The organism is Pseudomonas sp. S9, from assembly GCF_000222125.1.
In the GTDB taxonomy this organism is placed as follows: domain Bacteria; phylum Pseudomonadota; class Gammaproteobacteria; order Pseudomonadales; family Pseudomonadaceae; genus Aquipseudomonas; species Aquipseudomonas segetis.
The window spans coordinates 1-89,308 of the sequence record NZ_AFFX01000013.1; the positions used below are offsets into that span (position 1 = coordinate 1).

Sequence of the window (89,308 nt, forward strand, 5' to 3'; positions counted from 1 at the left end):
CCGCGAATACCCCCATCAACAGCAACAATAGGTGTTTGCGTAGCAGGCGTGAGCCGAGAATTGCCAGAATCGGAGCGCCCACTACAACGCCCAGTGCGTAGGTGCTGATGACGTTGCCCACCTGCGGTTCGGTGATTGCCAGGTCCTGCGCCACATTGGGCATCAGGCCCATGATCGAGAACTCCCCCGTACCGATTGCAAAGCCGCCCAAGGCTAACGCGAGCTCAATCAGCAATATGGCGCGGGGTGTGAGTCTTTGCTGGCTGGAGTTGGGCATTGGCGGCTTTCCACATACGGCGTGAATTTGGGCGCGGCATTATCGGCTTCTTTGGCGCGGAAGGTAAGTCAAATCCCGCCCTGGAGCGCTCTTTCGTCAAGATGGGGCTGGTGCCATTGTGCTGCCCAGTTCAATCGCTAGCGGTAGGCCTGGAGGAGTTGATCGATTTCATCGCTGGCGTTCATCCGGGCGATGGTTGCAAGTATTTCTTGTGTAGGGATCTCAGGGCTGTTGCGAACCATGCAGCCGAGTTGGGACTGTCCGACCTGCTTGAGCTTTTGAAGCTGGGCTTCTGGTCCTTTGTCCTTGTTGTACCAGTCAACGCTGATTTCGTTGGACAGCGCGTAGTCATAGCGCTTGACTGCCAGCTTGTTAAACACCTGGTCCTGGGTCCTGGCATCGTCACGCACAAGCCGCCCATTGGCGAAATCGCTTTCCAGGGCGGAGTACTCATAGCCATGCACTGCGCCTATCAACGTCCCCGGCGGTGGTTGCTTGCACGATTGCGTGGCGCGAGCAATCAGTACGTCAGGTTGCTCCATGAAGGGCTCGCTCCAGACGTAGCCTGCGGTGTTGCCTTGCATCCAGTCCTTGCTGACGAAGCAATGTACGTCGACTCTACCGGTCAGCAGTGATTGGGATACCCGCAGTCGCGGCACGACGATGAACCGGGCTTGGCGATTGACTCGATCAGCCAGCCGGTTTTCCAAGTCAAATACAAAGCCTCTGGTAGCCTGGCCATTGTCCAGGTCAACCAGCGGCATGCCCCAGCTGTCGGGTATGGAAAAGTTCAGGGGGCGCTGTTCGGCCCGAGACCAGGTGGCAAGGAGCAGCAAGCACACCGCAAAGCCGCCGCGGGCCGTGCGCCTGTCAAAGATGGGATGCATGCTACTTAACATTCGCTCGCTACCCGGCTCAACGGGTCATCGGTAAGGCGCTGCCGATGGCTATGAACATCACCGCGCAGCTGCGATTAAAGCCCTTGCCGCTGCGTTGCAGCCATGGTCGTATGCGCTGTGCCATGCGTGCAAGCAGGTACTCGACAAGGCCCTCGACCATGACAAAGGTCAGCGCCATGATCGCAAATTGCAGCCAGATGTTGGCGCCTGGGTCGAGAAATTGCGGCAGGAAGGCGCCAAAGAACAAAATCACTTTGGGGTTGGACAGGGCGGCGAACAGGCCCTGCCGGAACAGTGATGAGGCCGGTCGCCCATGGGTATCATCGAGGGTGTCCAAGTTGGGCGGTGGTGATCGCCATAGCTGGATGCCAAGCCAGATCAGATAAGCGCCGCCCAGCCATTTGAGTATGGTCAGGGCATTGGCCGATGCCTTGAGCAGGCTGTCGATGCCGAACATCGACAGCGCCATCAACAGGGTAAAGCCGATCACGCCACCCGTTACAGTCCACAGCGCACGGCGATGACCGTAAAGAGCGCCGTGGGTCATTGCCAGCAAGCCGTTGGGCCCGGGCGTGAGTGACAGGCCAGTAATGGCAATCAGATAAAGCAACCATGTTTGAAGGGCCATCGATGCGCTCTATTTAGTCGTTGGATTGTTGAGTGGGTTCACATGACAGTTGCGTCGAAGCTGTCAGGTCGCGCCATGGACCACATGCGCTCATAAAACTCGCCTTCAATCTTGCCGCTCAATAATTCGCCAGGCTTCAAAAACACGTGTTGCTGCGAAAACAACTTGATCTCGGTGGCGGAAATGCGCCGCACCAGATGCTTGGCATCCAGTTGACTTGGATGTTCAAGGCCAGCCGCAGCGAGCATTTCAGCCAATGCATGCAGGGTGTTGTGATGGAAGTTGTAGACGCGCTCGGCTTTATCACCCACCACCAAGGCACGCTGGCGGAGCGGGTCTTGGGTGGCAACCCCGGTTGGGCATTTGTTGGTGTGGCACGATTGGCTCTGGATGCAACCGATCGCAAACATGAAGCCTCGTGCTGAGTTTGCCCAGTCAGCGCCGATGGCCAGTACGCTGGCGATATCGAAAGCACTTACAATTTTGCCACTGGCGCCCAGCTTGATCTTATCCCGCAGATTGAGCCCGACCAGGGTGTTGTGGACAAACAGCAGGCCTTCACGCATTGGCACGCCAATGTGGTCGGTGAACTCTACGGGCGCGGCCCCGGTGCCTCCTTCCTTGCCGTCGACCACAATAAAGTCAGGCAGGATGCCCGTCTCGAGCATGGCCTTGGCTATGCCCATGAACTCCCAGGGGTGGCCCAGGCATAACTTGAAACCAACGGGCTTGCCGCCGGACAGTTCACGAAGCCTGGCAATGAACTCGAGCAGCTCGATCGGGGTTGAGAACTCGCTGTGGCTTGATGGTGATACGCAGTCGATGCCCATGGGGATGCCACGTGTCAGGGCGATTTCTTCGGAGATCTTGTGTTTCGGCAAGATCCCGCCGTGACCTGGCTTGGCGCCTTGGCTGAGCTTGATCTCGATCATTTTTACTTGCGCCGACTTGGCCTGTTCGGCAAAGCGCTGCGGGTCAAACTTGCCGTCGGCGGTGCGGCAACCGAAGTAGCCACTGCCTAGTTCCCAAATCAGGTCGCCACCATGTTGGCGGTGATAAGGGCTGATGCTGCCTTCGCCTGTGTCGTGGGCGAAGCCGCCGAGCATGGCGCCTTTGTTCAAGGCTTGAATTGCATTGCCACTCAAGGAGCCGAAGCTCATCGCCGAGATATTGAATACCGAGGCCGAATAGGGTTGGGTGCACAACGGGCCGCCGATGGTGACCCTGAAGTCCTTGGGGTCGCTGACTGGGGCAGGGCGCATGGAGTGGCCGATAAACTCGAACCCGTCCTGATAGACATCAATCAAGGTGCCAAATGGCTTATCGCCGCCCTGATTCTTGGCGCGGGCATAGACCAGTGTACGTTGCGAACGGGAAAACGGTAGTTTGTCGCCATCGGCCTCAAGCAGGTACTGACGTATTTCGGGACGAATGGCTTCGACCAGGTAGCGAATATTGCCAAGGATCGGATAGTTGCGGCGAACAGCCTGCGGCTGTTGCAGCAAGTCGATCACACCGATGATGCTCAGGGCGCCGCCAATGAAGATCAGCGGCCAAACCCATTCATGCTGCACAAACAGCAGGTTGATCAGGGTGAACAGGACACAAAAAGCAAAAAATGCGTAGCGGCTCAGTAGAGACAGATTCATACAAGTTCCTTTTGTTGAAAATTTGCCAGCGCCTGACTGCGGATGATCTTGATGTGAGTGCTCGTGGATCTAAAATAAATGCTGTCAGGCGCCATGCTGCTGCTCCATAAGTATGTGCTTGGTTTAGGCAGGTTAGCCAAACGATACGCGAAACCGAGTGGTTTTTGCGACTTCAGGGGCAGGGTTTAGCCGATGATTTGCCTGTGACCACCCTGGGGTTGTGGCAAGTTAATGGCATTTGCGGTGCTAATTGCATAATATCCGCACAGTTGTTGGGTCCTTCATGCTTCCCATCAGTCGAACGCTTAGGACGAATTTGATTTGCTGTGGCAAAATCCGTGTTTTGATTGTCGGGGCGCACTGCCTAGCGAATCGCGCTGTATGCACCCGAATTGACGCTTGTGGCAAATGGCTGCAAGCCAGCTAAAAATTGACCGCCACATGCGGCTGAGGACAACAGTAATGACCGTACATAACGTCGTAATCAGTGGAACGGGCCTCTACACCCCGGCTAATAGTATTTCCAACGACGAATTGGTCCAGTCCTTCAATAGCTATGTCCAGCTGTTCAATGCAGAAAACGCGCAAGCCATCGCCCGTGGCGAGGTTGAGGCGTTAACCGAGTCAAACAGCGCATTTATTGAAAAAGCATCCGGGATCAAGAGCCGCTTCGTCATGAACAAGGACGGTATCCTCGATCCGCAACGCATGACACCTCGTATTCCCGAGCGCAGCAATGACCAGTGGGGTGTGCTCTGCGAGATGGCCGTCGGCGCGGCGAATGAGGCACTGGCGCGAGCCGGTAAAACCGCCGCGGATATCGACGGGGTGATAGTTGCCTGTTCCAACTTGCAGCGGGCCTATCCGGCAGTTGCGATTGAAGTTCAAGCAGCGCTTGGCATCCAGGGCTTCGGTTACGACATGAACGTTGCCTGTTCCTCTGCCACCTTTGGCATTCAGGCTGCAGCCAACAGTGTCCAGTTGGGCCAGGCCAGGGCTGTGTTGATGGTCAATCCTGAAATCTGCACCGGTCACTTGAATTTCCGTGATCGCGACAGCCATTTCATTTTCGGTGATGCAGCGACTGCCGTCGTAATTGAACGCGCTGACCAGGCAACATCGGAATACCAGTTTGACGTGGTCAGCACCAAGTTGCTGACCCAGTTCTCCAACAATATCCGCAACAACTTTGGCTTCCTAAACCGGGCGGCTGAAGAGGGTATTGGCGCACGGGACAAATTGTTCGTGCAAGAAGGCCGCAAGGTTTTCAAGGATGTTTGTCCGATGGTGGCGGAGTTGATTGCCGCCCACCTTCAGGAAAACAAGCTTAACGTCAGCGACGTTAAGCGTTTTTGGTTGCATCAAGCTAACCTCAACATGAATTTGCTGATTGCTCGCAAGCTACTTGGCCGGGATGCCGAACCTAGCGAAGCTCCGGTGATTCTTGATGAGTATGCAAATACCAGCTCGGCAGGATCGGTGATTGCCTTGCACAAGCACCAGGACGATCTGGCAGGTGGCTCCTTAGGCGTACTTAGCTCATTTGGAGCCGGTTATTCAATCGGTAGTGTAATTTTGCGAAAACATTAATGGAATATCCAGAAGATAGTGCGTTGCTCTCCCGGCTTTTGAGCGGGGAAGAGAGTGCTTACAGGGAGTTGGTCGCGACCTATCAAGGTTCCATGCGAGCCGTGGCACTTGCCATAGTTGGCAGCCGTAATTCTGATGAGGTTGTTCAGGATGCCTGGCTCGCGGTGGTCAATAGTTTGAAAGGTTTTCAAGGGCGTTCGAGCTTGAAAACCTGGTTGCTCACCATTACGGCTAACACTGCAAAAACCCGCTTGAAACATAACCGTCGCGAAGTGCTGATGGACGATCTGCCTGGCCCGCACGGGACCATTGGCGATGATCGTTTTGCCGATGACGGTCATTGGCTCATGGCGCCCCATGAGTGGCATCAGGACACGCCAGAAGCAATGCTCTTGCAGAATGAATTACGCGAATGCCTGGAAAAGACCCTGGGCAGTCTGTCGAACATGCAAAGCAGTGTGTTGGTGTTGAGAGAACGCCAGGGCTTGGAGCTTGAGGAAATTTGTAATCTTTTAGACATCTCGCTCTCTAACGTGCGGGTGTTGTTGCACCGGGCACGCCTAAAGATGTTCGCCACCCTGGAGCATTTTGAGGAAACAGGTCAATGTTGAGCTGTAAAGAACTAGTCGCCAATTCCAGTGACTATCTAGATAATCGCTTGAGCCTGAGTCGTGGGCTTGAAGTGCGCCTGCATTTGACTCTCTGCGTTAATTGCAGGCGTTTCATCAGGCAAATGAAAATAAGCCAGGCGGTTTATCGCAAGATGCAGCTTGATAAGGCTGAAGACCTTGACGGGCTTGCACAGAAACTAGCAGACGCTCAGCGCTCATCCGATTAGAAGGGTGTAGCGCGTCCGTTGACTTTCCTGTTTCAATTTAACCTTTAAAATCAAGTGGTTATTTGACCCGTTAATCGCGCGTCAAATGCTTATTCTTTATGGGTTTAAAAAGTTCCGCTGTCATCAAATATTTATATATCAGCAACTTGCCTGACATCTGTTGACTCCAAGATTCCCCCTGCACAAACGAGCACCATCGCTCGGGTGTTTTTGACCATTTGTCCAAAGGGGAATTTCCGATGATCCGTAAGCATTTCGCGGGTGTCGTAGCGAGTACATTGGCTCTTGCCGTTTCAGCGCAAGCATTCGCAGGCACTGTGACCACGGATGGCTCAGACATTGTTATCAAGACCAAAGGCGGCCTTGAGGTTGCCACCACTGACAAAGAATTCAGCTTCAAGCTGGGTGGTCGCTTGCAAGCCGACTACAGCCGCTTTGATGGCTTCTACACCAAAAACGGCAACACTGCAGACGCAGCCTACTTCCGCCGCGCTTTCCTTGAATTAAGCGGTGTTGCCTACAAAGACTGGAAGTACGCAATCAGCTACGACTTTGCTCATAACGCGGGCAACTCCGATGATGGCTATTTCGATGAAGCCTCTATCTCCTACACGGGGTTCGACCCGGTGAAACTGCGCTTTGGTCGCTTTGACCCGGATTTCGGTCTGGAAAAAGCCACCAGCTCAAAGTGGATCACTGCTATCGAGCGTAACGCCGCTTATGAAGTGGCCGACTGGGTAAATGGTCACGAAAACGGCCTGGGCGCCCAGGCCAGCGCAGTAATGGGCAGCATGGCCTACTTGTCGGGTAGCGTTTCATCCAAGGACGTCAACGATGATGACGGCGACAGCGTCAAGCAGTTCAACCTGCGCGGCGTGTTCGCACCAATGGCTGAGTCTGGCAACGTGCTGCACATGGGTGTCAACTATGCTTATCGGGACCTTTCGGATGCCGCCGTCGATGGCCGTATTCGCCCACGCCTGACCGTTCGCGGTGTTTCCACAAACGGTGGCAACTCCGCCGGTGACAACGGCAACCGTGCGACCTTCGGTGGTTTCCAGGCCGCTTCCGGCGTCTTTGATGACGACTCGGTATGGGGTGCTGAATTTGCATGGGCAACAGGCCCTTTCTCGGCCCAGGCTGAGTACCTGACCCGTAAAATGAAGTCTGCACGCAGCACCATCGAAGACGTGAAGTCTGATGGTTACTACGGCCAACTGGCTTACACCCTGACCGGTGAATCCCGCGGCTACAAGCTTGACGGTGCCAAGTTCGACAGCATCAAGCCTGAGAACAAGCAAATCGGCGCCTGGGAAATTTTCTACCGCTACGACCACATCAAAGTTGAAGATGACAACGTTGTGGTGGCCTCTCCAACGCGTGAAGTGGGTGATACTGAAGCAGACATCAACACCATCGGTGTGAACTGGTATGCCAACGAGGCCGTGAAGGTTGCAGCCAACTACGTCATGACCACCACCGATGGCATTACCAATGCCAACGGCGATGATGATGGCGATGCCTTTGTAATGCGCCTGCAGTACGTATTCTAAAACCTGCGCCCCGATGGATTGGCCGCTGTACTCAAGACCATCGGGGTGCTGTGTTTTAAACGAAAGTGGCTCCTTTTAAGCCTCGCTTGTTTTGCGGGGCTTTTTTTCGTCGGCACTAAAGTTCAGACTGCGCAGATGCAGACAAAAACCGCTATTTCACTTCCTGATATTGATCCAGTCGACTGGGACAGATTGGCTGCAGCTGAGAGTCCGTTCCTCAAACATGGCTTTCTTTGTGCGCTTGAGCTTAGTGGCAGTGTTGGTCCGGGAACCGGTTGGACGCCAGCGCATCAGTTGGTGTTCGATGCCGATGGCAAGCTGGAAGCAGCGCTACCGGCATACTTGAAAACCCATTCGTTCGGCGAGTATGTATTTGATCATGGCTGGGCCGATGCCTGTGAGCGAGCGGGCATTGCTTACTACCCGAAACTGCTGGCGGGTATTCCATTTTCTCCAGTCACAGGGCCGCGTTTACTGGGTGATACGCAGCTAGTTGGCCAGGTGCTCGATAGCCTTACCCAGGCGCTGGATGACCAGGGTTTGTCGAGTTTGCACATCAACTTTACAGACCCGGCCGCCGACGCGCTGGTGCGCGGGCGCGAAGGATGGTTGGAGCGTCTTGGCTGCCAGTTTCACTGGCATAACCGTCAGTACCGCGACTTTCAGGATTTTCTCGACTCATTGAGTTCGCGCAAGCGCAAGCAATTACGCAAAGAGCGTGAGCAGGTGGCCGGGCAGGGCATCGAATTTGAATGGCGCGAGGGTCATCAGCTAAGCGAGTCCGAGTGGGACTTCGTCTATGTCTGCTACGCCAATACCTATCGTGTGCGCGGCAGAGCGCCTTATCTGACCCGGGTGTTTTTCAGCCTGCTGGCCGAAAAGATGCCCGAGTCTATTCGGGTGGTGATTGCAAGGCAGGGCACGCAGCCGGTCGCGATGGCATTTAGTCTGGTGGGCGGTAACAGTTTTTATGGTCGCTACTGGGGCTGTCTGGCCGAGTTTGATCGGCTGCACTTCGAAACCTGTTTTTACCAGGGCATGGAATATGCGATCGCCAGCGGGCTAGAGCGTTTCGATGCCGGGGCTCAGGGCGAACACAAGCTGATTCGCGGCTTCGAGCCGGTCATCACCCGATCCTGGCATTACCTGTGTCACCCTGGATTGCGCGCAGCCGTGGCGCAGTTTCTTGAGCAAGAGCGTGAAGGGATCAGTCGCTATGCCCTGGAGGCGAGGAGCTTGCTGCCCTATCGGCAAGCTGACGGCAGTGCCTGAGCCTTCGATCAATGACTCGGGAACTGCCGTGGGTGGGCTACGAGATATTGTCAGCTAAACGGCTTAGACATTGTGTGGGCCATTGCCCCACTCCAGGAACTGGATCTTGTGAATCTCGCCTTTGCTGTCTTCGTAGACCACATTGACCGGCACCACGCCGACCTTCTTGGAATTGTCGGTGCGATGTAGAACTTTGCTGATGTCGACTTCCATGCCGTATTGGTACTTCACCGCCGGAATACCGGAGCCAGGTTCGCGGTCGATGTCCTGGGCGAATGCAGATGGAGCAAGGCTGGTGATGAAGGCTGCTACGACTGACGCAATTTTCATAATGGTCTTTCCTCAATACTGGAAGTCACGCATCTACTGAAACTCGCAATTGTCATCGAGTGGGTCTGGGTTGCACTGATCCAGAAGCCTCGGATTCAATAGCTCGAGCAAAGCCCGGAGGCTTAAGCAAGGGGTGTATAGCGCGTAGCGACTATTTGTCACACCTTGTTACAGAGACTATTAAATTTTAAGTTACGAAGCAAGCTATCTATAAGTCTTGAGCCAGGCGACTATTCAACGCCGACAAAACCACCGGTCTGATGCTGCCAGAGGCGCGCATAGAGTCCGCCCTTGGCAATCAGTTCTGCGTGGGTGCCGGTTTCGACTATCTGGCCCTGGTCAACAACCACCAGGCGGTCCATCCGGGCGATGGTCGATAAACGGTGGGCGATGGCAATCACGGTTTTACCTTGCATCAAGCTATCGAGGCTTTCCTGGATGGCTGCTTCAACTTCAGAGTCGAGTGCCGAGGTGGCTTCGTCCAGTACCAGGATCGGCGCATCCTTGAGCAGAACCCGGGCAATCGCAATACGTTGTCGTTGGCCCCCCGAAAGCTTGACGCCACGTTCGCCGACCTGGGCATCTAAACCCAAGCCGCCCTGGCCATCATCCAGTCGGCCGATAAAGCCGTCGGCGCGGACCTTGCGCACCGCTTCGTCCAATTGCGCGTCAGTGGCATCGGGTTTGCCATAGCGCAGGTTGTCGCGGATCGAACGGTGCAGCAGGGCGGTATCCTGGGTGACTACCCCAATCTGTGATCGCAGGCTCTCCTGGCTGACTGCAGCGATGTTTTGCCCATCGATCAGAATACGTCCGCTTTGCAGGTTGTACAGGCGCAGCAGCACGCTGACCAAGGTCGACTTGCCCGCGCCAGAAGGGCCGACCAGGCCAATTTTTTCGCCCGCCTTGACGCTCAGGCTGAGGCCGCCGATAACGCCGCTTTCCTTGCCGTAGTGGAAGTGGATATCCTCAAAGCTCACCGCGCCACTACTGACTTTCAGCGGCGCTGCATTGGGATGGTCGACCACCTGCACGGGTTGCACAATCGAGCGAATACCATCTTGTACGGTCCCGATATTCTCGAAGATGCCGTTGACCACCCACATGATCCATTCGGCCATGTTGTTGATGCGGATCACCAGCCCCAGGGACAAAGCAATGGCGCCACTGGTGATTAGGTCCTGGCTCCAGAGCCACAGGGCCAGCGCTCCGGTTGAGCCAATCAATAAGCCGTTAATGCAGGTTACGCTGAAATCCAGGGCGGTGACTGTTCGGGTCTGGCTGCGCGCTTTGTCCAGCAGATGCTGCATGGCGCTGCCGGCATAGGCTTCCTCTTCCTGTGTGTGGGCGAACAGTTTCAGGGTGCTGATATTGCTGTAGCCATCGACGACCCGTCCCATGAGCTTGGAGCGGGCGGAGGACACGGCTGCGGAGCGCTGCTTGATGCGTGGCACAAAATATTTGAGCAGCAGGCTATAGGCGACGATCCAGATCAGCAGTGGAGCGGTCAGGCGTAAATCGGCCTCGGCAAAGAGGTAGATGGCGCTGCCGGCATAGACGATCACATGCCAAAGCGCATCAACCACTTGTATGGCTGATTGGCTTAACGATGGGCCTGTTTGCATGACGCGCTGGGCAATGCGTCCAGCGAAATCATTATTGAAGAAGTTCAGGCTCTGCTTGAGCACATACCGGTGGTTTTGCCAGCGGATGAGGTTGGTCAGGCTTGGCGATATGGCCTGGTTGACCAGCAGATCATGAAGGCCGAACACCAGTGGGCGGATGAGCATGGCCACGACCAGCATCCACAGCAGTTGCTGGCTGTAGTTGGCAAAGAATTCGCCGCTGGGTGTTTGCTGGGCCATGTCGATCAACTGGCCGAGAAAACTGAACAGCGCGACTTCAATCACCGCGGCAAAGAAGCCTACGACCAGCAGGGCGCAGAGCAGTGGCCAGGCCTGCTTTAGATAGTGCAGGTAGAAACGCGCTATATCTTTGGGCGGTGCTTGATCGGGTGCTGGCTTGAAGACGTCGATCAGTGATTCAAAACGGCGAAACATAAGTGGCATCCTGCCGTAAGCTGGTCGGCCAGCTTAGCGCTTATGTGGCTTTGATTCGAGGCTTTGTGTGCGCAGGACTGGGCGGACGACGCACTGTCGTCCGCCAATGCTTGCACTGATCTTACAGACGCTTGATGTCCAGAATCATCACCGGCTCGCGCGGCACGTTCTGCATGCCTGCACGGTTGCCGGTTGGCACCTGGGCAATTTCGTCGACCACGTTCATGCCTTTGATGACCTTGCCAAATACGGCATATCCAAAGTCACGGCTGCCGGTGGCGGGAAATGCATTTTCCTTGTGGTTGGTAAAGAACTGGCTGGGGGCTGAGGCGCGTACTTGGGTTCGGGCCATCGACAGGTTTCCGCGAACTTTGTGAAAGCCATTATCGGCTTCATTTCGGATCGGCGCGCCTGTCTGCTTTTGCTTCATGTCGGCATCAAAACCGCCGCCTTGGATCATGAAACCTGGAATGACCCGGTGAAACTGCGTGCCTTTGTAAAAGCCGCTGTCCACGTAGCCAAGGAAGTTTTTGACACTGATAGGCGCTTTTTCGGCATTCAGTTCGACTTCAATATCGCCCAGGGTTGTGCTGATCAAAACCTTGGGGTTGGTGGCTGCCCACAGCGAGGAAGCAAAGACTAGAGTGCAGGCTGCGAGAATGATTTTCTTGAGCATTATCAGGAGATCCTATGTGGGAGTGACGGCCGTTTCGATTTCGTTTAGAAACTCAAGCAGGCAGTTGTTGAAAGCTTGTGGTTGGTCCATGGGCGTTGCGTGTCGAGAGTCTTCGATCACCACGAGACGGGCGTTACTCAATTGGTTCGTATACGCCTGTTTTTGTGCAACCGAGGTGTAGTCTCGGTCGCCACTGATGACCAGCGTAGGACAGGTGATGCACGAAATTCGTTCGCGCACGCTCCAGCCAATGATTGCATCAAGGCTGGCCAAGTACGCGCGTTTATCGTTTTGCGGCCAGCGCTGTTCTATTTTGGCACGCAGCTCGGCTTGTTCAGGCTTTGGAAACAGTAGCTTGCCCAGTCCCTTGCCAATGGTTTCAAGGCTGAGCAGACGCGACAAGGTCCAGCGCTTGGCTATCTGCAGGTAGTCGCCGACTGACTTGGCTCTGACTTCCGGGCCGCTGTTGATGATGGTCAGGCTGAGCAGCAGGTCTGGACGATCCACGGCTAGCTGAAAACCGATCATGCCACCCATGGAGATACCGACCAAATGAACCGGGCCCAACTGGCAGTGTTCGATAAGCGCTGCCACGTCGTCGGCAAAGGTGGCCATGTCATAGCGCTCATGGGGTTTATCCGAACGACCGTGGCCCCGGACATCCAGGGCTATAACCCTGTAATGCGCTGATAATGCGGGAATCTGGTATTCCCAGTCGCGTGTGCTCGAGCCCAAGCCATGGACCAAAACCAGTGGTTTGCCGTGGCCGTATACTTCGTAGTGCAGTTGGCAGCCGTCATTATCGAAATAAGCCATGCCCGACTCCTGTCAATTGGTTGGCTGGGGCGCCGCGAAACTGGTATTGAGTGGTGCCGCATCGAAGCCTTTGATCAGTTCAATAAGAATCTGGGTGGCTGGCCCCAGGGGCTTTTCCTTGTCGGTATACAGATAGAAGCTCGGGTTGCGGGTGCCGCCCTGGTCCAGCGGCAATGGCAAGAGCTGGCCATCCTTCAGTTCGCGCTCGATGATGTGCCTGGGCAGCCAGGCAAAGCCCAGGCCGTTGCTGACAAAAGAGGCTGCCGTGGCGAGGCTCGCAACTGTCCAGCGATGCTCCGCGCCGAGCCAGCCTACATCGCGGGGCTGCAGGCGCCCCGAGTCACGAATCACCACCTGCATATGGGTCTGCAAGTCGAGAAAGCTCAGCTGGCGCTGCAACTTGTGCAACGGGTGATCGGGGTGGGCAACGGCAATAAACTCGACACTGCTCAGCTCGCTGCCGAGAAAACCGGGGATGTTCAAACCGCTGATGGCGACATCGGCGGTGCCTTCGCGCAAGACATCTTCGGTGCCCGACAACACCTCTTCGCGCAGGCGCACCCGGCAGCCCCGGCTTTGCGGCATAAAGGCCGTCAAGGCACGGACCAGCTTGGCGTTAGGGTAGGCCGCATCGACAACCAGGCGTACTTCGGCTTCCCAGCCTTGCTCCATGTGATGGGCCAGGTGTTCGAGTTGGCTGGCCTGGTTGACCAGTTGGCGCGAGCGGCGCAGCAGTACGTCGCCAGCATCGGTCAATACAGCCTTGCGTCCATCGATGCGCAGCAACGGAACGCCGAGTTGTTCCTGCATGCGCGCAACGGTATAGCTAACCGAGGATTGAGAGCGGTGCAGGATTTCTGCCGCCTGGGCGAAGCCGCCGTTGTCGACAACGGCTTGCAAGGTTCGCCACTGGTCTAGGGTTACGCGAGGGGCTTTCATGTCGGGTCCTGTCTATCTGTACCGTTCGGCTCTTGAATACCGGGTTATTTTTCTTGTTGCAGTGTGCAGGTCGCACCCTCAAGCTGTTTGCGCGTTAAGCTGGATACACAATCGAGACTCCATTGAAGAGTCCCTGCTGGAGATATGTTGCATGAATAAGCTGTGTTGCGCGTTGTTCGCGTTGTTACCAATTTATGCCTTTGCCTACCCGCTAGAGACTGAAAAACACCTCAACGGTGCCGAAATTACGGTAACCCCCATGGATATTGACGACACTCTGGGGGCGGTGGGACTCTACAACTATGGCCAGGCTGCTGCCGAATGCAAGGTGGTATTCCGCAATGGGCCAGAGGCGCCGCGCACACGTAAAGCCCTGCTTAAACCGGGTGATGACATCAATTTATCCGTGCGTTTCTCACGCAAAATTATCAAGTTGCGCATGGATGTGGAATGTAAGCCGAGCTAGAAGCCTGGCTTGTGATCCGCTTCAGATCCTAGAGTGGAAATCGCTATAAATCAACTTTGTTGATGTTTATAGGCTAATTTTTGCGCTTTTTAATCGGATAGGTTGGCCATAATCTTTGCTCATCGACGCTAAACAACCACTTGATGGAGCAAATTCAATGGCCCGTGTCCTCGTAATTGAAAGCAGTGCCCGTAAACAAGGTTCGATCTCACGCCAATTGACCGAGCAATTTATTGCCCACTGGCAAGCAAAGTACCCAACTGACCAGATCAGCGTTCGCGACCTGGCGGTTGACCAGGTGCCCCACCTTGATATGAACCTGCTCGGCGGCTGGATGACGCCTGCCGAACAGCAAAGTGAAGCGGAGCAAGCGGCACTGGCCTTGTCCAACACCCTGACTGACGAAGTGTTGGCCGCCGACGTGCTGGTACTTGCCGCGCCAATGTACAACTTTGCGATTCCGAGCACCCTGAAGTCATGGCTGGATCATGTACTGCGTGCCGGTGTGACTTTCAAATACACCGATACCGGCCCGGTTGGCCTGCTTAGCGGCAAGCGTGCTTTCGTGCTCACGGCTCGTGGCGGTATCTACGCCGGTAGCAGCATGGATCATCAGGAACCTTATCTGCGCCAGGCCTTGGGCTTTATTGGTATCCACGATGTCAGCTTTATTAACGCCGAAGGCCTCAACCTTGGCGGTGATTTCCAGGATAAGGCCCTGGCCCAGGCCAAGGAGAAATTGGCCGAGGTGGCTTGATCGCTTGATATAACCGCTGTGGCCAACAGCAAAGCCCGCCCAACCTAAAGTTGTGCGGGCTTTTTCTTGTGTGCGTTTTGCTGATTGTTGATTGGCCCATGACAGGCTAAGGTCTGCGCCTGATTTTGAGGTGATCATGCGCTATCTGCTCGTTGTAACCCTACTGTGGGCGTTTTCATTCAGTCTCATCGGCGAATACCTGGCCGGTCAGGTTGATAGCTACTTTGCGGTGCTGACGCGAATCGTCATTGCCGGCCTGGTGTTCCTGCCGTTTACCCGCTGGCGCGGTGTTGCCAGTGGTTTCAAGCTGTCGATGCTGGTCATCGGTGCGCTGCAGTTTGGCATCACCTACGTTTGCCTGTACCTGAGCTTTAGCGTCCTGAGCGTACCCGAGGTGCTGCTGTTCACCATTTTGACGCCACTCCACGTGACCTTGATCGAGGATGCGCTGAATCGGCGATTCAACCCTTGGGCACTGGTGGCCGCAGCCGTCGCGGTGATCGGTGCCGGCGTGATCCGTTATGACCAGATCAGTCCTGATTTCTTCTGGGGCTTTATGTTGTTGCAGGTGGCCAATGCAACATTTGCCGCCGGCCAGGTGTTCTACAAGCACTTGTTGCCGCGTTACCCCTCGACAATTGCGCCGTTCCAACGCTTCGGCTACTTCTATCTCGGTGCCTTGATTGTGGCCTTGCCGGCCTACCTGGTATTCGGTAACGCCGCCCGCATGCCTGCCACCGTCACTCAGTGGGGCGTTTTGCTCTGGTTGGGTGTGATGGCTTCTGGACTTGGGCTTTACTGGTGGAACAAAGGCGCCAGCCAGGTCGATGGGGCAACATTGGCAGTGATGAACAATCTGCTGGTGCCCGCAGGTTTACTGGTCAACCTGCTGCTTTGGAATCATCAGGCTGACTGGTTGCGGCTGGGCTTGGGGGCATCGGTGATCGGCTTGTCGCTGGTGATCAGCCATTTTGCACGTTTGCCCCCGGGTGGGCAGAAATCAGGTGCGGTATCAACCAAGGCATAACAATGAATCTGTCGGGGAAAGGCGTCGGGCTTTCAGTTTTTGCCTCCATACTGTTTTCCATCATTCCTGGCTATGTGCAGTTGCTGGCACCGCTGGACGGAGTGCAGGTCTTTGCTCAACGGGTGCTTTGGTCGTTGCCTGCAATTGTGTTGCTGTTCGTCGTCACACGGCAGTGGCGCCTGTTGCTGGCTGCGCTGGTTCGCCTGCGTAATGAACCAAGGTTACTGGCGGCACTGCCCCTGGCTGCAGCGCTGATTGGCGTGCAATGGGGGCTGTTTGTCTGGGCTCCACTGGCCGGGCACCTGCTTGATGTCTCGCTGGGGTATTTCCTCTTGCCGCTGGCGATGGTCCTGGTCGGACGCATGTTCTATGGCGAGCGTCTAAGGCCATTGCTCAAGGTGGCTGTGTTCTGCGCCCTGCTTGGAGTGGTGCATGAACTGTGGCGTACGCAAGCGTTTTCGTGGGTGACGCTGGTGACGGTATTGGGCTACCCGCCTTACTTTATGCTGCGCCGCTGGATGAAAATGGATGCCTTGTCCGGCTTTTTGCTGGAAATGCTGGTGCTGTCGCCGCTTGCCATCTACCTGATAATCGCCTTGGGTCCGGTTGCGCCATTCAGCACGGCGCCGCAGTTGTGGTGGCTACTGCCGGGGTTGGGCATGCTCGGCGCCTTGGCTTTTGCGGCGATGATTGCATCGAGTCGATTATTGCCGCTGGGGTTGTTCGGGATTTTGAGTTACGTCGAGCCGGTATTACTGTTTACGGTGTCGCTGGTGTTTCTGGGCGAACATTTTGACAGTGCCCAGCTGTTTACCTATCTGCCGATATGGCTGGCAGTCGTGCTTGTGGCCTGGGATAGCGCACGCTTGCTGACTAAACAGTGGCGCGCTGGCAGCCGGGCCTAGACGGCTGTTTACTTATTCAGAGGCAATAGTATGCGGGTTCATGATGACCTATCGGTCCGGGTGGTGATCGACACTTCGGCGCTTGAGTGGCTGCCATCGCCGCTACCGGGTGTGGAGCGGCGACCATTGGAGCGCTTTGCCGCAGAAAGCGGGCGCGCAACCTCGGTGGTGCGCTATGCGCCAGGTTCTAGTTTTCGTAGCCACTTGCATCCCGGTGGCGAGGAAATCCTGGTGCTTGAGGGCGTGTTCGCTGATGAGCAGGGCGAATATCCCGCAGGTTACTGGCTGAAAAATCCGCCCGGTAGCCAACATGCGCCTTCAAGTGCATCGGGCTGCCTGCTGTTTGTGAAACTCTGTTATCAAGAGCCGGATGACCAGGCGACGCTGCGCATCAACACCCGCGATAGTCATTGGCAGGCAGGGCTGGTCGAGGGCTTGAGTGTATTGCCCCTGGATAGTTTTGGCAGCGTACATACTGCGCTGGTTCGCTGGGCGCCAGGCACTGAGTTCAAGGCGCTCCGGCACTTCGGCGGTGAAGAGATCCTTGTGTTGGAAGGGGTGTTTCAGGATGAGTTTGGTGATTATCCGGCGGGCACCTGGCTGCGTAATCCACATGGCTCGCAGCACAAGCCCTGTTCAACCGAGGGTTGTCTCATCTATGTAAAGGTCGGTCACCTCCAGGCAACCGACGCGCTGGCTCAGTCCAGCACGTTCCTGAGCACTTCGTAAACGATCCCGGTTGCTATTGCGACCAGTACTACATCAGTGCCTGCCTGTTTCCACTCGTAGCCATCGTAGTGCGGCAGTTTGCCGATAAGACGGTTGTCGAATTTCTTCGCGATACCCGGTGGCAGTGGCTTGCCGCGAGCCAGGTTCTTTTGGATGCCGGGCGGCAGGGAGCTGACATTGCCGATCAGGTTACGGTTGTCACCCAGCACAACGCGCACCCGGCCAATATCGACCGTTGGTCCGTTGAGGTCTATCCGCACATCGGAGCCATGGTCATTTTGGTGCGGATTGCCCTTGTCATGCTTGGGCGCAGCTATGCTGGCCTGGCTTGCGAGTATAATAGCCAAGGCCGTGCAACCGACCAGTGAGCGGGAGGCTAGCTTCATGGTGTTCTCGATAATTCCATGGTGTATTCCTGGGCCATTTGAGCGCTAAATAATCACGATGTTCAATGGCTGATGACAAATCCCTGTGCGCTTTTGCACAAAGCATTCGGCCCCAGCGCCGGAAAACGTTACGCTATACAACTGATTCCAGATTTTTTGTCGAGGTTACCCCGTGTTTTCCCAATTCGCCCTGCATGAACGCCTGCTAAAAGCTGTGGCTGAGCTTAACTTTGTTGAGCCTACACCGGTGCAGGTGGCGGCCATTCCAGCCGCGCTGCAAGGGCATGACCTGCGGGTAACCGCGCAAACCGGCAGCGGCAAGACGGCTGCATTTGTGCTGCCAATGCTTAACCGTTTGATGGGCGACCCAAAGCCTCGCCTGAGCATTCGTGCGGTGATCTTGCTGCCGACGCGTGAGCTGGCACAGCAAACCCTGAAAGAGGTGGAGCGTTTTTCGCAGTTCACCTTCATTAAATCGGGTTTGATTACCGGTGGTGAAGACTTCAAGGTTCAGGCCGCCATGTTGCGCCGTGTCGATATCTTGATCGGTACGCCGGGCCGGCTGATTGAACACGCCAATGCGGGCAACCTGCTGCTTGATGAAGTTGAAGTGCTGGTGCTTGACGAGGCCGACCGCATGCTCGACATGGGCTTTGCCGAAGACGTTCAGCGCCTGGCCGAAGCCTGCAGCGGCCCGCACCAGACGCTGTTGTTCTCTGCCACAAGTGGCGGCTCTGGCCTGCGAGAAATGGTCAACAAGGTGCTCAAGGAACCCGTGCACTTGCAGCTCAATAGCGTCAGCGACCTCAATGAAGGGACTCGCCAGCAGATCATCACCGCTGACCACAACTACCATAAAGAGCGTTTGGTCGAGTGGCTGCTGGCTAACGAGACCTACCAGAAAGCGATTATCTTCACCAATACCCGCGTCCAGGCAGATCGGCTGTATGGCAAGTTGGTTGCCAAGGACGTCAAAGCCTTCGTGCTGCATGGCGAGAAAGACCAGAAAGATCGCAAGCTGGCCATCGATCGTCTGCGTCAGGGCGCGGTGAAGGTTCTGGTTGCCACCGATGTCGCCGCACGTGGCCTGGATGTCGATGGCCTGGACCTGGTGATCAACTTTGATATGCCGCGCTCGGGCGACGAGTATGTCCACCGTATTGGCCGGACAGGGCGTGCGGGCGGCGAGGGCCTGGCCATCTCGCTGATCTGCCACAACGACTGGAACCTGATGTCGAGCATCGAGCGCTACTTGAAGCAGCGTTTCGAGCGTCGCAATATCAAGGACGTCAAAGGCATCTACCAGGGGCCGAAGAATCTCAAGGCATCCGGTAAGGCCGCAGGCACCAAAAAGAAGAAGATTGATCCGAAAACGGGCAAGAAGGTGGCTAAAAAGGCCGCTGCCAAAACGCCAGTCAAAGCCAAGCGCAACACCATCAACAAGCCAAAAAGCGATGGGCCGCAGTTGGTCAGCCAGGATGGCCTGGCACCGTTGAAGCGCCGTACGCCAGCGGCTGACTAAGGTCGCGGCTCGCTTCGCGGCAAAGCACAAAAGCCGCCAACGAATTATCTCGTTGGCGGCTTTTTATTGGCTGTCGCGGTGGGCCTGGGTCAAGCGCAACCTTAGTTGTGCACTTTCTCGACTGGCGTTTCGGTGGCTGTTTCAAGCCTTGCTTGTGTTTCGTCCTTGGCGGCAACCAGGCTGTCAGTGCGGGGCTCGGTCGTGACCCTGAACTCGTCTAGCACAATAGCCCCGTTACCTTGGCCGAGCAGATGGAAGGAAAAGGCTTTGCGCGCATCCAGGTTATCGAAGCTAAAGGTCAAGCTGACCGGCTGGTCTGCGGTGAGCTTGGGCAACGCAGGAATGGTGATTGTCACATCGCGGTCGTATTCCTTGGTCTTCAGTTGCAAGGTGGCGCCGGCAGCATCAAGGTTTACCGCGCGAATCTTCATGGTCACCGTGGTTCGGGTGCCTTGGGGCAACTCTAGGTACTGCGCGCCAACCAGGTTGTCAGCCCAGTCGTCCGTTCTCTGCGGCTTGAGATCAATGGGTTGGTGATTGGCGAACTGATAATGCTGGCTGGTATCCGCCTGACGTAAAGATTGGTTGAGCAACTCAGCCTGTTGACTGAGCAGGCGCGCAGGTTTGCCGGTAAAGCGCCCGAGGTAGTGCGATTTGTCGTTGATAAAGCCTTTGCTGGCGTAGCGCCTGCATACATGCTGGAAGTCGCACTCGGTAAAGGTGCCCTGGTCATCGTGCTGGCGCAGCAAGCCATTGGTGTAGGAAATTATCTGGCGGCCACGGTTGTAGTCACGCAGCAGTGAGCGACCGCTGATATTGCCTGGTACTGGCAGGGCAAAGTAATCCAGTACCGAGGCGCTGAGGTCAACGTGGCCGTACACGCCTTGCTTGAGATGGGGCAACTGCTGTTGTTCGGGAGCCAGAATCAGGTTGAAGCCCCAGGCTGAGGCGAGCGCCAGGTTTTCGATGCCGTGGGACTCGTCAGAGGTGACTATGACCAAGGTATCCTCCAGCACGCCCTGTTGCTTGAGTGCATCGAGGAAATCACCGACAGCTTCGTCCAGGTACGCCACCGCCGCCAGCTTGCTCTCGGGGAAGCGCTGCAAGTAGTCAGCTGGCGCCGAGTACGGCTGGGGGGTGCCGACTGTCATCAATGTCAGCATCCAGGGTGCGTGCCGACTGTCATCAATGTCAGCATCCAGGGCTGGCCCTGTTGGCGCAGCTGGTTTATGTAGCCAAGGCTGCCTTCGAAGAAGCTTTTGTCATCCATGCCCCAGGGGAAATTCAGGTGGGGCGTATTGGTGAACCAGTCGCGACCAAGGGTTTTGTCGAATCCCATCTGCGGCATGATCTGGTCCTTGGCCATAAAGCGCAGGCCTGCACCTTGCAGATAATGGGTACTAAAGCCGTTTTTACGCATCTGTGCAGGCAGGCACTGTTCGCTACGGCTTTGGTTGTTAAGCAACTCGACACCTTTGGGAGTGCCTGAGTCGAGCTTGGCAAAGTCGCCACAGAGCATTGAGTACAGACCACGTATGGTCTGATGGCTGTGCAACACATAATCGGCGGTGAGCATGCCTTGTTCTGCCCAGCGACTCAGGCGCACCATGGTATTGCCATTGTACGGGCTCTGCAGTGCATCACGGCTTGGGGCCAGGTATGCCCCGGGTATGCCTTCGAGGGTGATGATCAACACATGGCGTGCCCGACCCGCCTGCTCAAGCAAGGGTGTGCCATCGAGGTCCAGCTGCTGCAGGCCGGCAATATTCACAGGCGCGCCTGGCGGTTGATTGTCCAGCCAGCTTTGCAGGTCTTGCTCGCCATTGCTAAAGCCTTCAGCCGCGAGCTTGTGTGGCAGGTTGAATTGAAACCACTGATCGCTTTCGCTCGGCATGCGGTATTGCAACAGCGCATGGACAGCGAGCAATGCCAGTGGTAGCAACAGCCACGCATTGCCGATTGGCCGGCGTACCGTTGCTCGCTGACGCAATGACAACAGCAGGTACAAGCCGATATTGGCCAACAAGGCAAGGCCCAGTGCAGGGTGGCTCAGGCCCGCCCCATGGGTGGAGCGACTGACAAACTGTGCATCGGTGAGGTAATGCAGGTCGGACGCCTCTGGCATGCGCCCAACCGCCGTCAGCAACTCGATGTTGGCCAGGGTCAGAACGCTCCAGAAAATCATCACAGGCAGCGCGATAATCAGTGGGCGCTGGTAAAGCAATACGACCAGCAGACCACCGATGGCAATATCTGAAAGATAGCCATAGGCGTGCGACCAGCCGAGCAAGTAGCGGCTGGCAAGCGGAATAAATATAAATAAGGCGCAGAGCGCCAGGCACTGTGCGGACGGTGACTGTGTCGGGTGACGCCAGCTTAGCAAACGGCTCGGAGTGCTCATGTACACTGCGCTTGCTGGTCGATTTTGGTCGCACCTGACCTTTGCTCGGAGGCTTTGGATAGCCGCCCGTGCCGTGCGCCGGGGATCGTGCTGAGCCAGCGGTTGAGAAAACGCACTATTACTCCTGGGCCAATGCCATTCATAGTCAACGGCATCGCCGAATCAACCGCTGAAGCGGCCTGTCGTAATTTTGAAACAACTGTGTGCTAACCGCCAGTGCTGATATGAAAAATAGCGCTGACTTCGCGGCTGACTGCGAGACGGGAATGTTTCAGGGGATGTCGTCAGCGGAACCCAAAGGGCAAGAGAGCAGCAGGTTCAAGCCTGGCAGCACTGCGCTGCTTGGCGGCTGCCGGTACATTGCCCTGTGAGGATGGAGCCTGGTGGCTCGTGTTACTTCTTGCCGATGGTGATCTGCTTGGTTGCGCCGTAAACCTGACCGCTAACGCCTTTGGCGATCTGCTGGATTTCACCACCCGATTTCAGGAAAGCTGCAACCTGCGCGTCAATCGATGCGCTGGTTTCAACAGCCGGAGCTGGTTTGGATTTGGTGTTGGATTTTTTTACGCGCATGCCGGCCATTAACCTTTACTCAAAATTAACTCGGTCGACCAGTATACATCAATGACTTGACAATTATTCGGTTATTACCCTCGAGAATTTATATGCCAGAAATTAATCAGCGATTTTATTTAAATTTGGATCAGTTGTTTTTTGCACACAAATAACTGTTTTTATTGAAATTAATATTAATACTCAAGTTTCCGAAAAAGGCGATCTTGCCACTGGTCGGGTCGTCGCTGGCAAGGGGCTGGTGCTTTGCAGGCGATCCGCAATCCCCAGCGAGAATACTGGCTGCAACTCGGTTAGAATGCTGGCATTGCAGAGAGGGTAGTGCACCATGGCGTTAATTGGACGAATGAATTCCTTACAGGTCGTGAAACACACGGACTTTGGCCTGTATCTGGACGGCGGGGCTGATGGCGAGATTTTATTGCCCAAGCGTTATATTCCCAGTGATACCCCGAGCGAGGTGGAAGACTGGCTCAATGTATTTGTCTATCTGGACAGTGAAGACAAACTCATCGCAACCACTGAAAAGCCGAAAGTTCAGGTGGGCGAGTTTGCCAGCTTGAAAGTGATTGATATCAATCATGTTGGCTTGTTTCTCGACTGGGGTCTGCCTAAGGATCTGCTGCTGCCACACTCCGAGGAGAAGCGTCCGCTGCAGGTTGGTGATTACTGTGTTGTCCATGTGTTCCTGGACAAGCGCAGCAAGCGTATTACCGCCACGGCACGCCTGGATCGCTATCTCGATAACCTTCCCGCGACATACAAGACAGGCCAGGAAGTCGACCTGCTGATTGCCGATGCCACTGACATGGGTTTCAAAGCCATTATCAATGGCAAGCACTGGGGCTTGCTGCACAAGAACGAGCTGTTCAAGTTTGTTCGTAGTGGCATGCGGGACAAAGGGTTCATCAAGGAAATGCGCAGTGACGGCAAAATCAGCCTGAGCTTGCAGCCAATCGGTCAGGAGGCTGTTGGCAGCTTGAGCGAGCAGGTGTTGAGCAAGTTGCGTGACAACGATGGTGTGTTGCCGCTTAGCGACAAAAGCTCGCCCGAGGCCATTTCCGCCTTGTTTCGTGTCAGCAAGGGCAACTTCAAGAAAGCCATTGGTGGCTTGTACAAGCAAGGGCTGATCACCATTCACGACGATCGTATCGAGTTGATCGCCAAGTAGGGTACCGGTGATCGCCGTAAGGGAGCCTCTGCAGGCTAGTGTTGTCTGATGAAATACAGCTACACGACCTAGAGGCCTAAACCGATGATCAAACTGAACATTTTGCTGGGCGCCGGGCTGTTGCTCGGTGTACTCGGCGCGGCCCATGCCGATCAGGCCGGGCAACAGACAATCCGGGCCATCCCCAAGACCTATATAAGCCCCGGGGCAACGGGAAGTATTGGTCAGTCGCGCAGCTCGCAGCAATACAATGGCTATGGCGGCTATCAGGTGCCGAGCGATTATGGCTCTGTCCACCAGCGCAATGGCAGTGCCAGCCAATCATTCGAAACCCGCGGCGGCATCCGGCAAAGCATTGTGTATCCCGGTGGCTACGAGGTTGAACGCAGGCCTGGCAGTTCAACCTATGAGCGCCAAGATAGCCGCTAATCCCTTACTGCGAGCTTTAAAAAAACACCAGTCGAATGCCGTTCGACTGGTGCTTTGTATGTTGGAGACAGCGCCTAGCCTTTGCTGCCCCAGATGTCTTCGAGTCGTGAGTCACGACCGCAGGCGGTGCGATAGTACTTATAGCGCAGCGGGTTTTTCAGGTAGTAGTCCTGATGGTACTCCTCGGCAGGATAAAAGGTTGTACCCGGCAATATCTCGGTGACAATCTTGCCTTTGAGCCTGCCAGAGTTCTGCAAGGCGGTCTTGGAGGCCTGCGCTGCCGCTTTTTCCGCATCGTCGCTGTAGAAAATTGCGCTGCGATATTGGCTGCCGTGGTCGCAAAACTGTGCATTGGCGGTCAAGGGATCGATAGTTGGCCAGTAAGCTTCGAGTAACTTTGCATAACTGGTCTTGTTCGGGTCATAACTGACCAGTACCGCCTCCAGGTGTCCGGTTTTACCCGATGAGACCTGCTCGTAGGTGGGGTTTTTGACAGTGCCGCCAATATATCCGGAGGTGGTCGACAAAACGCCTGGTACTTTGTCGAAGTCCGACTCGGTGCACCAGAAACATCCCCCCGCGAAGACTGCAACCCCTTGCTCACCGGGTTTGAGTTCTATGCTCTGCGCGGTGCCTGTGGCTTGTGCTGCCGCAGGGGTTGACGAGGTTGGACCGCAGGCGCCGAGCAGCAAGCCCAGTAGCAGCGTCGCACCGGCCAAACCAAGGCGTTTAATAGTTTCAGTTGTCATCATTAGCTCCTTAGGGCCGGTAAGTCTTCGCCCTTGGCAATAAACTGCAGGGCCAGGCCATTGTTACACCAGCGTCCCCACGCGGAGCAGGGCCGTCATTAAACAGGTGGCCCTGGTGCCCGCCACAGCGGATGCAGTGATATTCAGTGCGTGGCCAGAGCAGCTTGAAGTCACGCTTCGTGCCGATATGACCTGCAATGGGCTGGGTAAAGCTCGGCCAGCCTGTGCCGCTGTCAAACTTGTTTTCGCTTTGAAACAGCGGCAAGTAACAGGCCGCGCAGATAAAGGTGCCGTCCCGCTCTTCGTGATTGAGGGGGCTGCTGTCGGGGCGCTCGGTGTTTTCCTCGAACAGTACGGCGTAGGCGTCTTGGGCAAGCAGTTTTCGCCACGCCTCGCGGGGCTTGTTCAGCGGTGTGATGACCGGTTGCGTTGCTGTTGTTTGAGCAACAGCGGGTTGTATCAATGAACCCAGCAGCGGTGCCGCCGGTAATAGGGCCAGACCGTGCAGAAAAGAACGGCGTTTCATGAGTATTTTCATCCTCTGCCATGAGCAATATAGAGGTTAAAAATATGCGCTTGTTACAGTGCTTGACTGGTTTGGGCGGCCAGGGCGATCAATGACTTGCTGCGTTGGTAGCGCGCTAAGCGCTGGCTGAGTTGTTCGGGGAGCTGTACCTCGGGACTAAAACCCGACGCCTGGTAAAACTCAGACAAAGATGGATGGCAAAACAGCCAGACTGTTGAATTGCAGCTGCTTGTAACGGCCTTTATAAGTTCTCGTGCATGACCTTGCAGGCGGTGTTCGGGGGCCACGAACAAGCTGGTCAACCAGTGTCCGCTGGCAACAGGCCGCAGGCACAATGCGGCAATGATTTGTGTGTGTTCGACAACCCAGACCTGATCTTCATGGGTGGCCTTCATTTTCGAGCGATGGGCGCCGTAAAACTTGTTGGCCAAGGGTTTCAGGGCTTCAGGTAGAAGGCGAACACGGGTTGCAGGCATTGGGTTCGGGCTGGTTCGGTTTGGCCCAGCGCGGGCACTTGGCCGAACGCTGGGCGATTGTCTCAGTTGCGTGCGGCGTGGCTGCCAAGCAGGGTTTGGCCCTCATGCTTGGATTTCTTGGCCATGCGTTTTTCCTGAGCGGTTTTCAGGGGCTTCTTCTTGCTGTTCTTTTTTGAATCCATACCTTTGCTCATGATCTTTACCTCGGTGGGTGAAAAGTGAGTGAGCGTGGAGCCTTTGGGACATTCTCCGGCAAGCCTTGGTAGGATCCAGTCTACGCCGATTAGCCAGAAATGCTTCTATTGAAATACATCATTGCTCGCCGATGCTGCTGACGCGGCGTTCGGAAACTATCTCAGGCAGGTCATTGCGTTGCATATACAGCTGGATGGGCGCAGTGATATTCAGCCGTTCATCGATATGTTGGTCAAGCAGCAGCTGTATGCGCGTGCGATCTAAACGCATGTGGTTGTCGCAATGCGGGCTCCAGACGAACTCGCTGGTTGGCTGTATCGACTCATGGAGAATATCCAGGCCAAACGAGTCTTCGCTGAAGCGCACGATGTACTGGTCGGTTTTTTGATTAAAGCCCACAAGGCCCTGTAGTTGATCGGCAGCGCTACAGATGTCGGCGGATGTGATACTCATGATGCTTGGCCTGTGATAAATGAAGGATGATCACAGGCTAATGAGCTTGGCGGTGAGCTTATTGCTCAGGATCAATACCCTGTGCAATAAGCTCAACAAGCGGCTGGAATTGCAGCCAGGTTGTTACTGTTCTTGCTCCAGGCGTGCCACTGCTTCGGGGCCGCCCATGAGCTTTGCGGCGGTCAGCGGTGTCACACCGTTGTTGTCACAGCTTTTAGGGTTGGCGCCATGGCTGAGCAACAGGTCAATAGCGGCAACGTTGTTGAACATTGCAGCCATCATCAGTGAAGTCTTGCCGTCAGGGGTCGTGCCCTCGACATCTGCGCCATGCTCAAGAAGCATTTTGATGATTTCGAGGTTGCCCTTGAAGGCTGCACCTGCCAGCGGTGTCTGGCCGTTCTGGTTGCGCAGGTCTGGGTCGGCCTTGGCCGCCAGGAGCATTTTCGAGGTTTCGATGTGCCCGTGATAGCTCGCTAGCATCAACAGGCTGTCGCCTTTGTGGTTGCGCAGGTTTACGGGTAGACCCTGTTCGATCATTGCCTTCAGGGTATCGGTATCGCCACAGCGCGCATGATCGAAAACCCGCTCAGCAAATGCCAGGGTTTCGTCGTCGAGTTGTTCGCCGGCATTGCTCTGTTGTTCGGTCATTTAACCCTCCTTGATAAAAATCTTGGGTCGTTGCAGTTCGTCTGTCTACAGCATAACGGGGTTCGGGCAAATGTACCGATTGGCTTTATTGATCAAGGTGATTTATCCAGCCGGATGCCATGGCGCGGTTGCCTAGCCTTTATCGGGGCTAAATTCTGCAGCCGTTTTAACATCCCTGATCGAGTTGGACATGCTGTGGTTCGGGTTGAGCAGGGCCTTGCGGATTTTCTCGTAATCTTCCATCGACAGGCTGCTGCGGCTCAGAACCTCAAGTGCGAACTGTTTGACTTCGGCGTCGGTGTAGGCGGGTTCCCTGGATTGAGGTTGTGCGGCACAGCCACTGAGAACCACAGTTAAGACAGTAAGCAAAAGAGCGATTGAGCGTTTCATCTGGGCACCTGTTGATCTGGGCATTTGGGGATGCGTATAGATTATTCAGGGGCGCCTGACGGTAGAAATCGATCGTTCTAATAGTGGCTATTGAAGTTTTGTAAGGCTGATTTAGAGATCCGCAGTCCAGATGCCGCCAAGTGCTTGCAAAACATGCTCAGAAAGGAGCGGGGCGAGGTTATCAGGCCATGGCTTTTGCGCCTCTAGCCATTCGATCTGCTCAAGCTCAGCCGCTGGATAAACCCTATGCGGCAGGGCGGCACGGTATACCGTTGCGGCAATGCGGGTGTTGACCTCGTTGGCGGCTGGCGCTGAAAACTGGCCGAGCAAACTGATGCTGCTCACATCGAGGCGCAGCTCTAGTTCTTCCAGCAGTTCACGCTGTAGCGCGTTAAGCGAGCTTTCTCCTGGCTCGCATTTGCCACCCGGGAGCATAAAGGCTTGAGTGTCGCGCTTGCGCACCAGAAGCAAGCGCCCATTCAAATCGAATAAGCAAATAGCAGCGATGTTCAGGACCGGAAGTTCGTTTGGCATGTGCTGATATTGGTTATGAGACATGTGGGTTAGCGCGGCGTGTTGGAGAACGCGCTAGTTTCGTCGAGTGATTGGCTATTCATGCCGACCTTGACGGACATTAGTGGCGAGTTATTCAACCACACGTCGTCAATCACTATGGTTTTGCCGATATCTTCGTTATCCGCTGCTACCAGCAGGTAATAAGTGCCACTTTCGGGGGCTTCGCCCTCCCATCCCATGCTCATCTGGCCAAGGCTGGCCGATGCATGGGAAGGCTTGCTGGCTATTATCACGCCGTAGCTGTCTAGCAGCATGGCGCGAGGCTTGATAGCGAACTTACTCACCCCCAGGCACGAGTTGTTGCAGCGAGAATTAACGTTGAGGTTGAAGTGCTCGCCCTTTTTCAGGGCCAGTGAAAACACCCGGTAGTTTGAAATTGAGCTGCCAAAGTCCAGGCGCGGCTGGTCGGCGGTGATGGTCCATGACGGCACGGCGACGCCCGGGTTTACCGGAAGCGGAATCGCCTCGGCATTATGCAGCGCTTCCAGGGTGGTTTTCGCCATTGGGCTGGAGCCCGATGCAACCGAATGTTCGTAGGCCGACTTCGAGCTTACCTCGCTTGGGGCAGTGTTGGCGCATGCGGTAAGCAAGGCGCTGACCGCGAGGATCAAAAATCTGTGCAAAGCAAACTCCTGGGGATATCCCGATTGGGAACGGCATCCCGGTTCAATTGGAGCACCTTTGATAAATCACAGTTTCAAAGGTGCCCTGGCGATGATCTTGACCTGCAGTACCGTGCCACTTTGGGCATAACTTCAAGCTGGGCAAGGCTTTGAATGCTGACAAGCCCAGCGAGTTCGTGCCGGGTTGCGGGCTGGATTTAACCTGCCAGGCCAACGTAGACGTTTTGTACGTCATCATGGGCGTCAATCGCTTCGAGGAAGGCTTCAACTTCTTCAAGTTGCTCGGCGCTCAGGGTGGTCACCGGGTTCTTCGGACGGTAGCCAATGTGTGCCGAGTTCACGGTGAAACCGTGCTCCGGGAGCGCGCGGGAGACCGCATCCAGGTCGGTGATTTCGGTGATGAACAGAGTGTTGCCTTCATCGGCCTCGGCAAAATCCTGGGCGCCAGCTTCGATAGCGGCCAACTCGGCATCAGCTTCACCTTCAGGTGATGCCTCGATCAAGCCAACGTGGTCAAAATCCCAGGTCACGGAACCGGAAGCTCCCATCTGGCCCTTGCGGAACAGTACCCGGACTTCAGCAACAGTGCGGTTGATGTTGTCGGTCAGGCATTCGACGATCACCGGCACTTGATGAGGCGCGAAGCCTTCGTAGGTGGTGCGTTCAAAGTTGACTGTCTCACCCAGCAGGCCAGCGCCTTTTTTGATTGCGCGCTCCAGGGTGTCTTTGGGCATGGAGGCTTTTTTCGCCTGGTGCACGGCAAGGCGCAGCTTGGGGTTCATGTCCGGGTCGGCGCCATTGCGGGCCGCGATCATGATCTCCTTGACCAGGCGACCAAAAATCTTGCCGCGTGCGTTGGCTGCGGCTTCTTTAGGTTTGGCTTTCCACTGTGCACCCATTGGGAGGTTCTCTTGTGTCAGTACTGCAAAATGTTCACCCAAATGCAGCCGCTATGGAGGCGCGGGGTTTGGGCATCAGAAAGTGAGTCGGTTATTTTAATCGTTCCGAGCGAGGCTGGCACCCACCAAATGGGCGCACGGTCGGATTTCCAGCTCGAAGGCCTCTAGCTAGGGTGTTTCAGTTTCTGGCAAAGCCACCGCCAGGCCTGCGCCCGCCGCACCAAGCAATGAAAGCAGCAGGATAACGGCGCTGACGCCTACCACCATGCTCAGTGCGCCAATAAACCCCATCAACAGCAAGATAACCCCGATCAGCGTGTTGCTGACCGCCACATAATCGGTGCGGCGATTGCCTTGTGCCAAATCAACCACATAGGTCTTGCGACCAATGCGTACCCCTTGATGGGCAATGCTCAGGCAAAAGTAAAGTGCGGGGATTAACCCGCTAAACCCCAGCCAGGCGTGTTCGAAGTGGTCGAGGATAAACAGGATAATACCCAGTGCGGCTGTCATGAGCGCGGCGAGGATCATGACTTTGCGGCTGGACACATCGGCAAAGCGTCCCCACACGGGCGCGGACACCAGGCTGGCGGCGCCGCTGGCCAGCAAGAAGAGGGCAAGCAGTGATGCATTGGAGTCCAGGTTCTTTTGTGCAAGGACTACGTAATACGGTGCCGTCAACGCCGAGCAAAGCAACAGGGCTCGGGTGATCACGAAGTGGCGGAAGGCTTTATCGGTGCGCAATATATCCAGGCGCTTGATGGCTTCAATAAATGCGTTGCCGCCGCCGTCCGTCTCGCCAGGATCTTCGCTGATCTGTGCATAGACCAGCGCGGCAATCACCCACAAGCAGCCAGCGCCAGCCAGGAGCAAGGCATAGGCGATAGGTTCCGGTTGGGCCTGGCTGCTGAACAGCAATACCAACGCCAGACCGACGGTGACCAACCCCGCAGCGCTGGCCGACCAGCCGTTGACCTGGCCGCGGCGACTCTTGGGCACGGTTTTACCAATGACGTCCTTGGACGCGACCGAGCTGAGGCCACGGGCAATACTGAACAGGCTCACCAAGGCGATGATTGCCCAGCCCGCCGTGGCCCCATCCAGGGTCCAGGCAACCAGGCCAATGCCGGCAATCGCCAAGGCTTGGACCATGCTGCCGAATACCCAGACCCACTTCCTGATCTTCATGGCGCGGATATAACTGGCGACGAATAGTTGCGGGATCAATGAGCCCGACTCGCGTATGGGGACCAGAAAACCGATGAGGTAGAGTGGTGCGTGAACCGTCTCCATCACCCAGGGCAGGACGATTTTCGGGTTGGCCAGGGCATCGCCCAGTTTGCTGAAGAAGTGACTCAGGATCATCAACAAGAAATTGCCGGGCACTTGGTGACAGGCGCTGTCGCTCAGTTCGGTACAGACGCGGGCGTCTTCCTCATCTACAAGCTTGCTGTAGATATCATCCGTTAGGTTCTTGCCGGGCATCTTGATCCTGAGTCATGGGCGCTATCGAAAATGTCGGCAATGATGCCACGCAAGCGCGTCCTGAGCCTACTCAGCCATAAAGCAACTGTTGAGCAAAAAAGGCTCGTGGTTTGTTTTTAGATCAGGTTCTGCTGGGGGCTTCGCGAGAACGAGGGGTTTGGCGAGGGAGGGAGAGCGGGAAACCAAAGCAAACGCGCCGTTCGAGAACGGCGCGTAGCAGGGTATCAGTCTTGGCGGTCAGTAACTTCGAGCAGGTGATAACCGAATTGGGTTTTCACTGGGCCCTGGACAACATTCACCGGGGCGCTGAACACTACTGTGTCGAATTCCTTGACCATCTGGCCTGGGCCAAAAGTACCCAGGTTGCCGCCGTCGCGGCTTGATGGGCAGCTGGAGTTGTCTTTGGCAACCTGCGCAAAGTCAGCGCCAGCTTCGATGGCGGCTTTCAGTTCGTTGCACTTGGCTTCGCTGGAAACCAGGATGTGGCGGGCAGTGGCTCGAGCCATGGGGGTGTACTCCTCTCAGATAATCTGTTGAGCCTACCGTAATTAGGTGGCGATTGCATCGCTGAGCGCTTTAGCGCTTGCCCATGGAGCGGCGCGTACCATTGGGGGCCGGGCCGATTTTCTTCTCGTGGGCCGACTTATTGCCTTTGGCGTGCCACGCCTGTCCATCGTTCTTGCCCGGCGCATAGCTGGCAGGCGAGAACGGGAACTTGAAGGCCGGGATTGCTGGCTTGGCCTGGGGTTCGCCAGTGACCTCTGTGACGGTTGGCGCAATGACCCGGGCGTCGGGCGACTCAGTGGTTTTCATGGCGGTTCGCATGGGGCAGTAGAAGAAAGGACGCGAGTATACGCACTCTTTGTTCACTGCGTTGGGGCGCAACGGCGCGTTGCTGACTTTTGTGCTCGAGCACGCCATTGCTTGAACGGCGCGCCCTAGCACTCATGGGCTTCAACTATTGCGGCCTTAGCCAGCACTCCAGAGCAACCCAGGCAGGCCGCCCAGGGCTGTCACACCCATTAACAGGGCCGCAGCTTTCGGCCGATAGGGCAGAAGAAATACCAGGACCAGTGCCGCCGCGCTGAGCAGGCCAAACCATATGACCACGCCAACCGAGCTACCCCAGGCGCGAACGCATGGCCAGATTGCAACCGCCAGCAGCAACCAGCCGATAAGGCGCAAGGCTTTTTGCCGGGTGGCGCCGGTACGGTTCCAGACTTGGCGGTGATGCCTGTCCATCGCCAGGCAAAGCGCGGCCATGCCGGCGTAGCACAGAGCTGCGCCGAGCAGCAGGGCGAGCGTCATGTTCATCAAGCCACCTCTACTTTGGCGGTGTTCAAGCTGGGTTGTGGCGTCTTGCGCTCGACCTTTTGCCGATTTTTCAGCCAGAGCTTGCGAGCGGTCCACAGACTCAAAAGGCCGATAGACATGGCGGTCAACTCGACTGCAGCCCGCTCGCCATCGCCTCGTTGCAGATAGCTGACGAACTGGTCGCCGACCACCAGCCAGTTGAGCAGCGGCAGGGCCAGGCACAGTGCTGCTACTGCTAGCAACTGCTCGATCCAGGCCTTTGTAGCCGGGCGTATGGCGGCATGCACGTAGGTCAGTAGCCAGACCACGAAGAAACTGATGACTTCCCATTCGGGGCGGTCAGTGATACCCAGCGGGATCAGGCGGTTGCCCCAGAAAAAGGCAATGCAGGCCAGGCTGATACCGCTGATAGAGCCGATGTTAAGCACCTCGATGATCCGGTAGACCTGGGGTGTACGAGCTCCGAATTCATTCAGCGAACGCTGGCGACGCTTGACCATAAACAGGATCGCACCGGTTGCCATCATCGCCGCACCTGCCAGGCCACAGATGAAATAGAGCCAGCGAGCGGTAAGGCCACCGAAGGCGGCAAAATGCAGGTTACGCATGACCGACTGCACATCCTGGGCCGCGCCGCCGCGTAATTCCCCGGGCGCCTGGAAATCCTGCTGCTCGCCGCTGACCCCATCGAAGAACACCTGGCCACCGCCATCGCCGAGCAAGCGGTATTCACCGGTTTTTTCGATAAAGCGGCCAAAGGTCACAATCGAGGCGCTGCTGTCACCGGGATGTTCGACGCTGATAAAGCTGAGCGGACGTTGCAGTTGTTTCTCACTGCTGATCAATATCTGGTCGAGCGCTGTGACCTCGGCCTTGATGCCGGTCTCTTCACGTGGCGTCGGCTGGGTCAGCAGGTCGGCGAAGTAGGCATCGTCTGTGCTGTAGTGGGTTTCGATACCGGCGGGCATATACAGCATGTAAAAGGTCGCCAGGCCGGTGTAGGCAATCATCAGCTGGAACGGCAAGCTGAGCACCGACACCGCATTGTGTGCGTCCAGCCAACTGCGTTGCTGCTTGCCAGGCCGAAAGGTGAAAAAGTCCTTGAAGATGCGCTTGTGGGTAATGACTCCGCTGACCAAACCGACGAGCATGGCCATGGTGAAAAAGCCAACCAGCCAGATACCCGCGGTTCCAGCGTGGAACTCGAAGTGCATATGCACGAAGTGGTGCCCGCCCTCGCTTTCTCGCTCGGTACTGGCCTTGATTGGCTCACCGCTAGTCGCATCAAGACGCAGGTTCTGGAACTGCTCCTTTTCGTCCTGCCAGAAAACCCGCACAGCCGGGTCCGTGTCACTCGGCAGGCCGATGCCCCAGAAATGGCTGCTCGGCACATGCTCGCGCAAATAGGCCTGGCCGACACGCACGGCCAGAGGCCGGTCGACGCCATCGTCCATGCCGCGGACTTCGCCAGCCTGTGGGATTTGCGGCTTCATCCAGCGGGTGATGGCTTCATCGAAGACCCCGAGCGAACCGGTGATAAAGACCACAAAGAGTATCCAGCAGGCCCACAAGCCACCCCAGGTGTGTAGCCATGCCATCGACTGGCGCAGGCCTTCTTTCTTGACTGCCTGACTCATACCATGCCCCTCCCAAGCCACCAGCCAAGCGGGGCCAGGACCAGTGCTGGCAACAGCAGGCCGAGCCAGGCACGGCGGTTGTCCTGCACCGCGAATACCCAAATGATGGCGGCGGTGTAGACCGCGAAGCTGATCAGCGAAGACGCCAGAATCGCCTGGCTTTTAGGCAGCGGCAGCACCGCACCGAGAAAAATCACGCTGGCCGAGGTCAGCGCGTACCCGCCGAAAATCGCGGCAGCGGTGCGTGACAACAAGATGCGGCCACGGGAAGGGGAGGTTGGTTTCATGAGCAAGCAGCCATGGTTTGGAGCAAGAAAAGTCCGTCGGCAGGGCAACGGGACGAAAAGTAATCTTAACAAGAATCAGTTGCGCATAGATTAAAACGAACGGGCAGGACAAAACCACAAGGCAGCAGGGTTTTTAGCTGTGACAATATGTGTCAGGCGACTGCCAGGCGGTCATGCCTGGCAGTCGCCGCGACCTAGAAATTGAAACGCAAACCCAGGGTTGCATTACGTGGCGTACCGTAATAGCTGGAAGAGGTGCTGGTGTAATACTCCTCGTCAAGCAGGTTGTTCAGGTTGAGGGTGGCGCTGAGTTGTTCGGTCAGCGGGTAACGCGCCATCACATCGACCAAGGCGTAGTCATCCTGGGTAAAGCGCACGCCCAACGGGCCCATGCCATCGCTATAGATCTCACTTTGCCAATTGACACCGCCGCCGAGGGTAAGGCCATTGCCGATGCTGCGCAGGGTGTAGGTGGTAAACAATTTCGCGGTGTTCTGCGCAACATTGGTATTGAGCTTGTTGCCGTCGCTGTCTTGTACGATGTTACGGCTGAAGCTGGCGCTGGCTTCCCAATCCGGGGCCAGTTCACCTGAGACTTCCACTTCAAAACCACGGGTCTTGGTGCCGGACTCGGCTTTATAGGCCTGGTTGCCATCTGGCGCGAGGACGCCGGGGATCGCCACGGCCAGGTTGTCTTGTTCGATTTGATACAGCGCCAGGCCGAGGTTGAGGCGATCATCAAAGAATGCCGCCTTGCTGCCAACTTCATAGCCCACGCCTTCGAGTGGGTCGATGTAGTTACCCGTTTCGGTCATGTTGCTCTGCGGTTTGAAAATACTGGTGTAGCTGCCGTAGAGCGACCAGTTATCGTCAAGGTCGTAAACCAGGCCGGCGAAGGGTGTGACCACGCCGGTTTCAGTGCGTTTGTCATCGGTATCGGCGGAGGTCGGGTCGTAGTAGTCGGTCTTGACGGTGTTCTCCCAGTCGCTGACCCGGGCGCCGAGAATCACCGATAGCGCGTCGCTAGCCCGCAGTCTCAGGCTGCCATAGACGGCTGTTTGCGCCTCTTCGTAATCGATTCGGCTGGTGGCTGGCATCGCGGGTTTACCCGGGTCCTGGCCGTCCCAGTTGTAGATGTTGTCAATCGAGTTGTCCCAGTCAGCGAAGCGCCAGAGGGGATAGCCGTTGGTGCGGTACTCGGTGTCTTGCTGGCTGTAGCCAAAGACGGCATCGTGCTCGCGGCCAAAGAGGTCGAAGCTACCGGCAAAATTCAGGTCGAGACTGGTTTGCACCGGCTTGGCCTCCCAGCGGCCTGCCCACAAGCCCATGCCAGCGCCGGTAGCGGGGTCGGGAAAGCCACTGGCGGCGTAACCTATGACTTCATCGTATTCGTAGCGGCCCTGGTTGAGTGTCAGCTTGGCTTTCCAGCGCTCGTTCAGGCGCTGCTCCAAGGTGGCAAAGCCAGAGGTGAATGTGCGGTTGGAGTAAGCCCAGGCCGCACCCGCTGAATCAGAGTCGGACCAGTCGGCGAGTGAGCCATCCTGGTTGTACAGCGGTAAACCACTGCGCGCGTGGTCATCGGCCTGATGGCTTTGATAATCCATGCCGACACTGAGCAGGGTATCGGGCGTAAGGTCGGCCTCGATCACACCGTAGAAGACTTTCTTGCGTTCGTTAAAACGATCGATATACGACTCGTTATCCTGATAAACCCCAACCAGGCGGCCACGGACATTACCGCTCTCGGTCAGCGGGCCACTGGTGTCCAGCTCGGTGCGCTGGTAGTCCCAGGAGCCGCCAGTGACGCTAAGGCTGGTTTGTGGCTTGAACGTCGGTTTCTTGCGGATCATGTTCAGGGTCGCACCTGGCGTTCGGATGCTTTTGGTCAAGCCGGTAGCGCCGCGAATGATTTCGACCCGGTCGTAGAGTGCCAGGTCGTTGCTTTGGATGATCGACTTATAATTACTGCTGAGCCATTGCACGCCGTCGACCTGGTAATTCTCCACGGCAAAGCCGCGCGAATAGATTGTGCTGGTATCCGAGCCGCCGTTACCGCTCTGGTTGATGCTGAGCCCCGGAACTTGGCGCACCAGGTCATTAAGTTGGGTGAGGCCTTGGTCATCAATGCGCTGGCGGGTCATCACGCTCACCGATTGCGGGGTTTCCCGGATCGACAAAGGCAGTCCGGTTGCAGTGCTGGTCGAGCCGGTGGTGTAGGAGCCCGTGCCTTCGGTGGTTGCCCCGAGGCTGAGCCCGGTGACATAGGTCGCATCCAGCTCCAGCGCGCTGTTGCTGCTGGCTTCAGCAGCGGTGGGAGGTAGCAATGAATACCTGCCATTGGCTTGACGTACCACTTTCAGGCGGCTGCCCATCAGCAGTTTTTCCAGCGCCTGATCATTGGTGTAGCGCCCGCGCAGCCCGGCCGAGCGCATGCCCTGGATCAGTTCCGGGGTCGAGGACACACTGACTCCAGCGGTGGCGGCGAAACTATTGAGTGCGGACTCCAGAGTGCCGGGGGCGATGCTGAACTCTTGCTCTGTTACCACCGACTCGGCCAAGGCTGGCTGAACCTGTAATGCCGTTGCCAGTGGCAGGGCAAGGGCTGCGCCCAGTACCGCACGATGAATGGCCGTGTGGAATGGATCAGGCAGGGCGGAACAAAGCATCCGGGCACGGCGCGTGACAGTCTGGAGCGGCATGGAAGGTCCTTTGATAGTTGTTCTGTGGTCAGCGCCAAATAAGCGCTTTAACTACCAAGACGGTTGAGAATACGAATCAACAACACCTGGGTGAAATATTTTTATCCAGGGTTAGGCGCGCTCAACGCTCACCCAATAAGAACTGACTTTGCGAATGCGCAGCCCCAGTGTTGTGCTCAGGTTATCGAGAATCGCGTCGCTGTCCGCAAGCTGGAATGCGCCTGAAATTCGCAGGTGGCTCAAGCTTGGGTCGCAACGCAGAACGCCCGGGCGATAGCGGGCCAACTCAGCGATAAATCTTGGCAAGGGCCAGTTACTGACGATCAACATGCCATTGACCCAGGCATCCGCATGGCTTTCCAGCGGTTCTACAGCCCGTGTGTCACTGGCGCTGAAACGCAACTGTTGCCCAGGTTTTGCACGCACGGGCGGTTGGTGGTCTGCCCTACGGACTTCGACTGCGTGTTGCAACACCCGAACTTGAGTGAACTCGCCCTCACGCTGGACTAAAAACCGTGTACCCAGCGCACGGATGCTGCCTTGTTCGGTGTGTACAACAAAGGGCCGGGCCTGCTGATCCGCGGCGGTCTGGACCAGAATCTCACCCTGTAGCAGGCTGATTTCACGCAACTGTTTGCCGTAGTCGATATTCAGGGCGGTGGCGCTGTTGAGTTGCACGGTGCTGCCGTCGTCAAGCCGGATATTGCGTCGTTCGCCAGTGGCGGTGCGTTGGTCTGCGCGCAGGCTGCTGAACGTGGTCGATTGCCAGGCCAAGCCTGCTGCGCCCCCGGTAACCAGCAACAACCCGAGCAGCTTGAGGCTCTCGCGCCGTTTATTACCCGCAACTGACAGCATTGGCCGGGCGAGGGTTGCAGGCAGTGTTGCCAGCTTGCCCTGGAGCTTTTCCAGGCGCGTCCAGGCTTGGCGATGGGCCGCATCGGCAGCCAGCCAGCGCTGGTGTGCGTCAAGCAACGCGGCGTTGTCTGGTGCTTCTTGCAGATCGAGATACCAGTTGGCAGCGGCCTGTAGAGTGGCGGTAGACACTGGGGCGCTCATGCTCAATCCTCAATCAGCAGCATGCATTGCGTCAGGGCGCGAACCAGATGTTTGCGCACTGTGTTGGTTGAAAGGCCCAGGCGTCGGCCAATTTCAACCTGGCTCAGGCCATCAAGTTGCGCCAAGAGGAAAATCTCACGGCCGCGTGCCCCCAGGTTGTCGAGCATGCGATCGATTTCCACCAGGGTTTCGAGGATCAGTACTCGGGTTTCTGGCGATATTTCCTGTTGCTCTGGCATGGTTGCCAATGCTTCGAGATAGGATTTTTCCAGCGCCCGGCGGCGAAAACCATCAATCATCAAGCTTCTGGCAATGCTGCTGAGGTAGGCGCGGGGCTCACGCAGCTCTTGAGTCTGGCGGTTGGCTAGTACGCGCACGAAGGTGTCTTGCGCCAAGTCGGCAGCGCTTTCTGCACAAGACAGACGCTTGCGCAGCCACATTTTCAACCAGGCGTGATGCTGGTGATAGAGCGAATGAACCGCTTGCTGGCTGGTCAGCTCGGAGGGAGGAGGCGAGAGCACTGCGGAGCCTAAATGATAATTGATATCATTTATTCTCTATGGAATGTCGTGCACACGCAAGTGCCATTATCTAACCGCTCGACGCATATCCATAAGCACCCCGCTAATCACTCTGTCCGGCACTAAAAAACACGAATTTGGCTTCAGCTAATCCGCTGACTGGCCGATATAACTTTCTGCGAAGTCGATGGCAGGCTACCGCTGGTCTTGACGAGCCACTACATGTGATTTACGGATGATGTCTTTTTGATATTATGCGCGCCGCGATGCACCTTCCATTCAGTGAGTTCCCCATGCTGGTCAGCAGCTACAACGGCATTTTCGTCGTATTTTCTTTGATTGTTGCCATTCTTGCTGCCTACACCGCGCTGAATATGGTCGGTCGAGTCGCTGGTTCAAAGGGACGAGCGGCAATCTTGTGGCTGATCGGTGGTTCGTTCGCCATGGGGTTTGGTGTCTGGTCGATGCATTTTATCGGCATGCTCGCATTCAGTCTGCCCATATCCCTGGGCTATGACGTAACGCTGACACTGCTGTCGCTGATCATTGCGATTTTTTCTTCAGCCTTTGCCATGTGGCTGGTGTGCCAGGAAAATCTACCAGGCGCGCGCTTGTGGTTAGGCGGTCTGTTGATGGGGTTCGGCATCGCCGCCATGCACTACACGGGCATGGAAGCGATGTTGATGACCCCGGGAATTGTCTACATTCCCTGGCTTTTCGTGTTGTCGATTGCGATTGCGGCGGCGGCTTCATGGGCATCCTTGTGGATTGCCTTTCGCTTGCGCCGGGATTCCGAGTTCAACACCTATGCGCGAATCGGCGCGTCGCTGGTCATGGGCTGTGCCATCGTGGGCATGCATTACACCGGCATGGCGGCTGCACAGTTTCCCGTGGGCAGCTTCTGTGGTGCGGCCAACAGTGGCATTGACAGCAAATGGCTGGCGGTATTGGTGATAGTGGTGAGCCTGGCGGTGTTTGCCATTGCCTTGATCGTCTCCATGCTCGATGTGCGCACCAACCTGTTAGCTACCTCGCTGGATCGTGCCAATACCGAGTTGGTGAAGCTGGCTTTGCATGACAACCTGACCAAGCTGCCCAACCGCTTGCTTTTGAACGATCGCCTGGAGCAGGCAATCAATAAGTCCGCCCGCAAAAAACACCAGTTTTCACTGCTGTTCATGGACCTTGATGGTTTCAAGGCCGTCAACGATGCCTACGGCCATTTCACTGGTGATCGGCTGCTGATGAAGGTTGCACAGCGCATTCTCGATACCAAGCGTGCAGAAGATACAGTGGCCCGCCTGGGCGGCGATGAATTCGTGATGTTGGTTGATCAGAGTGAGCCAGAAGACGCTGCAGCCCTGGCACAACGGCTGGTCGAGGTCATTGCCCAGCCTTATAGCATCGACGGCAACAGCCTCAATCTCTCCGTCAGTATTGGCATTGCCTTGTTCCCTGATGATGGCAAAAGCGCCCATGAGTTGATGGTCAATGCCGATGCGGCGATGTACCACGCCAAAGAAACCGGGCGTAACACCTACTGCTTTTTTGAAAGCACCATGAACGTTAACGCCCACGAGCAGATGCAGTTGCAGCAAGACTTGCGACTGGCACTTGAGCGTCAGGAGTTTTGCCTGCATTACCAACCCAAGATGCTTGCGCCCAATGGGGTGATGGTCGGGGTTGAAGCCTTGCTGCGTTGGCAGAGTGCGGAGCATGGCCTGATCCAGCCTGATGTTTTCCTGCCCCTTGCCGAGCGCACGGGTTTGATTATTCCTATCGGTAACTGGGTCATCAATGAAGCCTGTCGCCAACTGCGCTTTTGGCATGATGCCGGCTATGGCAATTGGAGCATGGCGGTCAATCTGTCGACTGTGCAGTTGGCGCATGCAAGCCTGGTGGATGTGGTGCGTTCGGCCCTGGAGCGCTACGCCGTCGATGCCAAGTATTTGATTCTGGAAGTGACTGAGTCCACTGCCATGCGTGACGCCGAGGCCAGCCTGGATGTGCTCAATCGGCTATCGGCGTTGGGTGTGAGCATCTCCATCGATGATTTCGGCACCGGTTACTCAAGCCTGCTTTATCTCAAGCGCCTGCCAGCCAATGAATTGAAAATTGATCGCGGCTTTATCATGGCGCTGGCGCAGGATAATGATGATGCGGCGATTGTCTCGGCGATCATTGCCCTGGGACAAACCCTGGACATGACGATTGTTGCCGAGGGCGTGGAAACCAGCGATCAAAAGGACCTGCTTACTCGCCTGGGTTGCAATACGCTGCAGGGCTTTCATTTGGGCAGGCCACAGCCGGCCGACATGTTGCTTGGAAGCCTGGGGCATCAGGTTCTGGCGCCCTGCTAGCTTGAGCGACACAAGCCGGCAGGGGAGCGATTTTCGGCCTTAGACCCGGAAACGCCCGACCAATGTGCTCAAGCCGTGCGATAACTCTGAAAGGTGCTTGCTGGCTTGTGCGCTTTGTTCCGAAGTCTGCGCAGCTTCATTGGAGAGGTCGCGGATATCGCTGATATTGCGCGCAATCTCCTCGGTTACGCTGCTCTGTTCTTCGCAGGCGGTGGCGATCTGCGCAGCCATGTCATTGATGCGCTGTACCGAGTCGCTGGTATCGGTCAGTGCCTGATCCACGCCTGCGGCCTGTTCGACACTCTGCTGGGCCTTGCTGCTGCCGGAGTGCGTGGCCTTGACGGCATTCTGCACGCCAACTTGCAGGCGTTCGATCATTACCTGGATATCCTTGGTCGAGTCTTGTGTGCGCGCAGCCAGTGCTCGTACTTCGTCGGCCACCACGGCAAATCCCCGGCCTTGTTCACCGGCCCGTGCTGCTTCGATTGCGGCGTTGAGCGCGAGCAGGTTGGTCTGTTCGGCAATGCCCCTGATAACGGCTAGCACCGCACCGATATTCCCGGCCTCCTGCTCAAGGGTTTGAATGGTTGTCGAGGCGCTTTCGACTTCCTGGGCCAATTGCCGAATAGACTCAATCACTCCGCCAACCACCTGTGCGCCCTCGCGGGACTGGGCCTCGGCACTGCGCGCGGCATCTGCGGCGCTCTGTGCGTTGCGCGCCACTTCATGGACCGCCGAGCTCATTTCTGTCGCAGCGGTGCTTACTTGATCGACCGCGGCATACTCGCTGCTGATGAGTTGATCATTGGCGACAGACAGCTTGGCCAGGTTCTGCGCGGAGCTTTCGACCTCGCCGGTGACGCGGCCGACTTCCTTGATCAAGGGTTGTAGCTTGTCGAGAAAACGGTTGAACGCATGGCTTAGCTGGCCCAGTTCATCGTTGGAGACAACATCCAGGCGTACGCGCAAATCACCGTCGCCTTCAGCGATTTGGTTGATCCGGTTGAGCAGGTTATGCAGCGGGCCGGTCACCAGAATCGGGAAGCCAATCACCAGTACCAGGCAGACACAGAGGCCAAGGGCTATGATCAGGCCCTGCTGCCAGCCCAGTGTTTCACCTAATTGAATCGCAGCCTGCCCCTCGGCATTGGCGGCTTGGTCATCCATTTCGCCCAGTTTGTCGATGGCCGCACGCATGGCTTCGAACTGCTCTTCGCTGGCACCGAAACTCAGGTTGCTGGCGGCCTCCGGATCGCTGGCAACCAGTTGCACCACTTGCTGCGAGGTCGCCTTCCAGCGTTCGAAACCTGCATCAAATTGTGCAACCAGCTTCATGGCCTCGGCGCCCGGTTGCATGGCGGCGAACTTATGCACACGGTCATATGCCTGCTGTATGTTTTCCGCATGGGAGGCGGTCAGGGCTTGGGCGTGGTCGCCAACGGCTTCATCGAGCAAACTGCGTTCCGCGACCAAGGCCTGGTAAAGGTCGCGGTCTGCATTGAGCAATAGACTGATGCCGGGCAAATAGCGCTTGGTTAGCGTGGTGCTCGATTCCGCGACCTGGGCAATGCCGCGCATCCCCAGAACCCCCATGGTGACCAGCAGCACGGCCAATAACACAATGGGCAATGCAATTTTCCAACGAAACCCCAAATCGGCGAAAGCACGAAGCATGTTGGTTCTCCCGAGTGTTTACTCTGTGCCTTGAGTCTATACCACGCACGAGAAACCGAGCTGTCGGAACCTGCTTTTCTCACTCCGGGGCAATGCATCAGTGAAACTGGACGGTGCTTGATAAGGCTGCAGGGAAATAGGTTGCATTTGCAGGCCAAAGCGGGGGGGCGGTCTGGCTGGAAAAGTAAAGGTGTTTACCTGCGTTTATTCGTATTGCGCCTGACGCGAGTTGGGATATGATTCGCGCCCCCAAATCCCCGCTAATCCTTCAGGTCATCATGCCCGGCAACGCTCTCTATACCGACTTGTCGGGTTATTACGATCTGATGTGCGCTGATATTGACTACCAGACGCAAAGCCAGTGCATCCACCGCTTGCAGCAGTTGTTTGGCAATGCCGGCAAGCATCATCTTGACCTGGCTTGCGGCACCGGGCCCCATGTTCGCCACTTTATCGACGCGGGCTACCAAAGCAGCGGGTTGGACATCAATCAGCCGATGCTCGACAGGGCCATGTTGCGCTGCCCGGAAGCGCGGTTTTCCATGCAGGATATGTGTAGCTTCAAGGTGGCTGAGCCCTTGGATCTGATTACCTGTTTTTTGTATTCGATCCACTACAGCGCTGGCATTGACCGGCTCAAGGCTTGTATCGCCAGTGTTCACGGCGCACTCAAGCGCGGTGGACTGTTCTGCTTCAATGCTGTCGACAAGAACCTGATCGACAACCATTCATTTGTGTCGCACAGCGCGCGCCATGAAAACAGCCTGTTCAATTTCAGCTCCGCCTGGCATTACCACGGCACAGGCTCGCAGCAATCGCTGAAGCTGAGCATTCAGAGAACCATGGCGGGTGAAACCCAGGTTTGGCACGACGAACACCCCATGGTGGCCGTGGGGTTTGCCGAGTTGCAGGCGCTGTTGCAGCCTTACTTCGAGGTACATGTGCTCGAACATGACTACAGTATGATCAATCCGTGGGACAGGCAGTCGGGAAATGCGCTGTTTGCCTGCGTGAAAATTTGATCTCGGAATCTCTGAAACGTCGTGATGCTGTGCTTCAGCCAGCATGCTGCTGGCTGAAGCCGGGTGGTTCCTGTATCAGAGCAGGGGCAGGGTGTAGCTGAGGATCAAGCGGTTCTCGTCAATATCGTTGGTGAAGTTGGAGCGCACCATCGCATTACGCCAGCGCACGGAAAAGTTCTTCATCGGGCCTTGTTGGAATACATATTTCAGCTCGATGTCGCGTTCCCATTCCTTGCCATCACCGGCTGCTGCGCCCAGGTCGACGTTGTCACCGTTCAGGTAGCGGGTCATGAACTTCAAGCCGGGGATCCCGGCGCCCTTGAAGTCATAGTCGTAGCGTGCCTGCCAGGAGGACTCATCCTTGTTGGCGAAGTCACTGATCTGCACATAGTTGACCAGGAACGGGTCTGTACCGCCGATATAAGCTGCGCCAGTATCGCCACTCATTTTCTGGTAACCAAGGCCGAAGCTATGGCTATTCAGGCTGTAGGTGAACATCGCGCCCATGCTCTTGTTGTCGACATTGCTGCGACCATCATCGGTGGAGCGCGCATAACGCAGGTCTGCCTTGAGGCTCTGACCTTCACCCAGCGGCAGGATTTGCACCAGGTTAAAGGAGTTCTGCTTGTACAGGTCTTCCAGGTTGGAATAGTAGTAGGAAGCGGTCAGGTCTTCGGTAAGACGGTAGCTACCGCCGAGAAACCGGAAGGAGTCGCTGGCATTGTCGCCGCGCACATTGATGCCACGCTTGCCACCGGAAATCATTTTTATGTCTTCGAAATCGCTCGAGTCACGGTTGTTGACCTGGCTCAGGTAGCCGCCATCGATTAACAGCCTTTCGATTTCCGTGGAGATCAATTGGCCGCCTCTGAACACCTGCGGCAACAGGCGCCCATCGCTTGAGCTGACTGCCATGTTCTTGAACTGCATACTGCCAGCCCGCACAGCGGTATTCGAGTATTTGGCCTTGGCCGCTACTGCCAGGTCAGATGAGTTGTCTTGCGATCCGCCCGAGCGATCAGGCACCAGCAAGTTGGTCCCGGCCGTTCCGCCGCCGCTGTCGAGCTTGAAACCAAACATGCCGATGGCATCTACACCAACACCTACAGGGCCTTCTGTATAGCCGGAGTCCACACGCAGGATAAAACCCTGTGCCCATTCCTCGCGCTTGCTCTGGCTAGCCCCTTCCTGGCGGAAGTCACGGTTGAAATAGTAGTTGCGCGCTTCCAGGGTGGCAGTGGTGTCCTTGATCAGCTCGGCGTGGGCGGCTGTGCATAGGGACAGGCCAAAAACACCGGATGTGATGGCAATGTTGAGGCTGTATTTGTTCATCTTATTGCTCTTCATTTTCAGGGTTGGTAAATCTCGCGGTCGTTCTTGTTGTTGTCTGACGGCGTGGCGGGAAGAAAAGCGGGCAGCTCGATAGGCGTCGTATTCACAACGGCGATGCATGGCTTAAGCGGTGAGTCTTGGCAAGGGCTCGGGGGACTGATGACATGCGAGCTGGACAGGGTTGCTTGGCAGTGGCCAGCGAGCCGCTGGTGCTGGATATGCCCTGTTGCGTCACTTGCAGGCAGGTAACGAGCGTGTCCATGGTCGGCCTCCTTGCCAGGTTTTTATAAGCGTCCGAAAAACTTAGCCCTGGACTCTAACGCAGCGTTCCAAGGCTCGATATTCACTATTCTCGAACACCCTGTTAGGCGCTGATGAACTGCAGGCTATATTCGCCTGAGTTGTGTGGCGGGGGCTGAGGCGAAGGGCCTCCTAGCGTTCATCCATGAACCTGGCAGAGGCCATGCGGGTGCTGCGGCAGCAGCAGGATTTCGGTAACGACCCGTGATTACCGACTTGATATTGCCTTCCTGGAAGGGCTTGGTACTTCGTTTGGCATTCAGCCTAATGGGTTCTGGCCAAGTGTTATCAGCGACTTGAACCCGGTGGATCTACCTTGTTTCCTCAAGAGTGCTGATCGGCAGTCTGTCAGTTGTACTCCAGGGTAATAATCGCGGCTTGAATAGGTGTGCCTGAGGGGGGCGTATAACTCATTCCCTGTAGGGGCGAAATGCTTGCAGAGGCAAGGTGGGCGCTTGAGTCTCGGGCTTTCAAGGATGCATTGACGGGTGACTTGCACTCCGTCACCCGGACGTTCAGTGCTCGTGTCCCTGCACGCTGGTCGACACTGACTTGGCATGCGGGTTCGAGCACTCGTCCATAAATGCTGATGGCATTTGTGGCGGTTTCTGCAAAGGTGGCGGGGGAGAAAATAGCCAAGAGAGCCAAGGTTGCGAACCGATATTTATTGTTGTTCATGGTAATACCTTTCTTTCGCTTGAACGTAATTGTCCTAATTGGTTTATCGGCAGCTGCAGAAAGGGCTTTAGGTTTTTTGCACAAGTAGAGGTCGTGCTGGGGCATGCGTTGTCCTTCAATTGCTGAAGTCCAAAGCGTGGGACCTGTTGGACAGGCAAAGAAAAGCCCCGCATCAAGCGAGGCTTTTTGGGTGCATCTTGTGGAAAGCAGGATGCTTGTGGCTATGAGTTCCTGAGCAAGATCAATCCCAGCTCAGGGCACCGCCTGTTTGATACTCGATCACGCGGGTCTCGAAGAAGTTTTTCTCTTTCTTCAGGTCCATGATCTCGCTCATCCATGGGAATGGGTTGGTGGTGCCTGGGTACTCTTCTTTCAGGCCGATCTGGGTCAGGCGGCGGTTGGCGATGAACTTGAGGTAGTCCTCCATCATTGCCGCGTTCATGCCCAGTACGCCGCGTGGCATGGTGTCACGTGCGTATTCGATCTCAAGCTGGGTGCCCTGCAGAATCATCTGCGTGGCTTCTTCTTTCATCGATGCATCCCACAGGTGTGGGTTTTCGATTTTGATCTGGTTGATCACGTCGATACCGAAGTTCAGGTGCATCGACTCATCGCGCAGGATGTACTGGAACTGTTCGGCAACGCCGGTCATCTTGTTGCGACGGCCCATGGACAGGATCTGGGTAAAGCCGCAATAGAAGAAGATGCCTTCCAGTACGCAGTAGTAGGCGATCAGGTTGCGCAACAGTTCCTTGTCGGTCTCAACAGTACCGGTTTCGAACTTCGGATCGGAGATCGAGCGGGTGTACTTCAGGCCCCAGGAGGCTTTCTTCGCGACCGAAGGAATCTCGTGGTACATGTTGAAGATTTCACCTTCATCCATGGCCAGTGACTCGATGCAGTATTGGTAGGCGTGAGTGTGGATTGCCTCTTCGAAGGCCTGGCGCAGGATGTACTGGCGGCATTCCGGGTTGGTGATCAAGCGATACACGGCCAGCACCAGGTTGTTGGCAACCAGGGAGTCGGCGGTGGAGAAGAAGCCGAGGTTGCGCATGACAATGCGGCGCTCGTCGTCGGTCAGGCCGTCGGTGCTTTTCCACAGGGCGATGTCGGCGTTCATGTTGACTTCTTGCGGCATCCAGTGGTTGGCGCAACCGTCCAGATACTTCTGCCAGGCCCAGTCGTACTTGAAGGGTACGAGTTGGTTCAGGTCGGCGCGGCAGTTGGTCATGCGCTTTTTGTCAACCGCAACACGGGCCGAGGTGCCTTCCAGCTCGGCCAGGCCTTCGGCGATGTCGAGTTCGTCCAGTGCTGCTTTGGCACGGGCGATTGCAGCACTGTCGTCAGCCGATACTGCGCGGGCTTCTTCAGCCGCTGCACCACCAACCTGGTCGAGCTTGTCGATGTTCATGTCCGCCATGGCGGTCGCGTTGTTAGCGGTAGCGACTGCAGTTTCTGCGTCGTCTTCCTTTTCGAATTCGTCCCAGCTCAACATAGTCGGTTGGCTCCTTTCAGGTGGGTGGACATCCGAGTTTGCTGCGCGCCGTTCATACTGCTTTAAACGGGGTAATCGCCTGCTTATGTACAGCTGTACACAGCCCGGGCTCAACCCTGTTTGCCTTGCCTGAACGTCGCTGGCAATACTCTAAATCTGTAGTTAGAGCCCAAAGGTTCTAACGCTGTATTTCTTGCTAGTTGATAACCAAGCCTAGCAATCTTGCTGTGTTATTGCGCCGGGTCTGTTGATCTGAATCATCCGAACAAACTTCGGTTCGTCATCACTCTACTTGCAGCAACCCGAGGGTGAGACTGAGAGAGTCGCCGCTAGGCGCCGACTGATCCTGGACCCCTGAGCGCACGTATGTACGTGATGGGGCAGAACCAGTCGGCAACAACGCGGATGCCTCTCAGCATCGCGCGTCATTTTCTACTTACTGGCAGGCTTCGCAATCAGGCTCATCAATGGCACAAGCCTTAGGCACTGGCGCAGGTCCGGCCGCCATTTCGACTTGCGGTGCAGCCTTGCCTGGCGCTGCGCTCAAACCGTCGTTGCCGCCGCTTGAGACCGCATTGAGCTTGCCGGTGTTGACTGTCGACTTCTCGGTGCTGGTCGCGGCCAGGGCACGGAGGTAGTAAGTGGTTTTCAGGCCACGGTACCAGGCCATGCGGTAGGTCACGTCGAGCTTCTTGCCCGATGCACCAGCGATGTACAGGTTCAGTGACTGTGCCTGGTCGATCCACTTCTGGCGACGGCTGGCAGCGTCGACGATCCACTTGGTTTCAACTTCAAACGCGGTGGCATAGAGCTCTTTGAGCTCTTGCGGGATGCGTTCGATCTGCTGCACGGAACCGTCGTAGTACTTCAGGTCGTTGATCATGACCGAGTCCCACAGGCCGCGTGCTTTAAGGTCGCGAACCAGGTATGGGTTGATCACGGTGAACTCGCCGGAGAGGTTCGATTTCACGTACAGGTTTTGATAGGTCGGTTCGATCGACTGCGAGACGCCCGTGATGTTGGCGATGGTCGCGGTGGGTGCGATGGCCATGATGTTGGAGTTGCGAATCCCTTTCTGTACACGGGCGCGAACCGGTGCCCAGTCGAGGGTTTCATTAAGGTCTACATCAATGTACTTCTGGCCACGCTGCTCGATAAGGATCTGTTGCGAGTCGAGTGGCAGGATGCCTTTGGACCACAACGAACCGTCGAAAGTCTCGTAGCTGCCGCGCTCGTCAGCGAGGTCGCACGAGGCTTGAATCGCGTAGTAGCTGACTGCTTCCATCGATTTGTCGGCGAACTCGACTGCCGCGTCCGAACCGTAAGGAATGTGCTGCAGGTACAGCGCATCCTGGAAGCCCATGATGCCCAGGCCAACTGGACGGTGCTTGAAGTTGGAGTTGCGCGCCTGCGGCACCGAGTAGTAGTTGATGTCGATAACGTTATCGAGCATGCGTACCGCGGTGTTGACGGTCTTCTGCAACTTGGCGGTGTCGAGCTTGCCGTCGACGATGTGGTTCGGCAGGTTGATCGAGCCCAGGTTGCAAACCGCGATCTCGTCCTTGTTGGTGTTCAAGGTGATCTCGGTGCACAGGTTCGAGCTGTGGACCACGCCAACATGCTGCTGCGGGCTGCGCAGGTTGCATGGATCCTTGAACGTCAGCCATGGGTGGCCGGTTTCGAACAGCATGGACAGCATTTTACGCCACAGGTCTTTGGCCTGAATGGTCTTGTGCAGCTTGATCTTGCCGTACTCGATCAGCGCTTCGTAGTATTCGTAGCGCTCTTCAAAGGCCTTGCCGGTCAGGTCGTGCAGGTCCGGCACTTCGCTTGGCGAGAATAGGGTCCACTTGCCGTCATCGAAGACGCGCTTCATGAACAGGTCGGGAATCCAGTTGGCGGTGTTCATGTCGTGCGTGCGGCGACGGTCATCACCGGTGTTCTTGCGCAGTTCGATGAATTCTTCGATATCCATGTGCCAGGTTTCAAGGTAGGCGCACACTGCACCTTTACGCTTGCCACCCTGGTTTACGGCAACGGCGGTGTCGTTGACCACCTTGAGGAAGGGCACAACACCTTGGGATTTACCGTTGGTGCCTTTGATGTAGGCGCCCAGCGAGCGAACCGGTGTCCAGTCATTGCCCAGGCCACCGGCGAATTTCGACAGCATGGCGTTGTCGTGGATCGCATGGTAGATGCCAGACAGGTCGTCCGGCACTGTGGTCAGGTAGCAGGACGACAGCTGCGGGCGCAGGGTTCCGGCGTTGAACAGGGTTGGGGTCGAGCTCATGTAGTCGAACGACGACAGCAGGTTGTAGAACTCGATGGCGCGGTCTTCTTTTTGCTGCTCTTCCATCGCCAGGCCCATGGCCACGCGCATGAAGAACACCTGTGGCAGTTCGAAGCGAATACCGTCCTTGTGGATGAAGTAACGGTCGTACAGGGTCTGCAGGCCAAGGTAGGTGAACTGACCGTCGCGCTCGTGGTTGATGGCCTTGCCGAGCTTCTCCAGGTCGAAGTCTTGCAGCTTCGGATCGAGCAGGTCGAACTCGATGCCCTTGGCGATGTAGGCAGGCAGTGCCTTGGCGTATAGATCAGCCATTTCGTGATGGGTGGCGCTGGTGGCGACCTCGAGGAAGCTCAGGCCTTCTGCACGAATGTTGTCCATCAGCAGGCGAGCGGTAACGTAGGTGTAGTTCGGCTCGCGCTCTACCAGGGTCCGCGCGGTCATCACCAGCGCGGTATTGACGTCACTCTGGGCAACGCCGTCATAGAGGTTCTTCAGGGTTTCTTTCTGGATCAGCTCGCCATCGACCTCGGCCAGGCCTTCGCAGGCCTCGGTGATGATGGTGTTCAGGCGACCCATGTCCAGCGGTGCAACGCTGCCGTCAGGATGAGTGACGCGGATGCTTGGGTGCGGCTCGGCAATGCCGTTGCTGACTTCGCGCTTGCGCTCTTGCGAACGCGATTCGCGGTAGATCACGTAGTCGCGCGCGACTTTCTGTTCGCCGGCACGCATGAGGGCCAGTTCTACCTGGTCCTGGATTTCTTCGATATGAATGGTGCCGCCCGAAGGCATGCGACGCTTGAACGTGGTGGTGACTTGTTCAGTCAGGCGCGCAACTGTCTCATGGATACGTGACGAGGCGGCAGCGGTGCCACCCTCAACTGCAAGAAACGCCTTGGTGATGGCAACGGTGATCTTGTCATCGGTATAGGGCACAACAGTGCCGTTCCGCTTGATCACACGCAGCTGACCTGGCGCGGTTGCCGCCAGGTCCTGGGTGGCGTCGTAAGCCTGCGGCGCTTTGGCCTGCTGGTTCTCGCGATTGGTGTCGGTATGCATGGATGTCTCCGTGTTCTGTATTTATGTAGACCGGCATTTACAGTGGTTTACTGCAAGTCACCTGTCGTTCATTCCATTTCAACAACGCCATGCGCAGAGCAGGATCACTACGCGCATGGGGCTTGCAAAAACAGGGCAGGGAAGGCGTGGCTGATAAACGCCTTCCTGGCTCTTTTAAGTCTTGTGCCAACTTGTGGTTGGCGATACTAGATGTAGTAGTTGGCCTGGTTCGACTCTGCAGCTCGGTCACGCTGAGTACGCTCTGCTGGCGTTATTCACACTGTGACCGCTGTGTACCGCCTTGAAACAGGTTGAACAGCAAATAAGGTGCACTTTTTCAGTTCAGGACTGGATCTTTTAGGTGCAAATATGCTTGGTTGTTTATTGTGCGAAAACCCAATATGTAGGTGTTTGGCTCGCGTGAGATACAAGATAGTGCGGTGTGGGAGGGATGGCAAGTGAACATGTTGTGCCAGCCTGTGGATAAAGCTGTGGGTTAACATGGGGTAGTTTTCGCAAAGCCCCGTTATTACTGGGATTTGTCTCCCCGCACCGTTCGTCGTAGTAAAAAATGTTTTTTTGAGTCTCTGAAAGCAAGTTTTTAGTCAATCACATAAACACAATATGTAGGGTTTTTATTACAGGAGTTGGAGCGGTTTGTGCAGGGGCGGCGCACTCTACGCGAGGTGGCATTCGCTGTGAACCCTGTCACATGGATGCGGGAGTGGGCTATGCCGATTTAACCGTCTGGCATGCGGCGCCGGGAATGTACACTATGCACCCAGCCAGTGGTCGGTGTTGGTTGCTACAATCTGCACGCCAGTTGTCTGGGCTCAAGGCTGTTGTAGGTGTCTATAAGGAGAGAATTGTGGAGCAAAAACCGCCGCGGGTGTTGATTGTCGAGGATGATCAGCGCTTGGCAGAGTTAACCCGCGATTATCTGTTGGCCAACGGAATGCAGGCCGAAATTGAGTCGGACGGCGCGCAAGCGGCTGGGCGAATAGTTCGTGAACAACCCGATCTGGTGATTCTCGATGTGATGCTGCCGGGCGAGAGTGGCTTGCAGGTTTGCAGCAAGGTGCGCGCGGATTACCCTGGCCCGATTCTGATGCTGACTGCTCGCACCGATGATACCGATCATGTGCTCGGTCTTGAGACCGGCGCCGATGATTACGTCTGCAAGCCGGTGCGGCCTCGTTTGTTGCTGGCGCGAATCCAGGCATTGCTCAGGCGCTTTGAGCCTCGGGCCAGCACTCCTGTTGCAGGGGAGCGTCGACTGCAGTTCGGGCCGCTGGTGGTGGATAACGCACTGCGTGAAGCCTGGCTGGCCGACCAGCATATTGAGTTGACCGGGGCAGAGTTCGACCTGCTCTGGCTACTGACCTCCAATGCCGGGCGGATTCTGTCGCGAGAAGAAATCTTCACCGCCTTGCGAGGCATCGAGTATGACGGCCAGGATCGCTCGATCGATGTGCGCATCTCGCGTATCCGGCCCAAGATTGGTGATGATCCGGAGCACCCTCGTTTGATCAAGACAGTGCGCAGCAAGGGTTACCTGTTTGTGCCCGAGGCGGCTGCCTTTTACCGATGAACTCAATTTTCCTGCGCATCTATGTCGGCATGCTGGCCGTGCTGGTGCTGGTCGGGCTGCTCGGCGTCGGCACCCTGCACCTGGTCAACGAAGTGCGCAGCGACCAGTATCGCGAGGATTTGGCGCGCGGCACTTTCAACCTGATGGCCGATAACCTGCAGCCGATGATTGATGTCGAGCGCCGCCGCGCCATTGCAACCTGGTCGCGGTTGTTGGGTATCCCGCTGCAAATCGTCTCGGTGGCCGACTCGGGCCTCGACAGTACCTCGCGTAGCCGACTGCTACGTGGCCAGGTGGTGGTCAAGCTCATTGGCCCACACGCCGTGCAGGTTTCCACCTTGATCAGTGAATCGCAGCAGCTCTTGCTGGTTGGCGAGGTGCGCCAAATCAGCGAGCAATTGGCACGCGCAACCATCTTTCTGCTGATTGATGAACTGGTGCGCTTCCCGGTGGATGAGCAGCCCCAGCGCCTGGCCGATATCAAGCAGAGCAAGCAGTTTGGCTTCGATCTGCGGCTGATCCGCATCGAGGATGCCAATCTTGATGTTGATCAGCGGCGGCGCATTGATGAAAGCGACACGGTAATGGCCCTGGGCAAAGGCGGCGACACCATTCATGTGTACTCTGGGATTGTCGATACGCCCTGGGTGCTGGAGATTGGCCCGCTATACCAGATGAATCCCTACCCACCGCAGTTGCTGGTATTGATCGCCATGCTTGGGCTGAGCTTGATTGGCGTGACCGTGTACTTTCTGGTGCGGCCTTTGGAGCGCCGTCTTCGAGGGCTTGAGGGGGCGGCCAGCTTGATCGCCAGCGGTAAGCTGGATGCGCGGGTTGCGGCGCACGGCGCCGACTCGGTCGGGCGCCTGGCATCTGCATTCAATGATATGGCCGAGCACTTGCAGCGCTCGCTGGGGATTCAGCGCGAAATGGTGCGCGCCGTGTCGCACGAGCTACGCACACCGTTGGCGCGTTTGCGATTTGGCCTGGAAATGGTCGAGGACGCCAGCAATGAGCAGGATCGCCAGCGTTATCTGGAGGGCATGGACAGCGACATCCATGACCTCGATAAGCTGGTGGATGAAATGCTCACCTACGCCCGGTTGGAGCAGGGGGCGCCTGCGATCAACTTCCAGCCTGTCAATCTACAGCTGTTAATCGAGCAAGTGGCCGATGAACTGGCGCCGCTGCGTGCCGAGGTGCAGATTGAGTGTGGGCCTTCATCCGCTGCTGTTGATGCGGGCGCCGCATTGGTCGAGGCGGAACCTCGCTACTTGCACCGCGCGTTGCAAAACCTGGTGAGCAATGCCCTGCGTCACGCCGAGACGCGGGTGCGCATCAGCTATCAAATTGATGACGAGCGCTGTTGCCTGAGCGTCGAGGATGACGGGCCCGGCGTACCGGAAGACGAATGGGAGCGGATCTTCACTCCGTTCCTGCGCCTGGATGACAGCCGTACGCGCTCATCTGGCGGGCATGGCCTGGGCCTGTCGATTGTGCGGCGAATCATCTATTGGCACGCCGGGCGTTCGCAACTGGGCCATAGCGAAGCGCTGGGGGGCGCGCATTTCAGTCTGGTCTGGCCGCGTCGCCAGGCCTAGGCTGCACAAGCTTCGCGTTGTGGCACGCTACAGGGCAGGGTTGCAGCCTTAAAATGGGGCTGGGCACTCAAAGCGCATGCGCTCACCAGTCTGCGGGTGGGTGAGGGTGAGCATATTGGCGTGCAGGCACAGGCGTGGGTAGGCGGCGAGTGCTTGTTCATGGGCATAGAGACCATCGCCCAGTAGCGGGTGGCCAATCGATAGCATGTGGACGCGTAGTTGGTGCGAGCGGCCAGTGATGGGTGTGAGTTCTACCCGGCAATAATCTGCGCAGCGTTCGGTCACCTGCCAGTAAGTCAGGGCGTGCTTGCCGTGTTCATGATCGACCACGTGGCGTGGCTTGGTTGGCGGGTCGTAGCGCAGTGGTAGGTCAATGCTGCCGCTGTCGCGTTCAGGTTGGCCCCAGCACAGCGCGCTGTAGGCTTTCTCGGTTTCGCGGTCATGGAATTGACGTGACAGTTCACGATGGCTGTCTGCGTCGCGCGCCAGCACTATTATCCCTGATGTTTCCCAGTCGAGACGGTGGACGATGCGGGCTTCGGGGTAGCCGTTTTCCTGCAGGCGAGTGACCAGGCAATCCTTGTTGTCTTCGGCGCGGCCGGGCACCGAGAGCAGCAGAGTTGGTTTGTTGATCACCAGCAGTGCGGCGTCCTGGTGGAGAATTTCAATCTGACTGAGGGGCATGGGGCTTCTAGTGTGGGCTTGGGCAAAGGCTAATCTTACCAGCCTGGCGTAGCGGTGCATTGATCGGCGGAAAACAAAATGGCGGCCCTAAAGCCGCCATTTTGTCGGGGTGTTGCCTGTGGCCGAGGTTATCAGCGCTCGGGCAGGGTGATGTTCAGCTCCAGAATCGAGCAGCTACCCTGATTTTCCAGTGCGACCTGAACCTGGTCTGAATCGATGTTGACGTACTTGCGAATCACATCAACCAGTTCTTGTTGCAGGGCCGGAAGGTAATCCGGCTGGCTGCGCTGGCCACGCTCGTGGGCGACGATGATTTGCAGGCGCTCTTTCGCGATAGAAGCAGTTGTTCCCTTTTTGCGCTCACGAAAGAAGTCAAAAATATTCATTCACGACCTCCAAATAAACGTTGCAAGAATCCCTTCTTCTGAACATCAAGGAAGCGATGCTCAACGGTTTTGCCGAGCAGGCGGTCAACTGCATCGCTGTATGCCTGGCCTGCGTCGCTTTGGTCGTCCAGGATTACCGGCACGCCCTGGTTGGAGGCCTTGAGGACTGCTTGTGACTCAGGAATCACGCCAATCAGGCGGATTGCCAGGATTTCTTCGACGTCTTCAACGCCAAGCATTTCGCCCTTGACCACGCGCTCGGGGTTGTAGCGAGTCAGCAGCAGGTGTTCCTTGATTGGCTCGTCGCCATTCTCGGCACGACGCGACTTGCTCGAAAGCAGGCCGAGCATACGGTCGGAGTCACGGACCGAAGAGACTTCTGGGTTGGTCACGACAATCGCTTCGTCAGCGAAGTACATGGCCAGGTGTGCGCCTTTTTCGATACCGGCAGGCGAGTCACAGACCACGTATTCGAAGTTTTCGGACAATTCCTTGATGACTTTTTCGACGCCTTCGAGTGTGAGTGCGTCCTTGTCACGGGTTTGGCTGGCGGCCAGCACGTAAAGGTTTTCCAGGCGCTTGTCTTTGATCAGTGCCTGGGTCAGCGTCGCTTCGCCGTTTACGACGTTTACGAAGTCGTACACCACGCGGCGTTCGCAGCCCATGATCAGGTCAAGGTTGCGCAGGCCAACGTCGAAGTCGACGATGACGGTTTTGTGCCCGCGCAGAGCGAGACCGGTACCGATGGCGGCGCTAGTGGTCGTTTTGCCTACGCCACCCTTGCCGGAAGTAACTACGAGGATCTTGGCCAAGGTGATTCACCCCAAAATGTGAAATAAAAGCGGGAATCGTTCAGCCGTTCGAGGCGTCCAGATGCCCTTATATGTGTCCCGGAAATTGGCGGCAGTATCCGTTAAAGCCGAGTGATGTTCAACTCGTCACCAGACAAGCTGACATGAACCCCCTTACCCCACAACGGATCGCGCCGAAGATCTTCGGACACCTTGTAATGGCCGGCAATCGAGAGCAGTTCTGCGCCCAGTTGCTGGCAGAATATACGCGCTTTGAGATTGCCCTTGATTCCGGCAAGGGCGCGCCCGCGCATAGGTGCGTAAACATGGATGTTGCCATCGGCCAGAAGTTCCGCTCCGGCGCTGACCGGTGCCAGGACCAGTAGATCCGAGCCTTGAGCGTAGACTTGTTGGCCACCACGTACAGGGCTGGTCACCACTTTAGTCGGTTTATGTTCGGGCTCGGCGGGTTTTTGTGGTTTTTCAGGTTTTTTCTCGACGGGCGCGGGTGCCGGGTCGAGTGGTCGTTCGCGAGCACCGGAGGGCGGCAGTACGGGCAGGTCCAGGGCATTGGCAGCTGCGATATGTTCTTCGCTGCTGGCGCGCACGGCCAGGGTACGCAGGCCATGCTTGCGGCATACGGCGATCAACTCGCTGAGATCGAGCTTGGTTTCGGCGGCGGGCAGTTTGTCCACCGCTAGCACCAGCGGGGTGTTGCTGAAGAAATTAGGTGCCTGGGCGACTTTGGAGGCCAGTTGCTGATCAAGCAGCGCGCTGTCGTTGCGCGACAACTCCATCACGGTGATGGCCAGCATGCTGCCCTTTAGTTGGAAAACTGGAACTTGGTCGAGAAGGTCAGCTTGACTCATGGTGTGCCTGGAACGCCTTTTGGTTGAACTGCAGCGCGAGTAGTGTGGGGTTTATAGCGAGAACCTTGTCGAGCCGCAAGCGGCCAGCCGATTTACCTGGCAAAACCTGGGTATGGACAGGCAGCTGCGATGGGGTTTGAAGTTGCGGGACCATTCTCGCACATCGGCATAGACAACAGGCCCGAGGAAAAGTCCTGATAGAATGCCCAGCTATTGTGTTTTGGATTGGAATTGTTCATGGATCGTCCCGTGTTTCGCCGCGAGTTTCTGCATCCGAGGTTTTGGCCGCTTTGGTTGGGGCTTGGCCTGCTATGGCTGATCGTACAGTTGCCGTACAAGGCCTTGCTTTGGCTGGGGCGTATGCTCGGCGCGGTAATGCAGGTCTTCGCCAGGGAACGCTGCGAAATCATCACGCGTAACCTGCAGTTGTGCTACCCGCAGATGGGCAATGCCGAACGCGAGCGTTTGATTCGTGAAAACTTCGCCTCCACCGGCATTGCCTTCTTTGAAATGGCCATGAGTTGGTGGTGGTCGCGGTCGCGCTTGGCGAAACTGGCCAAGGTCGAGGGCATTGAGCACTTGCAGCAAGCCCAGGCTGAAGGTCAGGGCGTGATCTTGATGGCGCTGCATTTCACGACCCTGGAGATCGGGGCTGCGCTCTTGGGCCAGCAGCATACGATTGACGGCATGTACCGCGAACACGACAACCCGTTATTCGACTATATACAGCGGCGCGGGCGTGAGCGGCATAACCTTGATGCCACTGCGATCGAGCGTGAGGATGTGCGCGCCATGCTCAAGGTGCTGCGTGCCGGTCGCGCCATCTGGTATGCGCCTGATCAGGATTACGGGCGCAAGCAGAGTATTTTCGTTCCCTTGTTTGGGGTTCAGGCCGCAACCGTCACTGCGACAACCAAATTCGCTCGCCTGGGACGTGCTCGGGTGTTGCCCTTCACTCAGGAGCGCCTGGCCGACGGCAGCGGTTACCGCCTGGTGATTCACCCGCCGCTGAGTGATTTCCCGGGTGAAAGTGAAGAAGCAGATTGCTTGCGCATCAACCAATGGGTCGAGCAAGCTGTCAGTGCCTGCCCCGAGCAGTACCTGTGGGCGCATCGACGCTTCAAGACGCGCCCGCCGGGCGAGGCAAAACTCTATAAAAAGCGCAAGCGCAAGTAGGGCATGGCGAGTCGACTCTTTACTGGCAGGACTATTTAAGGTGTGCGGATGAGTATCACGCCTAGCGCAAATGACGCCGTTACCGGGTTGATTCTCTCGGGTGGCGGGGCCCGGGCGGCCTATCAGGTTGGCGTATTGGCGGCTATCGCCGATTTGCTGCCCGACCCGCAAAACAATCCATTTCCAGTCATAGTCGGCACTTCTGCAGGGGCTATCAATGCCGTGAGCCTGGCGTGCGGGGCGATGCATTTTGCCCAGGCTGTTCAGCGACTCAGCAGTGTTTGGCAAGGTTTCAGCACAGCTTCGGTGTATCGCAGTGACTGGTCTGGAGTGCTGGCGCAGGCGAGCCGGTTCATTGGCAATAGCATGCTGGGCCTTGGCGGGCAGGTTCCCGTGGCGCTGCTTAATAGCTCGCCGCTAAAAGAGTTGCTGGCCCGTGAGCTGGATTTCAGCGGGATATCCGCAGCGGTGCGTAGCCGCAAGCTTAATGCGGTGGCGGTTACAGCCTTTGGCTACGACTCGGGGCAGGCTGTGACCTTTTATCAGGGGCGTTCAACCATCGATTCCTGGTTCAGGCATCGGCGCATTGGGATTCCAACTCGCCTGGGCCTGGATCACTTGCTGGCCAGTTCGGCAATTCCGCTGCTGTTTGCACCGGTCAAGATCAATAACGAATACTTTGGCGACGGTGCGGTGCGTCAGTCTGCGCCCATCAGCCCGGCCTTGCACCTGGGAGCCAACCGGGTGCTCGTGGTGGGGGTGAGCGATCACTTTCAGCAAGAGCGCGCCATCCATATGCCAAGGCACAGCGGTGTCGCGAAGCCGCCAACGCTGGCGCAGATCAGTGGGCATCTGCTCAACAGCACCTTTATTGATCGCCTTGAGGCGGATATCGAGTTGTTGGAAAGAATCAACCACTTGAGTCGCATGATCACCCCGGAGCAACAGAATTCAAGCAATCTCAAGCCGGTGGAGGTGTTGGTGATAGCGCCAAGTCAGCCTCTGGATGAGATAGCCGCGCGCCATCGTCGGGAAATGCCGGCCTCGGTGCGCCTGTTCTTGCGTGGTCCGGGCGCCACGCGTGACAGCGGCGCTGGTGTGCTCAGTTATTTATTGTTCGAGCCCGGTTATTGCCGCGAGTTGATCGAATTGGGCTACCAGGATGCGATGGCGCAGAAGGCCAGGCTCTGCACCTTTTTGTCGTTGGGCACTGCCTCTGACCCAATAGCGCTACCGGTGACGCAGATACCGGTTTAACAGCGCAGGGCCATTTTGCGAAAAAATCGCTACGCCATGCCCATGCACTGTGAACGGCAGTTTAAACTGCGCCATACCGATGCTTTGTGTCGCATTTCCATAAGCGCCGGTTTTCCAAGGGGTGGCGCTATAAGAAGTTGTCGCATGACGGCAATGCCATCCGCATCGCAATCCCTACAATCCTTTTCATCACCTGCTACTAAAAGCAGGCGTTTCCTTGTCAGGAGAGTTCAGATGTCTGTTCAGCACGACCCGGTACAGCGCGCCGATTTCGATCAGGTTATGGTTCCAAACTATGCGCCCGCAGCGTTTATTCCTGTGCGCGGCAAAGGGTCGCGAGTCTGGGATCAGAGCGGTCGCGAGCTGATCGACTTCTCTGGCGGCATCGCGGTCAACGTGCTTGGCCATGCGCACCCAGCGTTGGTCAAGGTGTTGACTGAGCAGGCCAATACGCTGTGGCACGTGTCCAATGTGTTCACCAACGAGCCAGCGCTGCGCCTGGCCAAGAAGCTGATCGATGCAACCTTTGCCGAGCGCGTGTTCTTCTGCAACTCCGGCGCCGAGGCGAACGAGGCTGCCTTCAAGCTGGCCCGTCGCGTTGCCTTCGATAAGTTTGGCGAAGACAAGTGCGAAATCATTGCCGCGGTAAACAGTTTCCACGGTCGCACCCTGTTCACTGTCAGCGTTGGCGGCCAGCCCAAGTACTCCGACGGCTTTGGCCCAAAGATCAAGGGCATCAGCCATGTTCCCTACAATGATCTTGATGCGCTCAAGGCCGCTGTTTCCGACAAGACCTGCGCGATCGTGCTTGAGCCAATCCAGGGCGAGGGCGGCGTGGTACCTGCCGACCTGGCATACCTGCAAGGTGCTCGCGAACTGTGCGACCAGCACAATGCGCTGCTGGTTTTCGATGAAGTGCAAAGCGGCATGGGGCGTAGCGGTTCGCTGTTTACCTACCAGCATTACGGCGTGACGCCGGACATATTGTCCAGCGCCAAGAGCCTGGGCGGCGGCTTCCCGATCGGGGCTATGCTGACCACCAATGAGCTGGCCAAACATTTGGCCGTGGGCACCCACGGTACGACTTACGGCGGCAATCCGCTGGCCTGTGCGGTGGCTGAGGCGGTGGTCGACATCATCAACACGCCTGAAGTATTGGCGGGTGTGCAAGCCAAGCATGAGCGATTCAAGACCAGGCTTGAGCAGATCGGCCAGCAATACGGTGTGTTCAGCGAAGTTCGTGGCTTTGGCCTTTTGCTCGGTTGTGCCCTTAGCGACGCCTGGAAGGGCAAAGCCAAAACCATCCTTGAGGCGGCCGCCGCTGAAAACCTCATGGTTCTGCAAGCGGGCCCGGATGTGGTGCGCTTCGCGCCAAGCCTGGTGGTTGAGGATGCTGATATTGACGAAGGCCTGGCACGTTTTGAGCGTGCAGTCGCCAAACTGACCCAAGCCTGATTGGCGCTCACCCGCAATTCGTTTAGACGCTATGCGGGTGAGTTGTCTTGTTGTTTGCTCCAGGCGCGAGCCTCGGCCGCATGGATCGCCTGAAGTTCGCTCATGGATGAATAATCTTGTGTGCTGCTGCCATTGGTTGCAGTTTTCTCCAGGCCACTCTGCGCGAGTGTTCTGGGGCTTTTCTTGATAGGAGTGACACCATGCTGGTGATGCGCCCCGCGCAAATGGCTGACCTTGCGGAAGTACAGCGTCTGGCCGCGGACAGCCCGGTTGGTGTGACTTCACTGCCGGACGACGTTGGCCGCCTTAGCGATAAAATCGAGGCGTCCGAAGCCTCGTTCGCGGCTGAAGTCAGCTTTAACGGCGAAGAAAGCTATTTCTTTGTGCTCGAAGACACCGAGACAGGTCGCCTGGTCGGCTGCTCGGGGATCATGGCTTCGACCGGTTATTCAGAACCCTTCTACAGCTTTCGCAACGAAACCTTCGTGCATAACTCGCGTGAGCTGAAGATTCACAACAAGACCCACGTGCTTTCGTTGTGCCACGACCTGACCGGCAATAGCCTGCTGACCAGCTTTTATGTCGAGCGGCCGTTGGTCAGTACCGTGTTTGCCGAGCTTAACTCCCGCGCCCGCCTGTTGTTTGTCGCCACCCATCCAGAGCGGTTTGCCGATGCGGTCGTGGTCGAGATCGTGGGCTACAGCGATGACTCGGGGGACTCGCCGTTCTGGGATGCGGTCGGACGTAACTTCTTCGACATGAACTACGCCGAGGCCGAACGCTTGTGTGGCTTGAAGAGCCGTACTTTTCTCGCCGAGTTGATGCCACATTACCCGATATACGTTCCGCTCCTGCCTGACAGCGCTCAAGAAGCCATGGGGCAGGTGCATCCGCGTGCGCAAATCACCTTCGATATCCTGATGCGCGAAGGCTTCGAGACTGATCACTACATCGATATTTTCGACGGTGGGCCTACCTTGCACGCCCGCACCTCGGGTATTCGTACCATCGCCCAGAGCCGGATGGTGCCTGTGTTGCTGGGTGAGCGCGAGCAAGGTGGCGGACGCATGTATTTGGTCAGTAACGGCCAATTGCAGGATTTCCGCGCCATAGTCGTCGAGCTGGATTGGGTGCCGGGTCGTCCGGTCACTCTTGATTTGCAAACCGCCGATGTCTTGGGTGTCGGTGAAGGCGTCAGCGTCCGTCTGGTCGCGATTTAAGGAGTCAGCATGATCGTTCGTCCCGTACGCAGTGCCGATCTCGCGGCCCTGATCGACCTGGCGCGCAGTACTGGCGCAGGCTTGACTACATTGCCAGCCAACGAGGCGCGCCTGGCGCACCGAGTCGGCTGGGCTGAAAAGACCTTTCGCGGCGAAGCCGAGCGCGGTGATGCCGATTACTTGTTCGTCCTCGAAACCGACGAAGGCGAGGTGGTTGGTATTTCCGCCATTGCCGGCGCGGTTGGTCTGCGTGAGCCTTGGTACAACTACCGTGTCGGGCTGACGGTCAGTGCCTCGCAAGAGTTGAATATCCACCGGCAGATCCCGACGCTGTTTCTGGCCAACGACCTGACCGGCAACTCGGAACTGTGCTCGCTGTTTCTGCGTGCCGACCACCGCACCGGTATCAATGGCCGCATGCTGTCGAAGGCGCGCTTCATGTTTATTGCCGAGTTTCCCGAGTTGTTTGGCGACAAGGTGATGGCCGAGATGCGTGGCATGTCGGATGAGCAGGGGCGTTCGCCGTTCTGGGAGAGCCTGGGAAGACACTTCTTCAAGATGGAGTTCAGCCAGGCGGACTACCTCACCGGTGTGGGCAACAAATCATTTATCGCTGAGCTGATGCCCAAGTTTCCGCTCTATACCTGCTTTCTCTCCGAAGATGCGCGTAACAGCATCGGTCGGGTTCATCCCGATACCGAACCTGCGCTGACCATGCTCAAGGGCGAGGGGTTCAGCTACCAGGGCTATGTTGATATTTTCGATGCAGGCCCTGCTATCGAGGCGGAAACTCAAAAGATCCGCGCCGTGCGTGACAGCCAGACACTGGTATTGGCCATTGGTACGCCGGGCGACGATGCCAGCCCTTTCGTCATGCATAACCGCAAGCGCGAGAATTGCCGGATTACGGCTGCGCCGGCACGCCTGGCGGCCGGCACATTGGTGGTCGATGCCTTGACCGCCAAGCGTTTGCAGCTGTCGGCGGGCGATCAAGTGCGGGCAGTCAGTTTGTCGGCGCGCGGTTGAGCCGGCGCTAACACGAATCAGGGGTCGACGTTTCGTCGGGCCACGAGAATTGCTGGGAGTGGTAGAACAAGATGAGCACTCATTACATTGCAGGGCATTGGCAGGACGGCAAGGGCGCGATCTTTCAATCGCTGAACCCGGTTACTCAGGATGTGCTCTGGGAAGGTCGTGAAGCCAGTGCCGAACAGGTAAATGCTGCGGTCGAGGCTGCACGCGGTGCATTTCCTGGCTGGGCGTCGCGCAGCCTTGAGCAACGTATTGAAGTGCTTGAAGCCTTTGCCGCTACCCTGAAGCAACATGCAGACGAACTGGCCCATGCCATCGGTGAAGAAACCGGCAAGCCGTTGTGGGAGTCGGCAACCGAAGCCAGCAGCATGGTCAATAAAGTGGCGATCTCGGTGCAGAGCTACCGTGAGCGCACCGGCGAGAAGAGTGGACCGCTGGCTGATGCCACGGCCGTGTTGCGGCACAAACCCCATGGTGTGGTCGCGGTGTTTGGGCCCTACAACTTTCCCGGTCACTTGCCCAATGGTCACATAGTGCCGGCCTTGCTGGCAGGCAATGCGGTGGTGTTCAAGCCCAGCGAACTGACACCCAAGGTCGCTGAAATCACGGTCAAGTGCTGGATTGAAGCGGGTTTGCCAGCCGGCGTGCTCAACCTGGTCCAGGGTGCGCGTGAAACCGGGGTTGCCCTGGCTGCTAACAGCGAAATCGATGGCTTGTTCTTCACCGGGTCGAGCCGCACCGGGAATCTGCTGCACAACCAGTTTGCGGGTCGCCCGGACAAGATCCTGGCGCTGGAGATGGGCGGCAACAACCCGCTGGTGATTGATCAGGTGGCCGATGTGGATGCTGCTGTCTACACCATTATCCAGTCGGCGTTTATCTCCGCAGGCCAGCGTTGCACCTGTGCGCGGCGATTGCTGGTGCCCCAGGGCGAGTGGGGCGATGCCTTGCTGGCGCGGCTGGTCAAGGTGGCAAGCGATATCAAAGTCGCTGCCTTTGATGCCCAACCCGCGCCATTTATGGGGTCGGTGATCTCCCTGGCGGCGGCGCAGCACTTGATGACGGCGCAGCAGCAATTATTGGCCAATGGCGCCCGTGCATTGCTGGAAATGACTCAACCCCAGGCCGGTGCCGCCTTGCTCACGCCGGGCATTATCGATGTGACCGCAGTGGCCGAGCGTGCCGATGAAGAGTTCTTCGGACCGCTGTTGCAAGTGATCCGCTACGACCAGTTCGCCGATGCAATCCGCGAGGCCAACAATACCGCGTTTGGCCTGGCTGCTGGGTTGTTGTCTGACTCCAAGGCCCGCTACGAGCAGTTCTGGCTTGAAAGCCGCGCCGGAATCGTCAATTGGAACAAGCAGCTCACTGGTGCGGCCAGCAGCGCGCCCTTTGGTGGGGTCGGTGCTTCGGGTAACCACCGCGCCAGCGCCTATTACGCTGCCGATTATTGCGCCTATCCAGTGGCTTCGCTGGAAACTGAGACCCTGAGTCTGCCTGCTACCTTGACGCCAGGAGTAAGCCTATGAGCAACGCCTATGAAGTAAACTTCGATGGTCTGGTCGGGCCTACGCACAACTACGGCGGCCTGTCGTATGGCAACGTTGCCTCGCAAAGTAACAGCCAGGCCAGCTCCAGCCCCAAAGAGGCGGCCAAGCAGGGGCTGACCAAAATGAAGGCGCTGATGGACCTGGGCTTCAAGCAGGGCGTGCTCGCTCCGCAAGAGCGGCCTGATGTCGATGCACTGCGCAGTATTGGCTTTACCGGCAGCGACGCGCAGGTCATCAGCCGTGCAGCCAAGGAAGCCATGCCCTTGTTGGTGGCGAGTTGTTCAGCATCGAGCATGTGGACCGCCAATGCCTGTACGGTCAGCCCCAGCGCCGATACGGCCGATGGCCGTGTGCATTTCACGGCTGCCAATCTCAATTGCAAGTTCCACCGCTCGATCGAACACCCGACCACCAGTCGTATCCTGGCGGGCATGTTTGTTGACCCCGCCCACCAGTCGTATCCTGGCGGGCATGTTTGTTGACCCGCAGCACTTCGCCCATCACCCGGCATTGCCCGCGGTTGCCCAGTTTGGCGATGAAGGCGCGGCGAATCACACACGTTTTTGCAAAAGCTACGGCGAGCCGGGCGTGGAGTTCTTCGTGTTTGGCCGCAGCGCATTCGACAGTCGTTTTCCGGCGCCACAGAACTACCCGGCACGGCAAACCCTTGAAGCTTCGCAGGCGATCGCGCGTTTGCACGGCTTGAGTGGCGATGCCGTTGTTTACGCTCAGCAAACACCGGCGGTGATTGATCAGGGCGTGTTCCACAACGACGTGATTTCAGTGGGCAATGGTGAGGTGTTGTTCTATCACCAGGATGCCTTCCTCGACAGCGAGTCAGTGCTGGCCGAGCTTGCCGAGAAGCTGGCACGTCGCGGTGCTAACTTCAAGCCGGTGTGCGTGCCGCGTGATGCTGTCACTGTGGATGACGCAGTCAAGTCCTATCTGTTCAACAGCCAGTTGCTGAGTCGCGCCGATGGCGGCATGTTGCTGATCGTTCCCGAAGAGTGCCGCAACAATTCCAATGTCTGGAATTACCTGCAGCAACTGACCAACGGCAACGGGCCTATCCGCGAGGTCAAGGTATTCGACCTCAAGCAAAGCATGCAAAACGGCGGCGGCCCCGCATGCCTGCGTTTGCGCGTGGCGCTAAAAGACACTGAGCTGCAGGCGGTCAATCAGGGAGTGATCATGACTCCGAGCCTGTATGACACACTCAATGTCTGGGTTGATAAACACTACCGGGATCGCTTGAGCGAAAACGATCTGGCCGACCCGCAATTGCTTGTCGAGTGCCGCACGGCATTGGACGAGCTGACGCAGATCCTTAAACTAGGCTCGGTGTATTCCTTCCAACTTGCTTAAAGAGAGTTTTGATAATGTCCAATGACGCCCTGCAAATGATTCTTGAAGACACAGACGGCACACAGCTGGAAACCTCCTGCACGCGCTTTGCTGTGGTCTGGCAGGGTAAGGAAGTATGGATTCAGCAAGTGGGTAACAACCAGTTGATGATCGGGGTTGATGTGGCTGAAGGTGATACCGAATATGCCAATCTGCTGCTGCGCCCATTGGCGACCAACCTGGTCAGCCTGGAGCTGGAAATGGAAAGTGCCGACCTTGATGATGGCGAGGGGCATGTGCACGGTCCAGACTGCAATCACTAAGCCAGGCTGTTGCCGCAGAACGGATAGATGGCTGAACCTCTGGAAGACCTGGCCTTGGCCAGGGCTCTCCGGGCAGATAATCGGAGTTTTATATGCTTGCCTTAGGAAAATTGCTTGAGCTGACGTTGGCCGGGCGCGAGCCTGCAACTAAGATCCAGGTAACTACCGAAGGCACGCGTTTGCGTTGGTTGGCCGAGGGGGCGCTGGAAGTCACCCCGCCGGCGGGCAAGGACAATGGCCTTGACCTGCTGCTGTCTGCCGGTGTTCACGGTAATGAGACCGCGCCTATCGAGTTGCTCGACCGATTGCTTTATGGCATTGCCCGTGGTGAGATCAAGCCGCGGGTGCGAATATTGATACTGTTTGGTAACCCGCAAGCCATTCGCCAAGGCGAGCGTTATGTAGAGCAAGACCTCAATCGCTTGTTTAATGGCCGTCATGAGCAGGCCGAGGGGTTCGAGGCGATTCGAGCCAGTGAGCTTGAGCACCTGGCAAGCGCCTTTTTCCGCGAGCCTGAGCGCTCGCGCCTGCATTACGATTTGCACACGGCAATCCGTGGTTCAAAAATCGAACAGTTCGCGATCTATCCCTGGGCCGAAGGGCGCTCGCATTCGCAGCGAGAGCTGCAGCGTTTGAATGCTGGCGGTATAGATGCGGTGCTCTTGCAACGCAAGGGTTCAATTACCTTCAGCGCCTTTACCTACGAAACCCTCAATGCCGAAGCCTTCACCCTGGAGCTGGGCAAGGCCCGGGCCTTTGGCGAAAACCAGTTGGTTAACCTGGATTTGCTCGAGGCACGCATCCAGCAAATTATCGAAGGCCAGGAGCCTGAGGATGAGCCCGTCGGGCTTGATGGCCTGCAGGTTTTCAGGGTTTCGCGCGAGGTGATCAAGCGCAGCGATGCGTTCAAGCTGCATTTGCCTGACGACATCGAGAACTTCAGCGAACTGCCGCTTGGCTACTTGTTGGCCGAGGACGCTGGCGGTGCAACCTGGGTCATTGAAAAGGGCGAGCGGGTCATTTTCCCCAATCCTGCGGTGAAGAACGGCTTGCGCGCCGCGATTTTGATAGTGCCGAGCAATGCGGCTGATCTGCTCTAACCTGGCACCGCTCGAGGAGTCGCCACCGGCCAATATCGGCCTTAACTGTACCTTGTGAGTCGAGCTGGCAGCCTTTAGCATCTGGGTTTAGCCACTGCCACAGACTTCAAGGAACCCAGTCCATGCCAATTATCGATCTACGTAGCGATACAGTTACATTACCAACCCCGGGCATGCGCGAGGCGATGCAGGCTGCAGAGCTGGGTGACGATGTCTATGGCGAAGACCCAAGCGTCACCCGTCTTGAAACCTACTTGGCGGATAAGCTTGGCTTTGCTGCTGGTCTTTTTGTCCCGACTGGAACCATGAGCAACCTGCTTGGGCTGATGGCGCATTGTCAGCGGGGTGATGAATATATCGTTGGCCAGCAAGCGCACACCTATAAGTATGAAGGCGGTGGCGCCGCAGTGCTGGGGTCGATCCAGCCACAGCCTATTGAAGGTGAAGCCGATGGTTCACTGGATCTGGCCAAGGTGGCCGCAGCGATCAAGATGGATGATTTCCATTTTGCCCGCACCCGCTTGCTGGCGCTGGAAAACACCATGCAGGGTAAAGTCTTGCCGCTGGACTACCTGGCTGCCGCGCGTGAGTTCACCCACAAGCATGGCTTGAGCCTGCATCTCGATGGTGCGCGCTTGTACAACGCCTCGGTCAAGCTGGGTGTCGATCCGTTGCAAATCACTCGTCACTTTGATTCGGTATCGGTGTGCCTGTCCAAAGGCCTCGGTGCTCCCGTGGGCTCTGTGCTTTGCGGCAGTGATGAATTGATCGGCAAGGCCAGGCGCCTGCGCAAGATGGTGGGTGGTGGCATGCGCCAGGCCGGTTTGCTCGCGGCTGCCGGGTTGTATGCCCTGGAGCATCAGGTCGAACGCCTTGCTCAGGATCATGCCAATGCCCAGGCGCTCGGTGAGGGCTTGCGTGCGCTGGGTTACAGCGTGGAGCCGGTGCAGACCAACATGGTGTATGCGCAGGTCGGTGAGCAGGCAAACTCGCTGAAAAGCTTTCTTGCCGAGCGTGGTGTAAAGCTTACGGCCGCACCACGGTTGCGTATGGTCACGCACCTGGATGTCAGCGCCGATGACATCAAGCATGTGCTTAAAGGCTTTGCAGATTTCAAACAATCTTGACCTTTATCGCACAAACACTGTACCGATTGCTCAGGCCCTATATAATGCGGCCCTTTGCCGCCGCTCCGGTATTTGTTCGCGTGCGCTGAATTTGCGCCTGCAACCTGCTCTGGAGCGCGCGTTTACTCAATGTCATGAGTGTATTTAAGCTGTTTTGGCTGATGCTGGCCGCCGCTTTCTACCCTTGGAATGTTATGCAAAAACGCCTAATGCCGTGGAAAAATCTATGAAAAGCGCAGAAATCCGTGAAGCCTTCCTCCGCTTCTTCGAAGAGAAGGGGCACACTCGCGTTGCTTCCAGCTCGCTGATTCCGGGTAACGACCCAACCTTGCTGTTTACCAACGCAGGTATGAATCAGTTCAAAGACTGCTTCCTCGGCTTGGAAAAGCGCGCCTATACCCGTGCGACCACCAGTCAGAAATGCGTGCGTGCCGGTGGCAAGCACAATGACCTGGAAAACGTCGGTTACACCGCGCGTCACCACACTTTCTTCGAAATGCTCGGCAACTTCAGCTTTGGCGATTACTTCAAGCGCGATGCGATTCATTACGCCTGGGAGTTTTTGACTTCGGACAAATGGCTGAACCTGCCAAAGGAAAAACTCTGGGTCACGGTTTATGCCAGCGACGACGAGGCATTCGACATCTGGACTCAGCAGGTGGGTGTGCCGGCTGAGCGGATGATTCGCATTGGTGACAATAAGGGTGCGCCATACGCCTCGGATAATTTCTGGGCAATGGGTGATACCGGTCCTTGCGGTCCCTGCACCGAGATTTTCTTCGATCATGGCGAACACATCTGGGGCGGTCCTCCTGGCTCGCCTGAGGAAGATGGCGACCGCTATATCGAAATCTGGAACAACGTTTTCATGCAGTTCAACCGTACGGCTGATGGCGTCATGCATCCGCTGCCGGCACCAAGCGTTGATACCGGCATGGGCCTTGAGCGCATCAGCGCGGTGCTCCAGCACGTCAACTCGAACTACGACATCGATCTGTTCCAGAGCCTGCTCAATGCATCGGCCAAGGCCATTGGCTGCGCCAATGAAGGCCAGGCTTCGCTGAAGGTTGTGGCTGACCATATCCGTTCGTGCGGCTTCCTGATCGCTGATGGCATTACCCCGTCTAATGAAGGTCGTGGCTATGTGCTGCGCCGCATCGTACGTCGTGCTTGCCGCCACGGTAACAAGCTGGGCGCCAAGGGCAGCTTCTTCTACAAGATCGTTGCCGCGCTGGTAGCTGAGATGGGCGATGCCTTCACTGAGCTCAAGCAACAGCAGGCGCACATCGAACGCGTCCTGAAAACAGAAGAAGAACAGTTCGCCAAAACCCTGGAGCAGGGCCTCAAGATCCTCGAGCAAGACTTGCTTGAGCTCAAAGGTTCGGTGATTCCTGGTGATGTGGTGTTCAAGCTGTATGACACCTTTGGTTTCCCGGTCGACCTGACGGCTGATATCGCCCGTGAGCGTGAGCTGACGATTGACGAAGAGGGCTTTGAGCGCGAAATGCAGGCCCAGCGTGAACGTGCACGCTCGGCCAGTTCCTTTGCCATGGACTACAACAACCTGGTCAAGGTTGACAGTGATACGCGGTTCCTCGGTTACGAGACCACTTCGGGCAGCGGCAAGATTATCGCCCTGTTCAAGGATGGCCAGACTGTCGAGACCCTGGCTACGGGCGAGGAGGGTGTCGTTGTTCTTGACCAGACGCCTTTCTATGCAGAGTCTGGCGGCCAGGTTGGTGATTGTGGTTATCTTGAAGGTGCCGGGGTGCGCTTTGATGTGCGCGATACCACCAAGGCGGGCGGTGCCTTCTTGCATCACGGCATCATCACTCAGGGCAGTCTTGCCGTTGGCGCGTCGGTAAAGGCCGAAGTCTCGGCAGATGTGCGCCAGGCAACCGCCTTGAATCACTCTGCAACCCACTTGTTGCATGCTGCGTTGCGCCAGGTGCTGGGTGAACACGTTACCCAGAAGGGGTCATTGGTTGATAGCCAGCGCCTGCGTTTCGACTTCAGCCACTTCGAAGCGATCAAGCCAGAGCAGATCAAGGCCCTGGAGGATATCGTCAACGCCGAAGTGCGCAAGAACAGCGAAGTCGAGACTGACGAAACCGATATCGATACTGCCAAAGCCAAAGGCGCCATGGCCCTGTTTGGCGAAAAGTACGGCGATGATGTGCGCGTGCTGACCATGGGTGGTGGCTTCTCGGTCGAGCTGTGTGGCGGCACTCACGTTTCCCGCACGGGAGACATTGGCTTGTTCAAGATTACCAGTGAGGCTGGTGTTGCGGCCGGCGTTCGCCGTATCGAGGCAGTCACCGGTGCACAGGCGCTGGCCTACCTCAATAGTGCCGAGGAGCAGTTGAAGGAAGCGGCTGCTTTGGTTAAAGGCAGCCGTGAAAACCTGCTGGATAAACTATCAGGCGTGATCGAGCGCAACCGTCAGTTGGAAAAAGAGCTCGAGCAGCTCAAGGCCAAGGCCGCCAGTGCCGCCGGTAACGACCTGGCAGGTTCGGCGATTGAAATCAAAGGCGCCAAGGTCCTTGGTGCTCGGGTTGATGGCCTTGACGGCAAGGCTTTGCTGGCGATGGTTGATCAGCTCAAGAATAAACTCGGCAGTGCAGTGATCCTGCTTGGCGGGGTGCTCGATGACAAGGTTGTACTGGTCGCGGGTGTCACTCAGGATCTGACCGCCAAACTCAAGGCCGGCGACCTGATGAAGCAAGCGGCGGCAGCCGTGGGAGGAAAGGGCGGTGGTCGTCCTGATATGGCAAAAGGTGGTGGTGTAGATATCGCTGCCGTGGATGCTGCATTGGCACTTGCTGCGACATTTGTCGAGCAAGGCCTGTAACGACTCCAGTGTGTAGTCGACTAATGACTTGCTGGTCATTGCAGTCGAATAGGTTACATGTTTAATGGGCGCCCCTCGCGGGCTTAGGCGGCATTGAAATGGCTTTGATCGTACAGAAGTTTGGAGGCACCTCCGTCGGCACTGTCGAGCGTATCGAGCAGGTTGCCGAGAAGGTTAAGAAATTCCGTGAACGCGGTGATGATATCGTCGTAGTGGTTTCAGCCATGAGCGGTGAAACCAATCGCCTGATTGAGTTGGCCAAGCAGATTGGCGATCAGCCAGTCCCGCGTGAGCTGGATGTCATGGTTTCAACCGGTGAGCAGGTGACTATTGCCCTGCTGGCCATGGCGCTGATCAAGCGTGGCGTCCCGGCTATTTCGTACACGGGTAATCAGGTACGAATCTTGACCGATAGCGCGCATAATAAGGCGCGAATTTTACAGATAGATGACCACAAGCTGCGTACTGATCTAAAAGAGGGGCGTGTCGTTGTGGTCGCAGGTTTCCAGGGCGTTGATGAGCACGGCAATATCACCACCCTTGGGCGTGGCGGCTCGGATACCACGGGTGTTGCCTTGGCTGCGGCATTAAAAGCCGATGAATGCCAGATTTACACCGATGTCGATGGTGTCTACACCACCGACCCTCGGGTTGTCTCGCAGGCCCAGCGCCTGGACAAGATTACCTTTGAAGAAATGCTCGAAATGGCCAGCCTGGGCTCGAAGGTGCTGCAAATTCGCGCCGTTGAGTTCGCAGGCAAGTACAACGTTCCGCTGCGCGTGCTGCACAGCTTCCAAGAGGGGCCAGGTACCCTCATTACCATTGATGAAGAGGAAACCATGGAACAGCCGATCATCTCCGGCATCGCCTTCAACCGCGACGAAGCCAAGCTGACTATCCGTGGAGTCCCGGATGTTCCGGGCGTTGCTTTCAAGATTCTGGGTCCGATCAGCTCGGCAAACATCGAAGTGGACATGATCGTGCAGAATATCGCGCACGATAACACCACCGACTTTACCTTCACCGTGCACCGTAACGATTACCTCAATGCCCAGCAGGTGTTGGAAAACACCGCGCGTGAGCTTGGTGCGCGAGAAGTGGTGGGTGACACCAAGATTGCCAAGGTCTCCATCGTTGGGGTCGGCATGCGCTCGCACGCGGGGGTTGCCAGCCAGATGTTTGAAGCCCTGGCCAAGGAGAACATCAATATCCAGATGATTTCGACTTCCGAGATCAAGGTCTCGGTGGTCATCGAGGAAAAATATCTGGAGCTGGCAGTGCGTGCGCTGCATACGGCTTTTGATCTAGACGCCCCGGCTCGCCAGGGCGATTAGGTCTTAGTATTCAAAAGGCGCTGCTTAAACCAGCGCCTTTTGTCTTTTTTGACCGTCAGGGCAGGAACTTTTTTTTCTGTTTTACTGGTCAATACTTGGGTGAAGGCTTTACTTGTAATTCGTAGCGCCGACACCATTTTATATCTGCAGACTGTTGTCCCGTTTAATTTCCATGAGGTGAAAGGAATGCTGATTCTGACTCGTAGGGTCGGAGAGACCCTAATGGTGGGTGATGAAGTCACTGTCACCGTCCTTGGCGTCAAAGGTAATCAGGTGCGCATTGGGGTCAACGCCCCGAAAGAAGTAGCCGTGCACCGTGAAGAAATTTACCAGCGAATCCAAAAAGAGAAAGACGAAGAACCAAGCCACTAATTTTATTGAAATTTTGGCTTTGCAAACGGGGAAAACATGGTTATCATGCGCCCCGTGTTGCGGAGAGGTGGCCGAGTGGCCGAAGGCGCTCCCCTGCTAAGGGAGTACATCTCAAAAGGGTGTCGGGGGTTCGAATCCCCCCTTCTCCGCCATATTTTGCAGTATAGGGTTGCAAATCGTAGATTTGATAAGTTGTTGAAATTATTGAATTTAACGGTTGAATTTAGTTTTAGTTTACCTATAATGCGCACGCTTTAGTGCACTCATAGCTCAGCTGGATAGAGTACTCGGCTACGAACCGAGCGGTCGGAGGTTCGAATCCTCCTGAGTGCACCATATTCAAGTTGTCCTGCTTCGGTAAGGCTTCTAGTTTGACCAGATGTGAACTGGTTTAAAAAAGCACAAATGCACTCATAGCTCAGCTGGATAGAGTACTCGGCTACGAACCGAGCGGTCGGAGGTTCGAATCCTCCTGAGTGCACCATATAGCGGTAAGAAAAAGGGCCTGCAGCGATGCAGGCCCTTTTTTGTTGCACGCAAAATATGCACCTCAGCGGCTATCCCCTTGCCAAGAGTATCTAATTGCCTTTGACGCAGCCTGCTTGATCAAAGCTGACCTGGCTTTTGTTGCCTTGCAGGTCTTGGTAGTGATAACGGACCTGGCCATTCTTGCGATCGACCCTCTGCGGTTTGCCCAGTGCGCTCTCGACGTCTGCCTTGGTCATTCCGGCAAGGATCTGCTTCTTTATGATCGCACTGCGCCGCTGGCGGCCTGTCACGCGATTGCCGCAACCATCCTGGCGTTCTCCAACAACGGTGGTGGTCGAGTCGGTTTGTGTGTTGTCGTGATGTCTTGGGGTGGCCAGGGGTATTGCTTTGCCGCTGCTGGGTGTCGGGTTTTGCGGATTCACAAGCCGTAGCTTGTGTTCGCTCGGGCAGCCATGGCTGGTGAAGGTGAGGTTGCCCTGGCTGTCTTCGCAGCGAAACACACGAGCAGCCCAGGTGTCGGGTGGCAGGATCACAAGTGAACAAAGCGCCAGGATTGAAAGGCGGTGCATGGGCGTCTTCCTTGACGATGGCGATGCAGGCCCGGGAATTTGTCCTGGCACGTGTCTTGGCGCCAGGGGCGTACGTCGCATTGCTGGGTAAGCGTATTAACCTTGATGAATTGCTGTTGGGCAGCCTACCGAATGGGTTGTGTTGTCGAGGCAGCTATCTTGGGTGTTGATGTCGCTGGCTTGTCTGCAATCGTCTGGCGGATATTACGAGCTACTGTGGCCTTTAGGTTTTCCCTGTAACCATTTGTTCTTGGAAACTTTTGTAACGTGCAATGCGTCTTAGCAGTGTTATCATCGTCTGCGTCAGCCTCGCCGAGGCTTGTGGAATACCACCATGGACTTACCCAGTAGTTACACCGAATCTCGATTGTGCAATCACGGACTGACTGATTGATCCCCTTTGGCGTGCACCGTCGCTGGGGATGGAGTGCGCCACATGACTGAAGTAGAAGCTAAAAAGCCCCAAGAAAGCCTGCAGGATCGCCTGGCTCAGGTGGTTGAGCTGTTGCACAAGCAAAAGCTTGTCGAAGACCTGGCGCATCGCCAGGAAGGCCATCACCGTGATCTGGTTGAGAACCTGGTGCACCGGCAAAACCTGGCCGAGTTGCAGCGCAAGCTTGATGAACTGCACTCGGCTGACGTTGCACACATACTCGAAGCCTTGCCGCTGGAAGACCGCCTGACGATTTGGCAGTTGGTCAAGGCGGAACGTGACGGCGATATCCTGCTTGAAGTATCTGATGCGGTGCGCGAAACCTTGCTCGCCGACATGGAGGATCACGAGATCCTTGCGGCTGCCATGGAGATGGACGCCGACGAACTGGCTGACCTGGCCTCCGAGCTGCCACGTGACATCGTTCACGAACTCATGGAAACCCTCGACGCGCAACAGCGTGAGCGCGTGCGTTCGGCGCTGTCCTATGAAGAGGAGCAAGTCGGCGCCCTGATGGACTTCGAGATGGTGACCATCCGTGAGGATGTCTCGCTTGAGGTCGTGCTGCGTTACCTGCGCCGCTTGAAGGAGCTACCGGGCCACACGGATAAGTTGTTCGTGGTCGATCACGAAGGTGTGCTCAAGGGCGTCCTGCCGGTTAAGCGCCTGCTGGTTAATGACCCGGAAAAAATAGTTCGTGAGGTCATGGCGACAGATCCGGTGAGCTTTCACCCCGATGAAGACGCCTATGACGCCGCCCAGGCGTTCGAGCGTTATGACCTTATTTCGGCGCCGGTGGTAGATAAGAATGACAAGCTGATCGGCCGTTTGACCATCGATGAAATGGTCGACCTGATCCGTGAGGAGAGCGAAAGCGAAGTCCTCAATATGGCGGGTTTGCGTGAAGAGGAAGATATCTTCGCCTCAGTCTGGAAATCGCTACGCAACCGTTGGGCATGGCTGGCAATCAACCTGATAACGGCGTTCATGGCGTCGCGGGTAATTGGTCTTTTTGAAGGTTCGATCGAGAAGCTTGTAGCCTTGGCGGCCTTGATGCCGATTGTGGCGGGTATCGGTGGCAACTCCGGCAACCAGACCATCACCATGATCGTGCGCGCGATGGCGCTGGACCAGGTCAGCACTGGCAATACCTCACGCTTGCTGCGCAAGGAGCTGGCGGTATCGCTGATCAATGGCCTGGTCTGGGGTGGTGTAATTGGCTTGGTGGCCTGGGTTCTGTACGACAGTTACTCGCTGGGAATCGTGATGACTGCCGCGATGACGCTCAATTTGTTGCTTGCAGCATTGATGGGTGTGCTTATTCCCATGACATTGGCGCGCATGGGGCGTGACCCGGCCTTGGGTGCCAGCGTGATGATCACGGCTGTAACTGACAGTGGCGGTTTCTTCATCTTCCTTGGCCTGGCCTCTGTGTTCCTTATCTAGCCTTCATTCCAATTTGTGCATGCGGGGCCCGGCCAGGGCCCCGATGACTGCGCCTTGTGCCTTATGCTTTTGTTACCTGTGGTCCAGTCGTTGGTTCGGCATTGAACTGCTGCTCTTGTGGGCATATTCGCCTTATCAATGGGTTTGCTCAAACGCTTGTTTCAGGCTAAGGTTCGGCAACTTTGTTCAGTATCAAAGTAGACCGGATAGTCGCAACTGACGCTAAAAGGACGGGTCATGGCTTCAACCAATCTTGTGCTCGAAGGTGTTGAACTCATGCTGTTTGGCATGGGTTCGGTGTTTGTTTTCCTGACGCTTCTGGTGCTGTCAATTCGCATCATGTCTCGTTTGCTGGAGCGGTATACGCCAGTTGCGGCGCCGACCCCGGCCAGTGCTTCCATGGCGGTGGTTGACGCTGCCCAGGAACCTGCGGCAGATGTTCTGGAAGCGATCCAGGCTGCTATTCATCAGCATCGCGCGCGCCGCGGTTGATCCAACGTCGACAGGGAATCTAGGGATGACAGTTACCAACACCGCTAATCAGCGTGCGCTGGGTATTACCGATGTGGTGCTGCGTGATGCGCACCAGTCTATTCTGGCAACGCGCATGCGCCTTGAGGACATGCTGCCGATCGCGGCGAAGCTGGATAAGGTTGGGTTCTGGTCGGTTGAGTCATGGGGTGGTGCAACCTTTGACGCCTGTATTCGTTATCTCGGCGAGGATCCGTGGGAGCGCATTCGCCAGTTGAAGCAGGCAATGCCCAATACGCGTCAGCAGATGCTCCTGCGAGGCCAGAATCTGCTGGGTTATCGCCACTATGCGGACGATGTAGTCGAGAAGTTCGTTGAGCGTGCGGCTGTAAATGGTGTGGATGTATTCCGCGTATTCGACGCGATGAACGACCCGCGCAACCTGTCGACAGCACTCAAGGCGGTCAAGCAGCAAGGCCGGCATGCCCAGGGCACTATTTCCTACACAACCAGCCCGGTGCATACGCTGGATATGTGGTTGGATCTGTCCAAGCAGATCGAGGACATGGGGGCGGACTCCATCGCCATCAAAGACATGGCTGGCATCCTCACGCCTTATACGGCGTTCGAGTTGGTGTCGCGAATGAAATCCAGCCTGTCGATTCCCATTCATATGCAATGCCATGCGACTGCGGGTCTGTCCAGCGTGGCCATTCTCAAGGCGGTTGAGGCCGGGATCGATAACGTCGACACCGCCATTTCCTCCCTGTCCATGACCTATGGTCACTCACCGACCGAGTCGGTGGTGGCAATGTTCCAGGGGACTGAACGCGATACTGGTCTTGATCTGCTACTGCTTGAAGAGATCGCGGCCTACTTTCGCGAAGTGCGGAAAAAATACGCAAAGTTCGAAGGCAGCCTGAAGGGGATCGACTCCCGAATTCTGGTCGCCCAGGTGCCCGGCGGCATGCTCACCAATATGGAAGGCCAGCTCAAGGAGCAGGGCGCTCAAGATAAATTTGACCAGGTACTGGCCGAGATTCCGCGGGTGCGCGAAGACCTTGGGTTTATCCCGTTGGTCACGCCGACTTCGCAAATCGTCGGGACCCAGGCTGTGATCAATGTCCTGACCGGCGAGCGTTATAAGTCCATCACCAAGGAAGCGGCCGGTATTCTCAAGGGGGAATACGGTTCGGCGCCAGCTCCCTTCAATCAGCAATTGCAGGCGCGAGTCCTTGATGGCGCGCAAGCGATCACCTGTCGTCCAGCTGATTTGATCGAGGATGAGATGGACAAGCTGAGTGCGGAGCTTGCGGCTCTTGCCAAGGAGCAGAGCTTTGCCTTGGCGGCAGATGCGGTCGATGACGTTCTGACTTATGCGCTGTTTCCGCAGATCGGCCTGAAATTTCTGCAAAATCGCGGTAACCCAGCCGCTTTCGAGCCTGTGCCCGATGGGCAGCAAGTCGTCCCGGTTCAATCAGGCAAGCCTGAGGTCTATACGGTTGCGGTCAATGGCCAGTCATATGTGGTTGAGGTCAATGAGGGCGGCGATATCACGGGCCTCAAGCCCTTGGCCAATGCTGCCGGAGCGGCTGTCCCTGTTGCTCCTGCGCCTGTAACGGGAGGCGAGCCTCAACTTGCCCCGCTGGCGGGCAATATCTTCAAGGTCCTGGTTAAGCCGGGAGAGGTAGTCGAGGACGGTCAGTTGGTGATCGTCCTGGAAGCCATGAAGATGGAAACTGAAATCCGGGCATTCAAGGCGGGCACCATTGGTGCGGTCAATATCAAGGTAGGTGATGCCGTGGCAGTGGGCGATAGCTTGCTGACTATCGGATAGGGCAGACTTATGGAAAAGCTCCTGAAGTTGTGGCAAAGCACCGGCTTGTATCATCTGGAGGCGGGGCAGGCCCTGATGATATTAATTTGCTTGGCGCTGATCTACCTGGCGATCAAGAAGGGGTTTGAGCCCCTGTTGTTGATACCTATTGGGTTTGGCGGTTTGCTGGCCAATATTCCTGTTGCAGGGATGGCCCAGGGTAACGGGATCTTGCATCTGTTTTACGAGGTAGGCCTGCCAACGAGCGTATTCCCATTGCTGATCTTTATGGGCGTTGGGGCCATGACTGACTTTGGCCCGATGCTGGCCAACCCCAAAACCCTGTTTCTCGGCGCAGCTGCGCAGTTCGGGATCTTTGCCACCTTGATTGGGGCGCTGGCCTTGGCGTCGTTGGGTATTCCCGGGCTTGAGTTCACTCTGCGCGAGGCGGCTTCGATCGCAATTATTGGCGGGGCGGATGGTCCAACCTCGATTTTTGTAACTGCCAAGCTGGCTCCTGACCTGTTAGGGCCTATTGCGGTCGCGGCCTACTCCTACATGGCGTTGGTGCCGTTGATCCAGCCGCCGATCATGCGTGCGCTGACCACCAAGGAGGAGCGGGCAATAGTAATGAAGCAGCTACGGCCTGTTGGCCAGGCTGAGAAAATTATATTCCCACTGATCCTGTGCTTGTTGGTGGGAATGCTGCTGCCAGATGCGGCGCCGCTGGTCGGTATGTTCGCCTTTGGCAATCTATTGCGTGAAGCCGGCGTGGTCGAGCGATTGGCGGATACCTCGCGCAATGCCCTGATCAATATCGTCACCATTTGCCTGGGCCTGACCGTTGGTTCCAAGCTTTCGTCGGAGTCTTTCTTGCAGTTGAAGACGTTGGGCATCCTGGCGTTGGGGATGCTGGCTTTTTGCGGAGGCACCGCGGCTGGTGTCTTGATGGCGAAAGCAATGAATCTGTTCAGCAGCAACAAGATCAATCCGCTGATTGGTTCGGCGGGAGTTTCGGCTGTGCCAATGGCCGCTCGGGTATCGAACAAGGTTGGGCTTGAGGCAAATCCGCAGAACTTCCTGCTGATGCATGCCATGGGGCCAAATGTTGCGGGGGTGATTGGTTCTGCGGTGGCGGCGGGTGTATTGCTCAGTTTTGTGGGCTAACCCATGTGCTGACGAAGTATCGCACCCATTAAAAAACCGGCCAAGGCCGGTTTTTTAATGGGTGCGATTTAGGCACCTTCAGCTGCCATTTCAGCGTCGTGGGCGATCAGGGCTACAAGAGCGTTCTGTTGCCGACGAGTAAGTTGGCGAAAGCGCTGAAGCAGCTCGCGCTCATGAAGCGACAGTTCGGGGCTGTCCAGGCGCACATTGAGTTCGGCATCAAGATTTCCTTCCTGGAGCATGCTTTGTTCCAGGCGGGCGATAATCTCGGAGTTCATGCTGCGGTGGTGATTACGTGCTACATCAGCAATGCGTTCGCGCATACCGTCAGGTAGGCGAACAACAAATTTATCGGCTGTGCGGCTGGAGTAGGTAGCTTGTTTCATAGGTCGCATACTTTGGAAACCGGTTAGTCAGAGAGTCGATGCGTGCGTTTGAGCTGCATAATTGTCACCGGTTAAGACCATATTTTTGCCTAGCCGTTCAGCTAGAAGTGCAATCCATATCGTTAAAATACAGTGGAAAGTTGGGTGACTTTTTGACGCCAATTATATGTCGCTATTTTCAACCAATCTGCATTTTATTGCCAGAGGAGCGTTGATTATTTGGGCTTTGCTCGGCATAAAAACAAGCCATTCCTGCCATTTCCTATGCCAACGCTGACTGACAGCAGGGGCTTGAGGGTGGTTTTCGGTCACTTTATTGACACCTTCAGGCGCTACTTTCGCTAAAAAATCCGGGTGCTTAGGGTTCGCTATCGGTTTCGCTGGCGGATAACGATTCTGGCGCTGGTTTTCAGTCTTCAGTCTCGCGGCAGCTGGTATGTCTTTTGCTCAATCGATTTTCGCTGCAGTGCTTTAGCAGTAATTCTATTTTGACATCATTTTGTATTTTGGCGAGGGCAGGAGCGCTAAAAGCCACGGGCTACTGACCAGCGGTGCATGGCACTTCAGGCGAGGATGACTAGTGTTAAAGATGTAGAGGAGGCGGGCTGATGAGTGCGGCACTCGGTATAGGGCACGAGCTTGACACTCCGGTGCTGGAAGTTCCGGTAGTCGGTCGGTCGATTGCACGACAAGCGATGGCTTCGCCTGGGCAAATTCAAAGTATCGATTGGATATATGTACCGCAGCCCCTTGATGAGGCCACCTTTGCCCTGTGCATGGTTCTGCTGGATGTGGATTCGCCGCTTTGGCTGGGCCCCAGCCTGGACACGCCTGAACTACGCAGGGTCCTGGCCTTGCATTGCAGATGTTCGATTGTTGAGTTACCCCAGGCGGCGCGTTTTGCTTTGCTTGGGGCTTGTGAGTTGAACGATCTGCACCAGTTTGACAACGGCGTCGACGGCATTCCAAGTCATGCATGCACCTTGATTGTTCAATTGGACAACCTGTGCGCAGGACCTGAGCTGCGCTGGCGTGGCCCCGGCATCAGGCAAGCGACCAGCAGCGGCGTGGTCGATGTCAGGCGGGTAAGCCTTCCCCTGGACAGGGCGTTCTGGCAGCAACGCAAGGACTGCAATAATTTTCCCCAAGGCCTGGATATGTTTTTCTCTGCGGGTCGACAGATTCTGGCTTTGCCACGCAGCACTCATGTACTTGGCGCTGTGGTCGATACAGATTAAGAGGCATGCTCGTCAACATTGGCCAGGCCAGTTGGTAAATCGCCTGGTTGGTCGTCGCGGGGGTGTTGATTGAGTGCGACAAGGCCTATGATTCGCTCTCTGTTAGTCCGTGTTTGAGTATTAAGGTGTATTGATGGCGGGTAGGTTGATCTATCTCATTGGCCCTTCAGGGGCCGGCAAGGACAGCTTATTGAATGCTGCACGCGAACAATTGGCCGCTATGGGTTGTCGTGTTGCACGCAGGGTCATCACGCGATCTGCCGAGGCCCAGGGTGAAGATGCGATTTCGCTGTCGCCAACCGCCTTTGATGAGCAAAAATGGGTCGGCGCATTTGCCATGAGCTGGCAGGCCAATGGTCTGTCGTACGGCATTCCAAGGCAGATAAACGAATGGCTTGCTGCCGGTGACAACGTGTTGGTCAATGGCTCGCGGGCGTATTTGGCCGAGGCGCGCGCGCGTTACCCCGACATGCTGGCCATCTTGCTCAAGGTGGATGATGCCGTGTTGCGCGAGCGTCTATTGCAGCGAGGACGCGAGAGTGAAGTCGAGATCGAGCAGCGATTGGCGCGCAATGCGCAGTTCACCAGCCAGGCGACAGCAGGCGATGAGCAACTGCTGGTTCTGGACAACTCCAGTAACTTCGAGCAAACCGTTGCCAACCTGATCAGGCTTGTCGGGCCCAGGCGGGCCTGCGCCTAGTACTCAATCCAGAGGCAGCTCGGTGGTGCGCTTGACCTCGCTCATGGCGATGTGTGAGTGCGCCTCCTGGACATGCGGGCGTTGAAGCAAGTGGTCGCGCAAGAAGCGTTCATAGCTGGCAATGTCCTTGGCTACTACTTTCAGTAGATAGTCTGAACCGCCGGCCATGGTGTGGCATTCCAAGACTTGCGGGTAACCAACGATCGCTTTCTCGAATTCCTCCAGATTGTTGCGTCCGTGCGCCGACAACTTGATATCGACAAACACCGTGGTGGTGAAGCCCAGCTGCTTGTGATTGAGCAGGGCGACCTTGCGCTCGATCAAGCCGTCTTCCTGCATGCGGTGAATCCGCCGCCAGCAAGGCGATTGCGACAATTCAACCTTATCTGCTATCTCGGCAGCGGACAGGTCGGCGTTGTGTTGCAGCAGGCGCAAAATCTTTCGATCAATAGGGCTTAATTTTTCTTGCATGAATAATCCAGTCTGATTGTTTTTGTTGGATAGATCATGCTCAGTATTGACGTTTTCCTGCCGATTTAGAAATAAAAAATCAGTACCGACCAGTCATATTCTTAGGCAGATGTCAGTGCGGTGATCCCGTGCTGGTTAATGCGGTGGCAATAACCGATGCCACCGAGGTCGCCAAAATAATAAAAGGAGCGCCCGCATGTCTCTGGCCGAAATCCGCCTGGATGACAAGTATCGCCTTGCAACAGGACACCTTTACCTGACCGGCACCCAGGCGTTGACTCGTCTGCCCATGCTGCAAAAGCAGCGCGACGTACGCCAAGGTCTGAACACCGCCTGCTTTATCTCCGGTTACCGGGGCTCGCCACTGGGCAATCTTGATAAAAGCCTGTGGGAAGCCAAGCAGTTTCTCAAAGACAATCACATCCATTTCCAGCCCGGGGTCAACGAAGAGTTGGCGGCTACGGCTGTGTGGGGCAGTCAGCAAACCAACCTGTTTCCCGGTGCGCGCTACGATGGTGTATTTGCCATGTGGTATGGCAAGGGGCCGGGGGTCGATCGCTGTGGCGACGTGTTCAAGCACGGTAACTCCGCTGGCGTGTCCAAGCATGGGGGCGTGTTGCTGCTGGCCGGGGACGATCATGGCTGCAAGTCATCGAGTATTGCCAACCAGAGTGAACATGCCTTTATTGCGGCCTCAATTCCGGTACTGAACCCTTCCAATGTCCAGGAAATTCTTGATTACGGGATTATCGGCTGGGAGCTTTCGCGCTACAGCGGTTGCTGGGTTGCGCTGAAAACCATTGCTGAAAACGTTGATTCGTCGGCAGTGGTTGACGTCGATCCGCTGCGTATAGAGGTTGAGTATCCAAGCGATTTCGAGTTGCCGGAAGACGGCGTGCATATCCGCTGGCCAGACCCGCCGCTGGTGCAGGAAAAACGCCTGAACATCTACAAGATCTACGCCGCTCGGGCGTTTGCCCTGGCCAATAACCTGAACCAGGTGAAGCTCGACTCGCCCAATCCGCGCCTTGGCATCATCACGACGGGCAAGTCATATCTGGATGTACGCCAAGCCCTTGAAGATCTGGGGCTGGACGAGGATTTGTGTGCCCAGGTTGGGTTGCGGGTATTCAAGGTAGGCATGAGTTGGCCGCTTGAGCCGGTTTCGGTGCATCAGTTTGCCGAAGGCCTTGATGAAATCCTGGTGGTCGAAGAAAAGCGCGGCATCATTGAAGACCAACTGACCGGCCAGTTGTACAACTGGCCAGTAGGCAAGCGCCCGCGAGTGGTCGGTGAGTTCGACGAGAGCGGCAAGTCGCTGTTACCGAACCTCAGTGAACTGACTCCGGCAATGATCGCGCGGGCGATCGCCAAGCGCCTTGAACCCATCTACAGCAGCGAGCAAATTCAGGCTCGTCTGGCATTTCTGGCGGCCAAGGAAGCCTCGCTGGCGGCGCCGAAGCACACGACGGTGCGTACGCCGCATTTTTGTTCGGGGTGCCCACATAACACCTCGACCAAATTGCCGGAAGGCAGTCGCGCCCAAGGTGGGATTGGCTGTCATTACATGACCCAGTGGATGGACCGTAATACCGACACCTTCACCCAGATGGGCGGTGAAGGGGCGACCTGGATCGGCCAGGCGCCATTTACCGATACACCGCACATTTTCCAGAACCTGGGTGATGGCACCTATTTTCACTCAGGTCAGCTGGCACTGCGCGCCGCTGTGGCTGCCGGGGTCAATATTACCTACAAAATTCTCTATAACGATGCTGTAGCCATGACTGGTGGACAGCCGATTGATGGTGAGCTGCGTGTTGATCAGCTCAGTCAGCAAGTCTTTGCCGAAGGCGTCAAGCGCATTGCCCTGGTCAGCGATGAGCCGGATAAATACCCAAGCCGTGACGGCTTCGCGCCGATAGTCAGCTTTCACCATCGTCTTGACCTGGATGCAGTTCAGCGTGAGCTGCGCGAATTCAAGGGCGTTTCGGTGATCATCTATGACCAAACCTGTGCCACTGAAAAACGCCGTCGGCGTAAGCGTGGCAAATTGGTTGATCCGCAAAAGCGCGCATTTATCAACCCAGCAGTGTGCGAGGGCTGTGGTGATTGCAGTGTCAAATCCAACTGCCTGGCGGTGCTGCCACTGGAAACCGAGCTGGGGCGCAAGCGTGAGATCGATCAGAACGCCTGCAACAAGGATTTCAGCTGTGTCGAAGGCTTTTGCCCGAGCTTTGTCACTGTGCATGGCGGCAGTTTGCGCAAGCCCGAAGCTGTGGGGGTAAACGCGCTGTTTATTGCGCTGCCAGAACCACGTCAGCCGAGTTTGCAGCGGCCATGGAACATCCTGTTGCCCGGCGTTGGCGGCAGTGGCGTAACAACCGTTGGCGCGTTGCTGGGCATGGCTGCGCATATTGAGGGCAAGGGTTGCAGTGTGCTTGATCAGGCAGGCCTGGCGCAGAAGTTTGGTCCTGTGGTGACCCATATTCGTATCGCGGCCAAGCAGGATGACATCTTCGCCGTGCGCATCGCTGCCGGTGAAGCCGATTTGCTGCTGGGTTGCGATCTGGTCGTTTCAGCCAGCGAAGACGCCCTGGCCAAGCTAAATGATCAAATCGCCCACGCCGTGATCAACAGCCACGAGACGGCAACGGCCGAATTTACCCGTAACCCGGATGCCCAGGTTCCTGGTGCGCAGATGCGCGAGGCCTTGGTTGAGGCGGTCGGTGCGGCCAAGACACATTTTGTTGATGCAACCCGCCTGGCGACCCGTTTGCTGGGCGACAGCATTGCAACCAATCTATTCATGCTTGGCTACGCCTATCAAAAGGGCTTGGTGCCGGTGTCGGGCGAGGCAATCAACAAGGCCATTGCACTCAATGGGGTGGCGGTTGAGCTTAACCAGCAGGCTTTTTTGTGGGGACGCCGTGCGGCACATGACATTGCCGCTGTTGAGAAACTGGCCAAGCCGGTGATCAGCCAGGCGCCTCGTTGTGAAACCCTGCAGGAGATCGTCGAGTTTCGTGTTGCCTATCTGACGCGCTATCAGAATGCCGCTTATGCCCAGCGTTATCGCCAGTTGGTCGAGCAGGTCGAGAAAATTGACAGCGATGGGCAGAAAAGTCTCAGCAAAGCGGTTGCCCGCTACTACTTCAAGCTCATGGCCTATAAGGATGAGTACGAAGTGGCGCGCCTTTACAGCGATGGTGAGTTCATAAAGCAACTACAGGCGCAGTTTGAGGGTGACTACAGGTTGCAGTTTTATCTGGCGCCATCCTGGTTGAGCGATCGTTCATCCACCAGTGGCGAGCCTCGCAAGCGCCAGTTTGGGCCATGGATGCTCAAGGCCTTTGCAGTGCTGGCTAAATTCAAGTTCCTGCGCGGCACCTGGCTGGACCCCTTTGCCTACAGCGTTGAGCGCAAGATTGAGCATCAACTGCTGGAGCAATACCAGCAGCATGTGGCTTTTATCATCGCCAACCTGAATGCGGGTAACTACAAGGTGGCGCTGATGTTGGCCGAGGTTCCTGAGCAGATTCGCGGCTACGGCCATGTCAAGGCGCGGGCCGTCGCCGAGGCGCAAGCCCTCGCCAGCGAGCTGCAGGCGCGCATGCTGGTCAGCGAAATCGCCGCAGTCAAACTCTACGAGCCCGCCGCCTAGGGCTGGCTTGCTCTTTATGCCGAGGGGCGGCAGTCATGTCCGCGCCCTCGCGATCATTTTTGGCATTCCTTGAATGGGATGCTGTTGAGGGATTGTTCATGTCGGTATTTTCACACGTTGAGTTCGACCATCATCAACAGATAGTGTTCGGTCATGATAAAGCCAGCGGTTTGCAGGCGATTATCGCGATTCATAACCGCAACCTGGGGCCTGCATTGGGCGGCTGTCGAATGTGGCCTTATGTCGATGATCAGGCGGCCTTGCGCGATGTGCTCAGGTTGTCGCGTGGCATGACCTATAAATCGGCTCTGGCGAATTTACCGCTTGGTGGCGGCAAGGCTGTGATTATTGGTGATCCGCATACTGGCAAAAGCACTGCGCTGTTCCAGGCGATGGGCGACTTCGTCGAGAGCCTGGGAGGTCGCTATATAACCGCGGCAGATTCCGGCACCGGGGTTGCTGAAATGCAGATCATGGCCGAGCGGACCCGTCATGTCGCCGGTGCTGGCGTGCGTGAAACCCTTGACGGCGGCCAGCGCAGCGGTGATCCATCACCGGCTACGGCGTATGGTGTTTTTGTCGGCATACAGGTTGCAGTCAAGCATCGCTTGGGGCGTGATGATCTAAAGGGGTTGCGCGTGGCCATTCAGGGAGTTGGCCAGGTTGGCTTTAACCTGGCCAGGCACCTGCGTGATGCCGGGGCACAGGTTTGGGCATGCGATATCGTCGAGGCCAATGTGCGTCGGGCGGTCGAGCAGCTAGGGGTCAAGGCGGTGACCCAGGCTGATATCTATGGTTTGGATGTCGATGTGTTTGCGCCTTGCGCCATGGGCGGCATTATCAATCTACAGACCTTGGATCTTCTGCGCGCACCGATAATTGCAGGTGCTGCCAATAACCAGTTGGCCGATGCCCAGTTGGCGGAAGAGTTGACCAGCAAGGGTGTTTTATATGCCCCTGATTACGCGATCAACGCCGGTGGCATTATTGATATCTACTTTGAGCGCAGCGGTGGCAGCGCCCTTGAACTGAAGGCGCATATCGAAGGTATTGGTGCGACGCTCGAGCAAATATTCAGTCGTGCCGAACATCAAGGCAAAACTACCACGGCGATTGCCGATCAGCTGGCTGAAGAACGTTTTGGCAGGCGTTAACGAGGTCGTGCGGGCGTTTTGTGGTGCTCGATGGCGCTGCCTGTGCGTTGCTTGCGCATGACAAATCCATCCTGGCTGGGTAAGATGCCGGCCGATGAGTAACCCTTCAGGGTTGCCGACCTGCTCTGTCTCCTTAGTTTAATGGATAGAACAAGCCCCTCCTAAGGGCTAGATACTGGTTCGACTCCAGTAGGGGACGCCAAATAAAAAGGCTTACGCAATGCGTAAGCCTTTTTTCGTTTCGCGCTTGGCGATTCAGCCAGCCTTGCGCGCCTGGCCGATGCAGGCTGCCGCAGTGAACAGGGCATCGGTTGAAGAGTTGAGTGCGGTCTCGGCAGAGTCCTGAACAATACCGATGATAAAACCAACCGCAACCACCTGCATGGCCACGTCATTCGGAATGCCGAACAGGCTGCACGCCAGCGGAATCAGCAGCAGTGAGCCACCGGCAACACCGGAAGCGCCACAGGCACTGATCGAAGCCAGAAGGCTCAGCAGGATTGCCGTTGGCAGGTCAACGGCAATATTCAAGGTATGGACAGCAGCCAGGGTCAACACCGTGATGGTGATGGCGGCGCCAGCCATGTTGATGGTTGCCCCCAGCGGGATGGACACCGAGTAGGTCTCTTCATGCAGGCCAAGGCGCTGGCACAGCTGCAGGTTGACCGGGATGTTGGCTGCCGAGCTGCGGGTGAAGAACGCAGTGATACCGCTTTCACGCAGGCAGGTAAATACCAGAGGGTATGGGTTGCGGCGAATCTTCCAGAACACGATGACCGGGTTGACCACCAGGGCAACGAAAAGCATGCAGCCGACCAGTACGGTCAATAGATGCAGGTAGTCGAGCAGGGCGCTCATCCCGGACTGTGCAAGCGTTGCGGCAACAAGTCCGAAAATGCCCAGCGGCGCGAGGCGGATAACCATTTTGACAATCGCGGTTACTGCATTCGACAGGTCACTGAGCACCTGCTTGCTGCCAGGTGCTGCGTGGCGGAAGGCAAAGCCCAGGCCAATTGCCCAGGCCAGGATGCCAATAAAGTTGCCTTTGAGCAGTGCGTTGACCGGATTATCGACAATGTTCATCAGCAGCGTAGTCAGTACTTCGCTGATACCGCCCGGTGGCGAGAGTTCTGCACTGTTGCTCACCAGCGTAAGGCTTGATGGAAAAGCGAAGCTGGCTATTACAGCGATGATCGCCGCAGTAAAGGTGCCTAAAAGGTAAAGAAGCAGAATTGGTCGAATGTGGGTCTGCTGTCCTTGCTGGTGGTTGGCGATGGATGCCGCGACCAAGATAAACACCAGTACGGGAGCGACGGCTTTCAGTGCCGATACAAATACATCGCCAAGCAGTGCGACTTTCAGGGCCAGGTTTGGTAGGAAGAAGGCCAGGGCAATGCCGGCAATCAGGCCAATGATAATTTGGCTAACCAGGCTGGTGCGGTTAAGCAGGCGGAGCAAAGGGTTGTGTTGGACATCAGTCATAGCATGCGTCTCGTATTGTCTGCGAGTGAGCTGCGTGTGCCAAACCTCTTGCGGATAGCTTGAAACGGGCCTTTTAGAGGCTTTTGTGATGTTTCAGTAGGTTTGGTACTGCAGCGTCCAGCGATTTGCCAGGCACTGCTTGGGTCAAACAAGCAGTCTAGGCTCAAAAAATCAGCGGCGGACTCTAGCACAACGACACGCAAAGGGCGTCTGCCTGATCGGTTTCAGCAGATGAAGGGTCAGGTTTGCGCAGATCTTTATGGTCGTTGACTTCGCCCCGGGGTAGGCTGGGCCATCACTGGGCTAAGAGTTGTTGCAATGAATGATGAAATGCTTGAGGGGGAAGGCCATGAGTCGGCGGGCCAGCAACTGACCGCCAATGAGTTGCGTGTGCTGGGTTGCCTGATTGAAAAGCAGGCAACCACGCCAGAGGTGTATCCATTGACCCAGAATGCATTGGTGCTGGCCTGTAACCAGAAAACCAGTCGCGAGCCCTTGATGAGCCTTTCGCAAGCAGAAGTTGGTCAGGCGCTGCGCAGCCTGGAGGCGAAGCAACTGGTGCGTCTGGTAATGGGCAGTCGAGCTGATCGTTGGGAGCAGCGTGCAGATAAAACCCTTGAGCTGGTTTCGCCGCAGCTTGCCCTGGTTGGGTTGCTCATGCTCAGGGGGGCGCAAACCATCAATGAGTTGCTGACACGCAGCCTGCGTTTACATGCTTTTGATGATGCTGAGCAGGTGCAGTACAACCTTGAGCGGCTTATCGGGCGTCAACTCGCCTGTCTGGTGCCCAGGCAAACGGGGCAGCGCGAGGATCGCTACATGCATATGCTTGGTGATGCCGAGTTATTGCAGGCGGCTTTGGAAGCGAGCGCTGCAGCTCAGGAAAGTAAAGGGGCGGCAAGGGAGCATAATGAAGAGCGCTTGCTGGCGCTTGAACTGAAAATTGCAGAGCTTGAGCAGCGTCTGGAGCGTTTGGAAAGCTAGCCTGGATTAAAAGCTACAGCCATAAAATACAAAGGCGCCTTTCCAGGCGCCTTTTGTTTTTGGGGTGTTGCAGCAGTATTAGCTTATGCGACCGATTGCAGTGTAGTCGGAACCATCTTCGGCAACGCGGTTGACGTTGGT

81 protein-coding genes, 4 tRNA genes and 3 pseudogenes are annotated in these 89,308 nt (G+C 56.5%); 43 read left to right on the plus strand and 45 right to left on the minus strand.

Annotated features, from left to right (window positions below; genetic code table 11):
* The 4 genes from PSES9_RS24000 to PSES9_RS0120960 form a co-directional block, all read right to left on the minus strand.
* Nucleotides 1–277, minus strand: a 277-nt coding sequence (locus PSES9_RS24000) for an MFS transporter (protein ID WP_010490285.1), incomplete at its 3' end; no start/stop codon positions are given.
* 137 nt (nucleotides 278–414) lie between these two features.
* Nucleotides 415–1,164 carry a substrate-binding periplasmic protein gene (locus PSES9_RS0120950; protein WP_010490286.1) on the minus strand — a complete coding sequence of 250 codons (750 nt, stop codon included), beginning with the start codon at nucleotides 1,162–1,164 and terminating at the stop codon, nucleotides 415–417.
* A 28-nt stretch (nucleotides 1,165–1,192) separates the two neighbouring features.
* The gene (locus PSES9_RS0120955) at nucleotides 1,193–1,804 is read right to left on the minus strand and encodes a LysE family translocator (protein WP_010490287.1); all 612 of its coding nucleotides are present in this window, start codon (nucleotides 1,802–1,804) and stop codon (nucleotides 1,193–1,195) included.
* A 38-nt stretch (nucleotides 1,805–1,842) separates the two neighbouring features.
* Complete coding sequence (locus tag PSES9_RS0120960) at nucleotides 1,843–3,453, minus strand: FMN-binding glutamate synthase family protein (RefSeq protein ID WP_010490288.1); 1,611 nt, start codon at nucleotides 3,451–3,453, stop codon at nucleotides 1,843–1,845.
* Nucleotides 3,454–3,915: 462 nt separating this feature from the next.
* On the opposite strand from PSES9_RS0120960, the gene PSES9_RS0120970 reads away from it, so the two are divergent.
* The 5 genes from PSES9_RS0120970 (at nucleotide 3,916) to PSES9_RS0120995 (ending at nucleotide 8,706) form a co-directional block, all read left to right on the plus strand.
* Nucleotides 3,916–5,043 (plus strand): beta-ketoacyl-ACP synthase III, encoded by a 1,128-nt coding sequence (locus PSES9_RS0120970; RefSeq protein ID WP_010490289.1) that lies wholly within the window; start codon nucleotides 3,916–3,918, stop codon nucleotides 5,041–5,043.
* Nucleotides 5,043–5,654: an RNA polymerase sigma factor gene (locus PSES9_RS0120975; RefSeq protein ID WP_010490290.1), complete on the plus strand. Its 612-nt coding sequence runs from the start codon at nucleotides 5,043–5,045 to the stop codon at nucleotides 5,652–5,654. The genes PSES9_RS0120970 and PSES9_RS0120975 overlap by 1 nt, the downstream gene beginning before the upstream one ends.
* Nucleotides 5,648–5,881, plus strand: coding sequence for a zf-HC2 domain-containing protein (locus tag PSES9_RS0120980; RefSeq protein ID WP_010490291.1), 234 nt, complete (start codon nucleotides 5,648–5,650; stop codon nucleotides 5,879–5,881). Before PSES9_RS0120975 ends, PSES9_RS0120980 begins: the two co-directional genes overlap by 7 nt.
* A 239-nt stretch (nucleotides 5,882–6,120) precedes the next feature.
* Nucleotides 6,121–7,434: an OprO/OprP family phosphate-selective porin gene (locus tag PSES9_RS0120990; protein ID WP_010490292.1), complete on the plus strand. Its 1,314-nt coding sequence runs from the start codon at nucleotides 6,121–6,123 to the stop codon at nucleotides 7,432–7,434.
* Nucleotides 7,435–7,569: 135 nt separating this feature from the next.
* The gene (locus tag PSES9_RS0120995; RefSeq protein WP_010490293.1) at nucleotides 7,570–8,706 is read left to right on the plus strand and encodes a GNAT family N-acetyltransferase; all 1,137 of its coding nucleotides are present in this window, start codon (nucleotides 7,570–7,572) and stop codon (nucleotides 8,704–8,706) included.
* Nucleotides 8,707–8,769: 63 nt separating this feature from the next.
* Here the strand turns inward: PSES9_RS0120995 and PSES9_RS0121000 are convergent, their stop codons facing one another.
* From PSES9_RS0121000 to PSES9_RS0121020, 5 genes are all read right to left on the minus strand, one after another.
* A complete protein-coding gene (locus PSES9_RS0121000) occupies nucleotides 8,770–9,036 on the minus strand; it encodes a DUF2790 domain-containing protein (protein WP_010490294.1) in 267 nt (88 codons plus the stop codon).
* Between the two features lie 230 nt (nucleotides 9,037–9,266).
* On the minus strand, nucleotides 9,267–11,105 hold the full coding sequence (locus tag PSES9_RS0121005; RefSeq protein WP_036988387.1) for an ABC transporter ATP-binding protein: 1,839 nt from the start codon (nucleotides 11,103–11,105) through the stop codon (nucleotides 9,267–9,269).
* A gap of 112 nt (nucleotides 11,106–11,217) precedes the next feature.
* The gene (locus PSES9_RS0121010) at nucleotides 11,218–11,772 is read right to left on the minus strand and encodes a peptidylprolyl isomerase A (protein WP_010490298.1); all 555 of its coding nucleotides are present in this window, start codon (nucleotides 11,770–11,772) and stop codon (nucleotides 11,218–11,220) included.
* 12 nt (nucleotides 11,773–11,784) lie between these two features.
* Entirely contained in the window at nucleotides 11,785–12,588 is an 804-nt protein-coding gene (locus tag PSES9_RS0121015) for an alpha/beta fold hydrolase (RefSeq protein WP_010490300.1), read from the minus strand.
* A 12-nt stretch (nucleotides 12,589–12,600) separates the two neighbouring features.
* Entirely contained in the window at nucleotides 12,601–13,527 is a 927-nt protein-coding gene (locus tag PSES9_RS0121020; protein WP_010490302.1) for a LysR family transcriptional regulator, read from the minus strand.
* A gap of 151 nt (nucleotides 13,528–13,678) precedes the next feature.
* On the opposite strand from PSES9_RS0121020, the gene PSES9_RS0121025 reads away from it, so the two are divergent.
* The 5 genes from PSES9_RS0121025 (at nucleotide 13,679) to PSES9_RS24010 (ending at nucleotide 17,411) form a co-directional block, all read left to right on the plus strand.
* On the plus strand, nucleotides 13,679–13,993 hold the full coding sequence (locus PSES9_RS0121025) for a hypothetical protein (protein WP_010490304.1): 315 nt from the start codon (nucleotides 13,679–13,681) through the stop codon (nucleotides 13,991–13,993).
* 157 nt (nucleotides 13,994–14,150) lie between these two features.
* The gene (locus PSES9_RS0121030) at nucleotides 14,151–14,750 is read left to right on the plus strand and encodes an FMN-dependent NADH-azoreductase (RefSeq protein WP_010490305.1); all 600 of its coding nucleotides are present in this window, start codon (nucleotides 14,151–14,153) and stop codon (nucleotides 14,748–14,750) included.
* Nucleotides 14,751–14,886: 136 nt separating this feature from the next.
* Nucleotides 14,887–15,777 (plus strand): carboxylate/amino acid/amine transporter, encoded by an 891-nt coding sequence (locus PSES9_RS24005; RefSeq protein ID WP_010490307.1) that lies wholly within the window; start codon nucleotides 14,887–14,889, stop codon nucleotides 15,775–15,777.
* Between the two features lie 2 nt (nucleotides 15,778–15,779).
* The gene (rarD, locus tag PSES9_RS0121040) at nucleotides 15,780–16,682 is read left to right on the plus strand and encodes an EamA family transporter RarD (RefSeq protein ID WP_010490309.1); all 903 of its coding nucleotides are present in this window, start codon (nucleotides 15,780–15,782) and stop codon (nucleotides 16,680–16,682) included.
* Nucleotides 16,683–16,712: 30 nt separating this feature from the next.
* Nucleotides 16,713–17,411: a cupin domain-containing protein gene (locus tag PSES9_RS24010; protein ID WP_010490311.1), complete on the plus strand. Its 699-nt coding sequence runs from the start codon at nucleotides 16,713–16,715 to the stop codon at nucleotides 17,409–17,411.
* Here PSES9_RS24010 and PSES9_RS0121050 read toward each other — a convergent pair.
* A complete protein-coding gene (locus tag PSES9_RS0121050; RefSeq protein WP_010490313.1) occupies nucleotides 17,381–17,797 on the minus strand; it encodes an anti-virulence regulator CigR family protein in 417 nt (138 codons plus the stop codon). The two genes, PSES9_RS24010 and PSES9_RS0121050, sit on opposite strands and share 31 nt — an antisense overlap.
* Nucleotides 17,798–17,969: 172 nt before the next feature.
* On the opposite strand from PSES9_RS0121050, the gene PSES9_RS0121055 reads away from it, so the two are divergent.
* Nucleotides 17,970–19,319, plus strand: a complete 1,350-nt coding sequence (locus PSES9_RS0121055) for a DEAD/DEAH box helicase (RefSeq protein ID WP_010490315.1) — start codon at nucleotides 17,970–17,972, stop codon at nucleotides 19,317–19,319.
* A 101-nt stretch (nucleotides 19,320–19,420) separates the two neighbouring features.
* Here PSES9_RS0121055 and PSES9_RS24015 read toward each other — a convergent pair.
* Nucleotides 19,421–21,720 (minus strand): annotated as a pseudogene (locus PSES9_RS24015) (LTA synthase family protein).
* Between the two features lie 393 nt (nucleotides 21,721–22,113).
* Nucleotides 22,114–22,302 (minus strand): hypothetical protein, encoded by a 189-nt coding sequence (locus PSES9_RS0121070; RefSeq protein WP_010490316.1) that lies wholly within the window; start codon nucleotides 22,300–22,302, stop codon nucleotides 22,114–22,116.
* Between the two features lie 319 nt (nucleotides 22,303–22,621).
* On the opposite strand from PSES9_RS0121070, the gene PSES9_RS0121075 reads away from it, so the two are divergent.
* Together PSES9_RS0121075 and PSES9_RS0121080 are read left to right on the plus strand one after the other, a co-directional pair.
* Nucleotides 22,622–23,464 (plus strand): CvfB family protein, encoded by an 843-nt coding sequence (locus PSES9_RS0121075; RefSeq protein WP_010490317.1) that lies wholly within the window; start codon nucleotides 22,622–22,624, stop codon nucleotides 23,462–23,464.
* 84 nt (nucleotides 23,465–23,548) lie between these two features.
* Nucleotides 23,549–23,893: a hypothetical protein gene (locus PSES9_RS0121080; protein ID WP_010490318.1), complete on the plus strand. Its 345-nt coding sequence runs from the start codon at nucleotides 23,549–23,551 to the stop codon at nucleotides 23,891–23,893.
* Between the two features lie 74 nt (nucleotides 23,894–23,967).
* Here the strand turns inward: PSES9_RS0121080 and msrA are convergent, their stop codons facing one another.
* The 18 genes from msrA to PSES9_RS0121175 form a co-directional block, all read right to left on the minus strand.
* Nucleotides 23,968–24,642: a peptide-methionine (S)-S-oxide reductase MsrA gene (msrA, locus tag PSES9_RS0121085; RefSeq protein ID WP_010490319.1), complete on the minus strand. Its 675-nt coding sequence runs from the start codon at nucleotides 24,640–24,642 to the stop codon at nucleotides 23,968–23,970.
* Between the two features lie 10 nt (nucleotides 24,643–24,652).
* Nucleotides 24,653–25,168: a peptide-methionine (R)-S-oxide reductase gene (gene msrB / locus PSES9_RS24020; protein ID WP_010490320.1), complete on the minus strand. Its 516-nt coding sequence runs from the start codon at nucleotides 25,166–25,168 to the stop codon at nucleotides 24,653–24,655.
* A gap of 53 nt (nucleotides 25,169–25,221) precedes the next feature.
* Entirely contained in the window at nucleotides 25,222–25,644 is a 423-nt protein-coding gene (locus tag PSES9_RS0121095; RefSeq protein WP_010490321.1) for a GNAT family N-acetyltransferase, read from the minus strand.
* Between the two features lie 312 nt (nucleotides 25,645–25,956).
* A complete protein-coding gene (locus PSES9_RS0121105) occupies nucleotides 25,957–26,292 on the minus strand; it encodes a DUF2025 family protein (protein ID WP_010490323.1) in 336 nt (111 codons plus the stop codon).
* 123 nt (nucleotides 26,293–26,415) lie between these two features.
* On the minus strand, nucleotides 26,416–26,940 hold the full coding sequence (locus PSES9_RS0121110; RefSeq protein ID WP_010490324.1) for an ankyrin repeat domain-containing protein: 525 nt from the start codon (nucleotides 26,938–26,940) through the stop codon (nucleotides 26,416–26,418).
* 132 nt (nucleotides 26,941–27,072) lie between these two features.
* Nucleotides 27,073–27,330 (minus strand): hypothetical protein, encoded by a 258-nt coding sequence (locus tag PSES9_RS0121115; RefSeq protein WP_010490325.1) that lies wholly within the window; start codon nucleotides 27,328–27,330, stop codon nucleotides 27,073–27,075.
* 111 nt (nucleotides 27,331–27,441) lie between these two features.
* Nucleotides 27,442–27,888, minus strand: coding sequence for an NUDIX hydrolase (locus tag PSES9_RS0121120; protein ID WP_443216066.1), 447 nt, complete (start codon nucleotides 27,886–27,888; stop codon nucleotides 27,442–27,444).
* Between the two features lie 5 nt (nucleotides 27,889–27,893).
* Nucleotides 27,894–28,529, minus strand: coding sequence for a hypothetical protein (locus PSES9_RS0121125; protein ID WP_138943172.1), 636 nt, complete (start codon nucleotides 28,527–28,529; stop codon nucleotides 27,894–27,896).
* A 197-nt stretch (nucleotides 28,530–28,726) separates the two neighbouring features.
* A complete protein-coding gene (locus PSES9_RS0121130; protein WP_010490331.1) occupies nucleotides 28,727–29,428 on the minus strand; it encodes a YebC/PmpR family DNA-binding transcriptional regulator in 702 nt (233 codons plus the stop codon).
* A 168-nt stretch (nucleotides 29,429–29,596) separates the two neighbouring features.
* The gene (locus tag PSES9_RS0121135; protein ID WP_010490332.1) at nucleotides 29,597–30,913 is read right to left on the minus strand and encodes an MFS transporter; all 1,317 of its coding nucleotides are present in this window, start codon (nucleotides 30,911–30,913) and stop codon (nucleotides 29,597–29,599) included.
* Between the two features lie 224 nt (nucleotides 30,914–31,137).
* Nucleotides 31,138–31,419 carry a peptidylprolyl isomerase gene (locus tag PSES9_RS0121140; RefSeq protein ID WP_010490334.1) on the minus strand — a complete coding sequence of 94 codons (282 nt, stop codon included), beginning with the start codon at nucleotides 31,417–31,419 and terminating at the stop codon, nucleotides 31,138–31,140.
* A 70-nt stretch (nucleotides 31,420–31,489) separates the two neighbouring features.
* Entirely contained in the window at nucleotides 31,490–31,726 is a 237-nt protein-coding gene (locus PSES9_RS0121145; protein ID WP_010490335.1) for a hypothetical protein, read from the minus strand.
* Nucleotides 31,727–31,882: 156 nt separating this feature from the next.
* Nucleotides 31,883–32,227, minus strand: coding sequence for a DUF3325 domain-containing protein (locus PSES9_RS24025; protein WP_010490337.1), 345 nt, complete (start codon nucleotides 32,225–32,227; stop codon nucleotides 31,883–31,885).
* Entirely contained in the window at nucleotides 32,227–33,864 is a 1,638-nt protein-coding gene (locus PSES9_RS0121155) for a PepSY-associated TM helix domain-containing protein (RefSeq protein WP_010490339.1), read from the minus strand. The genes PSES9_RS24025 and PSES9_RS0121155 overlap by 1 nt, the downstream gene beginning before the upstream one ends.
* Nucleotides 33,861–34,151: a DUF3649 domain-containing protein gene (locus PSES9_RS0121160; protein WP_010490341.1), complete on the minus strand. Its 291-nt coding sequence runs from the start codon at nucleotides 34,149–34,151 to the stop codon at nucleotides 33,861–33,863. The genes PSES9_RS0121155 and PSES9_RS0121160 overlap by 4 nt, the downstream gene beginning before the upstream one ends.
* A gap of 194 nt (nucleotides 34,152–34,345) precedes the next feature.
* Complete coding sequence (locus tag PSES9_RS0121165; protein ID WP_010490343.1) at nucleotides 34,346–36,850, minus strand: TonB-dependent siderophore receptor; 2,505 nt, start codon at nucleotides 36,848–36,850, stop codon at nucleotides 34,346–34,348.
* A 111-nt stretch (nucleotides 36,851–36,961) separates the two neighbouring features.
* Nucleotides 36,962–37,906: a FecR domain-containing protein gene (locus PSES9_RS0121170; RefSeq protein ID WP_010490345.1), complete on the minus strand. Its 945-nt coding sequence runs from the start codon at nucleotides 37,904–37,906 to the stop codon at nucleotides 36,962–36,964.
* 2 nt (nucleotides 37,907–37,908) lie between these two features.
* Nucleotides 37,909–38,427, minus strand: coding sequence for a sigma-70 family RNA polymerase sigma factor (locus PSES9_RS0121175; RefSeq protein WP_010490348.1), 519 nt, complete (start codon nucleotides 38,425–38,427; stop codon nucleotides 37,909–37,911).
* A 293-nt stretch (nucleotides 38,428–38,720) separates the two neighbouring features.
* Between PSES9_RS0121175 and PSES9_RS0121180 the strand changes: the two genes are divergently transcribed.
* The gene (locus PSES9_RS0121180) at nucleotides 38,721–40,787 is read left to right on the plus strand and encodes a putative bifunctional diguanylate cyclase/phosphodiesterase (RefSeq protein ID WP_029529693.1); all 2,067 of its coding nucleotides are present in this window, start codon (nucleotides 38,721–38,723) and stop codon (nucleotides 40,785–40,787) included.
* 39 nt (nucleotides 40,788–40,826) lie between these two features.
* Here the strand turns inward: PSES9_RS0121180 and PSES9_RS25785 are convergent, their stop codons facing one another.
* Both PSES9_RS25785 and PSES9_RS25790 read right to left on the minus strand, forming a co-directional pair.
* On the minus strand, nucleotides 40,827–41,531 hold the full coding sequence (locus PSES9_RS25785) for a methyl-accepting chemotaxis protein (RefSeq protein ID WP_443216067.1): 705 nt from the start codon (nucleotides 41,529–41,531) through the stop codon (nucleotides 40,827–40,829).
* A 153-nt stretch (nucleotides 41,532–41,684) separates the two neighbouring features.
* Nucleotides 41,685–42,461, minus strand: a pseudogene (locus PSES9_RS25790) (MCP four helix bundle domain-containing protein); the annotation flags it as partial.
* 278 nt (nucleotides 42,462–42,739) lie between these two features.
* On the opposite strand from PSES9_RS25790, the gene PSES9_RS0121190 reads away from it, so the two are divergent.
* Nucleotides 42,740–43,483 carry a class I SAM-dependent DNA methyltransferase gene (locus tag PSES9_RS0121190; protein ID WP_010490353.1) on the plus strand — a complete coding sequence of 248 codons (744 nt, stop codon included), beginning with the start codon at nucleotides 42,740–42,742 and terminating at the stop codon, nucleotides 43,481–43,483.
* Between the two features lie 75 nt (nucleotides 43,484–43,558).
* Here PSES9_RS0121190 and PSES9_RS0121195 read toward each other — a convergent pair whose 3' ends face one another.
* The 5 genes from PSES9_RS0121195 to PSES9_RS0121210 form a co-directional block, all read right to left on the minus strand.
* Entirely contained in the window at nucleotides 43,559–44,815 is a 1,257-nt protein-coding gene (locus PSES9_RS0121195) for an OprD family porin (RefSeq protein WP_010490355.1), read from the minus strand.
* A gap of 103 nt (nucleotides 44,816–44,918) precedes the next feature.
* A complete protein-coding gene (locus PSES9_RS25095; RefSeq protein ID WP_157998251.1) occupies nucleotides 44,919–45,077 on the minus strand; it encodes a hypothetical protein in 159 nt (52 codons plus the stop codon).
* Nucleotides 45,078–45,463: 386 nt separating this feature from the next.
* The gene (locus tag PSES9_RS0121200) at nucleotides 45,464–45,898 is read right to left on the minus strand and encodes a type 1 fimbrial protein (RefSeq protein WP_010490357.1); all 435 of its coding nucleotides are present in this window, start codon (nucleotides 45,896–45,898) and stop codon (nucleotides 45,464–45,466) included.
* Between the two features lie 136 nt (nucleotides 45,899–46,034).
* A complete protein-coding gene (locus PSES9_RS0121205; RefSeq protein ID WP_010490359.1) occupies nucleotides 46,035–47,288 on the minus strand; it encodes a ribonucleotide-diphosphate reductase subunit beta in 1,254 nt (417 codons plus the stop codon).
* 436 nt (nucleotides 47,289–47,724) lie between these two features.
* The gene (locus tag PSES9_RS0121210) at nucleotides 47,725–50,634 is read right to left on the minus strand and encodes a ribonucleoside-diphosphate reductase subunit alpha (protein ID WP_010490360.1); all 2,910 of its coding nucleotides are present in this window, start codon (nucleotides 50,632–50,634) and stop codon (nucleotides 47,725–47,727) included.
* Nucleotides 50,635–51,502: 868 nt separating this feature from the next.
* Between PSES9_RS0121210 and PSES9_RS0121215 the strand changes: the two genes are divergently transcribed.
* On the plus strand, nucleotides 51,503–52,225 hold the full coding sequence (locus tag PSES9_RS0121215; protein ID WP_010490362.1) for a winged helix-turn-helix domain-containing protein: 723 nt from the start codon (nucleotides 51,503–51,505) through the stop codon (nucleotides 52,223–52,225).
* The gene (locus PSES9_RS0121220; protein ID WP_010490364.1) at nucleotides 52,222–53,826 is read left to right on the plus strand and encodes an ATP-binding protein; all 1,605 of its coding nucleotides are present in this window, start codon (nucleotides 52,222–52,224) and stop codon (nucleotides 53,824–53,826) included. The genes PSES9_RS0121215 and PSES9_RS0121220 overlap by 4 nt, the downstream gene beginning before the upstream one ends.
* A gap of 48 nt (nucleotides 53,827–53,874) precedes the next feature.
* On the opposite strand, the gene PSES9_RS0121225 is transcribed toward PSES9_RS0121220, so the two are convergent.
* The 4 genes from PSES9_RS0121225 to minC all read right to left on the minus strand — a co-directional run bounded on the left by PSES9_RS0121225 (nucleotide 53,875) and on the right by minC (nucleotide 56,556).
* Entirely contained in the window at nucleotides 53,875–54,570 is a 696-nt protein-coding gene (locus PSES9_RS0121225; RefSeq protein WP_138943174.1) for an RluA family pseudouridine synthase, read from the minus strand.
* Nucleotides 54,571–54,641: 71 nt separating this feature from the next.
* A complete protein-coding gene (minE, locus tag PSES9_RS0121230; protein WP_010490368.1) occupies nucleotides 54,642–54,896 on the minus strand; it encodes a cell division topological specificity factor MinE in 255 nt (84 codons plus the stop codon).
* On the minus strand, nucleotides 54,893–55,708 hold the full coding sequence (gene minD / locus PSES9_RS0121235) for a septum site-determining protein MinD (RefSeq protein WP_010490370.1): 816 nt from the start codon (nucleotides 55,706–55,708) through the stop codon (nucleotides 54,893–54,895). Before minD ends, minE begins: the two co-directional genes overlap by 4 nt.
* Nucleotides 55,709–55,809: 101 nt before the next feature.
* On the minus strand, nucleotides 55,810–56,556 hold the full coding sequence (gene minC, locus PSES9_RS0121240) for a septum site-determining protein MinC (protein WP_010490371.1): 747 nt from the start codon (nucleotides 56,554–56,556) through the stop codon (nucleotides 55,810–55,812).
* Nucleotides 56,557–56,793: 237 nt separating this feature from the next.
* Here minC and PSES9_RS0121245 point away from each other — a divergent pair, with 237 nt between their 5' ends.
* From PSES9_RS0121245 to PSES9_RS0121330, 16 genes and pseudogenes are all read left to right on the plus strand, one after another.
* Nucleotides 56,794–57,732 (plus strand): lipid A biosynthesis lauroyl acyltransferase, encoded by a 939-nt coding sequence (locus PSES9_RS0121245; protein ID WP_010490373.1) that lies wholly within the window; start codon nucleotides 56,794–56,796, stop codon nucleotides 57,730–57,732.
* A gap of 48 nt (nucleotides 57,733–57,780) precedes the next feature.
* Nucleotides 57,781–58,989, plus strand: coding sequence for a patatin-like phospholipase family protein (locus tag PSES9_RS0121250; RefSeq protein ID WP_010490375.1), 1,209 nt, complete (start codon nucleotides 57,781–57,783; stop codon nucleotides 58,987–58,989).
* A 234-nt stretch (nucleotides 58,990–59,223) separates the two neighbouring features.
* Nucleotides 59,224–60,444: an aspartate aminotransferase family protein gene (locus PSES9_RS0121255; RefSeq protein ID WP_010490377.1), complete on the plus strand. Its 1,221-nt coding sequence runs from the start codon at nucleotides 59,224–59,226 to the stop codon at nucleotides 60,442–60,444.
* A 200-nt stretch (nucleotides 60,445–60,644) separates the two neighbouring features.
* On the plus strand, nucleotides 60,645–61,664 hold the full coding sequence (aruF, locus tag PSES9_RS0121260; protein ID WP_010490379.1) for an arginine/ornithine succinyltransferase subunit alpha: 1,020 nt from the start codon (nucleotides 60,645–60,647) through the stop codon (nucleotides 61,662–61,664).
* 9 nt (nucleotides 61,665–61,673) lie between these two features.
* Nucleotides 61,674–62,690, plus strand: a complete 1,017-nt coding sequence (gene astA, locus PSES9_RS0121265; RefSeq protein WP_010490381.1) for an arginine N-succinyltransferase — start codon at nucleotides 61,674–61,676, stop codon at nucleotides 62,688–62,690.
* Between the two features lie 71 nt (nucleotides 62,691–62,761).
* Nucleotides 62,762–64,225, plus strand: coding sequence for a succinylglutamate-semialdehyde dehydrogenase (astD, locus tag PSES9_RS0121270; protein ID WP_010490382.1), 1,464 nt, complete (start codon nucleotides 62,762–62,764; stop codon nucleotides 64,223–64,225).
* Nucleotides 64,222–65,611: pseudogene (astB, locus tag PSES9_RS24030) on the plus strand (N-succinylarginine dihydrolase). The gene astD and the pseudogene astB overlap by 4 nt, the downstream one beginning before the upstream one ends.
* A 14-nt stretch (nucleotides 65,612–65,625) precedes the next feature.
* A complete protein-coding gene (locus PSES9_RS0121280) occupies nucleotides 65,626–65,913 on the plus strand; it encodes a hypothetical protein (RefSeq protein WP_010490384.1) in 288 nt (95 codons plus the stop codon).
* Nucleotides 65,914–66,005: 92 nt separating this feature from the next.
* Nucleotides 66,006–67,013, plus strand: coding sequence for a succinylglutamate desuccinylase (gene astE, locus PSES9_RS0121285; protein ID WP_010490386.1), 1,008 nt, complete (start codon nucleotides 66,006–66,008; stop codon nucleotides 67,011–67,013).
* Nucleotides 67,014–67,135: 122 nt separating this feature from the next.
* Nucleotides 67,136–68,140, plus strand: a complete 1,005-nt coding sequence (gene ltaE, locus PSES9_RS0121290; protein ID WP_010490388.1) for a low-specificity L-threonine aldolase — start codon at nucleotides 67,136–67,138, stop codon at nucleotides 68,138–68,140.
* Nucleotides 68,141–68,366: 226 nt separating this feature from the next.
* Complete coding sequence (alaS, locus tag PSES9_RS0121300; RefSeq protein WP_010490390.1) at nucleotides 68,367–70,991, plus strand: alanine--tRNA ligase; 2,625 nt, start codon at nucleotides 68,367–68,369, stop codon at nucleotides 70,989–70,991.
* Between the two features lie 98 nt (nucleotides 70,992–71,089).
* The gene (locus PSES9_RS0121305) at nucleotides 71,090–72,325 is read left to right on the plus strand and encodes an aspartate kinase (protein ID WP_010490391.1); all 1,236 of its coding nucleotides are present in this window, start codon (nucleotides 71,090–71,092) and stop codon (nucleotides 72,323–72,325) included.
* A gap of 186 nt (nucleotides 72,326–72,511) precedes the next feature.
* Entirely contained in the window at nucleotides 72,512–72,697 is a 186-nt protein-coding gene (csrA, locus tag PSES9_RS0121315) for a carbon storage regulator CsrA (protein ID WP_010490393.1), read from the plus strand.
* Between the two features lie 61 nt (nucleotides 72,698–72,758).
* Nucleotides 72,759–72,849 (plus strand) — tRNA-Ser (locus PSES9_RS0121320).
* Nucleotides 72,850–72,956: 107 nt separating this feature from the next.
* A tRNA-Arg gene (locus tag PSES9_RS0121325) sits at nucleotides 72,957–73,033 on the plus strand.
* A 71-nt stretch (nucleotides 73,034–73,104) separates the two neighbouring features.
* A tRNA-Arg gene (locus tag PSES9_RS0121330) sits at nucleotides 73,105–73,181 on the plus strand.
* 94 nt (nucleotides 73,182–73,275) lie between these two features.
* Here PSES9_RS0121330 and PSES9_RS0121335 read toward each other — a convergent pair.
* On the minus strand, nucleotides 73,276–73,755 hold the full coding sequence (locus PSES9_RS0121335) for a DUF4124 domain-containing protein (RefSeq protein ID WP_010490395.1): 480 nt from the start codon (nucleotides 73,753–73,755) through the stop codon (nucleotides 73,276–73,278).
* Nucleotides 73,756–74,191: 436 nt separating this feature from the next.
* On the opposite strand from PSES9_RS0121335, the gene mgtE reads away from it, so the two are divergent.
* From mgtE to PSES9_RS0121355, 4 genes are all read left to right on the plus strand, one after another.
* The gene (mgtE, locus tag PSES9_RS0121340; protein ID WP_010490397.1) at nucleotides 74,192–75,634 is read left to right on the plus strand and encodes a magnesium transporter; all 1,443 of its coding nucleotides are present in this window, start codon (nucleotides 74,192–74,194) and stop codon (nucleotides 75,632–75,634) included.
* A gap of 237 nt (nucleotides 75,635–75,871) precedes the next feature.
* Nucleotides 75,872–76,126, plus strand: coding sequence for an OadG family protein (locus tag PSES9_RS0121345; RefSeq protein ID WP_010490399.1), 255 nt, complete (start codon nucleotides 75,872–75,874; stop codon nucleotides 76,124–76,126).
* Between the two features lie 25 nt (nucleotides 76,127–76,151).
* Nucleotides 76,152–77,942, plus strand: coding sequence for a sodium-extruding oxaloacetate decarboxylase subunit alpha (oadA, locus tag PSES9_RS0121350; RefSeq protein ID WP_010490401.1), 1,791 nt, complete (start codon nucleotides 76,152–76,154; stop codon nucleotides 77,940–77,942).
* Between the two features lie 9 nt (nucleotides 77,943–77,951).
* On the plus strand, nucleotides 77,952–79,088 hold the full coding sequence (locus PSES9_RS0121355; RefSeq protein ID WP_010490402.1) for a sodium ion-translocating decarboxylase subunit beta: 1,137 nt from the start codon (nucleotides 77,952–77,954) through the stop codon (nucleotides 79,086–79,088).
* A gap of 68 nt (nucleotides 79,089–79,156) precedes the next feature.
* Here the strand turns inward: PSES9_RS0121355 and PSES9_RS0121360 are convergent, their stop codons facing one another.
* Nucleotides 79,157–79,483 (minus strand): Arc family DNA-binding protein, encoded by a 327-nt coding sequence (locus PSES9_RS0121360; protein ID WP_010490404.1) that lies wholly within the window; start codon nucleotides 79,481–79,483, stop codon nucleotides 79,157–79,159.
* 599 nt (nucleotides 79,484–80,082) lie between these two features.
* Between PSES9_RS0121360 and phnH the strand changes: the two genes are divergently transcribed.
* Nucleotides 80,083–80,712 carry a phosphonate C-P lyase system protein PhnH gene (gene phnH / locus PSES9_RS0121365; protein WP_010490406.1) on the plus strand — a complete coding sequence of 210 codons (630 nt, stop codon included), beginning with the start codon at nucleotides 80,083–80,085 and terminating at the stop codon, nucleotides 80,710–80,712.
* A gap of 133 nt (nucleotides 80,713–80,845) precedes the next feature.
* Nucleotides 80,846–81,412 carry a phosphonate metabolism protein/1,5-bisphosphokinase (PRPP-forming) PhnN gene (gene phnN, locus PSES9_RS0121370; RefSeq protein ID WP_010490407.1) on the plus strand — a complete coding sequence of 189 codons (567 nt, stop codon included), beginning with the start codon at nucleotides 80,846–80,848 and terminating at the stop codon, nucleotides 81,410–81,412.
* Between the two features lie 3 nt (nucleotides 81,413–81,415).
* On the opposite strand, the gene PSES9_RS0121375 is transcribed toward phnN, so the two are convergent.
* Entirely contained in the window at nucleotides 81,416–81,883 is a 468-nt protein-coding gene (locus PSES9_RS0121375; protein ID WP_010490409.1) for an Lrp/AsnC family transcriptional regulator, read from the minus strand.
* Nucleotides 81,884–82,079: 196 nt separating this feature from the next.
* Between PSES9_RS0121375 and PSES9_RS0121380 the strand changes: the two genes are divergently transcribed.
* From PSES9_RS0121380 to PSES9_RS0121390, 3 genes are all read left to right on the plus strand, one after another.
* Nucleotides 82,080–85,547: an indolepyruvate ferredoxin oxidoreductase family protein gene (locus PSES9_RS0121380; RefSeq protein WP_010490411.1), complete on the plus strand. Its 3,468-nt coding sequence runs from the start codon at nucleotides 82,080–82,082 to the stop codon at nucleotides 85,545–85,547.
* Between the two features lie 98 nt (nucleotides 85,548–85,645).
* Nucleotides 85,646–86,701, plus strand: coding sequence for a Glu/Leu/Phe/Val dehydrogenase dimerization domain-containing protein (locus PSES9_RS0121385; protein ID WP_029529694.1), 1,056 nt, complete (start codon nucleotides 85,646–85,648; stop codon nucleotides 86,699–86,701).
* Nucleotides 86,702–86,828: 127 nt separating this feature from the next.
* Nucleotides 86,829–86,903 (plus strand) — tRNA-Arg (locus PSES9_RS0121390).
* Nucleotides 86,904–86,956: 53 nt separating this feature from the next.
* On the opposite strand, the gene sstT is transcribed toward PSES9_RS0121390, so the two are convergent.
* On the minus strand, nucleotides 86,957–88,183 hold the full coding sequence (gene sstT / locus PSES9_RS0121395; protein ID WP_029529695.1) for a serine/threonine transporter SstT: 1,227 nt from the start codon (nucleotides 88,181–88,183) through the stop codon (nucleotides 86,957–86,959).
* A gap of 330 nt (nucleotides 88,184–88,513) precedes the next feature.
* On the opposite strand from sstT, the gene PSES9_RS0121400 reads away from it, so the two are divergent.
* The gene (locus PSES9_RS0121400) at nucleotides 88,514–89,167 is read left to right on the plus strand and encodes a YceH family protein (RefSeq protein ID WP_051121015.1); all 654 of its coding nucleotides are present in this window, start codon (nucleotides 88,514–88,516) and stop codon (nucleotides 89,165–89,167) included.
* Nucleotides 89,168–89,308 lie beyond the last annotated feature (141 nt).

What these genes read in the sequence shown, in the direction of transcription:
- PSES9_RS0121130 (WP_010490331.1), bottom strand. Translation starts at nt 29,428, where the DNA reads ATGGGTGCACAGTGGAAAGCCAAACCTAAAGAAGCCGCAGCCAACGCA.
- mgtE (WP_010490397.1), top strand. Translation starts at nt 74,192, where the DNA reads ATGACTGAAGTAGAAGCTAAAAAGCCCCAAGAAAGCCTGCAGGATCGC.
- PSES9_RS0121220 (WP_010490364.1), top strand. Translation starts at nt 52,222, where the DNA reads ATGAACTCAATTTTCCTGCGCATCTATGTCGGCATGCTGGCCGTGCTG.
- PSES9_RS0120995 (WP_010490293.1), top strand. Translation starts at nt 7,570, where the DNA reads ATGCAGACAAAAACCGCTATTTCACTTCCTGATATTGATCCAGTCGAC.
- PSES9_RS0121070 (WP_010490316.1), bottom strand. Translation starts at nt 22,302, where the DNA reads ATGGCCGGCATGCGCGTAAAAAAATCCAACACCAAATCCAAACCAGCT.
- PSES9_RS24010 (WP_010490311.1), top strand. Translation starts at nt 16,713, where the DNA reads ATGCGGGTTCATGATGACCTATCGGTCCGGGTGGTGATCGACACTTCG.
- PSES9_RS0121375 (WP_010490409.1), bottom strand. Translation starts at nt 81,883, where the DNA reads ATGCAAGAAAAATTAAGCCCTATTGATCGAAAGATTTTGCGCCTGCTG.
- ltaE (WP_010490388.1), top strand. Translation starts at nt 67,136, where the DNA reads ATGCCAATTATCGATCTACGTAGCGATACAGTTACATTACCAACCCCG.
- PSES9_RS0121155 (WP_010490339.1), bottom strand. Translation starts at nt 33,864, where the DNA reads ATGAGTCAGGCAGTCAAGAAAGAAGGCCTGCGCCAGTCGATGGCATGG.
- PSES9_RS0120990 (WP_010490292.1), top strand. Translation starts at nt 6,121, where the DNA reads ATGATCCGTAAGCATTTCGCGGGTGTCGTAGCGAGTACATTGGCTCTT.
- PSES9_RS0120970 (WP_010490289.1), top strand. Translation starts at nt 3,916, where the DNA reads ATGACCGTACATAACGTCGTAATCAGTGGAACGGGCCTCTACACCCCG.
- phnN (WP_010490407.1), top strand. Translation starts at nt 80,846, where the DNA reads ATGGCGGGTAGGTTGATCTATCTCATTGGCCCTTCAGGGGCCGGCAAG.
- PSES9_RS0121360 (WP_010490404.1), bottom strand. Translation starts at nt 79,483, where the DNA reads ATGCGACCTATGAAACAAGCTACCTACTCCAGCCGCACAGCCGATAAA.
- PSES9_RS0121030 (WP_010490305.1), top strand. Translation starts at nt 14,151, where the DNA reads ATGGCCCGTGTCCTCGTAATTGAAAGCAGTGCCCGTAAACAAGGTTCG.
- rarD (WP_010490309.1), top strand. Translation starts at nt 15,780, where the DNA reads ATGAATCTGTCGGGGAAAGGCGTCGGGCTTTCAGTTTTTGCCTCCATA.
- PSES9_RS0121165 (WP_010490343.1), bottom strand. Translation starts at nt 36,850, where the DNA reads ATGCCGCTCCAGACTGTCACGCGCCGTGCCCGGATGCTTTGTTCCGCC.
- PSES9_RS0120975 (WP_010490290.1), top strand. Translation starts at nt 5,043, where the DNA reads ATGGAATATCCAGAAGATAGTGCGTTGCTCTCCCGGCTTTTGAGCGGG.
- PSES9_RS0120955 (WP_010490287.1), bottom strand. Translation starts at nt 1,804, where the DNA reads ATGGCCCTTCAAACATGGTTGCTTTATCTGATTGCCATTACTGGCCTG.
- PSES9_RS0121095 (WP_010490321.1), bottom strand. Translation starts at nt 25,644, where the DNA reads ATGCCTGCAACCCGTGTTCGCCTTCTACCTGAAGCCCTGAAACCCTTG.
- msrB (WP_010490320.1), bottom strand. Translation starts at nt 25,168, where the DNA reads ATGAAACGCCGTTCTTTTCTGCACGGTCTGGCCCTATTACCGGCGGCA.
- PSES9_RS0121020 (WP_010490302.1), bottom strand. Translation starts at nt 13,527, where the DNA reads ATGAAAGCCCCTCGCGTAACCCTAGACCAGTGGCGAACCTTGCAAGCC.
- PSES9_RS0121135 (WP_010490332.1), bottom strand. Translation starts at nt 30,913, where the DNA reads ATGCCCGGCAAGAACCTAACGGATGATATCTACAGCAAGCTTGTAGAT.
- csrA (WP_010490393.1), top strand. Translation starts at nt 72,512, where the DNA reads ATGCTGATTCTGACTCGTAGGGTCGGAGAGACCCTAATGGTGGGTGAT.
- PSES9_RS0121025 (WP_010490304.1), top strand. Translation starts at nt 13,679, where the DNA reads ATGAATAAGCTGTGTTGCGCGTTGTTCGCGTTGTTACCAATTTATGCC.
- PSES9_RS0121015 (WP_010490300.1), bottom strand. Translation starts at nt 12,588, where the DNA reads ATGGCTTATTTCGATAATGACGGCTGCCAACTGCACTACGAAGTATAC.
- PSES9_RS0121075 (WP_010490317.1), top strand. Translation starts at nt 22,622, where the DNA reads ATGGCGTTAATTGGACGAATGAATTCCTTACAGGTCGTGAAACACACG.
- PSES9_RS0121000 (WP_010490294.1), bottom strand. Translation starts at nt 9,036, where the DNA reads ATGAAAATTGCGTCAGTCGTAGCAGCCTTCATCACCAGCCTTGCTCCA.
- PSES9_RS0121335 (WP_010490395.1), bottom strand. Translation starts at nt 73,755, where the DNA reads ATGCACCGCCTTTCAATCCTGGCGCTTTGTTCACTTGTGATCCTGCCA.
- phnH (WP_010490406.1), top strand. Translation starts at nt 80,083, where the DNA reads ATGAGTGCGGCACTCGGTATAGGGCACGAGCTTGACACTCCGGTGCTG.
- PSES9_RS0121305 (WP_010490391.1), top strand. Translation starts at nt 71,090, where the DNA reads ATGGCTTTGATCGTACAGAAGTTTGGAGGCACCTCCGTCGGCACTGTC.
- PSES9_RS0120950 (WP_010490286.1), bottom strand. Translation starts at nt 1,164, where the DNA reads ATGCATCCCATCTTTGACAGGCGCACGGCCCGCGGCGGCTTTGCGGTG.
- minE (WP_010490368.1), bottom strand. Translation starts at nt 54,896, where the DNA reads ATGAATATTTTTGACTTCTTTCGTGAGCGCAAAAAGGGAACAACTGCT.
- PSES9_RS24025 (WP_010490337.1), bottom strand. Translation starts at nt 32,227, where the DNA reads ATGAACATGACGCTCGCCCTGCTGCTCGGCGCAGCTCTGTGCTACGCC.
- PSES9_RS0121115 (WP_010490325.1), bottom strand. Translation starts at nt 27,330, where the DNA reads ATGAAACGCTCAATCGCTCTTTTGCTTACTGTCTTAACTGTGGTTCTC.
- PSES9_RS0121255 (WP_010490377.1), top strand. Translation starts at nt 59,224, where the DNA reads ATGTCTGTTCAGCACGACCCGGTACAGCGCGCCGATTTCGATCAGGTT.
- PSES9_RS0121105 (WP_010490323.1), bottom strand. Translation starts at nt 26,292, where the DNA reads ATGAGTATCACATCCGCCGACATCTGTAGCGCTGCCGATCAACTACAG.
- astE (WP_010490386.1), top strand. Translation starts at nt 66,006, where the DNA reads ATGCTTGCCTTAGGAAAATTGCTTGAGCTGACGTTGGCCGGGCGCGAG.
- PSES9_RS0121225 (WP_138943174.1), bottom strand. Translation starts at nt 54,570, where the DNA reads ATGCACCGCTACGCCAGGCTGGTAAGATTAGCCTTTGCCCAAGCCCAC.
- PSES9_RS0121005 (WP_036988387.1), bottom strand. Translation starts at nt 11,105, where the DNA reads ATGCCACTTATGTTTCGCCGTTTTGAATCACTGATCGACGTCTTCAAG.
- astD (WP_010490382.1), top strand. Translation starts at nt 62,762, where the DNA reads ATGAGCACTCATTACATTGCAGGGCATTGGCAGGACGGCAAGGGCGCG.
- PSES9_RS24005 (WP_010490307.1), top strand. Translation starts at nt 14,887, where the DNA reads ATGCGCTATCTGCTCGTTGTAACCCTACTGTGGGCGTTTTCATTCAGT.
- alaS (WP_010490390.1), top strand. Translation starts at nt 68,367, where the DNA reads ATGAAAAGCGCAGAAATCCGTGAAGCCTTCCTCCGCTTCTTCGAAGAG.
- PSES9_RS25095 (WP_157998251.1), bottom strand. Translation starts at nt 45,077, where the DNA reads ATGGACACGCTCGTTACCTGCCTGCAAGTGACGCAACAGGGCATATCC.
- PSES9_RS0121250 (WP_010490375.1), top strand. Translation starts at nt 57,781, where the DNA reads ATGAGTATCACGCCTAGCGCAAATGACGCCGTTACCGGGTTGATTCTC.
- oadA (WP_010490401.1), top strand. Translation starts at nt 76,152, where the DNA reads ATGACAGTTACCAACACCGCTAATCAGCGTGCGCTGGGTATTACCGAT.
- PSES9_RS0121080 (WP_010490318.1), top strand. Translation starts at nt 23,549, where the DNA reads ATGATCAAACTGAACATTTTGCTGGGCGCCGGGCTGTTGCTCGGTGTA.
- PSES9_RS0120960 (WP_010490288.1), bottom strand. Translation starts at nt 3,453, where the DNA reads ATGAATCTGTCTCTACTGAGCCGCTACGCATTTTTTGCTTTTTGTGTC.
- PSES9_RS0120980 (WP_010490291.1), top strand. Translation starts at nt 5,648, where the DNA reads ATGTTGAGCTGTAAAGAACTAGTCGCCAATTCCAGTGACTATCTAGAT.
- msrA (WP_010490319.1), bottom strand. Translation starts at nt 24,642, where the DNA reads ATGACAACTGAAACTATTAAACGCCTTGGTTTGGCCGGTGCGACGCTG.
- PSES9_RS0121385 (WP_029529694.1), top strand. Translation starts at nt 85,646, where the DNA reads ATGTCGGTATTTTCACACGTTGAGTTCGACCATCATCAACAGATAGTG.
- PSES9_RS0121145 (WP_010490335.1), bottom strand. Translation starts at nt 31,726, where the DNA reads ATGAAAACCACTGAGTCGCCCGACGCCCGGGTCATTGCGCCAACCGTC.
- PSES9_RS0121190 (WP_010490353.1), top strand. Translation starts at nt 42,740, where the DNA reads ATGCCCGGCAACGCTCTCTATACCGACTTGTCGGGTTATTACGATCTG.
- PSES9_RS0121110 (WP_010490324.1), bottom strand. Translation starts at nt 26,940, where the DNA reads ATGACCGAACAACAGAGCAATGCCGGCGAACAACTCGACGACGAAACC.
- PSES9_RS0121050 (WP_010490313.1), bottom strand. Translation starts at nt 17,797, where the DNA reads ATGAAGCTAGCCTCCCGCTCACTGGTCGGTTGCACGGCCTTGGCTATT.
- PSES9_RS0121380 (WP_010490411.1), top strand. Translation starts at nt 82,080, where the DNA reads ATGTCTCTGGCCGAAATCCGCCTGGATGACAAGTATCGCCTTGCAACA.
- astA (WP_010490381.1), top strand. Translation starts at nt 61,674, where the DNA reads ATGATCGTTCGTCCCGTACGCAGTGCCGATCTCGCGGCCCTGATCGAC.
- sstT (WP_029529695.1), bottom strand. Translation starts at nt 88,183, where the DNA reads ATGACTGATGTCCAACACAACCCTTTGCTCCGCCTGCTTAACCGCACC.
- PSES9_RS25785 (WP_443216067.1), bottom strand. Translation starts at nt 41,531, where the DNA reads ATGAGCTCGGCGGTCCATGAAGTGGCGCGCAACGCACAGAGCGCCGCA.
- PSES9_RS0121245 (WP_010490373.1), top strand. Translation starts at nt 56,794, where the DNA reads ATGGATCGTCCCGTGTTTCGCCGCGAGTTTCTGCATCCGAGGTTTTGG.
- PSES9_RS0121355 (WP_010490402.1), top strand. Translation starts at nt 77,952, where the DNA reads ATGGAAAAGCTCCTGAAGTTGTGGCAAAGCACCGGCTTGTATCATCTG.
- PSES9_RS0121010 (WP_010490298.1), bottom strand. Translation starts at nt 11,772, where the DNA reads ATGCTCAAGAAAATCATTCTCGCAGCCTGCACTCTAGTCTTTGCTTCC.
- minC (WP_010490371.1), bottom strand. Translation starts at nt 56,556, where the DNA reads ATGAGTCAAGCTGACCTTCTCGACCAAGTTCCAGTTTTCCAACTAAAG.
- PSES9_RS0121345 (WP_010490399.1), top strand. Translation starts at nt 75,872, where the DNA reads ATGGCTTCAACCAATCTTGTGCTCGAAGGTGTTGAACTCATGCTGTTT.
- PSES9_RS0121170 (WP_010490345.1), bottom strand. Translation starts at nt 37,906, where the DNA reads ATGAGCGCCCCAGTGTCTACCGCCACTCTACAGGCCGCTGCCAACTGG.
- PSES9_RS0121210 (WP_010490360.1), bottom strand. Translation starts at nt 50,634, where the DNA reads ATGCATACCGACACCAATCGCGAGAACCAGCAGGCCAAAGCGCCGCAG.
- PSES9_RS0121200 (WP_010490357.1), bottom strand. Translation starts at nt 45,898, where the DNA reads ATGCCCCAGCACGACCTCTACTTGTGCAAAAAACCTAAAGCCCTTTCT.
- PSES9_RS0121120 (WP_443216066.1), bottom strand. Translation starts at nt 27,888, where the DNA reads ATGTCTCATAACCAATATCAGCACATGCCAAACGAACTTCCGGTCCTG.
- PSES9_RS0121400 (WP_051121015.1), top strand. Translation starts at nt 88,514, where the DNA reads ATGCTTGAGGGGGAAGGCCATGAGTCGGCGGGCCAGCAACTGACCGCC.
- PSES9_RS0121160 (WP_010490341.1), bottom strand. Translation starts at nt 34,151, where the DNA reads ATGAAACCAACCTCCCCTTCCCGTGGCCGCATCTTGTTGTCACGCACC.
- PSES9_RS0121140 (WP_010490334.1), bottom strand. Translation starts at nt 31,419, where the DNA reads ATGGCTCGAGCCACTGCCCGCCACATCCTGGTTTCCAGCGAAGCCAAG.
- PSES9_RS0121205 (WP_010490359.1), bottom strand. Translation starts at nt 47,288, where the DNA reads ATGTTGAGCTGGGACGAATTCGAAAAGGAAGACGACGCAGAAACTGCA.
- PSES9_RS0121180 (WP_029529693.1), top strand. Translation starts at nt 38,721, where the DNA reads ATGCTGGTCAGCAGCTACAACGGCATTTTCGTCGTATTTTCTTTGATT.
- PSES9_RS0121195 (WP_010490355.1), bottom strand. Translation starts at nt 44,815, where the DNA reads ATGAACAAATACAGCCTCAACATTGCCATCACATCCGGTGTTTTTGGC.
- PSES9_RS0121280 (WP_010490384.1), top strand. Translation starts at nt 65,626, where the DNA reads ATGTCCAATGACGCCCTGCAAATGATTCTTGAAGACACAGACGGCACA.
- aruF (WP_010490379.1), top strand. Translation starts at nt 60,645, where the DNA reads ATGCTGGTGATGCGCCCCGCGCAAATGGCTGACCTTGCGGAAGTACAG.